This is a genomic window from Gordonia sp. 34D (assembly GCF_056682775.1).
This window is the reverse complement of sequence record NZ_CM155293.1, coordinates 631403-746745: the sequence shown is the minus strand read 5'-3', so window position 1 is coordinate 746745 and position 115343 is coordinate 631403. Positions and strand designations below refer to the sequence as shown.

The window sequence follows — 115343 nt, the reverse complement described above, 5'->3', positions numbered from 1 at the left end:
TTCGGAAACGTGGACCAGGCCGTCGACGCCGCCGAGATCGACGAAGGCACCGAAGTTGACGATCGAGGAGACGACGCCCTTGCGGACCTGTCCCTTCTGCAACTGGTTGAGGAACTCGCTGCGGACCTCAGACTGGGTCTGCTCGAGCCAAGCGCGGCGCGACAGAACGACGTTGTTGCGGTTCTTGTCGAGCTCGATGATCTTGGCTTCGACCTCCTTGCCGATGTACGGCTGCAGGTCGCGGACGCGGCGCATCTCCACCAGCGAAGCGGGGAGGAAGCCACGGAGGCCGATGTCGAGGATCAGGCCGCCCTTGACGACCTCGATGACGGTGCCCTTGACGGCCTCGTCCTTCTCCTTGAGCTCCTCGATCGTGCCCCAGGCGCGCTCGTACTGTGCACGCTTCTTCGAAAGAATCAGGCGGCCTTCTTTGTCCTCTTTGGTGAGAACCAGGGCCTCGACCTCGTCACCAACGGTGACAACTTCGTTGGGGTCGACGTCATGCTTGATCGACAGCTCACGCGAAGGGATAACACCCTCGGTCTTGTAGCCGATGTCGAGCAGAACTTCGTCGCGGTCAACCTTGACGATGGTGCCCTCGACGATGTCGCCATCGTTGAAGTACTTGATCGTGGAGTCGATAGCGGCGAGGAAGTCCTCCGCAGTGCCGATGTCGTTGACGGCTACTTGCGGCGAGGTGATCGTGGGGGACGACATATGTTGAGTTGCTCCGGACAGGTATCTAGTAGGTACGGTAAACCCGGCAGTCTTCGCAGGCTGGACCCGGTTTCCTTGTTGTTCGCGCACCGCCTTGACGAGACCGCCCCGGCTGGTGCAAAGTATGCGCTCCGCGCACACACGTGGATCAGCGTACTACCCCCGGTCGACCTGCACAAATAGGGCTGACAAGCGCGCTAACCCAAGGAGTCTCAAGTTGCCGCATTCGATAGAAATTCTCCTCGATTCGGACACTGATGCAGCCATTCGTGACCAGTGGCACACCTTGGAGGAGGCTGGCATACCCAATTCGGGTCAAATTCGCGCGGGTACCGTGTCGCCACATTGCACACTCCTGGTGGGAACCACCATTTCGCCCGCGGCCGACACCGCCGTCGCGAGCACCGCCCAACGCCTCCCCTTCACCCTGAGCGTCGGTGGTGCTCTCGTGTTTCCGACCAAGAATCGATTTATCCTCGCCCGGTCGGTGGTGCCGTCGTCAGAATTGCTGGCGGTGCACGCAACCATGTTTCGCCTGGCCGACGACCACGTGACAGGGTTGGTGCAGCACTGCGCCCCGGGACAATGGACCCCGCACGTCACACTGGGCCGTCGTCTTACTGCCGAGCAAGTGGCGACAGCGCTCGACGTTCTGTCGTGGTCGAAGATCGACGGTCGTGCCGCGCGCCTGCGCCGTTGGGACAGTGACGAGAAGGTTGAAGTTGTCGCACCAGGTCGTGCCTGTTGAAAGGATGCCGACTCCCGTGAACTCCACTCCCCGCCCACCCCGGGTCCTGAGCGATGTCGATTCCGACGTAAGCCAGCGGGCGGCGCGCAACTGGTGGAACGACGAAGCCGCCGACTACCAGTCTGAGCATGGCCGCTTTATTGGCGACTCAACACCGGGCGGCGAATTTGTTTGGGGCCCCGAACGCTTCCGCGAGGCCGACGCACACCTACTCGGCGACGTCGAAGGTCGTGCCATTTTGGAAATTGGTTGTGGCTCGGCACCCTGCTCACGGTGGCTAAAAGCGCACGGTGCCAACGTGATTGGGCTCGACGTTTCCATCGGCATGCTGCGCAACGGCATTGAGGCGATGAAGCTCGACGACGCCCCCGTACCCCTGATCCAAGCTGGCGCCGAACACTTACCGTTTGCCGATGCCTCCTTCGACATCGCGTGCTCGTCGTTTGGTGCCGTCCCGTTTGTCGCCGATTCAGCGCGGGTGATGCGCGAAGTTGCGCGGGTTCTGCGACCCGGCGGCCATTGGGTATTTGCCACGAACCATCCGATGCGGTGGATGTTCCTCGATGACCCCGGTCCAGACGGCCTCGTTGTGCGGATGTCGTACTTTTCGCGGACCCCGTATTCGGAGGCCAACGACGACGGCGAGATCACTTACGTCGAACATCACCGCACCATCGGCGACCGAGTGCGCGAGATCGTCGGAGCTGGCTTAGTCCTGGAGGACATCGTCGAACCTGAATGGCCGGACGACCTCGAAGACGAATGGGGTCAGTGGTCCCCGCTGCGGGGGTCGTACTTCCCCGGCACCGCGATCTTTGTTTGCCGTAAGCCCTAACCCGTTCGAGCGGCGATTCGCGCCTGGACTTCGGGCCGTCGCAATGGCGGGACGGTCTGCGGTGGTTGTCGTCGTGCGGGAAGCTCGCCGAGTAGTTCCCGGGTTGCCGCAGCAACTGCTTCGACGGCCCGCTCCATCGGTTCCCGATTCGCCTCAGTAATTTTCCGAATCCCCGACACCTTCCGCACATATTGCAGCGCGGCGGCCTCAATCTCTTCCTCGGTCGCGGCAGGCTCCAGCCCTCGCAGTTCAGTGATGTTTCGGCACATAAACCAAGGCTACGAGCGTCCGCGGCGGGTGTCGATAGGGCGAAGGTTCGCCACGAACATCCGTTGCAATCCCATCGGACCACGTCGATTCCGAGGGCTTTGAGACGCGCTTCTCGACGTTTCTCGTCCCGTAGGACGTCGTACGCCGTCCTGGTGCCGGAGTTGTAGTCGAAGTACTTTCCGTAGCCGTCGAACTCACCGACTACCAAGCCGTCCCAGTCGAAGTCAGATCGCGCGACAAAGTTTCCATGTGCATCACGGAATCGGTGCTGCAGCCTAGGCACGGGAAGACCTCCGAGGATCATCTGCGCACGACTCCAGGACTCCCCCGGATTCGCAGCACCGGAGTCGGCGAACTCGAAAGCACGCCGAGCGATGCCAATCCCCTTGCGGTTGGACTGCAGTGCTGCCTCCAGCGAACGACGAGAAACCCCGGCACGTAAAGCCGAATCCAGAACGGTCAGCGCGCCGGCGAAACCCATCGGCGAAGTACAAGCGACGGTGACGGCAGTCAAAGCCCGTGAGGTCGCACGTATGCCATCGGGCTCATCGACGTCGTCGTCCTGGAGATCAAGAACCCGGCGCTGTAGTCCCTGCGCCCGAACGCGCCTCGGGGCGACGATCTCGACGGCATCGAAAGCAGGCTTTAGCATCGAAAACCCATGGACCACGGCTGCAGCCTCATGTGAAAGCACCATCTCCGGATGAGCCTGAGACACTGCGCGGGCTTTCAACAGGTGTAGTTGCCCAGGAGTCCGGTCCTCTGAGACCACGAATACGCCCGTCAGGAGGCGCGTCAACTCGCCAGCCTGAACTGCCCTCGATAAGCGGGACCTATCCACCCCAGCTTTGACGGCACGACGCGCGTGCAGAATTCCGTTGGCATCGAATGGCAAGCTTTCAATCTTCATGCCAGTTAGACGCAGCAACGCCCGGATTGGTTCAAAAGTCGACACGTCGGCGTGTCGCCGCGTGCCACGATCGCTTACAGCAGCTTCGACAGGAACTCTTGCGTTCGTGCTTCCTTCGGGTTGCTCAGCAAGTCGCGGGGGTCGCCACGTTCGACGACGACGCCGCCGTCCATGAAGACGAGTTGATCGGCGACTTCTCGAGCGAAGCCCATTTCGTGGGTGACAACGAGCATCGTCATGCCTTCGGAGGCGAGATTTCGCATGACCTCGAGGACATCACCGACAAGTTCGGGGTCCAGGGCCGACGTTGGCTCGTCGAAGAGCATCAGTTTTGGATCCATCGCCAACGCACGCGCGATCGCGACTCGCTGCTGCTGACCACCGGAGAGTTGCGCGGGGTAGGCATCCGCCTTTGCTCTCAGACCCACCTGGTCGAGAAGATCGAAGGCACGCTCAACGGCCTGCGCTTTCGACTTTCCGCCAACGAGAACTGGTGCCTCGGTGATGTTCTCAAGTGCCGTGCGATGCGGGAACAGGTTGAAGTGCTGAAACACCATGCCAATCTCGCGGCGTTGGCGGGCCGAATCGCGCGGGCTCATCTCGTACAGCTTGCCGTCACGCTCGCGGTAGCCGATCAACTCACCATCGACGACGAGACGGCCAGCGTTGACCTTCTCAAGATGGTTGACGCATCGCAGGAACGTCGACTTACCCGAGCCCGATGGCCCGATCAGGCAGGCGACCTCACCTCGCTGGACCTCGAGGGAGACACCTTTGAGGACCTCGAGAGCCCCAAAGTTTTTGCACACGCGGTCGGCGGAAACCATCGGCACCGCTTTGGTCCCGGCGTTCGAAGCGGCGGTCATTTACCTTCCTCCACGATCGTCGTATTCGCCGCAGCCAAGGCAGCTAGCTGCCCGTCGGTCAGCTGGCGCGAAGCACCCTTTTGATAGTGCTTCTCCAAGTAGTGCTGACCGACCATCAGGATCGAGGTGACCACCAAGTACCACGTGGAGGCCACCAGCAGCATCGGGATTGGCTGAAAGTTGACGCCCGAAATATCGCGCGAGCGACCGTAGAGTTCCAGGCTGAACGGCACGGCCGCCACCAAGCTAGTTGTCTTTAACATGCTGATCACTTCGTTGCCCGTCGGCGGGATGATCACACGCATAGCCTGCGGCAGCACGGTTCGACGCATTGTCTGCCACCACGACATACCCAGGGCTACCGACGCCTCCATCTGGCCCTCGCCTACCGAGCTGATGCCGGCACGCACAATCTCCGCCATGTACGCGGCCTCGTTCAGAGCCAAACCAATCACGGCGAGGACAAATACGTACTCGAGGCTGAGTTGCTGAATGTCGATCGTGAACGCTGTCGGCCCAAACGGGATACCAACATTCACCGTCTTGTAGATGGACCCGACGAGGCCCCACAGCACCAACTGGACGTAGATCGGCGTCCCGCGGAATACCCACAGGTATACCCACGCCGTTGAACTGAGGACTTTATTGGGTGACATCCGCATCACTGCCACGATGACGCCAAGCACCACACCGATGATCATCGCGAGCACAGTCAGCGCCAGCGTGTAGCCGACACCCGACAAGATTCGCTGTTCAAACAGGTAGTCCAAGTACGTGCCCCAGCGGAACGCGGAGTTGGTGGCGGCCCCGTAAATGAACAGGCCAGCCAGGGCCAGCACAATGACCGACGCCACCCACTGCCCGGGGTGCCGGAGTGGGATGGCCTTAATCGGCTGCTGGTCGTGCGGGGTGCCTACGGGTTCAGTGATCGTCATCGGTTCAGCCCTTCGCCCCGTTGATCGTCGACCGGGTAATCATTCCTGCTTCCACTCCCCAATGTTCGGCAATCTGCTGGTACTGGCCGTTGTCGATGAGGTATTGCAATGCCGCTTGAATCGCCTTCGCCAGCTGCGACCCCTTGGGCACCGGATACCCGTAGGGAGCGGCATCGTACAGCGGACCCACCTGGACCAATTGACCGTCGGTCTTCTTCACCGCGTACGCCGTAACTGGCGAGTCGGCTGAAAACGCGTCGACCTGCCCCAGTAGGAGTGCATTGACTACCTGGTCTTGCGTTTCGAACTTGACCTTGATGATCGGGTCCTTGCCCGCCTTGACGCACGCCGCACTCTTGGCAGGCACCTCGTCCGTGTCTTCGACCGTCGTGCTCTGTACGCCGACACGCAATCCGCAGGCATTGTCCGGGTCGACGTTGTCGCCCGATCGCTGCGCCCACTGGATGCCCGCGCTGAAGTAGTCGACGAAATCGACTTCCTTCTCCCGCTCCAGCGAATCGGTGAACGACGACATCCCGATATCGAAGGTGCCGCCCTGCATGGCCGGAATAATCTTGTCGAAGTCGGCCTCGTTATAGATGGCCTTGATACCGAGGACGCTAACGATGGCGTTCATCAGGTCGACGTCGAAGCCAATAATCTCGCCGTCGCGGTTCTTGAACTCATTCGGCTGATAGGGCGGATTAGTGCCGACTTGGAGGACCCCGGCCTCAGCAATCTTGGCTGGCAGCAATGCAGCGATCTCCGGCTGTTTCTCCACCTGCAGGGACAACGGTTGGGTGTCGAGCGCCGACTCGTCGACGACACACCCCGTCAACGACGGTAGTGCCACCAACCCGGCGACTACGCCCGCCAGCACGGTGGCCCGCAACGATCGCTTTCGCATCCATTACCCCTGAAGAGACTTTGATCCGGTTTGCTCGCTCCGATTCACCGGTTTGGCGAGTCAATTGAGTATGGCGGATTGGCGCCCGACAGTCGCAGAGAGGGCCGAGAGTGCGCAGAGAGGTCCGAGAGTGCGCAACGAGGGCCGACAGTGGTGGCAGCTGCGAACCGGTTCATGTCAGGTGAGCGACGACCGCAGCGCCAAAGTCGCGAGTCGATGCCTTGCCGCCCAGATCTGCGGTGACCGTTCCGTCCGCGAGTACGTGCGCGACCGCACCGTCAATCGCATCGGCGGCGGCTTCGGCCCGAGCATCACCGGAACGGCGACCGTGCCACCGCAACAGCATTGCGACCGACAAGATCATGGCCACCGGGTTGGCCGTCCCGGTCCCCGCGATTGTCGGTGCCGCCCCGTGCACGGCTTGAGCCATCGCCTGCGTGTGTGAGGCGTTGATCGACGGTGCCAACCCGAGCGACCCAGACAACTCGCCCGCCAAGTCGGAAAGGATGTCGCCGAACAGATTCTCGGTGACGATGACGTCGTACTCTGCGGGCCGACGGACCAACAGCGCAGCCATGGCGTCAACATGCTCGGTGTCGACCCGCACGTCTGGATAGTCCTTCGCCACTTCGAGGCACACGTCGCGGAAGAGTCCAGTCGTTAACGCGAGCACGTTCGCCTTGTGAACAATCGTGACATGACCGCGACGGCGACGAGCCGCGTCGAAGGCTTCTACCGCGATCCGCTGCGACGCGGCTCTCGTCACCACGCCGACCGCCATCGCGATATCGGGTGTTGGCATGAACTCGCCGCTGCCGATCGTCATGTTGCGGTCGGCGTAGAAGCCTTCGCTGTTTTCCCGAACAATCAGCACATCAATGTCGGGCGAAGTTGCCGCCACGCCTGAAAGTGCTTGGGCCGGTCGAAGGTTCGCGTAAAGACCGAATTGCTTGCGGAGCACCGCACCGGGCGGTGGCGTCTGCAGTTCCCGCGGATACGCCGCATTATCGTGCGGTCCGACAACCCACAGGTCGAACCGTTCGAGCGAGTCGAGGGTCGCCGCAGGAAGCGGAGTGCCGTCACTGTCGATCGCCGTCGCTCCATAGGCGAGTGGAACTGCGTCGACGGTCAGTCCGTGGGCCGCGAGCGCCGCTTTCGCAACGTCCATGGCCACCGGAACCACTTCCGGACCCACGCCATCGCCTTCGAGGACCGCGACCCGCAGCACATCGCTGTGATCATCGTTGTGCTTGCTGGTCACTGACCGCTCCTCACGTAGCAGGATCCTTCGGCAAACTTTGCACAGACTCGTTGGGCCTCGGCCTCGCTGGCTGTCGGCCTCACCACGACATACGCGGACGTTGAACCGACGCGTGAACCGGGCAAGATCACCGCACCGTCGTGGAGCGACGCTTCGGCCTGCGCATTGTCGTAGTTGTTGTACGCACCAAATTGGGCGTACCACGGACTCGATGGTGACTGAACCGGAGGCGTCGCCGCCGTTGCGGGGAGTGACGTCGGTGCCGTTGCGTGGGCGGTTGCCGTCGGCACGGGGGTGGCGTTCACGATACTTGTCACGACGGGCTGTTGAGCCGCAGCCGGTTCCGGTTCGCCGCCCGCATTGGTTTTCAGCAACCACAACAGCATTCCGGCCACACCAACGACCACCACACTGATGGCCGAAATCGCCACCACTAGCCAGTTGGCGGGTTTACCCGGCGGTCGTGGCGGCGGCGGGTACGAGGACAGTGGAAGCGGCTCTCCGTGCAGCGTCGAGTGCCGGTCAACATGTCCCCGATCGAAATCGTTCATGTGCACGGCTCACTTTCAGTGTGCGGCGTCGTCCCAACTGCGACCGTAGCCGACGGACACTTCCAGCGGCACCGACAATTCAATGGCACCGCCCATCTCTTCGCGAACCAGACTCTCTACGAAATCACGTTCGCCAGCAGCCACTTCGAGGACGAGCTCGTCGTGTACCTGAAGCAGCATCCGAGTCTGCAAGCCTTCCGACCGCAAACGCTTCTGCACGTTAATCATTGCGACCTTGATGATATCGGCGGCAGTGCCCTGAATCGGTGCGTTGAGCGCCATTCGCTCGGCCGACTGACGGCGCTGGAAGTTGTCGGAGTTCAGGTCGGGCAGGTAGCGGCGGCGGCCGAAAAGTGTTGCCGTGTACTCGTTTCGCCGCGCTTCTTCGACGACGTTGTGCAGGTAGTCGCGGACGCCGCCAAAGCGGTCGAAGTACGCTTCCATCTGCTGTTTGGCTTCCTCGCGACTGATTCCGAGCTGGGCCGCCAGGCCGAACGCCGACAATCCGTAGGCCAAACCGTATGACATCGCCTTCACTCGCGATCGCATCGTCGCGTCAACCTGGTCGACGGGTACCCCGAAGGCGCGGGAGCCAACGAAATTGTGGAGGTCCTCACCCGTGTTGAAGGCTTCGATGAGTCCGGCATCTTCCGACAGGTGCGCCATGATCCGCATTTCGATCTGCGAATAGTCCGCTGTCATCAGCGACTCGAACTCCGTGTTTCCCGCACCTCGGGCAACCGGTCCCGGCGCCACGACGAAGGCGTGACGAATCTGGCGGCCCGCCTCGGTACGCACCGGAATGTTCTGCAAGTTCGGGTCCGTGGACGACAGTCGCCCGGTAGCTGCGACCGTCTGATTGAACGTGGTGTGGATACGGACATCGTCGGCGATGGTCTTCTGCAGGCCTTCGACGGTGACGCGCAGTCGTGTCGCGTCACGGTGTTCTAGCAAGTGGCGCAGGAAGGGGTGCTCTGTTTTCTCGTACAGCGAGGTCAGCGCGTCCGCGTCGGTGGTGTACCCGGTTTTGGTCTTCTTGGTTTTCGGCATGTCGAGCTTGTCGAACAAGATGGCCTGCAGTTGCTTCGGCGAACCGAGATTCACTTGCTCACCGATGACCGCGTAGGCGGCTTCGGCGGCGTCGCGCACCCGCTGCGCAAACTCCGATTCCAGGGCATCGAGATGGTCGACGTCGACCGCGATGCCCGCGCCTTCCAACTCGGCGAGCTCGAAGGCGAGCGGAAGTTCCATGTCTTTGAGCAACGCCAACGAATCGATGCGCTCGAGTTCGGTATCGAGGGTGTCGGCGAGTTCGGCGACGGCCTGCGCGGACAGCATCAGCTGGTCTGCTGCGCGCTGCGTATCGGCATCGTCGTCGAGGAGCGACAGTTGTCCGTCGCCGCCTGCGGAGTCGTCGGCCTTCAGTTCCCGACGCAGGTAGCGCAACGCCAGGTCGTCGAGATTGAACGACCGCTGCCCCGGACGGACCAGGTACGCTGCCAGCGCGGTGTCGGACGTCACTCCCTTGAGGGTCCATCCACGGCCCCGGAAGGCATGCAGCGCCCACTTGACTTCGTGGATGGCCTTGGGCCGAGTGGCGTCGGCGAACCAATCGGCCAGTGCCGCATCATCTTCGACGGTCAGGATGGTGGGATCGATGAACGCTGCTTCGCCGTCGACGCCGGCAATCGCCAACGACTCGACGTCACTGCCAACTACCTGGCGCGGCGCCGAGATTGCCAGCCCACTCCGACCGGTACCGGTGTGCTCAGCCAACCAGTCAGCAACCGAACCGGGAGCAAGGCGCGTGCCGCGGAGGTCGAAGCCCGACTCGGCTTCCGGTTCCACCGAGGTGAGTGTCGAGAAAAGCCGATCGCGCAAAACTTTGAACTCGAGATCGTCGAACAGCCGATGAATGCGGTCACGGTCCCAACCGTGAAGTGCGAGATCTTCCGGGGCTGCCGGAAGCGTCATGTCACGAACCAACTCCGTGAGCCGCCGATTCATTATGACGCCGGCCAAGTTCTCGCGTAGCGAGTCTCCAACCTTGCCGCGAACTTCGTCGGCTCGGTTAACGAGTTCCTCGAACGAACCGTATTCGCGGATCCACTTGGCTGCGGTCTTCTCGCCGACCCCGGGAATACCGGGGAGATTGTCGCTGGGGTCGCCGCGCAGGGCGGCGAAGTCGGGGTACTGCGCGGGCGTGAGACCGTACTTCTTCTCGACTTCTTCCGGCGTGAAACGGGTGAGTTCGGAAACCCCACGCTTCGGGTAGAGCACGGTGATGTTGTCGTTGACCAATTGCAGCGCATCGCGGTCGCCAGTCACGACCAGCACTCGGTACCCCTCGGCATCGGCCTGAGTCGCGAGAGTGGCGATGATGTCGTCGGCTTCAAAACCTTCGATCGCCATGACGGGGATTCCCATCGCCTCAAGAACGTCTTTGGTGAGGTCGACCTGGCCGCGGAACTCGTCGGGTGACTTGCTGCGCTGCGCCTTGTACTCGGGGAACATCTCCGACCGAAAGGTCTGGCGGGAGACGTCGAATGCCGCGGCGATGTGGGTGGGTTCTTCATCGCGCAGAAGGTTGATCAGCATGGACGTAAAGCCGTAGACCGCGTTGGTTGACTGACCGGTGTTTGTCTTGAAGTTTTCTGCTGGCAGCGCGAAAAACGCGCGATAGGCCATGGAGTGGCCGTCGATCAGCATTAACGTCGGCCGACTGCCAGCCTTGCCTGATGTACCGGAACCGGATTTGGTCGTTGTCTGCGCTGCACTCACGCCCACGAGTCTAGGGCTTACCCCCGACAAGATTCGCGGGCGATCGACTTCGGTGTCAGTCCCCGAGAGTTTCGACGACGATCTCGGCGACCGCCTTCATGGTGGCGCGCTTGTCCATGGCGTTCCGCTGAATCCACCGGAAGGCTTCGGGCTCGTTCATTCCGCGCTTGTCCATGAGTAGGCCCTTGGCGCGATCGATCAGCTTGCGAGCCTCGAAACGGCCACTGATGTCTTCGATTTCGGCCTCAAGAACCTTGAGTTCCCGGTAGCGGCTCAACGCGACCTCGATGGCGGGAACCAGGTCGGCCTGAGTGAATGGTTTCACGAGATACGCCATGGCACCGGCGTCGCGGGCACGTTCAACAAACTCCCGCTGACTAAAAGCGGTAAGCATGACGACCGGGGCGATGCGCTTGCGGGCAATCTCGCTGGCGGCGTCGATGCCGTCGCGGACGGGCATTTTGACGTCCATGATCACCAGGTCGGGCTTCAGCGATTCGGCGAGATCGACGGCGACCTGACCGTTCGGCGCTTCGCCCACAACGTCGTAGCCTTCGTCGCGCAGCATCTCGATGAGATCGAGGCGGATCAGCGAATCATCTTCTGCGACAACCACTCGGCTCGCGCGTTGCGCTGGTTTGCCGGTGTCATTCATGGACTGAACTCCGATCGCGGTCGGCGACTGGTGCCGTGAGTGCCCCGGGCCGGACTTGAACCGGCACCTCGTTAGAGACCGCATTTTGAGTGCGGCGCGTCTGCCAATTTCGCCACCGGGGCCGGTGGTGGTGCGAGAGCAAGTGTACGCATATCCCCCGGGCTGCCTGCAAACCCACCCCCGAAAAACGCCTATCTCCGTTTTGGCTCTTCCATTTTCTCGCGACGTCACCCTATTGTTACCTGAGAGTCAGGTAACAGAGCGGCAATTTTGTGCCGCCCATCATCACGCCGGCTTGGTCCTTTGGGGAGGAACCACAGAAGTGAAGAAGTCGATGTTTCGTCGTGCATTTATTGTGCTGATCGCCGGTTTGACGATGGTGCCGCTAGCAGGCAGTCCACCGCTCGCGGGTCCGTCCGAGGCTGCGGTCTACGGCGCGATGGGCGCCAAGTGGACCCGCACCCACGATGGGAAGCAGAAGTACTCCGGCTACCAGGTGACGCCCGACGTACCAATCCGCATGTCGGACGGAACCCTGCTGCGCGGCAACCTGATTCGGCCCACCGATCGATCTGGAAAGCCCGTCAGCACCAAGCTTCCGACCATCGTCAACATGACGCCGTACACCAAGATGGTGTCGGCCCTGGCGTCCGAGGTGATGAACTATCCGGTCTTGGTGCCACAGCTGGTTAACCTGCTGAACGGCATCAACCTGCAGGGCACAGTGCTCTCCGGCTATAACGAGCTGGTCGGAGCACTGCGCGGCGGGCTCGTCCAAACCTTCGCCTACGACCCACAACTCATCAAGAGCGGCTACAACATGCTGGTGGTCGACGTCCGCGGCACCGGCTTCTCGCAGGGCACCTGGCAGGTCTTTGGTGACCGCGAACGTCGCGACACCGTCGAAGTGGTCGATTGGGCATCGAAGCAGCGATGGTCGAACGGCAAGACCGGCATGGCCGGTGTCTCTTACTCCGCGATCAACCAATTGCAGGCCGCGTCCGACGCGCCAGGCAAGTTGGGCGCGATCTTCCCCGTGGTCCCCGGTGCCGACCTGCTGCGCGACATCATCGCGCCCGGCGGCGGCGTCGGCTTTGGGTTCATTGCCCCGTGGTTGTCGCTGGTCAACGGTTCAAAGATGATCCCGAACGTGGCGTCCATGTTGAACGGCACCTTCGACTGGCGGTGGCTGGCCGACCGCGTGAAAGATCCACTCACCTACTTCGACGTGGTCCTTGAAGCACTCACCACCCGCGATGTCCGCGATATTCGTGGCACCACTCGAGCGCTCATCACTGACGATTCCGCACGTCGAAAGTCACTGTTCACCGACGTCAGCAAGGTCACCACGCCCACCTTCGCGATCGGCGGTTGGAACGATCTATTCACTAACTCCGAATCGCGCTTGCTCAGCGGCCTGAAGCAACTGTCCTCGGCGCAGAAGAAGCTGATCATGGATGACGGCTACCACATCACGTCGAGTTCCAACTTTGGTCAACCTGGGCATCCGCCGCGCATCGATGTGCTGGCACGTGCCTGGTACGACAAGTGGCTCAAGGGCATTGACAACGGCATCGATCGCTATTCGCCAGCCACGCTCGCCTCGGAACCCACCGGAAACTTCCTGCAGGGACCGACCTATCCACTGCCCGACTACAACTACCAGCGCCAGTACTTGCGCGGTACGCCGTCGCGGTCGGTCAACACTCCGGTGGCTGGAGACGGCTCATTGAGTTCGACGAAGCCTGCCGCCCGCGCGACGCGAGAGGTTAAGCCTGGCCTCTCGAGTTTGTGTGACCGGGACGCGGCTCAGGCCGCGGCCGGAATCACCATTCTGTTCGACTTCTGCGGACAAGACACCCGACTGTCGGAGACCGCTGCACAGACCTTTACCGGCAAGCCCGTCGGCACCCTCACCCGGATCAGCGGGACCCCGGTGGTCCACCTACGGCAGCGACTCAATGCCACGGACGGCTACTGGCATGCGACGGTCAACGTCGTTTCACCCGACGGTCGATCACGGATCGTCTCGATGGGCCAGCTGATGGTGTCGTTGCGCACCGTCGACAAAACCAAGAGCGGTTACGCGCCGAACGGTGACCTCACCGACCCGGTGCTATATCTCTCGCTCAATCACTACAACAAGGTCAAGCCCGGCCAAGTCCTCGACATTGACATTCCAATGTCGGCAACGCAGGCCGCGCTACGTCCGGGCGACCGCCTCCGGGTCGACATCTACTCGTTCAACTTCCCGAAGTCGGTTCCGCTTGGGCCCGAACTGTGGTCATCGCAATTGCGTCCGCAGTACATCGAGATTGACCCGGCCAACCCGAGTTGGGTCAACGTACCCCTGTCACGGCCTCTCAATTGAGCGTCGCCGTCGAGATCGCTGTCCAGGATGTGGCGGGCGCCGTCGTCGCTCGCGACGGCGGTGCCGACCGCGTCGAGTTGTGTACGGCGCTCGGTGCAACTGGTGGGCTGACCCCATCAGTTGGTCTGCTCAACGCGGTGTGCGCGGTGGGAATTGGTGTGCATGCCCTGATTCGGACTCGACCGGGCGGATTCGTGTACTCCGAAGCCGAAGTCGATGTTCTGGTGGCCGACGTCCGCGCAGCAGTACGTGCGGGTGCCAGCGGTGTAGTGGTCGGCGCACTGCGGTCAGACGGCTCGCTCGATGTCGAGGCCATGACCCGATTGGTTTCGGCAGCGAGGGAGGCTGAATCGTCAGGTCGCGCAGTCGATATCACCTTTCACCGGGCCTTAGACGCGGTGGCGGATCCGGTGGCAACCATCGGCGAACTCGGGAAACTCGGGGTCGATCGAGTCTTGACCTCCGGTGGCGCCTCGCGCGCCGGTGACGGGTTAGCGGTATTGGCTGCCCTCGTCGGTGCAGAAAGTGGCGTCACCGTGATGGCGGGAGGCGGCGTGGATCTCGCGTCTGTGCCAGCGTTACTCGCCGCCGGAGTCGACGCCATTCATCTGTCCGCCAAAGCCAACATTCCTGATCCCGGCAACACCGGGCCAGGCGGGGGTACCGCGAACACCTTGGAGGTGACCGACGCGGCGACCGTCGCCGGCATCGTGGCAGCAGTCAAGCGAGCCTCATGAATTGCCGCTGCCGCAGCTACAACAGCACTCCACGCCTGAGTTGGTCTTCCGAAACCAGGGTGCGGTAAGTATCGCCGATAGTCAGGGTGTACATGCCAGCGGAGCGAACGTCCTGAACTTCAAACTTCTGCAGGCAGATACCGCTCGGCAACGTCGTGGGGCGGCCCAGTGTGGTAGACCCGTACTTCTCACCGGTGCTGGCGTCGAGAATGCTCAACACTGCCCCGGGCCTGGCCGGACGACTCACGGATTCTTGTGGATCAGTGATGCATGAGACTTCGATCGCACCCGACGCATTGAAGTGACTCGCGGCGATAAGACCCAGGATGCTCGCAATGACACCGCCGGCGACCAGCACGACCGCCGCGAGAATGCTGCCGATGCGGATGCCGCTCTTCCAGCGGTGCTGCCAATTGCGGCGTGGCAACTGCGGTCCCTGCGGGAGAAAGAAGCGCAATTCCGGCGTCGGCGACACGTTGCTGTCGAGTTGATTCTCGGATGTGGTCATAGGCGTCAACTCCGAGGAGGGAAGTACTTAATCAGGGCTTCCTGCACCACCGATGTCGCGAGAGTGCCATCACGCTGAAAGAACCTTCCCGAACCGATACCTCGGGAGCCCGCCGCAACCGGGGATTCCGTCGCGTAAAGCATCCACTCATCAAAGCGGAATTCGCGGTGGAACCACATCGAATGGTTGACGGTCGCCGCGAACAACCGGTCAATCCCCCACGACAGTCCGTGGGTGGTGATGATGGAGTCGAGGACCGTCGTGTCAGACGAATAGGCCATCGTCGCGACATGCATCAACGGGTCGTCGGGCAGGGTGCCATGCGTCTTCATCCACGCGCGATTGTGGTTGAGTTGCTCGCCGGTCCCCTTCATCACCCACGTTGGATCGTTAGCAAATCGAATATCGACCGGATGCAATGCATTCACAAACGATTCGATCTTGTCTTCGTAGCCTTTGAAGTGTTCGGTGATCGGCGGAAGGTCTTCGGGGAAGGGAACTTCCGGAATTTCGACAGCATGCTCCAGGCCAGCCGAATTATCTTGGAAGGCAACGAGCATCGTGAAGACCACCTCACCGTCCTGCTTGGCGGTGACTTGCCTGTTGGCAAAAGCCCGACCATCGCGGTATCGGTCGACGTGGTACTCCAGAGGCTTGGTGACGTCGCCTCCGCGGACAAAGTGAGCGTTCAGCGCGTGGACCGGCGGGTTGCCTTTGACGAGCGTCCGGCCAGCAGCGACCACACCCTGCCCGAGCAGTTGCCCGCCAAAGGTGCGCGGCAGGACTTGGTCGGGGTGCTGGCCGACGAACAGGTTGTCGTCGACGCGTTCCACATCGAGCAGTTCGATGAGTTTCTGCAAGTCAGCAGAAGGTGCCGCTGCTTTCGGATCGCCAGTTGTCATGCCGTCCAGACTATGTCAGCGGTGCGGGGTAGCTCACGCCCGCACCGCTGATCTGTAGTCCAGGAAGGTCAGTGGTCCTGTTCACCGATGCGGTGGACGTGCACAAAGTTGGTTGAGCCGATCACCGAGGCGGGGGCACCGGCGATGATGACGACCGTGTCGCCCTTCTTGACCCGGCCATTGGCGGTGAGCACTTCGTCGACCTGATCGATCATCGAATCGGTGTGGTCCATGCGCGGGACAAAGTACGGTTCCACACCCCAGCTAACCGAAAGCTGCTTTTGCGTTGCCTCGGTCGCGGTGAAAGCCAACAGCGGGACGCGCGAATGTAGGCGGGCGACCCGGCGGACGGTATCGCCGGATTCGGTAAAGGCAATAATCGCTGCCGCACCGAGACGCTCGGCAATGTCGCGGCCCGCGTAGGTCACGACGCCACGACGGGTGCGCGGCATGTGCTTGAGCGGCGGAACCTCACGGGTGCTGGTTTCCACTGCTTCGACGATGCGACTCATGGTCCGGACAGTGTCGTGCGGGTACTTACCGACCGAGGTCTCACCCGACAGCATCACCGCGTCGGCACCGTCGAGCACCGCGTTGGCGACATCGGACGCTTCGGCGCGGGTCGGGCGTGAGTTTTCGATCATCGAATCGAGCATCTGCGTGGCGACAATGACTGGCTTGGCGTTCTCGCGGGCCATCTGGATGGCGCGCTTCTGGACCAGCGGAACTTCTTCGAGCGGCATCTCGACGCCGAGGTCGCCGCGGGCCACCATGATGGCGTCAAAGGCGAGTACCACGGCTTCGAGGTTGTCAATGGCTTCGGGCTTTTCCAGCTTCGCAACCACCGGCACGCGTCGGCCGACGCGATCCATCACTTCGTGGACGAGTTCAATGTCTGACGGGCTGCGGACAAACGACAGGGCGACGAGGTCGACACCGAGGCCCAATGCGAACTCCAGGTCCGCGATGTCCTTCTCTGACATCGCGGGAATCGAGATGTTCATCCCGGGCATCGACAGACCCTTGTTATTGCTGACCGTCCCGCCTTCGGTCACGATGCAGACAACATCGTTGCCTTCCACCCGGACGACCGTCAGACCGACCTTGCCGTCGTCGATCAGCAGGCGATCGCCGGCAACCGCGTCCTCTGCCAACTGCTTGTAGGTGGTGGAGACGCGGTCATGGTTGCCAATAATCTCGTCAACGGTGATGCGGACTTCTTCGCCGTCGGCCCAGTCGACAGCCCCGTTGGGTCGACCGTTGTCTTCGAACTTTCCGAGCCGAATCTTGGGGCCCTGCAGGTCGGCGAGAATGCCAACCGGCTTGCCGGTAGCGGCGCTAGCGGCACGAACAGCGTCGTAGACGCTCTGGTGGTCGGAGTGGGCACCGTGGCTGAAATTAAGCCGGGCAACATCCATACCGCACTCTACGAGTTCGGTAATCCGGTCGACGGTGTTGGTAGCGGGGCCCAGGGTGCAGACGATCTTGGTACGACGAGTCACCCTTTAAGGCTAGCCGCCCAACCGCACGGTGTCGCCTCAGCCCTAGTCGCCGCTGGGTGCGCCGTTGTGTGTAGCCTCCGGTTCGTCGGAATCGTCGGAATCGGGCTCGGCCCCCGAATCTTCGGGCTCGTCGACCACATTGTCCGATGCTCGGCGAATCTCGATGGCTCCGGCGGATCCGCCAGGATTCTGCTCGATGATCGTGATGCCGGACAGTTCCTCGTCGTCGGCGGGGACGATCGTGTAGCCGCGGTCGGAGATTGAGTCAGTGATCGACGGTTCCTTCCCCGGAATCACCCGATGCACGGGTTCCGGCGTTGGTTCTGCGGGCGGCTCGGCGGTCTCCGCCTCCGCTGCCTGTTCAGCGTCGACGGCGACAACCGCAACGTCCGGTTCGGGCTCGACGTCAGCTTCCGGCTCGAGCTCGGCCTCGACGTCCTGCTCGACTTCGGGTTCCGGCTCGAGTTCGGGTTCCGCCTCGACTTCGGGTTCCTGCTCGACGTCAGCTTCCGGCTCGAGTTCCGCCTCGACGTCCCGCTCGACTTCGGGTTCCGGCTCGGCTTCAGGTTCCGGTTCCGTCTCGACAACGCTCTCCGCTTCGGGCTCGGCGTCAGCTTCGGGCTCGAGTTCGGCGTCGGTGCCAGTTTCGGCGTCGGACCCAGTTTCGGTGTCCGACCCAATCTCTGTGTCCGACCCAGTCTCGGTGTCCGACCCAGTCTCGGTGTCCGACCCAGCATCGGTGTCCGACTCTGCATCTACGGCTTCAGGTTCGTCGTCAGCCAGTTCGGTCGCCAACAATTCCTCGTCCTCGACGACGCCCGTCTCAGCGTTATCCATTGGCTCGGTGACTGACTCGGGCTCGGCATCGGGTTCGATCACACCGTCATCGACGTTCTCATCTGCGGCGAAGAGTTCTTCGCTTGAGGTTGCTACCTCAAACTCAGGCTCAGCAGCGTCATCTGCGTTGCCATCGAACTCGATGTCTTCGATTTCCCTATTTTCGATATCGCTGTCTTCGAACTCGCTGGTTGGGGCAACCACCGTGCTTCCCGTGGCCGCCGCGTCGCTTGCTTCCCGGTCGAGGTCGTCGTCCGACATTTGCGGGGGTACGTAGCCGACGGCACCTTGCTCAGCGAGTTCCTCGGCACGATGCGGCCAGTACATGCTGAGGCCCTTTTCGCGGCCCCGCGGTGCCAACACCACGTACAGCGCGGCACCCAGGAACACGATCGCCGACGTGAACACGTTAATTCGGATTCCGAAGATGTGGGTCGCGAAGTCGTCGCGCATCAGTTCCACGCCGAAGCGCCCAATGCAGTAACCAGCAACGTACATGGCGAACAGTCGACCGTGACCGATACGGAAGTAGCGGTCGATCAGGACCAGCGCGATCACGATGAGGACATTCCAAATCGCTTCGTACAAGAACGTCGGGTGCACAATCGCGTACACATTGCCGGTGGAGACACCGTCTATCAACTTGTACGAGACAGCGCCGCTCGCATTTGTGCGGTCGAAGATTTCCAGACCCCAGGGTAGCGTCGTCGGACGGCCGAAGAGTTCCTGGTTGAAGTAGTTGCCGACGCGGCCAATGGCCTGCGCCAACAGGATTGCCGGGGCGAGGGCATCGCCAAAGGGCGGCAGTTTGATGCCCATGTTCCGGGCGCCAATCCAAGCACCGACCGCGCCGAGCGCCACCGCACCCCAGATACCTAGGCCACCGTCCCAGATCCGCAGTGCCCCGCCGATACCCTTGCCGTTGGGCCCGAAGTACACCTCCCAGTCGGTAAGGACGTGGTAGAGCCGCCCACCGATGAGGCCGAACGGCACCGCCCACAGGGCAACGTCAATAACCTCGCCCGGTTGCCCGCCACGCGCCTGCCAACGTCGGCTGCCCCACCAGACAGCAACAACAATTCCGACAATGATGCAGAGCGCGTAAGCGCGAATCGGTACATCTCCGATGTGCCATACACCCTGCGACGGGCTCGGGATGTACGCAAGGACGGTTCCGTCAATCACAGGTGCCACAGTATCGTGTGCCCGCGCCGACAACGGTGCCGACCTCTTCCGGTCCCGTCGAACCAGGCACGATTACCTCCCCCAGTCCCCCGAGTGGAGGTTTTCACTCACCTAGTTTCCCCTTTTGTGTCGCAACGACGCATGTCGCGGTCGCCGTTTCGTCACCGATCACGGCCTGCGGTGATGGAACGGCCGAATCGTGACAGAAAAGGGAATTAGGAGCGGGAGCGGCGGACGCCGGCGGCGAGGTCAGAGACGAGGTCGGCGACGGCTTTCTGGCCGTGGTCGGCGGCCGAGACAATGGCCGAACCGACGATGACACCGTCGGCGTACGCACTGATCTCTGCGGCCTGATCACCATCGCGGACGCCCAGTCCCACCCCAATCGGAATATCCGAGTACTCGCGGACCCTGGCGCACAGTTCCGGCGCAGCGTTCGACACACTGCTCCGCGCACCAGTCACACCCATCGTCGACGCGGCATACACAAAACCGCGGCACTCATCGACGGTCAGTGCGATGCGCTCCGGGGTCGACGACGGCGCCACCAAATAGATGCGGTCAATGTTGTGCGCGTCCGACGCCGCATGCCACTCGGCGCCTTCTTCCGGAATCAGGTTCGGCGTAATCATTCCCGCACCACCGGCCGCGGCCAGATCGCGAGCGAAAGCGTCAACGCCATACTGCAGAATAAGGTTCCAGTAACTCATGACCACCGGTTGTGCACCGGCCTTGGCAATCGCTTCGGCCGCGACCATCACATCGCGCACCCGGGTACCCCCGGCGAGTGCCTTCTCTGCGGCGCGCGCAATGGTCGGTCCGTCCATCACCGGGTCCGAGTACGGGATCCCGATTTCGACGATGTCGCAGCCAGCCTCAACCATGGTGCGGACCGTCGTCAAGGACGTCTCCAAGTCGGGATAGCCGACCGGGAAGTAGCCGATCAGTGCGGCGCGGTTCTCCGCACGGCACGCGGCGAAAGTATCGCCCAAACGAGAGGGCGGAGTGGTGTGGACGCTCACTTGGTCTCCCCCGATGCTGCAGAGTTGGTCGATGCGGACTGGGCCGCGAGGCTGGCCGCATATTCGGCCTCCGACGGCGGTTTCTGGAAGAGGTTGAACCAGTGGGCTGCCGTGTCGACATCTTTGTCGCCGCGCCCGGACAGGCAGACAACGATGATCGCGCCGTCGCCCATCTCGCGGCCCAACTTCAGCGCACCGGACAAGGCGTGTGCCGACTCAATGGCCGGAATGATGCCTTCCTTACGAGAGAGCAAGGCGAGGGCATCCATCGCCTCGGTGTCGGTGACGGGTCGGTACTCGGCGCGTCCGATATCCCGCAGGTGGGCATGCTCGGGGCCAACGCCGGGGTAGTCCAAACCGGCTGAGATGGAATGCGATTCGATGGTCTGACCATCTTCGTCTTGCAGCAGATACGAGTAGGCACCCTGGAACGCTCCGGGCGTACCACCGGCAAAAGTGGCTGCGTGCCTACCCGTTTCGACGCCGTCACCGCCGGCTTCAAAACCGACCATGCGCACGTCGCCGTCTTCGATGAACGGATGGAACATGCCGATCGCGTTAGAACCACCACCGACACATGCCGTGACCGCATCCGGCAGGCGCCCCACCTTCTCCAGCATCTGGACACGAGTTTCCATACCGATGATTCGCTGGAAGTCGCGGACCATCATCGGGAACGGGTGCGGCCCGGCTGCCGTACCGAAGCAGTAGTACGTCGTATCAGCGTTGGTCACCCAGTCGCGGAGTGCCTCGTTGATGGCATCCTTCAACGTTGCCGAACCCGTTTCAACGGCGACAACGGTGGCACCGAGCAACCGCATCCGGGCGACATTCAATGCTTGGCGCTCGGTGTCGACGCGTCCCATGTAGATGAGGCACTCCATGCCGAACAGTGCGCACGCTGTCGCGGTGGCGACGCCGTGCTGACCGGCACCGGTTTCGGCAATGATGCGCGTCTTGCCCATCGACTTCGCGAGGAGCGCCTGACCGAGCACATTGTTGATCTTGTGCGAACCGGTGTGATTGAGGTCTTCACGCTTCAAGAAGATGCGTGCACCACCGGCATCCTCGCGGAGTCGTTCGGCTTCGTACAGGGGCGAAGGCCGACCCGAGTAGTCCCGCTGCAACCGATCGAGTTCGTTCAGGAACTCACTGTCGGTGCGCAGTTTCTCGTAGGTGGAGGTGACCTCTTCGATCACTGCCATGAGTGCTTCGGGAACGTGCCGACCACCGAAATCACCCCAGTGTCCGAGCGCATCGGGTCCGATGGGATGAATATCGGCTACGCCGTCGCTCGCCTGCGGGAAACCGGCTGTTGCGGCTTTGGGATTGTCACTCACGCGTTCAGTATCCTCGTCGTTCGATCCGGGCAGCAACTCAATTTCCGGTTGCCCGAAGGACAACCGGAATGCTGAGAAGAGGGAGCTGCGAAGTGGGTTTAGTTAGCGGGACGGCTTCGGGCACGACGGATGCGAGCCCGCAGTTACCAGGTCCGCGACAGCCAGCCGCGGGTCCCCGCTGGTAACGACGCCCTCGCCAACCAGGATGGCGTCGGCACCGGCACCGGCATAGGCGAGGAGATCGGCAGGGCCACGAACCCCGGACTCGGCAACCTTAATCACACTCGACGGCAGTCCCGGCGCGATCCGTGCGAAAGCATCGCGATCGACCTCAAGAGTCTTCAGGTTACGGGCATTAACGCCCACCACCTTGGCACCGGCTTCCAGCGCCCGGTCGGCCTCTTCCTCCGTGTGGACTTCCACGAGGGCAGTCATGCCCAACGACTCGGTGCGATCGAGCAACGAGGCCAACACCGGCTGTTCCAGCGCCGCGACGATCAGCAAGATAACGTCCGCGCCGTGCGCCCGTGCCTCATGAATTTGGTACGGCCCGACGATGAAGTCTTTCCGAAGAATCGGAATGTTGATGGCCGCACGGACCGCATCCAAGTCCGCGAGCGAGCCGCCGAATCGGCGTTCCTCAGTCAAGACACTGACGATGCGGGCACCGCCATCCTCGTAGGCCTTGGCCAGTTCGGCGGGATCGGGAATGTTCGCGAGCTGACCCTTCGACGGGCTCGACCGCTTAACCTCGGCGATGACGGCGATATCGGACTGGCTGAGTGCGGCCATCGCATTGCGCGGTGCCGGTGCGGCTGCGGCTGCCTGCTTTACGGCGGAGAGATCGAGGATCGCTTCGCGCGCGGCGACGTCAGCCTTGACTCCCTCGATGATCGAATCGAGCACTGACTGATTGGTCACGGCAATCGGCCCCTTTCCTTACGTGCCTTCAAGAGTAAGCATCGCGGCCCACAACAGGGAGGCCGGGGTCACTTCCGGTACGCACGGTGCAGGTGATATCGGACTCAAACGTGACTCGTCAACGCCAACTACTTGGCCGACCCGGGCTCGTCATCGATGCCATCGTCCGTCGGATCAAGACCCTCGTCGAGCGAATCCCACATGATTCGCTCACTCGGGGCCGCCTGGTCTGCGGCAGCAGCACGGTCGCGCGCCGCGAAAACCTGACGTTCGAGTTCTTCCCGGCGGGCCGCCGGCGACGAGTACTTCGACGACATCGCGTCCTTGCGTGCCGTACGCGCCATCGCGATGGCACCGACGATCGCGCAGATCGCCGACGCGATAACGAGATAGCCCGGCGTGGACTCGATCGGGATGCCGAAGAACGCGGCCCGAGCGGGCACGTCGACCATCTTGGTAATGAAGAGATTGTCCTGGCCCTCAGTCAGCAGCGAAATCGCCGGGAACAGGGCCAAGACACCGCCAAGGGCAACCAGGATCGCCACGATTCGCAAGGCCCAACCACGGACCGCGAACTGTGCAATAACCGCGGCAACCATCGCCAACGCCACCGGCACCAGCCACGGACTCCAATCCGATCCGCGCACGGGAATGTCGACACCGGGACCGAGATCAGGCTTCACCAAGATAGTCGCCCACGTCATTCGCGAGGCCGCCCACAATCCCAGTGCCGCCAGCAAAATCAGCAGTGACGCGATCAACTGCAGACGGCGGTTCTTCGACTTTGCCGCTGCTTCCTCCGCAGCGGCCAATTCGGTCGCAGTCGCCGGTTGTGAATCGCTCATTTTCGTTTCCTACCTATTCCTGAGGGTCCGCAGCGCTGGCACCCGCAACGGTCTCCATCGTTCCGGCAGCAGCGACTGCGGCCAGTACCGCCGAGGCCTTATTCGTGGCTTCGTTGAACTCATACTCGGCGTCGCTATCGGCGACCACGCCTCCACCGGCCTGCACATACGCGGTGCTGCCCGACATCAGGGCAGTCCGAATAGCGATCGCGGTGTCAGCGTTGCCCGCGAAATCGAGGTAGCCGACGACGCCGCCGTACAGTCCGCGACGCGTGATCTCGTTAGCTTCGATCAACTCCATCGCCCGCACCTTCGGCGCGCCCGTCAGAGTTCCCGCCGGGAAGCACGCGGTCACCGCGTCGAGTGCACCGCGATCATCCTGCAAAGTCCCCGAAACCGTCGACACCAGATGCATCACGTGGCTGTAGCGCTCAACACGGCGATAGTCGTTCACCCGAACCGTGCCCGGCTCACAGACGCGACCGAGGTCGTTTCGTCCAAGGTCAACGAGCATCAGGTGCTCGGAATTCTCTTTCTCGTCCTCCAACAACCCCTTGGCAAGCAAGCGGTCTTCCTCGTCGGTTGCCCCGCGCCACCGAGTACCCGCGATCGGGTGGGTGGTCGCGACCCGGTCGGTCACGGTAACGAGGGCTTCCGGTGACGAGCCAACGATCGAGAACGAATCCCGGCCAATTCCCGGCATCTGCAGAAAATACATGTACGGACTCGGATTTGACGCCCGCAGAACCCGGTACACATCGAGCGGATCGGCGACCGTATCGATTTCGAAACGCATCGACGGCACCACCTGGAAGGCCTCACCGGCCTCGATCTCACCGACCAAGCCTGCGACAATCTCGCGGTAGTCATCGAGTGAACGCTGCGACCGATAGTCCGGCGTGGGCCGATCAAAAGTCGAAACAGTCGACGGATCCGGTGCCGCCAGCGCCGCAGTCATCGCATCCAGACGGGCGACCGCATCGTTGTAGGCCACCTCGGCATTGGCGTCGCTACCATCCCAGTTGACAGCGTTGGCGATCAGCGTGATGGTGCCCTCGTGGTGGTCGAAAGCCGCGAGATCGGCAACCAACAGCCAAAACATATCCGGCAGGCCAAGGTCGTCGATAGTGGTCTCCGGCAGACGTTCCAGACGGCGCACAAAATCGTAGGCCATAAAACCAACAAACCCGCCCGTCAACGGCGGCATGTCGGCGAGAGGCTCGGTATGCAGGAGTCGCAATGATTCAGCGAGCGCCTGAACCGGATCCCCGCCAACCGGTGCACCAGCCGGAGCGTCGCCCCACCAATGCGCTTCGTCGTCCACCACGGTCAGCGCAGACCGGGTACCCGCGCCGATAAACGACCACCGCGACCACGACTCACCATTCGGCGCCGACTCCAGCAAGAACGTTCCATCGCGCAGAGTCAACGTCCCCCCGTCGCTTCGCTCGCCCGCTAACTTCCGATAAGCCGACAGCGGCGTCTCCGAATCGGCGAGCACCGTCCGCGTCACCGGAACTACCCGATGATCGACAGCCAAGTCGAGGAAAGTTTCGAGCGACGTTGTTCCGGCGGTCATCCGATCGGCTCCCCGCCCACACCCCAATGTTGGCCGGGGACTTCAGTAATCGTCACCCACACCGAATCCGGGTTCTTACCCGTCGCCTTGGCGTAGGCCTCGGTCACAGCGGCGATCGTCTCGCGCTTCACCCGATCCGACAATCCCGGCGTCTGAGAAATCTGAATCAGCGGCATCGGCTCACCGTCCCTCTTGGTTAAAAACAGCAGCATTGAGATCGGGCGCATCGACGGGCCCCGCATCCTGGAACCTCAGCGGCACCGTGTCGAAACAACTGTGATTACCGGTGTGGCAAGCCGCGCCCACCTGGTCGACCGTCAACAACACGGTGTCACCGTCGCAATCGACGCGGATGTCGTGCACGTACTGCGTGTGCCCAGAAGTCTCGCCCTTAACCCAATACGACTGCCGCGACCGCGAAAAATAGGTGGCCTGGCGGGTAGCAAGGGTGCGCTCAAGCGCTTCATCGTCCATCCACGCCATCATCAGCACGATGCCGGTGGACCGTTCCTGCGCGATCGCCGCAAACAGTCCGTCATCATTACGTTTCAGCGAAGCGGCTAACTCTGCTGGCAGAGCCATGGGTTTCCTCTTTCCTGCGTGAAGGGTGCGTCAGCGGACGATGATGTGATCGGCGGCCATCGCCGCTTTCACCTCGCCGATAGTCATATCGCCAAAGTGGAACACCGACGCAGCCAGAACCGCATCGGCACCGGCGTGCACCGCGGGGGCAAAGTCGGAGACCTTGCCTGCGCCGCCGCTGGCGATCACCGGGATGGTGACGGCCGCTCGGACCGCCTCAATCATTCTCAAGTCGAAACCGGCCTTGGTGCCGTCGGCGTCCATTGAGTTCAGCAGGATCTCCCCCACACCCAACTCTTGTCCACGCAGCGCCCATTCCACGGCATCAATGCCGGTACTGCGACGACCGCCGTGAGTGGTGACCTCCCAGCCCGACGGTGTTGCCGCGTTACCTTCCGGAACGGTCCGCGCATCGACCGAAAGGACGATGCACTGCGAGCCGAACCGCCCGCTCATTTCCGAAAGGACTTCCGGACGGGCAATCGCAGCCGTGTTGACGCTGACTTTGTCGGCACCGGCACGCAACATCACATCGACATCATCGACGGTACGAATACCACCGCCGACCGTCAACGGGATAAAAATAGCGTCGGCGGTGCGCCGGACCACGTCGAGCATGGTGCCGCGGCCGGAACTGGAAGCCGTGACATCCAGGAAAGTCAGTTCGTCGGCACCTTCGGCGTCATAGCGGGCCGCGAGTTCCACCGGGTCTCCGGCGTCGCGGAGATTCTCAAAATTGACACCTTTAACCACCCGGCCGTCGTCGACGTCCAGGCACGGGATGACGCGAACTGCCACGGTCACGGGTGGGGCTCCTTGTTTGAATTAATGCTGAAATGAAAAATTGGTCAGTCACCGAGTCCGGGCATGGCTTCGGCGACCACACTGAGCAATTCTCCATGAAGGAGACGATTGCCGGTTACCAGCGACTTGGAATGCACGGTCCACGGGTTGCCTGCGAGGTCGGTCGCCAGCCCGCCCGCAGCACGGACGAGCGCGGCACCTGCAGCGTTGTCCCACGCCTTAGTGCTGAACGAGACCGCGCCACCAAAGACGCCAGCTGCCACATAAGCGACGTCAATGCCGTTAGACCCCGTCATCCGGAGTCGGCCAGCTCGGTAGCTCAAACGCCGCTGCAATTCGGCCCGCGCCGCGCCCGGATAGCGTCCGCCAGCTTTCGCGTTGAACGCGCCGAAACCGATGACGGCCGTTTGTAGCGGACTGTCGGGCACCGGTGGGATCGCCACACCGTTCACTAGCAGCGGCCCGCCGACGTGCCCGGCATAGGACTGCCCGAACAACGGAATTCTGGTGAGACCGAGGACCGGCTCCCCGTCGACGGTCAAAGCCAACAGCATGGCCGCCATCGGCATGCCGACCGAATAGTTGAAGGTGCCGTCGATCGGGTCCAAAATCCACATGGTCCCTTTGTCCGGTGCCGATCCACCAAACTCTTCACCGTGCACCTCAATGCCGGTCCGCCGCTCCAACAGGTTGCCGATTCGATTCTCGAGCGCCAAGTCAACATCGGTCGCAAAATCTCCGACGCCCTTGATGTGGGTGCCAGGTGATCCCAAACCGTCAACGAACACACCGGTCACCTCATCAAGGACTGCTTCGGCAATCCCCATCAGCGCCGGCAGGTCGAGGCGATCGATCATCGAAGTGCTCACCGGGTACTGGCAGCTGCCACCGCGTCGAGTGCTTCTGGCAATGTGAAACGACCTGCGTAGAGGGCTTTACCGATAATGGCGCCCTCTACCCCGAGCCCGGTCAGTTCAGCGATCGCGAGGAGATCGTCAACCTTCGAGATGCCGCCCGACGCCACGACGGGCGAATCAGTGGCGCGAGCGACCTGCTCAAGGAGTTCCAGATTGGGTCCGGTCAGGGTGCCGTCCTTGCTGACGTCGGTCACCACGTAGCGAGCGCAACCGTCGTTATTGAGGCGCTCAAGGGTCTCCCACAGGTCGCCACCCTCGGTGACCCAGCCTCGCCCACGGACGGTGTAGGAATCGCCATCGCTGGTTACATCGAGTCCCACGGCAATCTTGTCGCCGTATTCGGCGATCGCCCGGGCACACCACTCGGGGTTCTCAATCGCTGCAGTCCCCAAATTGACGCGGGTACACCCCGTCGCGAGCGCCGCCTTCAGCGAGGCATCGTCGCGGATACCGCCGGACAACTCGACGTTGACCTCAACCTCGGCAGCTACCTGCGCGAGGAGTTCGCGGTTGTCACCGCGACCGAAGGCCGCGTCTAAGTCGACCAGGTGCAGCCACTGCGCGCCGTCACGCTGCCAGGCCAACGCCGCATCGCGCGGCGAACCGTAAGACGTTTCCGATCCGGCTTCGCCCTTCACCAGGCGCACCGCCTGGCCGTCGACCACGTCGACAGCCGGGAGCAATTCCAGAATGCCCATCAGTTCTGCTTCTCTTCTCTTCTGTTAACCGACGCGTCGGCACGACTGTGCTCAGTTGCCAGTTCCGCTCGTCGGCGGTCGATTTCGTGTTGAATTCCGGCCGTCATTTTCCGTGAGACGAGGGCAATAACGGCCACCATCAAGACGATGGCCATGATCGCCACGCACAGTGCCGCTATCGGGTACGGCCGGGCGAGCGCCACGATGATGGGAATCATTACCGCTAGCGTGAGGGTCCCGGCGCCCAGCGCGTAGAACACCAACTTCGCGATGGAGAACTTTTCGGGCGAGAACTGTTTGGGCTCGCTGCTCTTCGCGCTCACGTTAGGCGAGCCCCTTCATCCAGTTCCGCAGCAATTCGGCTCCCACGTCGCCCGACTTTTCCGGATGAAATTGGGTCGCCGACAGTGGCCCGTTCTCGACGGCAGCCAGGAATCGGCCGCCGTGCTCGGACCACGTCAGCTGTGGCGCGGTCAGCGGCGAACCTTCCGAGTCCATCCCCCACTCCTGCACCGCGTACGAGTGCACAAAATAGAAGCGAGCATCGTCGTCGATCCCGGCGAAGAGTTTGGTGTCTGCCGGCGCCTCCACGGTGTTCCACCCCATGTGAGGCAAAACGGGCGCGTCGAGTCTGGTCACTGCACCGGGCCACTCGTCACAGCCAGGTGTGTCGACACCGCCTTCGACACCGTGGGAGAACAGGATCTGCATCCCGACGCAGATGCCAAGCACCGGACGGCCACCGGCCAGTCGACGGCCAATGATGCGGTCACCGCGCACGGCCTTCAGCCCAGCCATGCAGGCGGCGTAGGCCCCAACTCCGGGAACCAGCAGTCCGTCAGCGTTCAGGGCCGTCTCAAAGTCAGAGGTGATCTCGACGTCGGCACCGGCCCGTTCCAATGCGCGCTGCGCCGATCGCAAATTACCCGACCCGTAGTCGAGCAGCGCGACGCTCTTGTTTCCAGCGCCCATCTACAGGGCACCCTTCGTCGAGGGGATACCACTGACGCGAGGATCAGGTTCAACGGCCTCACGCAGCGCACGGGCCACCGCCTTGAACTCGGCTTCCGTGATGTGGTGCTGGTCGCGGCCATACAGGACACGGACGTGCAGGGCGATCCGCGCATTAAGCGCGATCGATTCGAATACGTGCTTGTTCAAGACCGTCGCGTACGAGACGACCGGCTTGTCGCCGCCCGAGTAGCCGCCGATGACCGCGGTGAGCAGATGATCGGGTTCGCCCGAGTGCACACAATACGGGCGGCCCGACACGTCGACGATGGCCTGCGCGAGGGTTTCGTCCATCGGGATCCATGCGTCACCGAAACGTCGAATACCCTTCTTATCGCCGAGCGCCTCACCGATCGCCTGTCCCAGCACGATGCACGTGTCCTCAACGGTGTGGTGCGCTTCGATGTCGATGTCGCCTTTGGCGTGAACCGTCAGATCGAAACTGCCGTGCGCGCCGAACGCCGTCAACATGTGGTCGAAGAACGGAACCGAGGTGTCGATGTCGGTCTTGCCGGTGCCATCGAGGTTGATCTCGACGGTAATCGACGATTCCCGAGTGGTTCGCTCGACGCGCGCAATGCGCGGGTTTCCGCTGGTGGGCTGGGCTGTGGTCACGGCTGCTACTGCTGCTTTCGGTCTGTTTCGGCCAGTTCGGCGCTCACCTTGAGGAAGGCGTCGTTCTCGGCGGGTAATCCAATAGTCGCACGCAGGTGGCCCTCGATGCCGACATCCCTGATCAGGACGCCGCGGTCGAGGTACCGCTGCCAGCTTGCTGCGGCGTCGGCGAAGTCGCCGAAAAAAACAAAGTTCGCGTCCGACGGTGTCACCCGGAACCCGAGATCGGTGAGCACCGCGACCACGCGGTCGCGTTCAGCGGCGATCGCCGCGACTCCCCCGAGGGTTTCCACGGAGTGCTGCAGGGCCGCACGCGCGGCAGCCTGCGTCACCACCGACAGGTGATATGGCAGTCGTACCAGAAGCAACGCTTCGATCATGGCTGGTGCCGCCGCGAGGTAGCCGAGACGACCGCCCGCGAAGGCAAAGGCCTTGCTCATGGTGCGTGACACGATGACCTTGGCCGGATACTCATCGATCAGTTCCACCGCGCTTGCCTGCGATGAGAACTCGCCGTACGCCTCGTCGACGATGACGATGCCCGGTGCCGCATCACCGATGGCGCGCAAGTCGGCCAGCGGCACGCTGCCGCCGGTCGGATTGTTGGGCGAGGTCACAAAGACGACGTCGGGTTGGTGCTGCTCAATCGCGGCGACCGCGGCCGTCACATCGAGGGAGAAGTCCGCAGCGCGCGGAATCGGAATCCACTCGGTTTGGGTGGCATCGCTGATGATCGGGTGCATCGAGTACGACGGGACAAAGCCCATCGCGCTGCGACCGGGCCCGCCGAAGGCCTGCAGGATCTGCTGCAGGATTTCGTTGGAGCCGTTCGCGGCCCACACATTGTCGACCGACAGGTCGACGCCGGTCGCATTGCGCAGGTAGGCGGCGAGGTCTGATCGAAGACCCATGGCGTCGCGATCGGGATACCGGTGCAGTTCCTCGGCTGCCGCGCCAACAGCTTTGGCGACATCGTCAATCAGGGCCTGGCTCGGCGGGTGCGGATTCTCATTGGTGTTCAAGATGACCGGCACCTGCAACTGCGGTGCACCGTACGGCGACTTGCCGCGCAACGATTCACGTAGCGGCAAGTCGGTCAGCGTGACACCGGAGCCCGGGGCCGGCGCGGGTGCCTCGGAGGTCACTTGGTGCCCCGATCATTAGCTGCCGCACCGAACCGCGCCTGCACGGCTTCGCCGTGGGCCGGGAGGTCTTCGGCATTAGCCAGAGTCACCACGCGGTCGGCGATCTTGGCGAGCGCGTCCCGGTTGTAGTCAATGACGTGGACCCCGCGCAGGAAGGTCTGTACCGAGAGGCCCGACGCGTACTTCGCCGAACCCGACGTCGGGAGAACGTGGTTGGAGCCCGCGCTGTAGTCGCCGAGGCTGACCGGCGAATAGGTGCCGACAAAGATCGCGCCCGCACTGGTAACTCGATCAGCGACCGCCTGCGCGTCACGCGTCTGGATTTCGAGGTGTTCGGCCGCGTAGGCGTCGACCACCTTCAGTCCGGCATCGACATCGTCGACCAGCACGATTCCCGACTGCGGGCCGGCCAGTGCGGTCTGCACTCGCTCGGAGTGCTTGGTGTTGACTGCTGCCGTTGCGACGGCTTTGTCGACCGCGTCGGCCAGAGCTTCGCTGTCGGTGACGAGCACCGAGGCCGCGAGCACATCGTGTTCGGCTTGGCTGACGAGGTCGGAAGCGACGACCGCCGGGTCGGCGGAGTCGTCGGCGAGGATCGCGATCTCAGTGGGTCCGGCTTCCGAGTCGATGCCGACCACGCCGCGTACCAGGCGCTTGGCCGCGGTCACGTAAATATTGCCGGGGCCGGTGATGAGGTCGACCGGGTCCAGGATTCCACCGTTGGTGTCAGTACCGCCGTAAGCCAGCAGGGCCACGCCCTGTGCGCCACCGACGGCCCACACTTCCTCGACTCCGAGCAGCGCGCACGCCGCGAGGATCGTCGGATGCGGCCAACCACCGAAGTCGGCTTGCGGCGGCGACGCGACCACCAGCGAAGCGACGCCGGCTTCTTGAGCCGGAACAACGTTCATGATGACGCTCGACGGATACACGGCATTGCCACCGGGGACGTAGAGGCCAACGCGGCGGACCGGGATCCACTTCTCGGCGACGGTGCCGCCAGGAACTACCTGGGTGAGAGTGTCCTGCCGGCGCTGATCGGCGTGGACCAGTCGGGCGCGGCGAATCGCTTCCTCCAACGCATCGGTGACGGCCGGGTCGAGTTCTTCGCGGGCGCGGGCGATGACGTCGGCCGGGACACGCACGGAAGTCGGACGCACTTTGTCGAACTTCTCGGTGTAGTCGAGGGCTGCGGTGGCACCATGCTCAGCGATCGCTTCGACGACGGGGGTCACCGTGGGAAGTACGGCGTTGACGTCGGTTCCGCCGCGAGGCAAGGCCCGACGCAGTTGGCTCAGCGTCGGGGTGGTGCCCCGCAGATCGGTTCGGGTGAGCATGTTCTCTCCACTCCGCATTGTGGTTGGTCGATCCGGGATTCCGCCATCCCGGAGAGCCAACGCTGCATGTTGGTTAACACCAGGATATGCGGTCACCGCAAGTGGTTTCCGCACCGGTCCGGCATGCGTTTTCCGCCCTGCGGCGTCGGTCACACCCGGGGTGCAATGCCCGCCCGACTTCGAGTTAGGTAAGCCTATGCTCTTTAATGGGCTGTATTCGGGATCGAATCCCCGTATGAGTCAACACAAGAGGAGACAACACATGTACACCGACGCCTCGCGAGCTGACGAGTACGACTACCCCACCGAGCCGATCGCTCCTCCTGTTCTCGATGCAACTGATGCGGAACCGTCAACCCAGTCACCGTCGTCAAAACTGATGGGGCCTGCAGCATCGTCGTCAACCAACTGGGCGACGGTCCTCGCCTCCGCTGGCGCCGCCGCGGTGGTCGCCGCACTGATCTTGTCGATCGGCGTCGTGGGATTCTCGATGGCCGGCAGAAATGCCGCTCCGGTCGCGGCACCCGCGACGGTGGTGCAACTCGGGCAGGCAATACCCGCTCCGAGCGCGCCCGCGGCCGCCAGTTCGGCGGCTCCGAGCGCAGACCCGGACGCACCTGCCGCGCCAGCTGCGCCGCCGATTCCGGCGGAAGCGCCTGCTGCCGCTGCTTCGTCGAGCGTCCACGAACCGGCTTCCTCCACGCCTGCGCAACCAGCGAATCTCGGGGCCAACTTCACTGTCACCGCAGTCCGCCCAACCCTGACTGATCTCGGGAACATCGTGAAGTTCCTGGTCGAGACCCAGGCCTCCGATGAAGCCAAGGCCGCCAACGTCGAAGGGGGTATGGCTGCGGTCGTGGTGCCGCGCACCGTCTACAGCCTCGGGTTGTTTCGCGCTCCGCTCGGCTGGAACAAAGTGACCGGCCCCCTGGTTCAGCAGGGCTCGTCGGTCACTGCAACGCTCAACAGCGGTTCGGCGGGCCGGCCCACCATTCGCATGACAATCGAGTTCAAGAAGATTGACGGCAACTGGCGACTCGCGGCAAGTTCCCTCTGTCAGGGTGTGAAGGCCGTCGGGCTCAACATCTACTGCAACCGATGATCTCCACAACCGGCCTGACTGTTCGCTACGGATCGGCCACAGTTCTCGACGACGTGTCGACGCAGGTTCGCGATGGCCGCCTCGTGTACCTTCTCGGCCGTAACGGCGCGGGCAAGTCGACGTTGCTGCGCTCGATGTGCGGTATCGCCCTTCCCGTCGAGGGCAACGTTGCCATCGACGGGATCCCGCCTGGCCGGTTACCCGCTCCGGCATTGGCAATCGGGGTGCATCTGGGTGCCGATGCCGCGGGGTCACCCAGCGGCCCGAATCCGTCACACACCGGCCGCCGACACTTGCGATGGCTAGCGGCCGCCGCGGGAGTCGGCGGTAACCGCATCGACCCGGTCCTCAAGCGCGTTGGCCTGGCCGACGCGGCAGACCGTCGCGTCGCCGACTATTCACTCGGCATGCGTCAACGGCTGGGCATTGCCGCGGCGCTGCTGTCTGACCCGCCGAACCTCATCTTCGACGAACCAGTCAACGGCCTCGACATCGATGGCATCCGGTGGCTGCGGACACTGCTGCGCGGACTGGCCGACGAGGGCCGCGCGATCGTGATCGCCTCGCACCTCTTCGAGGAGGTGACCCGCACCGGCGACGACGTGATCGTGATTGAGCGCGGTCGCAAGGTGGCAGACGCTCCGATTGCTGATTTCATCGGCGCTCACGAAGACCTTGAATCGGCCTACCTACATCTCATCCGTCCGACCGCGGTTGGAAGTATCCGATGACCGCGGCGGTTGGACTAGGTCCGCTCGGCCCCCTCACCCGTGCACTGCGGACCGAGTTGGTCCGCTTCGGCGGGAACCGCGGTCCTCTCGTCTTCGCGGCTATCCCCATCGCGATCGTGATGCCGCTGGTGGTGACGTTTGCGATCGCGGCGGTCGCCGAACGGTTCGCAACCATGTCGTCGACCATCCAGGTCACGTCGGTCCAGACCAGCAATTCGGTGTACTGGGTCCTCATCTTCGGCGCGATGGTGTGGGCGCTGATCGCTGCGACCGCGCAGGCCGGAGCGGCCCGCGGCGCGGCAGGCGACCTGGAACGTTACCTGTTTCCCCGAATATGGACGGTCCCTGCCGCACGGTGGATGGCATACGGATCGCTCTCCGCTGTCAGTTCATTTTTGCTGGTGACAGTCGTGCTGCTGGTGTTACCGACGGCGTTCCCAACCGTTTACGGCGCGGTGTCGATTGGCTCGCCAGAGGGTCTGCGGTTTCTGTTGACCGTGCCGCTTTACGCCTTTGCTGCCTGCGGAATTGGCGTCGGTGTCGGTGCCATCATCGGGCAACCCGTGGTCACCGCTGCGGTGTTGCTCGGGTGGGCATTCGTCGTCGAGAATTCGATTGCATTGGTACCGAAGGGCTACACCCTGCAGGGATACATGCCATTTCTCAACGGACAGTTCGGTACCGGTCAGGAGTTGGCGTTCACTCCGCCGTGGGGCCTCAACGGCGCGCTGTTCTATACGACCATTGTTGCGTTGGCGTTGTTCGTGCTCGGTTGTTGCCTGCTCCGATGGCGGCGCAGAACCCGATGACCCCCAGCACCCGATGACCCCAGAACCCGATGATTAGGCTCAAGCCATGACCAAGACCAAGCCGACCGCTGCATCGGTGGACGACTTTCTCGCCGGTGTTGCCGATGAACGTCGGCGCGCAGATGCTTACGCCGCTGTCGCATTGATTCGCAAGGTGACCGGCACCGATCCGGTGATGTGGGGAACCATGATCGGCTTCGGTCATCAGCCGTACACGACGGCCGATGGCAAGAAGCATGAGACGTTTGCCGTCGGCGTCGCACCACGAAAGCAGGCGCTGACCCTTTACGGACTCACCTACTACGGGTCTAACGCCGATCTACTCGAAAAGCTTGGCCCGCACACCACCGGCAAAGGGTGCCTGTACCTCAAGCGGTTCGGCGAAGTCGACCGGGAAGTGTTGCGGGAGTTGATTGTCCGCGGCTGGGCCACCAACCACACAGACGGTGACTAGCCCACACAGCAAGGACTAACCGTCGCGCCTCATCGGCACATGAACAATGCCGTTCTCGACGAACTCCGAACCGTAGGCGCGGTAGCCCCACTTCTCATACATACCCACGAGATGCTTCTGGGCGTACAGGATGCTCGAACGATCCCCGAGCACAGCGACGGCAGCGTCCATCATCGCCTGGATGAGTCCGGTCCCCCGCATGTCGCGGCGAACACACACCCGGCCGATTCGGGGTTCCTCGGCGCTGTCACCGTCGTCCGGGTTCAGAATCCGGAGGGTGGCCGTCACCCGGCCATCCGCGTCGACGCACCACAGGTGTGTCGTGGTCGGATCGACGTCGAGCCCGTCCAGTTCGGCGTACGCGCAGTCCTGCTCGACGACAAAGGTGTCGATCCGGAGCCGAATCAGATCGTGAAGAACGAGCGGATCCATGTCGGCTAATCCTGCCGAGTGAACGGGATGAGACACCCCAACATGATGCCCGGCGATTAGTCCCGAGGCAGCCTCACACACGCCCAATTACATATCGAGACCGAAGTCCACGACCGTCACCGAGTGAGTCAGAGCGCCAACGGCGAGGTAGTCGACGCCGGTGCGGGCGTAGTCGGCCGCGACGTCAAGGCGCAGTCCGCCCGACGATTCGAGTTTGGTGTCCGGAGCGCTATTGTCGCGGCGCTGGACAGCCATTTGCGTGGCCCAGGGTTCAAAGTTGTCGAGCAATACCAGAGCGGGCTTCAACGCCAACACCTCATCGAGTTGCTCTAGCGAGTCCACCTCAACCTCCACCGGAATGTCGGGTGCGGCAGCGCGTACGGCTTCGAGAGCCGCAGCGACGCCGCCCGCAGCGACAACGTGGTTGTCCTTAATCAGCGCAGCGTCGCCGAGGCCCATGCGGTGATTGACACCGCCACCGGCGCGGACCGCGTACTTCTGCAGAGCGCGCAGGCCTGGCAGTGTCTTCCGTGAGTCGCGAATCTGGGCTCCGGTCCCCTCGACGGCTGTCACCCATTCGGCGGTCGCTGTCGCGATACCCGACAGGTGGCAGAGCAGGTTCAACGCCGTGCGCTCAGCCGTCAGCAGGGATGTCGCTGGCGCACGCAGAGCCATCGCCACCGACCCCGGCTCCACCACAGAACCGTCTTCGGCCTGTTCGGTGACGACATAGTTGTCGGGGCCGATCACCGTGTCGAACACGGCACGCACCACCGGCAGGCCTGCGACGACACCGTGCTGACGCGAAACGATCTTCGCCTCGGCAACGGTATCGGCGGGCACTGTCGCGATGGTCGTGATGTCAGGCCCATACCGCAGGTCCTCAAGCAGAGCCGTTCGGATCAGTGCCTCAAGTTCATCGTCGACGATCAACTCGAGGTTGCCTGTGGCCCGCTCTTGTCCGATGAAGGCCCCCATGCGGCTATTCCCCGCTTCCGGGCTGGCCGATGGCGATCATGCGCTCGACGGACTTGCGCGCCAGATCCATGATCTCGGTGCTCAACACAATCTCGTCTTTACCTTCGGTGAGGCATCGCAGGAGTGCGGCCGGGGTGATCATCTTCATGTACGGGCATGCCGCACGATCGTTAACCGCGAGGAAGTCAATCTCGGGCGCAGCCTTTCGCAACTGATGCAGCATGCCGACCTCGGTCGCCACCAGCACCTGCTTGGACTCGCTTTCGCGAGCGGCGTCGATCATGCCGCCCGTCGAGAGGATCTTGACCCGCTCCTCGGGCACGATGCCCTCACCCGACAGGTACAGCGCAGACGTGGCACAACCGCACTCGGGGTGAATGAACAGTTCGGCGTCCGGGTGGCTCTCGGTCTGCGCGGTGAGTTCGTCACCGTTGATGCCCGCGTGAACGTGGCATTCACCCGCCCAAATGTGGATGTTGTCGCGGCCAGTTTCACGCTTGACGTGCGCTCCCAGGAACTGGTCAGGCAGGAAGAGCACGTCGATGCTCGGATCGATCGACGCAACCACGTCGACGGCATTCGACGAGGTGCAGCAAATGTCTGTGAGCGCCTTGACCTCGGCGGTCGTGTTCACGTATGAAACGACCATGGCGTCGGGGAAGTCGGCCTTCCACTCGCGCAGTTCATCGGCGGTGATCGAATCAGCGAGCGAACAGCCTGCCCGCTCATCGGGAATCAGCACGCGCTTGTTGGGGCTGAGAATCTTCGCGGTTTCGGCCATGAAGTGGACGCCGCAGAAGATGATCTCGTCGGCCTCGGTCTCGGCCGCAATCCGCGACAGGGCCAGCGAGTCACCGACGTGATCGGCAATATCTTGGATCGCCGGCAGTTGGTAGTTGTGCGCCAGGATCGTCGCGTTGCGTTCCTTCGCCAGGCGCTTGATCTCTGCGGCCCACTCTGCATTCGGTTCCACGCCACCGTAAGCGGCCGGAATGCTATGCCGCGGGTCGGGCATCCCGAGGTCGGTCTCGGTCCGAGTAATCACCGTTCCAGTAGTCATGCCGACTGCTCTCCCATCGCATGTTCTCCGATGCGGGGCTACGCTCCGGAGGTTTTCGACCATAGGTCGAAAACATGCAGCCATGCTAACACTTGTTACCGAAGACACGTTTTCTCGGACCACGTCGAACGGGCAAAAACAATGGCTCACCGCAGGAAAACCGCTCTGTTGGCCACGGTCGTTGCACTCCTGATCGCCACCGTTGCCGCTGGTGCGGCCATCCTCATCATGGACACGGCCACCGACGACGTCCCCCAAGCTGCGCCCACGACCGCGGTAGTTACCGAAGTCGTAACGCCCCCTGTGCCGTCGACGGTGACGGTAACGCCAGCACCTGCCCCACCGCCAGCAGTCACCATCACCGAGGAACCCTCTGGCTCGGAAGTAATCCAGGGCGGTGTCTGCCAGGCGAGCGAGGTTCGCACCTTCGGCGTTGACCCGTCGGGACAGAGCCTGGTGTGCGGCTACTCTGGCACGCCAACGCCTCATTGGCTCCGCCATGGCCCCGACGACGGTGGCGTTCACGTGGTCGGAGAACCGTGTGATTCCCGCGTCGACAGCGTTTCACGCGACTCTGCGGGTCTCTTCATCATGTGCGGCGGCCAAACGTGGGTGACCCACCCCTGACCCGACGTGACGACCCGCCTCCTCCGCCGGAGTACGACGACTCATTAACCTGGACGCTATGGAACCCGACAGCAAGGCCGCAACGACCGTTCGCGTCGAGGTACTGACCGCGGTGTTCCAGGTCAGCGAACCCGACGCGGGCGAACCGGTCCTACGGGTACTCCTCCGACCCTGCGAGGTCGCTGGCTGGGCATTGCCGGGCGGGCCCATCGTCGAACGCGAAACCCTCGGATCGGCTGCCGTCAGATGGTTGGGAACTCGGGCCGGTCTGACGCGCGTCGCTCACCTCGAGCAACTCTCAGTGTTCTCCGATCCCGACCGCGTTCCCGGAGAACGGACAGTCGCGTCGACCTTCCTCGGACTCGTTCCCAGCGATATTCCCGCTGAAACGGTCGCCGACGCACGCTGGTTCGACGTCAAAGAACTACCGGCCCTCGCCTACGACCACCGCGACGTCATCGACCTTGCCCGTGCGCGCCTGGCGGGCAAACTGTCGTACACGAATATCGCGTTTGCGTTGGCACCCAGCCAGTTCCCCATGTCCGAACTGGCCGAAATCTACGGTGCCGCACTGGGTTACGCGGTAGATGCGACAAACTTGCTGCGCGTCCTGTCGCGGCGCGGCGTCGTCGTCGCCACCGGGACAGTCGGACGCACCGGACGCACCGGCGGACGTCCACCCGCGCTGTACGCATTCGCTGACACGCGACTGCGTGTCACAGACGAGTTTGCGGCTCTGCGTCCCCCGATGTGACAGCAGCGACTCCCCGATCCTCGGTGCCAGCTTCGGCAAGAACCTGCACTGACGGTTGCGCGGACTGATCATCGCCGCGGCCCAGATCAGCATGCGACGACAGCAGCGCGCACGCCAGATAGACAAACAGCGCCACCGTTGGCGCGCACAGAAGCAACACCCAGGAGGGCCCCAAATCATTAGCCATCCAAAGATTGGTGGTGCCCCGGTAGGTCCCCGGAACCGCGGCATCGACGTCGCCGTTCACCATTCGGCCGAATCGACCTGCGAGGTCAAGGGCTATCGCCGATGTCGCGATCGACATCAGGACCACGAAAAACAGGCCGCCCAATCCGCGCGACGACCGCAACCCAAACCACGCAGCGACGGCGATCAACGCGCCCAAACCCATCGTCAGAAACGCGAAAACCGCGACCCCGTCGAACATTTTCGCCGGGTCAAGTTCGGTAGCAAATTGCACCTCGCCGTGACGTTCCACCACGAGATTGACCGCGGGCGCGAGCCACGCCCACAATCCGGCGACAACAAACGTCGCCGCGAGCAATCCGACTACCACCGCAATAACCCGGCGAATGTTCATCGCTGACCGACCTCCGAGGAGTCGACAGTGCCGTGCCGTGAACAACGCGCATCCCAGCCGTCTGGACGCACCTGCACCACCATTCGTCGACCGCATTGCCCGCAGAAACGCGGAGGTTCCAAACCCAACTGCGCGGCCGCAGGCACCGCTTCCGGTGACTGCAGTTCAGCCTCGATGCCCGTGTACACACCAAAGCGCAGGGGTTCCTGCAGTGGTCCCGAACTTTGGGGTCCCGAATTTTGGGGTCCCGAACTTTGGGGTGCCGAACTTTGCGACCCAGAGCTTTGGGCCCCAGGGAATGAAGATCCGGGGATCACACTCGTCATCGTCGACGCCTCCTGAAATCTGATCGCAGCGGCCGACGGAACGTCCGACATACGCGTTAGACCTTCGAGGCTACCGGTGCTCTCACCTGCCGACGCGATCACAGGGTGTCGTTCAGCGCTTTGATGGGCATTTCGAGGTCGCCGAGCAGATCCAAGTCATTTTCGGCTGGCCGACCAAGGGTGGTCAGGTAGTTGCCAACGATGACGGCATTGATACCGCCGAGGATGCCCTGCTTGGCTCCGAGGTCACCGAGGGTAATTTCGCGACCACCGGCGAATCGCAGAATTGTTCGCGGAAGCGCGAGGCGGAACGCGGCGACCGACTTCAACGCCTCCGACGCCGGCAGCACGTCGAGGTCACCGAATGGGGTTCCCGGTCGCGGGTTCAGGAAGTTCAACGGCACTTCGTCGGGATCGAGTGACGCCAGGTCCGAGGCGAATTCGGCGCGCTGTTCAAGGGTTTCGCCCATTCCGAGGATGCCGCCGCAGCAGACTTCCATGCCTGCCTCCCGAACCATCTTCAGGGTGCCCCACCGTTCTTCCCAGGTGTGGGTGGTGACGACGTTCGGGAAGTGGCTGCGCGCAGTTTCCAGGTTGTGGTTGTAACGATGTACCCCCATGGCAGCAAGTTCGTCGACTTGCTCCTGGGTCAGCATGCCCAAGCTGCAAGCGATCTGAATGTCGACTTCGTTGCGAATCGCTTCAATACCGGCGGCAACCTGCGCCATCAGACGCTTATCGGGACCTCGCACAGCGGCGACGATGCAGAATTCCGTGGCACCGGACTTTGCGGTCTGCTTGGCCGCCTCAACGAGCGACGGGATATCGATCCACGCACTGCGAACGGGCGAAGCGAACAGACCCGACTGGCTACAAAAGTGGCAGTCTTCCGGGCACCCGCCGGTCTTCAGCGAGATGATGCCCTCAACCTCCACTTCTGGTCCGCACCAACGCATCCGAACATCGTGGGCCACCTGGAGCAGTTCGGTGAGCCGCTCGTCATCGAGTTGCAGCACCGACAGAACCTGGTCGCGAGTGAAGCCTTCGCCACGCTCGAGCACCTGCTGGCGTGCAACCTCGAGAATGTCAGTGCCTGTCGTCTCTGCGGCGGCAACTTCGGCGGTCGTGGTCATAGGTGAATCTCCTTCAGGGGGACGGTTTCTTGAGTATGTCCAGGATGGAAAGCTCCGGCTTCGACCCAGTCGGGTGCGGCAGCACGGAAGTCAAGGCTGGCGAGTCGACCGGAACCGGTGGGTATCGATGCGACGACCGGGATCCCGGTCAGCCGCGGCAAATCCGCGAGATTGCAGGTCATCGCCAGGTCGGGGGCGTCGGGCCAACTCCCGATCACAAGTCCACGGACGCGGACCCCCGCAGCATGTGCGGCGCGCACAGTCAGTTCGGTGTGGTTCAGGGTCCCCAGGCCGGGGTCGGTCACCACCAACAGATCGGCATCGAGTCGGTTCGCCACATCCAAGATCGTGAGGTCCGATGCCAGTCGAACCAACACACCCCCGGCACCTTCGACGAGGACCAGATCAGCGTTGACCGCGAGTTCGGCGACGGCATCGACAATCTCGGCCAAGGTCACCGGCGGCAGCCCCGCGCGAGCGGCCGCAGTCTCCGGCGCCAAAGGTTCGGGGAATCGGGCCGGTTCGCGGGTCGGCAACGAACCTGCCAGTCGTTCAACCTCGGCAAGGTCGGCCGGTTCCCCCGGGGCGACTCCGGTCTGAGCAGCCTTGCACACGGCCACCCGCAAGCCGGCAGCGCGGGCCGCAGAGGCGACAGCGGCCACGGCAATCGTCTTACCGATGTCAGTCGATGTACCGGTCACGACAACAATGTCGGCGCTCATGACACCTCCACCGCACGCCGGGCACCCACTTCGCGGAGCGCATCGACCACCACACCCGACACCAGGGCCAAGTCGTCCTGGCTGAGGTCGGCTCGGACCGTCAGACGCAGGCGAGAGGTTCCCTCCGGCACCGACGGCGGTCGAAAGCACCCGACGAAGACGCCCCGCGAGCGGCACAGTTCGGCGGCACGCACAGCGGCGACGGGATCGCCGACGATAAGCGAGACCACGGCGGCATCGGGCGTCTCTGCACCGCACGCGCGCGCGAGCTGCCGGACACCGGCGCGCAGTCGTTCCGGCATCAGCGGATCGGCACGCAGCAGTCGCAAAGCCGCATGTGCCGCGCCGACTGCCGCCGGGTTGAGGCCGGTATCGAAAATGAAGGTGCGGGCGTGGTCGATGAGATGGTCGCGCAGGAGGTCCGTGCCGAGTACGATGCCGCCTTGGGCACCGAGGGATTTGGAGGCGACGGTCGTGATGATGAGTCCCGGCGCCCCGGACAGTCCCTGCTCGGCAGCCACTCCGCGCCCACCCGGACCGCGCACGCCGAGTGCATGGGCTTCATCAGCCAGCAAAATGGCACCATGATCGACGGCGGCGTCGTACAGGCCGCGCAGCGGTGCAACCTTGCCATCGATGCTGTAAATCGAATCCGTCACCACCAAGGCGCGTTCTTCGGTGCGCTCAGCGAGGACGCGGCGGACCGCGTCTACGTCACCCCGCGGCACCACCTCAACGCGGGCCCGCGACAATCGGCAACCATCAATCAATGAGGCGTGAGCTCCGGTATCGCTGACGATGAGATCACCACGGCCGACCAACGCGGTAACGGCACCGACGTTTGCCAGGTACCCGGAGGAAAACGCCAGGGCCGCCTCAAAACCCAGAAAATCGGCGAGGTCGTTCTCGAAGTCGAGGTGCGCTTGCGTGGTTCCTGCGACCAATCGCGAAGCCGTCGAGCCGGTACCCCAGCAGTCGAGCGCGGCATGTGCCCCGGCGATGACTTCCGGATGCGTCGAGAGCCCAAGGTAGTCATTCGACGCGAGGTTGATCTCAACCGTATCGGCCCGCCTGGCGACCGGAGAGCGATGCAATCCCGCCGCACGTGTTCGTTCGGCGATGTCGGCCAACCACGGCGCGCTCATGAGACGAGCTCCACCGGGTGGGTTGTCGCCGCCAGCGAAGCGCGAGTCGCCGCTGTCATGCCGTCGGCCAACCGGTCAAGGTCCACGTCGTTGATGATGAATGGCGGCATCGCGTAGATCAGTTTTCGGAACGGTCGTACCCAAACGCCTGCGGCGACTGCGGCTTCGGTCGCGGCAATCATGTCGACCTCACGATCCAATTCGATGACGGCAATGGCACCGAGGGTGCGGACGTCGGTAACTCCGTCGACTGCCAGCAGCGGTGCCAATCGGTCGGCAAGATGGCGCCCGATCGCCGGCACCCGTCGCTGCCAGTCGGATTCTGCGAGTACCGTCAGGGAGGCTTGGGCGACGGCGCAAGCGAGCGGATTGCCCATGAAAGTGGGCCCGTGGGCCAGCCCACCGGCTTCGCCTCGACTGATGACCTCGGCGATCTCGTCTGTCGTCAGCGTGGCGGCGAGGGTCAAGTACCCGCCGGTCAGCGCCTTTCCGACACACATAATGTCGGGGCTAATTCCGGCTGCGTCGACCGCAAACAGCGATCCCGTACGGCCAAACCCGGTCGCAATCTCGTCGCAGATCAACAAGACCTCGTGGCGATTGCATAGTTCGCGAAGGCCCGCGATGAGCGATGGCGAATGAAAGCGCATCCCACCTGCCCCCTGGACCACCGGCTCAATGATGACGGCGGCAAGGCGGTGGCGATGACGCGCGAGATGGTCGTCGAACATCTGCAGGTAGGCCTCGTCGGCGGCACGACCATCGCGCGAATCGGGCGGCGCAGGTACAAAGAGTTGCTCGGCAATCACGCCCCGCCACATCGAGTGCATTCCGCCGTCGGGATCGCAGACGCTCATCGGCGCAAATGTGTCTCCGTGGTAACCGCCGCGCCATGTCAGCAGGGTGCGCTTCTCGGTTTTGCCCCGGCTACGCCAGTACTGAAGTGCCATCTTGACCGCGACTTCCACCGACACAGATCCAGAATCGGCGAAGAACACTTTCTGCAGCGGCGCCGGTGTGATGGCGACAAGCTGTGCTGCCAGTGCGGCAGCTGGCTCGTGGGTGAGTCCACCGAACATCACATGCGACATGAGGCCGGCTTGCTCGGCCAGCGCCCTGTCCAGTTGCGGGTGACGGTAGCCGTGGATTGCGGCCCACCAGGAACTCATGCCATCGATCAGTTCGCTGCCGTCGGCGAGCCGAATGGTGACACCTTCGCAGTCGCTCACCACGAGCGGCGTCGTCGTCGACGGAAATCCGCCGTACGGATGCCAGACGTGCCGCGCGTCGATCTTTGAGATCGTTGCTGCATCCACGGTGATCTCTCCCTCTTTCGCTTCTGAACGTGGTGCCGGGTAAACCGGTAACCCTGGACACCGTACAGGACATACCTGTACGTCGTACAGGGAACTCCTGAACGACGTACACTGCAGGTCAATCGTCTACCGGCAAGCTAAGGTGACATCCGTGAGTAATACGAGGTCCGACATTCTCGCCGCAGCTCGAGGCATCCTCGCCGAGCACAGCCTTGCCGATCTCACGATGCGACGCCTGGCCGCCGACCTCGGCGTGCGCCCGAATGCGCTCTACTGGCACTTCCCCAACAAGCAGACGATGTTGGCCGCGCTGGCCGAGGACATTCTCGCCAGCATTCCGGGACCGTCACCCGACATCGACTGGCTCACGGAGCTGCATCGGTTAGCCACTGATCTGCGCGCCGTTCTGCTAGCCGTTCCCGACAGCGCCGAAGTGGTGTCGTCGGCCTGGGCGTCCGGGCTCGCCGATCGCAGTATCGAGAAGACGATTGCCGACGTCGCAGCACGTGGTCAGCTGTCCGCGCAAGCGTCATCCGGGCTCGCAACGGCCATCTGCCAGTTGACAATTGGTCTCACTATCGAGGAACAAACGCGCACCCAGATGGAAAGACTCGGCGTTACCGGTTCGTCGGGGCGAGTCTTTTCCGCCGAGTTCGACGACGCCCTCGACATCATCCTCGACGGTGCCCGTGCACGCAGCGAGATCAACACCGTCGCCTAACCCGGAATCCCCTTCTTTTGTGTCACTTCGACACGCCACTCCCCGCCCATTCCGTCACCGATCGTGGCGTGTTGTGATGGAACGGTCGAATGGTGACGGAAAAGGGGGAAGCGGCAGTTGCGGCTTCGTTGTGGTGGACGTCGGTACGATCATCAGCGATTAACTATTCGACTGCCCGAGTTGCTCCGTGCCATCGAGAGATCGACGTCCGACGGAGGAGAGGTATGCCACGCACCACCCTCGAACCCGTCGCCACCTATCGGGTACAACTGACGCCCGACTTCACCTTCGCCGAAGTCACCGGAATCCTCGGACACCTCTGCGACCTCGGCGTGAGCCACCTGTATCTCTCCCCCATCCTGGAAGCGATGCCAGGGTCGCAGCACGGCTACGACTGGTCGCCACCGGCTCGAATCGCACAAGCTCTCGGCGGTCTCGACGGCTTCCGGTTCCTGCGTGAGCATGCGCGGGCCCTGGGCATCGGCATGATTCTCGATCTCGTGCCCAACCACGTCGGTGTGGCATCAGTCGCCCACAATCCGTGGTGGGAGCACGTGCTGACGTTCGGCTTCGACTCCCCGTATGCGACCTACTTTGACCTCTATCCGGCCGACACCGACACCATCTATCTCCCCTATCTCGGTCGAGCCGAAGACCTCGCAGATCTCCGCCTCGACGAACGCGATTGGCTGGTACTCGGCGACATTGCCGTCCCCACCGCCCCGGGAACCGTTGCGCCGGGTGATGATCCACTTGAGGTCCATCAACGTCAGCACTACCGACTCGTTGCCCACGATGGCACGCAAATCGGCTATCGGCGGTTTCTCACGGTGAACGGTCTCGCCGCGCTGCGGCAAGAGATCCCCGCCGTGTACGACGCGACACACGGTTGGCTTCAAGAACTCGTAGCGGACGACCTTCTCGACGGGGTGCGCATCGATCACCTCGACGGGCTTCGCGACCCCGTTGGCTACCTCACCCGCCTCCGGGCTGACCTCGGTGCTGACCGCCTCATCTACGTCGAGAAGACTCTGGCAATCGCCGAAGAACTCGACCCTTCCCTACCCGTCGACGGAACCACCGGCTACGAGACTTTACAGCTGATCGAGGCACGTTTTACCGCACCGACAGGTGCCATTGAATTGGAAGAAACATTCCGTACCATCTCCGGTGGCCGCGAAGGCGACGGAGATCGCCTGTGGGAACGAGCCCGCGAACTGCGCGAAAGCGTGTTGGTGAGCAGTTTCCCCGATCGCCTACAACGAATCACGGACCTCCTGTCGGCCCGCGATCACCAGGTTCCGCCGCACATCCTCAGGCAAGCGGTATCTCTGCTCGTGAGTTCGTCGCCGGTCGCCCGACCCGGATATCCGGCGACGACGGAAGCGGTCCTCAACCGGATCGACAACCTGGCGGCCGAAAATCTCGTCGCAGCACCCGGGTGCGAGGTGCTCGCCACGGCGATCGCCGACCCCGACTATGCACCGGAAGCGGTGGCACGTCTCGGCGAAGCGACGGTTGCGGTGTATGGCCAGGCCATCGAAGGGATCGGCTATAACCGGACCGCGCGCCTCGTATCGAGTCAGGAACTCGGCTGTTCGCCCCTGATCCCGGCAATCAACCAGCCCGACTTCGACGAACGCTGCAGTTGGCGGGCCGCGCACTGGCCACGCGGACTCAACGCGCTCTCGACGCACGATACGAAGCGTGCCGAAGACGTGCGGGCCCGGATCGCGGTGATCGCCCAAACCCCGCAGCGATGGCGGATCTTTGTCGACGAGCTTTGGCGTATGGCACCGCCTCCACACAGTTGGGTCTGCTACTACCTGCTGCAGAATCTGGTCGGCGTGTGGCCGGATCAAGCGCTCCCCGACGAGCAGATGCGCGCGCGTTTCTCGGCATTTGCGTCCAAAACCTTGCGCGAAGGTCAGGTGGTGTCTTCGTGGTCCGACCCCAACCCCCGAGCCGAAGCCGACGTCCTGCGGTGGCTCGACACCATTCAAACCGGTATCCCGGGCTTGGCAGTTTCGTCGTTCGTGTCCCTCATCGCCGACGCTGGCCGTGAAGAATCGCTGTCGCGCAAGGTCATCTCGTTGACACTGCCCGGAGTCGGCGACATCTACCAGGGCACTCAATGGTGGGACGATTCGCTGACCGACCCCGACAATCGGCGACCCGTCGACTACACGCGCAGCCTGGACCACCCGAAGGTCCAGGCGGTTCGCGCCGCCTTGGCTGTCCGACGCCGCCACCTCGACTCATTCGGTCCGGGCAGCGACTATGCGAGTCTGACGGTTCGCGGCCCCGCCGCAGCCCATCTGATTGCGTTCTCACGCGGTCATCGCGGAGTGGCCGCGGTCGTCGTCGTGGGTGTCCGTTTGGCATTGATGTTCAACAGTCCCGTGACCCGCGGGAAAGCCTACGTCGAACTACCGCCCGGAATATGGGTCGAGACGACTGCGGGCGAGGAGTTCACCGGCTCAATCTCGGCCGACGCTCTCCTCGCCCACAAGCCATATGCCCTGCTGGAGCTTAAAAGTTAGTCCTTAACCTCCGGGCACGGGTTCCGGAGCAGGTGCAGGTGCAGGCTGTCCCTGCGCAGCACCCACCGTGACTCCCGGACCAAAGTCCATGGCGCTGACCAGCCATTCGCCGTCAACCTTGTCGACCTTCAGTTGCAAGAGCAGTGCGTTCTTGGCGGGGCCACCGCTGGTCGGGCTCACCCCGGTGACATCGACGCCAACCACCACGTCTGCGGTGTTCGCATCGAACGACTCGACCATCGTTGAAGTGACCGATGTGGTCAGATTCGTGATCTTTGAGTCCTGCATAAACTTCACAGCGTCGTCGGCATCGGAATCGAGTCGTGCCTTCAGGTCACCGGTCGTCAACGAGCCAACGGTTTTCCGCAGCGAATCCGGCGTCGCATTCTCTGCGCTCATCGCTTTCAGGTAGGTGACAACGAATTGCGCCCCAGCGGTCTTGCTGGCGTCGAAGGCCGCCAGTTCCTGCTTCTGGTCGTACAACTTCCACCCGCCGAAAGCGAGAACCGCAATCACTACCGCGGCCAGCAAACCTGCTGCGACTCGCTTGATGAGTCGAATTGGAATGGTCACTGCAGAAGTATCGGCAGACGCCGCCTTTGCCTGGCGCGCCGCACGGCGGGCAGCGTTGGATGCGGACCCATCCGCCGACTCGTTGGGGTCGTTTGATACTTCCTCAAGATCCTCGGTTGCCCCAGCATCCGAGATGTCTTTTGCATCAGCTGAACTCATACGTCCTTCATCACTCATCTGGCAGAGAGCACTTACCTGCCAGCGCTCTCAATACTTCTGTCTGGGCCTGTCACTACTTATCGAGCGGAACCGTCCGAGCGTTCGGATCGTAGTTAGCTGGCGGTCCGGCCGTGTCGTCGCCCTTCGGACGTGGAGCATTGGCTGCGCCACGCGTCAGCATCGTCGGGTCCTCGGTCACACAGTACAGATTCTTCGGAATCGCCATGCTTTGGATCTTCGTTGGATCTGACGGCGCAATCGAATAGTTGCATGTGGGGCGTGGGAAAATCGTCGCCAACGCCCACCAGGCGCCGCCGTGGAACATCGCCTGCGACTGAATAACGCCATCGCGGACACTGGGAAACAGGTTTGCCAACGCTGGCGCACGCAACGCACCCTGACGAGCGACGTCGAGGAACTGAGTCAGCACATCCGACAACGGGTCAGTGATCGCCGCGAGCGAACCCGCCAAGCTAGTCAACTGTGCAGGCCCGTTGCCCAACAGTCCGCGCAACTCCGCATCGGCAGCTTTGGTCGCCGAGAACAATTCGTCGATACCGCCAACCATCCGCTGCAAATCCGGTTGGATGCCGGACGTTGTCTTCAGGATGGTTCCGGTGTTCTCAATCAATTTTGTTGTCTGCGGGAGCACCTTCGCGAGATCGGCAAAAATCACGCCACCCGATTGGAAGATCGACTTGAGTTGGTTCGGGCCGTTGTCATTGAGGCCAATCTCAAGTTGCTGCAGTGATGCCGTCAGCTTGGGGGCATCGATCTGGCCAATCACGTCGAGAGCCGACTGGAGCATGCCGGGAAAACCCGCAGTCACGTGCGTTTGCGTTGCCTGAATCTCGTCGCCATCGCTCAGGTATGGCCCGTCGTCGGTAGTTGGCGTGATGTTGACGTACTGCTCTCCGGCTGCGGACAACCCCAACGCCGAGAAGGTCGCGTTCTTGTTGATTTTGAAGTCGTCTCGCAACTTCAACTTCACGTCGACGGTCTTCGAGGCGACCTTGATGCTCTCGACATTCCCAATCTCCGAACCCCGCAACATCACCAGACTGGTTTCCTGCAGCCCTCCGGATGCCGGGAAATGAACGGTGACCGCGTAGGTACTTTGCCACGGACGCCAACTCAAGCTATTGAAAGCCAGGAACGCCAGCCCCAGCAACATCACCAGCACCAGCCCGAGGTTGCCGAGAATGATCTTGTGCTTCCGTAACCAAGTCATCATGAGCAGCATCCCCTCGTACCGGACAGCCGCGCAATAATGCGCGCAAGTGTCTGCTCCATGCTGTTCATACCCTTGGTGATGTCTGACCCCTCAGGCAGTCGGGTGGCCGCGTCGAAACCGACTCCCGGCGTGAGCCAGAAGATCTTTGCCGACACGGCTGCGGCACTACCGGATGTCGCCTTGATCCACTTCGGATTCAACTCGGCCATTCGATCAGCCAACGGCCCAAACATCGGGGCTGACTTGTTCAATGCCACCAGCGTGGTGTTCAGGTGACCGAGCATTTCGGTGAAGTCGTCCTGCTCGGTATTTAAAAAGTCGTTGGTCGCGGTCGTGATCTTGTTCGACTTATCGAGCGTCGTCAAGATCATTCCCAATTGATCGTTCACCACGTTGATTGCGGCAGGCAACTTGTTCACTGCCGCTGAAATCTGCGTGCGACCATCGGCCAACTCTTTGGTGAACTTCGCGGTGTTGGCCATGGCCTCGTCGACCAGTGCCGAGTTTTTGTTGAACTTGTCGATGGCCGTGGTGAAGCCCTCGATCGCACCACGCAATTCCGGGGCATTGCCGCCGACGGCGGTACTCAACTCCGTAAAGATTGTCTGCAGCGAACTGATCGAACCGGAATCAACGAGACCGGTCATCGACACCAGCAGGTCCTCGATGGTCGCGGCTGCCGACGTCGGCCCGGTGATCGTGCCGCCGTCCTTGACCGGCGCGGCCGTCGACTTAGCTGGCGGTTGTAGAGCGATAAAGACATCGCCGAGCGGTGTCGCCTGGCGCAGTTCGGCTGCCGTATCGACGGGGATATCGGCGTCACGTGAGACATTCATTGTCACTTCAGCCCGATAGTTCTTCGCGATGATCGACTCAACTTCACCCACCTCCATGCCACCGAGGCGCACCTTCGCTTTGTTCGGCAAGTTCAGCGCATTGTCGAATGACGTGTGGATGGTGATTGCATCGCCGATGCCACCCGGTGCGGGCAGCGGAATCTGTTCAACAGTGAGGCCTGGAATCGCGCCGCATGCGGCGAGGCTCACAGTAGTTACCAGCGCAACCGCGGCGACCCCGGCCTTCTTCTTCAGTGTCATTTGCTCATCAGCCCCAACAGTCCCGAATAGATACCGAGGTCGGGACCGAAGTCCTTCAACTGACCGGTTTCGCAGCCTCGCTTGTCGAGTTGGATAACTCGGCACAGCGCCGACAGCGACTGGTTGTCAAGCAGGGATTTGTCGACCGGAACCCCGGCACGCCACGCGCCCTGTTCGACGGACACCGAGTTCGAGAGGTTCTGGAACACCATTGGCGTCTGGTCGATGGTCTCCACGACTTCACGGGAAAAGTCCGACAGATTGGCCAGCAGGGCCGCAAGCCGTCCCGTTGATGCGCCAATCAATCCCGAGTTGCCCGACAGGAAATCCGACGTATTTTGCAGGGTCTGGTTCAGGTCACCCAGAGAGGCGACCAAGCCGACCGACTGGTTGCCTAACATCTCCGATACCTGGGTGATCGACGAAGAGAACTGCTTCATTTTCGGGTAGTTGTCGGTGAGCGCTGTCGTCAACGTCTCAAGGTTCTTGATGATGGCAACGAGAGCGTCCCCGTTATCGGCGCCGAGCTTGCCTGCCTTCGACAACGCCGCGAGCGCCTCGCGCAGCTTCTCCCCATTGCCCGAGGCGATGCCAGAAGTGACATCGACAAAGTCGGCGATCGGGCCTTCACCCGGTCGGTCACCGGACATCGACTTCACAATGGCGTCAATTGAGTCGAATAGCGTACCGATCTCGACGGGCGATTCGGTGTTCTTGATGACGCCGCCGTCTTCGAGTTTGGGACCCTCCTGGTAAGTCGGTGACAGCTCGATGTGGCGTGTTGTGACAATCGACGTGTTCACGATGGCTGCCGTGACATCGGCGGGGACATCGATTGAGTTGTCGACGGTCATCGTCACCTTGACACGCGTGCCTTGCGGTTCCACCGAAGTGACTCGACCGACCGGCATTCCGAGAACCGCGACGTCGTTGCCGTCGTAGATGCCCGACACGTCGTCGAAGTAGGCCGTCACCGTATTGGCTTGTCCCGCTGCGGCCGTCCACGTCGCGGGCACCAGCGAGCAACCGGTCACCGTCAACGCTGTCACCGTTGCGAGTGCAGCACCGACAATGGCCCGCTTGCGGCGCATTGGCCCTTGCTCGCGCTGGGTTACGTTCAGCATCCGTTCACCACCTTTGCCAAGCACAACCAGTTGTCGGGAAATAGACCCCACGGCAGGTAGCCGGTTGTGTAGGGGCCGTCGCCCATGATGTTGGCTGCCTGTCGCGTCGCGATAGGCAGGGCTTCGAGCAGCTTGCGGAGGTTAGCCCGGTTCTTCTCCAGGCCATTGGTCATGGTGTTCAAGTTGGCCATGACCGGGGCGAACTGGTCGCGGTTCTCAGCAGCGACGGCGCTCGCCTGGTCGGTGAGCCTTGCCAATCCATCGAGCATGCGGGTGACGAGTTGCTCGCGGGCCACAATTTTGTTGGCCAATTGCGCGCCCTGCCCCACAATGATCGAGAGTTGGAACTGCGTGTCGACGACCTGGCTGGTGACTGCATCGGTGTCTTTCAACATCTGATCAATCTGATCGCGACGATTGTTAAGCACATCCGACATCCGCGTCAGCGACTCAAGCGTGGGCCCCATGATGGCTGGCGCACCGGCCATCTGTCGCGACAGCGTCCGAATACTGTTCGTCAACTCGTCCGCTTTGATGCCTGCGATGATCGGGGTGCCTTTGGCAAGGGTCTGCTGAAGGTCGTAGGGCACGTAGGTCTGCTTAATCTTGCCGTCGGGAGCTGCGGCATCGCTCGTTCCCAACACAATGTCGATGTAGCGCTGCCCCAGCAGGGTCGACATTTTGATCTCGGCCGAACCGTCGTCCTTCACGACCACGTCCCTGTTGACCTTCATGGTGATCGTGACGTGATTGCCGTTGAGTTCGGTGGTATCGACCTTGCCGACATCGATGCCAGCAACGCGGATCTTGTCGCCGGGACGAATACCGCCGGCTTGAGCAAAATCGGCGGTGTACGTCTTCTGTCCGATTCCCGCAGAACTGAAGGCGACGATGCCAACCAGCAATGCGGCCAACCCCAGGGCACCAACGATGCCGTACCAGAGGCCACGATTGCCGTTAAATGAAGACTTCAGACGGTTTTTCATCGACACACCACCGAGTGCTGAGTACCACCGATTTTGTTAATCAGGCCCGGGGGGAAAAGCACGTTGCCGATCGAGATATCAAGGTCACACATGTAGATGTTCAAGTACGCGCCCTGCGAAATAACGACGGACAGGTGGCCGAGGAAGACCGGTAGGTCACCGGCGAGTCGATCCATTTTGGAGCCGCTGGAGATCAGCTGGTTGGTGGCCTGCAGTGCGGCGTTGCCAGCCGATTGGAGACTGGCCCGGTTCTTCGCGAATACATCGGCAAAACCGGATGCGGTACGGCCGATCTGATCGATCGCCTTGCCGAACTGGGCCGAGCTGCCGTTGAGTCCTTCGACCAGTTTGCCAGCGCTGTCGATCAGGGTCTGCAGCTGATTGCCCTGCGAGGCGAGTTCTCGAACCACCACACCGACGTTGGTGATGATGGCACCGAGCACTTGATCACGGTTCGCCATGTCATTAGCGACCTGCCCGATAGATTCCAACGTGCGAGAGAGCGACACCGCGTTGCCTTGGAAGGCCTGGATCAGGCTTTCCGAGAGCAAGTTGACCTGATCGGGCGTGAGCGTGTCGAAGACCGGCTGGAATCCGGCGAGCAACTTTGTCACGTCGAAGGAATCTTCACTCGGCAGGCGCAGTGCCGACCCCGGGCTCAGCTTCGCTCCCGGTGTGGGACCGTTCAGCGACAGCGCAAGGTATCGCTGACCGATCAAGTTCTGATACCGGATCGCAGCCTGCGTGTTGGCGTAGACCTGCTGATCGTCTTGCACCTCGAACTTCACCGCAGCCTTGCCGTCCGCCAAGTCGATACTGCTGACTCGACCGACGCGGACACCCGCCATCCGGACGTCATCGCCCACTGCCAACCCCGACGCATCGTTGAACGTGGTCGAGAAGTCGGTAGTCGACCCGCTGACAGACCGCTCCAGCGTCGACCAAATCAGATAGGTCATAAACAACGCGGCGATGGCGAACAGCGAGAAGCCAATCAGCGGCTTCCGAATGCTTGTCGAAGACTTACTCACTGGCCTCCCTCCCTTGGCGTGACTGCGGATACCAGCGGACCCAGCATCAGGCTGTCCGCGGACGACGGCTTGCGGCCGAGTGCATCCTTCAGCGTTTTCGAATCCTTACCGGTGGTGACACCACTGACCGGTTTGGTGGCCGACGCTCGGTGCATCCCGGGCGGATAGATCGTTAACGGACCAGAGCTTGTCGGCCCGGTTCCGGTGCCCGGACCCACGCAGCCCGGGCCGCGGGTCTGTCCGTAACGCCCGCCGTTGTACACCGGACAGTTCTGACGCGTATACATCTGGTAAGCACCAAAGTTCACGCCAAGATTCAGCTGCGGGCGCCCGTTGGTGCCGGTAAAGACCGAGAGTGCCTTACCTGCGAGGACGTACAGTTCCCGCAGCGCATCGGGCATGGCGTCCGGTTCCATCACGATGGCACCCAGCATGGTGTTGAGGTCCCGGACAATTCGCTTTCCGCCATCAGCGTTCTTGGCGAACAGCGTTTGGAGTTCGTCGATCGTTCCCTGTCCCGCCGAAAGCAGCGCGGTGAGCTGGTCGGCGTTGTTGGCGATCGTCATCGCCGGGACCACCGACTTGCCCAGGGCATCAAGGAGTTCCGGCGTCGACTTCGCCAGGCCGCTGACGGCATTGTTGAAGTTCTCGAAGCCCGAGGGCGCACCGGCTGGGAACTGGGCATTGATGGTTTTCCAGTAGTTATCGAGGACACCGACGAAGGTCGAGAAAGTGGCACCGCCGCCCTTGAGGGCGTCAGCGATCGTGCCCAGGACCATGCCGAGATCTTCCGGCGGTACCGCACGGAGCAATTCACGGAGTTCGTTCTGCGCGTCCTGCAGCCGGATCGTCGGCTCCGAGGTATCGGCCTTCACGACAGCACCCGTCGCCAGCGTCTGGGTCGACGGGTTCGCCGGGGCGATGAGTTCAATCGAGTTCACACCAAACAGGTTCGACGGGACGGTGCGAGCGGTGGTATTCGCGGGGATCCCGGAAGCCTGCTTCGGGTCAAGAATCAGCGCCACATCCTTAACCGGATTGTCGCCGGTGCCGACGCTCGTAATCGTGTCGACGGTCCCCACAATGAAACCGTTGTAGCGAACGTCCGCCCCGGAAACGAGGCCGTCGCCGACGTCGGTCAGCTGTGCCGTCACATCGGTGCGACTGTCGAACTTGCCTTCATAGCGAGCCAAGAGGAGCCCGAGCACGACGGCCCCGACGGCGAGGAATGCCAAGCCGCGGATGAAGTACGTCTTCAAGGACGGATCGCGTCCGCCAGTATCAATTTTCATCTGCTATCCCGAAATCTTGATGCCTGCAGAGGTACCCCAGAAGACCAGGGTCAGGATGAGGTTCGCGAAGACGATTGTGATGATCGAAAGCCGGATCGCGTGACCGGCCGCCACCCCGACACCTTCCGGGCCACCCGAGGCGAAGTACCCGTAGTAGCACTGGATAAAGGTGGTGAGCAGCACAAACACGATCACTTTGAGGAACGAGTAAAAAACATCCTGCGACAGCATGAACTGGTCGAAGTAGTGCAGGTAAGTACCCGAGCCTGCACCGGACTGCAACTGGAACATCACCTGCGCGGCAACGTAGTTGGCGGCCAGCGAGATGGCGTACAGCGGAATGATCGACAAGACGGCCGCCGCCATGCGGGTGGTGACCAGGTACGGAAGCGGTCGGATCGCGATCGACTCAAGGGCGTCGATTTCTTCGCTGATTCGCATCGAGCCCAATTGCGCGGTGAAACGGCAGCCCGACTGTGCAGTGAAGGCAGTGGCCGCCAGTAGTGGCGCGATCTCCCGGGTGGTGGCGAAGGCCGACAACCCGCCCGTCACCGGCGACATACCGAGCAGATTCAGGGCGGTGTAGCCCTCGATGCCGACGGTCGCACCGCCCATGAGCCCGAGAATAATCATGACGCCGACGGTTCCGCCGCCGACCACGATGGCCCCATTACCCCAGGCGACGTCGGAGAGCAGTCGCCACACTTCCTTGCGGTAGTGAGTAAATGTGATGGGTGCCAGTCCGATGGACTTCACCAGGAAAGTAATGAGATGGCCCATGGCGACGACCCCGTCGCGCGGGACTTCCCATAACTTTTTCAGCCACGAAAGCGGCCGCAAAACCGGTGGTACATACGGGGAAGCCGTCAACTCACACCACCTTGGCCGGGACGACGAGCGCGAAGATCTGCGTCAAGATCACATTCACGGTGAACAGCAAGATCACCGAGTTGACCACTGCCGCGTTCACGGAGTTTGCGACACCTGCCGGTCCACCGGTGGTCGACAATCCGCGGTCACAGGCGACAATCGCAACGATGGCCCCGAAGATGACGGCCTTACCGAGGGCGAATAGGAGATCAGGCGTGCCAGCGAACGAGGCGAACGTGCCCGTATAGCTGCCCGGTGTTCCACCCTGGAAGTACACGTTGAAGAGATAGCCGGTGATGAACCCCACGAAACACACGAAACCGCAGAGCAGAAATGCCACAACCATGGTTGCTAGCAGTCGCGGCGAGATCAGCCGCTGGACCGGGTTAACGCCCATCACGCGCATGGCGTCGATCTCTTCGCGGATCGTGCGAGATCCCAGGTCTGCGGCGATTGCGGAACCCACAGCGCCAGCAAGCAACAGCGACGTGACCAGCGGTGCGCCCTGGCGGATGACGCCAAGACCCGTGGCGGCACCGGCGAAGGAAGTCGCACCAATCTGACCGGCGATGTTCGATACCTGGATGGAGACAATGACGCCAATTGGGATGGCGACCAACAGGGTCGGAAAAACTGAGGTCGACGCCATGAAGGCGCACTGTCGGACAAACTCTTTGAACGGGAAGCGCTTCTTCACAATGTCTTCGATGAGGACTTTAAAGACCTCGACGAACATTGCCAGTTGCCGACCGAAGGTCTCGAAGGACTTCTTAATGTGGCCGTCGAACCATTTTCCCGCTCCGCTATCGGACCATCGACGTTTGGCCACTGGCTGGTGCTGCGCGGGTTGGCGCTGCTCCGGCTCCACCGTTCCTGTGTCCACACCCCTACCTTCATGTTGAGTTCACACTCCGCAGGGAAAATTTGGCGCGATGCCGTATCCCCCATACGTACGATCCTGCCGGATCGTCTGGTCGTAATATACACAGCAATTTCCGGTCATTGTGCGCCGGGCCACACATAACTTCACCTATGAAGGAAATTGGTCAGTTCCCGGCACTGACCTCGAAACATCCTGGTAATACCTGAGTTTCAGGAGTTCCAAATTCTGGACGCGAGAAAGGGCAGACACTTGTGAATCTGGGCGAGGACGAGAGAAGCCGACGAACCGCTGCACTCACGGCAATCCGCCGCATCCGCGACCGGATCGATCGCGAATACGATCTGCCGCTCAATGTGGAGCAACTCGCCCGGGATGCGTACATGTCACCCGGCCATATGAGTCGCGAATTCAAACGGATCTACGGCGAGTCGCCATACTCGTATCTCATGACGCGCCGGGTCGAGCGGGCGATGACACTGCTGCGAGGTACCGACATGTCAGTCACCGAAGTGTGCTTCGCGGTGGGATCATCCTCACTCGGCACGTTTAGCACGCGGTTCACCGAACTGGTTGGCGTGTCACCAGCGGCGTATCGACGCGCAAATACCGGCGAGCTAGAGGGCATTCCCCCGTGCCTGGCGAAAGTGGTTGCCAGACCGATCAGGAATCGAGAAGCCAAGCCGCCGCCGGAAGCTTAACGTCGAAACCATGAACATTGAGATTACGTACGCGTTCCTTCCACACACCAACGCCGATGCGGCCTTGGGCTTCTACCGAGACACGCTCGGATTCGAGGTCCGAAAGGACGTCGGCTACCAGGACATGCGGTGGCTCACGGTGGGACCTGTCGGTCAGCCTGAGGTTTCGATCGTCCTACATCCGCCAGCCGTCGATCCCGGCATCACCGATGATGAGCGGCAGACCGTCTTGGATCTGATGGCCAAGGGTTCGTACGGTGCGCTGACTCTGTCGTCTGACAACCTGGAAGCCCTGTTCGACACCCTCGCTGCCGCCGACGCCGACATCGTGCAGGAGCCCACCGACCAGGACTACGGTGTCCGCGACTGCGCGGTCCGCGACCCCTCGGGCAATCTGATTCGAATCAACCAGAAGTCCTGATCCCGCCTCGAGCACGGTACCCCGGCGCTACGTGAGGTAGCGGTAAGCCGGGGTATCCGGCTCAAGCAGTTCAACGTCGAGGCGCGAGCGTTTCATCCGATCTTGGAGCCCTTCTAGGCCATTCCGGTCGCCGAGTTCGATACCGACGAGCGCCGCACCGGTTTCTCGGTTGTTCCGCTTGACGTATTCGAAGAGGGTGATGTCGTCGTCGGGGCCAAGCACCTCGTCGAGGAAACGACGCAATGCACCTGGCTCTTGCGGAAAGTTCACCAAGAAATAGTGCTTGAGTCCACGATGGACCAGCGACCGCTCAATGATTTCCCCGTAGCGCGAAATGTCGTTGTTGCCACCGGAAATTAGCGCGACGACCTTCGCGTCCTTGGGTACGTCGAGCTCCTGGACCGCAGTGACGGCCAGCGCGCCGGCAGGTTCGGCGACGATTCCTTCGTTCTGATAGAGCTCCAACATGGTGGAGCAGATCGCACCTTCGCTGACCGACGTGATCGTGACACTGCCGGGCGCAAAGTCAATGTCGGCCTTGTCGATTACCGCGACCTGCGGATCGTCGGTGATCTCGGAAAGGATTGGGTGCGTCACTACGCGAGCGCCGGCGTCGGCCATCACGTCGTGTCCCAGCGCACCGATTCGCTTCACCGCAGCGCCATCGACAAACGGATCAACCGTCGTCAGCGTGTATGGCTCACCGTGTACAAGCGCCGCGGACAACGAAACCGCACCGTGCGGTTCCACACCGATGATGGCGACGTCGGGGCAGACGTCGCGCAGGTAGGTGAGGATGCCTGCCATGCACCCGCCGCCACCGACCGGAAGCACCACGACGTCGGGGTCGGACCCCAACTGCTCGACGATTTCCTTCGCGATAGTTCCCTGCCCCGCAGCGGTGCGCGGGTCATCAAAGGCGTGGATCCATGTGGCACCGGTCCGAAGCACATCACTTTGCGCGGCGGAAGCTGCGGCATCGTAGGTGTCACCGACGGCAATCAGTTCAACAAATCCCTTGCCATGCCAGTGGATTCGGTCACGCTTCTGTTTAGGAGTGGTGGTCGGAACGTAAATCCGACCATTCACCTTCATTCGAGCGCAGGCATAAGCCACACCCTGTGCGTGGTTACCGGCGCTAGCAGCGACCACGCCAGCGGCGAGTTCGGACTCACTCAACTGCGCCATCACGTTGTAGGCGCCGCGAATCTTGTACGACCGCACGGTCTGCAAGTCTTCACGCTTAAGGAAGATCTTGGCCCCGGCTTCCGCGCTCAATCGGGGGCAGGGTTCGAGCGGTGTGCGGCGGACGACGCCGTCCAACCGACTTGCCGCATCCCTAATGCTGTCCGGAGTTAGACCGAGTTCAACAGTGGGAACGATGTTCGGCGATGAAGTCACGTTCTCCATCGTCCCACCGCGACCCACCGATGCGGTAGCCACCCCACCAGACAACAACGACTGCCGCCGCACTAGCCCACATGGCAGCGTTGCCAGACCCGGTGAACCAGAACGCAAGACCTGCCGCGACGAAGCCCACGACGACCGCCGCAAGCTTATGGATCGGCCATGGAACACCGAACACCGACACCGATGCCACGGTGCGCACGCGTGAGGCCTCCGGAATCAGCTGAATCAGTGTTGCCATGACTCCGAGTGTACGCGAGCCGTCAAACAAAGTTTCGGCTCACCGAAACCTGATGCGCGGGTTGGTTGGATCGAGACGGTCGGTCAGGTCAGGCAGCCCGGACCAAGGAGCGCCTTAAGGTCGCCCATCAGCGCTGACGTTGGTGCAACGCGGAGGGAGTCGGTGAGGCGCAACTGGGTTTGCTTGCGCTCGCTGACCAGCGTCACATGGACGTCGGACGTGCCAGGGTGACGTTCCAGGATCTGCTTAAGAGCACCGACGCGGTCCGGCGTGCAGACTCGTGCCGTCAAGGTCAGGTTCAACGGCTTCGTGGTCCCTGCCGCCGAGAGGTCCGGCACGGCGAGGTCGTTGGCGCTGATCATTGTCGAATCGTCACGCTTATTGACACGAGCCCGAACCAGCACGATATTGTCCGCGACGAGGTCCATGCCGTACGCCACGTACGCGCGGGGGAAGAAGTACACCTCCACGCCACCGACCATGTCTTCCAGCGTCACGGCGGCCCACGGCTCGCCCTTCTTGTTGACCCGTCGGGTCACCGAGGAAATGATGCCGCCGATCGTGATCTGCGCACCATCTGGCACCGTGCCTTCCAGCAACGTGGTGATCGACGTATCAGTTTGCGCGGAAAGGGCATGTGCCACGCCAGCCAGCGGATGGCCCGACACATACAAGCCCAGCATGTCGCGTTCCAGAGCGAGCTTGTGCTTCAGTTCCCATTCGTCTTCGGGGACCTTGACGGCAAAGACGTCAGCCGTTGCGTCGTCTCCTCCCCCGGCACCGCCGAACAGATCGAACTGTCCGATCGCTTCGGCCTTCTTTGTCGACAGGACAGCGTCGATCGCATCAGCGTGGACCAAGAACAGGCCCTTGCGGTCGTGGCCGAGCGAGTCGAAACCGCCAGCCTTAATCAGCGACTCGGTGACCTTCTTGCTGCACGCTTGTACGTCGACCTTGCCGAGGTAGTCGGAGAAGTTCGCGAACGCCCCCTTCTCCTCGCGGGAAGCGATAATCGACGCGACGACGCCCGATCCGACATTGCGGATCGCGGCCAAGCCAAAGCGAATGTCTTCGCCGACGGCCGCAAAGTCCGCGCGTGAGGCGTTAACGTCCGGCGGCAACACGGTGATGCCCATCTTGCGGCAATCCGCCAGATAGATCGCGGCCTTGTCTTTATCGTCGCCGACCGACGTCAGCAGGCCCGCCATGTACTCGGCAGGGTAGTTCGCCTTGAGGTAAGCGGTCCAGAACGACACCAGGCCGTATCCGGCGGCGTGCGACTTGTTGAACGCGTAGCCGGCGAACGGAAGGACCGTGTCCCACAGCGCCGTAATCGCTTCCTGTGAGAAGCCGTTGTTCTTCATGCCTTCGGCGAACCCGCCGTAGGCCTCGTCGAGGATTTCCTTCTTCTTCTTACCCATGGCGCGACGCAACAGGTCGGCCTGACCAAGCGAGTAACCGGCCACCTTCTGAGCGATCTGCATGATCTGCTCCTGGTAGACGATCAGGCCGTACGTCTCGGAGAGGATTTCCTTCAGCGGCTCTTCGAGCTCAGGATGGATCGGCTTGACGTCCTGCAGACCGTTCTTCCGCTTGGCGTAGTCGGTGTGCGCGTTCACCCCCATGGGACCGGGCCGGTACAGCGCCAACACTGCGACGATGTCCTCAAAGCCGGTGGGCTGCATCATTTTCAGCAGCTCACGCATGGCGGCACCGTCGAGTTGGAACACGCCCAGGGTGTCACCGCGCGCCAGCAACTCGTAGGTCGCTGTGTCTTCCAGTGGGAGCTTGTCGAGATCGATGTCGATCCCGCGGTTGGCCTTGATGTTCTCAAGGGCGTCACCGATGACGGTGAGGTTGCGCAAGCCCAGGAAGTCCATCTTCAGCAGGCCGATGGCCTCACATGATGGGTAATCCCAGCCGGTGATGATGGCACCGTCCTGTGGGCGCTTCCATACCGGGATTGCGTCGGTCAGCGGCTCGCTCGACATGATGACCGCGCAGGCGTGCACACCTGCGTTGCGAACCAGCCCCTCAAGGCCGAGCGCGGTGTCATAGATTCGCTTGACGTCAGGGTCGGTCTCGATGAGCGTGCGGACCTCGGTTGCCTCCGAGTACCGCTCGTGTTTCGGGTCGGTGATGCCCCACACCGGGATGTCCTTGGCCATGATGGGCGGAGGCAGCGCCTTGGTGATGCGGTCGGCGATAGCGAAGCCCGGCTGACCGAACTGGACGCGGGCGGAGTCCTTAATCGCTGCCTTCGTCTTAATGGTGCCGAACGTGATGACCTGCGCGACCTTGTCGTGTCCCCACTTCTTGGAGGCATAGGTGATCATTTCGCCACGACGACGGTCGTCGAAGTCGATATCGATATCGGGCATCGATACGCGCTCAGGGTTCAGGAACCGCTCAAACAGCAGACCGTGCGGGATGGGGTCGATGTTGGTGATGCCCATCGCGTATGCGACCAACGAACCGGCGGCGCTACCTCGTCCGGGGCCGACGCGGATGCCGACTTCAAGGGCGTGGGCGATGAGGTCGCCGACGACGAGGAAGTAGGCGGGGAACCCCATCTGGTTGATGACGCGGAGTTCGTACTCGGCACGGGCGATGTATTCGTCGGTGGGGCGACCGTCGAATCGACGATCCAGTCCGGCCATGACTTCCCTGGCCAGCCATGTCTCCTGGGTGTAACCCTCGGGAACCGGGAAGATCGGCATGCGGTCGTGGTGGCTGTAGACGTCCTCGTAAGACTGCACGCGCTCGCCAATTTCGAGCGTGTTGTCGCAGCCGCCGGGAACGACGTCGTCCCAGAGGGCACGCATCTCCTCGGCGGACTTGAGGTAGTAGCCGTCGCCGTCGAACTTGAAGCGAGTTGGGTCGGATAGCGTTTTGCCGGTTTGCAGGCACAGTAGTGCTTCGTGGGCCTCGGCGTGCCCGCGGGTGACGTAGTGGCAGTCGTTGGTCACCAGGGGTTTAATGCCCAGTTTGTTGCCGATGTCGAGCAGGCCGGTGCGGACGCGGCGCTCAATCTCCAGGCCGTGCTCCATCAGTTCCAGGTAGAAGTTCTCCTTGCCGAAGATCTCCTGCCATTTACCTGCGGCCTCAAATGCTTCGGCATCGTGGCCCAGTCGCAGACGGGTCTGGATCTCGCCGGACGGGCAACCCGTCGTCGCGATGATGCCTTCGGCGTGCTGGGCGATGATCTCGGCGTCCATCCGCGGCCATTTACCGAGTTGACCTTCGGTGGACGCCAGTGAGGACAACTTGAAGAGGTTGCGCAGCCCGGTGGCATTCTCGGCGACCATCGTCATGTGCGTGTACGCACCGGAACCGGACACGTCGTCGGATTTTTGATCTCGCGTACCCCACAGCACGCGCTTGGTGTTGAAACGGGAGTCGGGGGCAACGTAAGCCTCGATGCCGATGATCGGTTTGACGCCGTGCTTTTTTGCGGTGTTGTAGAACTCGCTAGCACCGAACATGTTGCCGTGGTCGGTCATGCCGATGGCGGTCATTCCCAGTCGCTCGGCTTCGTCGAACAGCGGCGACATCTTCGCCGCACCGTCGAGCATCGAATATTCGGTGTGGTTGTGAAGATGAACGAACGACCCGGACACGCAGCAACTCCTCTACAAAACAAACACCGATAACAGAAACCTTGTCCTGCAATGGAACTGCGATCGCCATGATTTTCATCCCGCGACCGCGATCCGCCTGCGGTGCCTCCACTTTAGAGAAGACCTCTGACAAGATCTCCCCGGCGCGCTGACCTGTGACAGATGAGGCAGGACGGGCCCAACTGTCGGCCCTGGCCTACGATTCGCGCAAGACGTCCAAAGCGTGCTGCAAGTCTTCGGGATAGTCGGCTTCGAACTCAACGTAACGACCATCGGCGGGGTGAGCGAAACCCAACTTCCGCGCATGTAGCCACTGACGAATCAGTCCGAGCCGTGCCGCCAACTTCGGGTTCGCACCGTACGTCGGGTCCCCACAGCATGGGTGATGCATCGCGGAGAAGTGCACACGAATCTGGTGCGTGCGCCCGGTCTCCAGGTGCACGTCGAGCAACGAGGCCGCAGCAAACATTTCAATGGTGTCGTAGTGCGTAATCGACGGACGCCCATTGGCTGTCACCGCGAACCGCCACTCCCCGCCGGGGTGTCGCCCAATGTCGGCATCAATCGTGCCCGAGAGCGGATCCAGATGCCCCTGCACCAAAGCGTGATAACGCTTGTCGACAGTGCGCTCCTTGAATGCCCGCTTCAGCAGCGTGTAAGCGTGTTCGGAAGCCGCCACGACCATCACGCCCGAAGTGCCAGCGTCGAGCCGGTGGACAATGCCCTGACGCTCGTGTGCGCCCGACGTGGAAATGCGGAACCCGGCGGCCGCAAGTGCCCCGTTCACCGTTGGACCCGTCCACCCCAGCGACGGATGCGCGGCAACCCCGGCCGGCTTGTCGACAACAATGATGTCATCGTCTTGATAGAGGATTTTGAGGTCTTCGACGGGAGTCGGCTCCACCGTGAGCGGTTGCTCGGGCGCGGGCAACGTCACGTCGAGCCAGGTGCCTGCCACGAGTTTGTGCGACTTACCGACGGCGACGCCGTCGACGAAGATGTCACCGGCGTCTGCCAGATTCGCGGCCACCGTGCGCGAAAGGCCGAGCACCCGGGCCACTCCGGCGTCGACGCGCATCCCCTGCAGCCCGTCGGGAACCGGCATTGCCCGTGAATCACGCATTCGCATCTCCATCATTGTTTGCGGAAGTGGTGTCTGCCTCGGAGTCGGTCTCGGCGTCGTCGGGATCGTTTCGTGCCGCCCAGCCGGTACGACTGCCGTCGTAGTCGTAGCCGAGAAGTGTCAGGACCACCAGCAGGATCGCGCCGCAGACGACAGCGGAGTCTGCCATGTTGAACGTCGGCCACCAACTGCCGACCTGAATGAAGTCGACGACGTGGCCGCGAAGCGGTCCCGGATCGCGCAGCATGCGGTCGGTCAGGTTGCCGAGCGCACCGCCCAGGACCAATCCGAGTCCGATTACCCAGCCGAGGGAGCCGAGCCGCTTGGCATAGCGGGCAATCACCACCACAATCGCCAGCGCAACAAACGTCAACACCCAGGTATAGCCCGTGGCCATCGAGAAGGCCGCGCCGCTGTTGCGGATGAGTCGAAACGTAAGGAAGTCACCGATCACCGACACCGTCTGATACGGCTCCATCGTGGCAACGACCAGCACCTTGCTCAGCACATCGATCAGGTAAGCAGCAACAGCCACACCAATCAGGACGGGGATCAACGCGACCCCGCCCCGACGCTTCGACGCTTCGACGCGCGGCGCCTCGGGTTCACTCATATCGTCAATTGTCCACGCTGAGGCCGCCAACGCCGAACTCGCCCGGCGCGGGGACCTCTCTGACGCGCAAACGGACCCACTACTGTGGCTTTCGTGAGCAACGCGTCAGTCTTCGTGCACCGGCCGTCTTCGGCAATTGCGTACACACCGAAATCGGTACGGCGAGCCTTCGGGGTGACGGCGGCCGCCCTCGTTATTGCGGGTGGCATTACCGCCTGTTCCTCGGACGACACCGCAGACGACGGCCCCTGCGCGCCAACCGCCGCCAGTCGGACCGACGGTGCCCGCCCCATTTCGCTGTCGACGCCCGAAGTGAAGCTCGTGTCGCCGGGGACCGGTCCCGCGCAAGAACTGGCAGTCGTACCGGCAACCACAGCCCCGCAGAAAGTGACGTTGACAACGTCGTCGTTGGAGGCGAGCATCGCGCCGACCGACCGTGGGTCCGACGCCAACCAGGTGCAGCGGACGCAGCAGCAGTTGGCGACACCGATTACCGCCCGCACGATCTGCGACGATCCGTCGAGCCTGGAATTCTCCATCGGTTCCCCGACCAGTAAGGATCTTGAGCTCAGTGAACTACTCCCCGAGCTCGACGGTTCGACGGGCGGGCTGTCGTACACGGACGGCATGGTGCCGACCCGCCTGCGGTTGAAGCCAACCGATGGATCGCAGTCGCCAGCGCGCAGCGCGCTTGAACAGTCCCTACTGGAGGCACTGAACTATTCGGTTCCGTTGCCAACCTCGCCTGTTGGGGCTGGTGCCACGTGGACGTCGGTCCGTACGGTGTCGGCAGCGGCGACCGTCACCCAAACGATGAACGTGACGCTGGCTCGCCGCGACGGCAACGTGGTAACCCTCGATGTGAAAATCGACGAGACCCCGGTGAACTCGATCTTCTCGATCCCCGGCTCGGACGACAAACTGCACATTTCCCGGTTCTCGATGAGTGGCTCGGGCACGCTGACCGTCGACTTGACGAAACGCTTCCCGGTCGCCGGAAGTCTCGCTGTCAAGGGGGGCCGCGAGTTGGTCGGCGATGACGCCAACCGGCCAATCCTGCAGCAGAACAAGTTCACCCTCACCTGGAAGGCGACAAAATAGCGCCCACCCGGCGAGGGTGAAGAGTCTTCAGCGGCGGGTTATCCCGCTGACTTGCTGGTGCTCGGAGCCTTCTTCTTGGTGCTCGAGCCGGTCTCCGCACAAAGTGGCGACTTCACGTCGGCCTGGCTTAGCAGCGGGCAGACGGTCTGCTTCGACAACTTCCAGCGACCGTCGTCGAACACGATGGACGCGTCGATCTTGGTTGGCGGGTTGTTGGGAAGCTTGATCTCAACCTTCACCTTGGCCCGGTTGGGGCCAGCCTTCTGGACCGGACGCTTGATCTGGTAGGTAACGTCCGGGTTGTCCTTCTTGGCCTTCACCAGTTCCTTGAACAGGTCGGGGTCAACCTCGGCACCCTCGACGAGCTGCACCTTGTCTGCCGGCTTGATCGACGGATCGAGCGCTTCCTGCAGCATGTCGTTCAGCGCCGCAACGCTGGGCACCTTCTTCGGGTTCGTCAGCTCGGCCTCGGTGCCGGTCGCCGCGGTTGTCGCGGCCGCACTGCTCGAGGTTGCAGTCGGAACCGGAGGCGTCACTGCATCGTTACCGCCACATGCCGCGGTCGCCGCAACAGCTCCGGCGATTACGGCACCGGTCACGAATTTACGAATCTTCACCGAAAATGTCCTCACATTGGTTAGTACTAAGCGGGCCCCAAGGCCCGAACTCAAACCACTATGCCAAAGTCCCGGCGATGTGCGCAGTTACCTAACTTGCTCTCAGACTCTCTCAGCGTTGTCTCATGTGTCTCGTCAGCACCAAGCGACCTGCGCACATTATTCGGTGCGGGATGGAAGAATTGCCCCCATGAGTACTCGTCAAGTCGTGATGATCACCACTGGCGGCACCGCCGCTTCCCGCACCACCGACGACGGCGCGGTCCCCGTTTTGCATGCTGCGGACCTGCTGCCGGACGTTGCCGGTGACGTGGTGGTGCAGCCCATGGAACTGATGGTGAAAGACTCATCGGCGATGACGGTCCGCGATCAGTTCACGATCGTCGCAGCTATCGCCGAGGCACTGAACGATCCTGCCGTGACCGGAGTGGTGGTGACGCACGGGACTGACACTTTAGAAGAGACTGCTTTTCTCGCCGACGTTTATGCCGCTGACCCGCGGCCTGTCGTGTTCACCGGCGCCCAGTTCCCCGCTGATCACCGTCTCTCCGACGGGCCGGCCAACATTGCCGCGGCCGTCGCGCTGGCCGCCGATGCTGATTCGCGTGGCCGCGGTGTTCTGGTCGCGCTTGGGGGCCGCGTGTTAGGTGCCCGCGGCGCATTTAAGACCTCCACCACCGACCTCATCGCATTCGACACCGTCCATACCAACCTGCCGCGACCACTGGTCTCTGATGTACTACCGGAGGGCCATCCTGCACGTGTAGATCTACTGGCCCTGTATCCCGGAGTCTCTCCCGGCACCATCGCCTCTGCAGTCGCACAACGGGCCGCCGGGATCGTGCTGTCGGCCACCGGATCGGGCAATACTCACCCGGACATCACGGCCGAGGTGAACCTCGCGGTTAACCGCTCGGTGCCGGTGGTGGTATCGACACGCGTGCCCTATGGCGAGGTCCAGCCGACATACGGCGGTGGTGGCGGTGGCGTCGACCTCGCGCGGGCCGGGGCGGTGTTTTCCCCGTGGCTGCGCGCACCGCAGGCACGCATGGCGCTGATCGCCTTGCTCTCGGCAGGTGCCAGCGGCGAGGCCGTAAAGGCCTTCTTCGACGCCTCCGCGCCAGCCTGAACTACGGCTCCGGAGATTCTTCGCCTGTTAGATCCCAGGCGAGGCTGTCCAGTGGGTCAGCCCGGACCAGCGTGGGCTCCGGAAGTCGAAAGGTATGTGCCCGGCCCGGGCCGGTGGCACGTGTTTCAAATCGGACAGTGACGAATCCGTGGCCGCCGCCCTGCACCCACCCGTGACCGTGGTCGGGATGGAAAACATCTGTCCCCGTTGGCCATTGCTGAAGCTTTGCCGGTTCTGGCGACGCGTCGGCGTCGGCCATCGGCGCTGTCTCGTCGAGACCGTCAATTGGTTCTGGTTCCTCGTCGAGTTCGGGAAACAGCGACTCCTGCTGGGTGGTCGACAGCCCCGAGTAGCCAACCCCGACGAGCCGTATCGGGCCGACGACGAGTGGGTCCAGCGTCACCCGGTATGCCGCCGCAGTCAGCGTCTCTAGCTCGGTGGTCGCGGCAGGCAGTGTGATCGATCGGGTCAGAATCGACATGTCCGACCGCCGCAGTTTCACCACGACGGTTCGCGCCCCACGACCGTCATTGAGCAGACGTCGATGGGCATGCGCCGCGGCACCGGCGACTGCGGAACGAAGGTTGGCCATGTCGACAATGTCGACGGCGAAGGTCGTCTCGGCACTGATTTGCTTACTCTCGGCACGTTCTGTCACCGGACGCTCGTCGATCCCGCGGGCCAGTCGGTGCAGCGCGGGCCCCACCGTCGCACCGAGAACCGATGTCACTTCCGCTTCGGCGAGCGCCGCCAGTTGCCCAATTGTTTCAATTCCCAGTCGGGCCAACCGATCCCCGGTCACCGGGCCAACTCCCCACAGCTTCCGCACCGGCAGTCCCTGCAGAAAACCGAGCTCAACAGACGGCGAAATCACTTTCACCCCATCGGGTTTCGCCATTCCTGAGGCGATCTTGGCGATCTGTTTGCCCGACCCGAAACCCACCGATGCGGGCAGCCCGGTCTGTTCTCGGATTACCGTCCGGACTCGCTCGGCAAAATCTGCTGCCTCCGCCGCACTCGCCCCGGCCAGTTCGGTTGGTTCGCCGAAGGCCTCATCGAACGAGAGGGTTTCGATGATGGGGATGAACGTTCGCAAGATCCCGAAGACGCGCTGGGACACCACGGAGTACACGCCGCCGCGCGGTGGCACGACCACCGCGGTTCCGCCCACCAGGCGTCGGGCCTGATGCATAGGCATCGCCGACCGCGCACCGTAGACGCGTGATTCGTAGCTGGCACCCGCGACGACGCCACGCCCCCCTGCCCCGCCTACCAGGACCGGTCGGCCCGCGAGCGTTGGGCGAGTCAGTTGCTCCACCGATGCGAAGAAGGCATCCATGTCGATGTGCATCACCCAGCGGGCGCTCCGCTCGGAATCGGTCCCGCTTGCCGCATCGCGACCGCTCGCCGAATTAGCCACGTTTGTGTCGGCACCGATCGAGAACGCGGGGATCGGTGGTCGTGAAGCGTTCGACTTCTTCGCCAGCATCGCAGCGCAATAGGGCGATGACTGCCGAGTCGCTGCGGAGAGAAATGACGTCCCACTGAGCACCGTTGTCTTCCCAGCGCTGAAGTTTTTCGAGGTCATCGACGTCCATGGATCAATTCTATCGCCAGTCCACTGCACGGCGACGTCCCTGTGCCCGTGTTGCCGGTAGCCTGGAGCGCGTGAGTTTTCAGCGTTTTGTCGCCCTGGGCGACTCGTTTACCGAAGGTGTTGGCGATCCGGCCCCGGAGCTACCAAACGGAGTTCGCGGTTGGGCCGACCGCGTCGCTGCCGAACTTAGCCGCCTCGATCCCGCGTCCGAGTATGCGAATTTGGCCATTCGCGGTCGCAAGCTCGGCCCAATCGTCGCTGAGCAGATCGACGCCGCGATTGCTTTGCGACCAGATCTCGCTTCGATCTATGCCGGCGCCAACGATATTTTGCGGCTGAGCGTCGACCTTGATGCGTTGCTGGACGAGTATGACGCCGCGATCGCTCGGTTGACGCAGTCGGGTGCGACCGTCGTGATGTTTACCGCGCACGATCCGGGTGGCTGGCCGTTGTTCAGTGCCTTGCGCGGCCGGTTTGCGATCTACAACGAGGGGGTGCGCAGTATCGCCGATCGGCACGGCGCGACGATCGTCGACTTCTGGCGCATCCCCGATTACCGGGATCGGCGGCTGTGGGCCTTCGACCGACTGCATATGTCGTCGATCGGTCATCAGCGGATGGCGATAGCCGTCCTTGAGGCAGTCGGCGTTGACCATGCCCTCACGCCTATGGAGTTGCCTGCCCCAACAACCCCGTCGACCGTCGAGCAGTTGTCCGACAACCTTGCCTGGGCGAGCGGTTTCGCTGCGCCGTGGCTCGGCCGCCGACTGCGGGGAACCTCAAGCGGTGACGGCCTCGCCCCGAGGTACCCGACCCCCACCCCCCTGCCCTGACTTCCCGCATGATGCGTTGATTCCCGCTACACGTCTGACGTGTAGCGGGAATCAACGCATCATGCGGGAACGGCGGGCGCGGAGCGCTCGGGGCTAGTCGGTAGCCTTGGCCAGATCGACGCTGACGCCGTGACTGAGTTCAGTCGAGGCGGGGGCACCGGTTTCGACGGTGAACGACGTCGCCAACACTTCACCGGCGATCAAAGCGGCGTGTGTCTGTGCGGTATCGAGGCAATCCTCCGGGACCACCATGCGCACCGAGATGCGGTCGGAGATCTCCAAACCGAAGTTTCGTCGCGCATCCTGCAGTTCACGGATCCGGTCCTTGGCCCATCCCTCGGCCTCCAGTTCCGGAGTCACCTCAGTATTCAAGACGACGAGGCCGACGCCACCGGGCATCTCCGCCGTCGAATCCGGTGCCACCGCAACCAGTTTCCGGGAGAACTCCTCCCCCTTCAGCTCGATGCCATCGGCGACCACGGTCTGCTCGCCGGTCTCGGCATCAACACCAAACTCCCAATTGCCGGACTTCACGGCCTTGATGACCCGCTGCACGTCCTTACCGATGCGCGGACCGGCCGCACGAGCGTTCACCGCCACCTCGACACGACCAACCGAGTCGACGTCGTCGGAGAGGACCACGTTCTTAACGTTCATTTCCTCGGCGATCAGGTCGACATACGGTGCCATGAGCGCCGCCTTCGGCGAGGCGACCGTCAACTCCGACAGCGGCAGTCGCACGCGCAGTTGGTTTGCCTTGCGGACACTCGACGCGACCGAACACACTTCCTGAACCTGGTCCATCGCACCAACGAGATCCGGGTCCGCCGGCAGTTCTTCGGCCGTCGGCCAATCCGTCAGGTGCACCGAACGCTCACCGGTCAGCCCACGCCACATAGCTTCGGTCGCCAACGGCAGCAATGGTGCTGCCAGACGCCCGGCCACCTCAAGCACGGTGTACAAGGTATCGAAGGCGTCCGGATCTACGTCCTGACCAGCCCAGAAGCGTGCACGCGAGCGTCGCACATACCAGTTGGTCAGAGATTCGCAGAACTCCCGGAACGATTCGCAGGCACCGGCGATGTCGTAAACGTCGAGGGCATCGGTCATCTCGTCACGCGTCACGGCGAGCTTCGCCAGGATGTACCGATCGAGAATCGACGTTGAATCGGTCCGCCACGTGGCCGGACGGTCCGCGTACAACTGCAAGAAGCTGTAGGCATTCCACATCGGCAGCAGTGCCTGACGCACACCTTCGCGGATACCGCGTTCGGTGACCACCAGGTTGCCGCCACGCAAGATCGGGCTCGCCATCAGGAACCACCGCATCGCATCCGAGCCGTCACGATCGAAGACCTCGTTGACGTCCGGGTAGTTGCGCTTCGACTTGCTCATCTTTTGACCGTCGTCGCCGAGGACGATGCCGTGCGCGGCGACCGTCCGGACAGCTGGCCGATCGAAGAGTGCAGTCGCCAGCACGTGCAGGTTGTAGAACCATCCGCGTGTCTGACCGTTGTATTCGACGATGAAGTCACCCGGATTGTGGGCGACCTCGCCCGTAGCCGGGTTGCCGTCGAACCAGTCGGTGTTCTCGAAAGGATAGTGGACCTGCGCGAACGGCATGGAACCCGACTCAAACCAGCAGTCCAACACCTCGGGGACACGACGCATTGTCGACTTGCCTGTCGGATCGTCCGGGTTTGGGCGCGTCAGCTCGTCGATGAACGGTCGGTGCATATCGTCGGGCCGGGCTCCGAAATCCTGTTCCAGCTGATCGAGGCTGCCGTAGACGTCAACGCGCGGGTATTCGGGGTTGTCCGAGACCCACACGGGGATCGGCGCACCCCAGTAGCGGTTGCGGCTGATGTTCCAGTCGCGCGCACCCTCAAGCCACTTGCCAAACTGGCCGTCGCGGATATGCGATGGCGACCACGTCATCTGCTGGTTGAGTTCCAGCATCCGCTCCTTGATCTGAGTGACGGCGACGAACCACGACGGAACCGCCATGTAGATCAGGGGCTGACCCGACCGCCACGAGTGCGGGTACGAGTGCTCGATCGTCTCGTGTCGCAGGATCCGCCCGGCGGCCTTGAGGTCCTTGATGATCGCCGGGTTGGCATCGAAGACCATCTGCCCCTGGTACGGCGGAACCATCTCGGTGAAGCGGCCACCCGGGTCGAGTGGCTGAACCACCTCGATGCCGTTGGCGGTCGCAACATCCATATCCTCTTCACCGAAAGCCGGCGCCAAGTGCACAACGCCGGTTCCGCTGTCGGTCGTCACGTAGTCGGCAAGCAGGACTTGGTGACCGTTTTCGTGTCCGAGGAAGAAGTCAAACGGCGGCTGGTACGACAGTCCCGCCAGGTCACTGCCCTGGTAAGTCGCGACGGGTTCCACGTCGCCGAGTTCCTTCGCGTACGCCCCGACGAGTGCGGTCGCCAGTAGGTACTCCCGACCGTTTTCGGCCCGCACATGCGAGTATTCGGTGGTGGGGTGCACGGCGATCGCTAAGTTCGACGGCAGCGTCCACGGAGTGGTCGTCCAGATCAGCGCGTTGACGCCGTCGAGCGGGCTGCCCGGTACCGACAGCGGCATCGTGACGGTGACGGCTGGGTCCTGCCGCATGCGGTAGGCGTCGTCCAGCTTGGACTCCTGGTTACTCAACGGCGTTTGCTCATACCAGGAGTACGGCAGGACGCGGTAGCCCTGGTACACGAGACCCTTGTCGTACAGGCTCTTGAACGCCCACATCACCGACTCCATGAAATCCACGTCGAGGGTTTTGTAGTCGTTGTCAAAGTCGACCCAGCGTGCCTGGCGGGTCACGTAGTCGCGCCACTCGCCCGTGTACCGGAGCACCGAGTCGCGGCAGTAGGCGTTGAACTTGTCGACGCCCATCTTTTCGATCTCCGACTTGTCGGTGATCCCCAACTGCCGCTCTGCTTCGAGTTCTGCGGGCAAACCGTGCGTGTCCCAACCAAATCGGCGCTCGACCTTCTTACCGCGCATGGTCTGGTACCGCGGCACGACGTCTTTGACGTAGCCAGTGAGGAGGTGCCCGTAGTGCGGCAGTCCGTTGGCGAAGGGAGGACCGTCGTAGAAAACAAACTCTTCGGCACCCTCGCGGTTCGCGATCGATGCTTTGAAGGTGTCGTCGGTGTCCCAGTACGACAGGACGGTCTCTTCGACCTTCGGGAATGACGGCGCACCCCGCCCGGTGCCGTCGGTCAAGTCGACGATCGGGTAGGCACGGCCTGTTGCGTTCTCTACTGGATCTGGGTGGTGGTCGCTCACGCGCTACTCCTCGTGCCTGGTGCGTGCTGATGTTCTTCAGCTCTGTCGGCACGGGGACGCCTGGCCCAGACCCAGTGTGGGTCAGTGGCTGCGCGCGGTACCACCCCGCTTGCATGCCCTGCTGGACATGCCTCTCATTGGACGGCTGTGTCGGGCCGAACCCGCCCGGTTCTACTGAGATCGGCAACCGCGGTTGCGTGATCGGTTCTTCCGGGAGCTCGCCGGTGATAGCCGGGTCAACGCTGTCGAGATTCTGTTTCGATTGTTGATTGTACTGCAACCACGATGTGCCCCTGTCAAGCGATTGCGCCCCCGGGATATTCCCGGGGGCGCAATCGCTACGAGGTGCTTAGCCCTGGTTGTTGGGTGGGTTCGTCGTCGACGGGTCTTCCCACACAAACTGCATTGCGGGCAGATCCGGGTCCGAAGACCGCACGACGATGTCGTCGGTCGGATCGTCCGCGAGCCGTCGGCGTCCGACATACTGGTCCGGAATCGTCGGGTGCGGTCCGCTGATCGGGTCCTGAACGGCGGGTTGCTGACCCGACTCGGATCCGACTGGCGGTCCGGGCGTAAATCGCGGTGCGGCCGGTGCGGGTGCTTGCGGCACCACCGGAGCGGCAGCAGTTGCTGGCGGTTGCACCGGGAAAGATCCGGTCGACCGCAGGTAGTCGTTCACGTCACCGCCGCCCGGATTGCTTTCGGTCGTGTCGGGATCCATCAGATTTGGGCCGGTGGGTGTGCCGTCACCGAGCACTTGCTCGTCAGCGGGGACCACGACCGATCCGAGACCATCAGACTGACCGATCCGTGGATAGCCGGGATCCCGGGAATATCCGGACTGCGGGTTTTCGGTATCGGCCTCATCGAAGCCGTTGTCGCCAGCGTCGTCAGCGAGGTCATCACCGGCGACATCGTCTTCGGCGAGGCTGGCCTCCAGCGGTTCTTCGCGAGCCACGGATTCCCGCCCGCGAATGGTGAAGAGTGGATCGTCGTCGACGTTGCCGTGTCCGCGCCGGTTGGCGCGGATGGTGTCGACGAGCAGGAGGATCAAGCCCACGACGCAGACCGCTACACAGGCGATTGCCAATCCAAGATTGGCAGTCACCAGTGCGACCACGAGCAGGGCGAAACCGACGAGGGTGGCCCCCAATGCAATGCTCAGCATGTCACCCTCGTCGGATCGGTGTAGGAATTCATTTTCACGTCGAGTTTAGCCCGGTTAGCCCTGCGGGTAACCGCTCTCGGGCGCGTACCCGGCCTGACCATTTTCCGGCGCATACCCGGCTTGACCGTTCTCGACGGGCGCGGCACTACCGCGCTGCTGCAGTTCTTCGAGCTGCGATTCGAGGTAGGTCTTGAGTCGGGTGCGGTATTCGCGCTCGAAGGTCTTGAGCTGCTCGATACGACCTTCCAGCACCGAACGCTGCTGGTTGATCGTGGTCATGATTTCGGTGTGCTTCTGCTCCGCATCGCGCTGCAGGAAGTCGGCGCGTTCCTGTGCCTGACGCACCTGCGTCTCCGCGCGGGTCTGTGCGTCGGCCAGCAGCGCTTCGCTCCGCTGACGAGCATCGGCAAGCGTGGCGTCGGCGTTGGCCTGCGCTTCGCTGACCATCGCGTCCGAGCGATTGCGAGCCTCAGACATCATGCTTTCGGCTTCACCGCGGGCGGTACCGGTGACCCGGTCTGCGGTGTCCTGCGCCAAGGCGAGGACGCGTGCTGCACGAATACTGGCTTCTTCGTCGGGCATGGCGGGCGCAGCGACCGGCTCCGGGGCCGGAGGCGCAGCCTGAGGCTCGGGCACTGCCGCGAACGCTTGGGTGTGTCCGCCCGCAGCGTTGGCGCGTGCATCTGCGAGCTCGGTCTCGAGTTCGCTAACGCGCTGCCGCAGATCCGCGTTCTCGTCGATCAGACGTGCGAGTTCAGCTTCAGCGAAGTCGAGGAACTGATCGACTTCATCTTCGTTGTAACCGCGCTTACCGATCGGCGGTTTGCTGAACGCGACGTTATGCACATCAGCTGGTGTGAGCCGCATTTCGCCTCTCCCCTTGGTGATTTCCGCGTGCCGTTCCCGACACGTCGTATTCTGTCGCGGTCAGAGAGGAAACCGTGCCGCCCAAACAAGCACGAACACGTCCCAATCTTTATCGCATTTCTATTAATACCAGTACCACTGCGTAACTAGCGTGTCATCTTGTCACTTCAGGACCAAGTAGTGTTTCCTCCCCGCGTCCTGTTCGCAATCAAATCTAGGCCAAATCGTCGAAATCGTTCGTTCGGAGGCAACTAGCCGTGTCGAACAGCCAACTTGGCCATCTTTGACCCTCACCAGCGACATCACCTTAATGACAATAAGGTGATTTACGAGACGCTGCGAGCAAACCCGCCGACGACGTTCATCAGGATCATCATCACAATCATCACGATCATCAATGACAAATCCAGTCTCACTGGCCCCAGGGACAGTGGCGGAATCAGCTTGCGGAGCAGCTTCACCGGCGGATCGGTGACCGTAAAGATCACTTCAATCACCACCACCGCGGCCCCGGACGGGCGCCAGCGGTGCGCAAACGACTGCACCATCTCGATGACGAACCGACTCAGCATCAGCACGACGTAACAGAACAGTGCCAGGTACAAGATCCACAGAAAGGTACTCACTACACAAGAGTGCCTGATCTACCCGGAATGCGCCGCGCCGCCCCGGTAATCCGGAGCGGCGCAGCAAGGAAGCATGCTGGAAAGAGGTCAGGACGGGCTGTAGAAGCCGCTCTCTGCGATTCGGCGACGCTCCTCGGGCGAGACATCGACGCCGACGGGCGAAAGCAGGAAGACCTTAGTCGCGACCTTGTCGAACGAGCCGCGCAGCGCGAAGACCAGGCCGGCGGCGAAGTCAACGAGACGCTTAGCTTCGTCGTTGCTCATGTCGGCGAGATCAATAATGACTGGGCTACCGTCGCGGAACCGCTCGCCGATGGTGCGCGCCTCGGAGTAGTCGCTGGGACGGAGCGTCGAGATCTTCTTCATCACACTCTCCGACTGGGGATCGAGATCGGTTTGCGAATCAAGCGCGACCGCGTTGGCACCGCGGACGGATACGTTCGACGATCGGTTGAGCGGCGCGAGGCGTCGAACCGAGTCGGGCTCAGATGCTCGCCGACTGCCGACGTAAGGACGATCAGTCTCGACGCGCGGGGAAAATCCGCGCTCGTCGCCCGAACGGATGAATTCCGATTCACGGTACGACGATTCACGGAACCGCTGCTCAGCCTCGCCGCGAACCCGAGCGTCTCGGTAACCCTGCTCCCGGTAGTCGTGCTCCCGAAATTCTGGCTCACGGAACTCTGACTCGCGGTAGTCGCGGTCAGCGTCCTCGCGGAACGCGCCGTTGCCGTAATAGGCGTCGTCGCGGGTGGCATCGCTGCGGTACTTGTCCATGTAGGCGCGCTCTCGCGCCGACAAAGCTTGCTGATCTTCAGGATCGGCCAGGTAGTCGTCCTCGAACTCGCTCGGAGGCACCATGCCGAAATATGCCTTGAACTTCTGCATCGTCGTCATTACGAGCCTTCCTGAACGGTCCTGCGATTGGTGTGTTTAGTGCTACGCCTGATGGCCAGTGGTTCTGTTGTGACCAGTGTGACTAAAGCGAGAGTATCGGCCGCGGGCCCATGATTGCGGTTCCGACACGCACACATGTGGATCCGTGCGCAATAGCTGATTCCATGTCGCCACTCATCCCCGCCGACAACTCGACGGCACCGGGATAGCGGCGCACAAAGTCAGAATGGATATGTGCGAGCCGTGACATCGCAGCGTCGGGCTCCATGCCGAGCGGTGCAATCAGCATGAGTCCGTCCAAACGCAACGATGACGGACAGGCAAGAACTCGGTCGGCAGCAGCGGCCAACTCAACGGCGGGCAGACCGCCCCGACCCGGATCGCCGTCCAAGCTGACCTGCAACAAGACGCCGAGAGCCGTGCTGCGCTCACCCGCGTCAAGCGCGCGCGTCGCCGCACCATCAAAGGCTTCGACCAATTTGAGCGAGTCCACTGAATGGACGCGGCGCGCCCACCGAGCTACGGACCCGGCCTTCTTGCGCTGCACGCTCCCGATCATGTCGGTCGTGAAGGAAATGTCACTCCGCTCGGCGCGAACCGCAGCCACTTTCCGACTGGCCTCGGGCTCGCGCGACTCACCAAATTCCCGTTCCCCTAAATCGATCAGTCGCACGACATCATCGGCGGGAAAGTATTTTGTGACGACGAGCAGTTCTACCTCGTCCGCCTCGCGGCCCGCTGCTTCCGCCGCCGCGGCAATACGCTCCCGCGTGCGAACCAGAGCGTTTTTCAGGTCTTGCGTGCGCGGATCGTCGGCGCCTTCGGCGGCTGACCGCACGGTCATTTCCGCGCCTCGGAGGTATCCATCCAAATCACGGACGCCATGCGCCCTGTCGGAGCCCCGCGTCGGTGGCTAAAAAGCATCGGGTCGCCAATGGTTTCGCGCGGATCCATTGCTACCCCGGAAACGCCAGCCTCGAGGAGTTGCCTTCGAATGCCTGCGCGCAGATCGAGACCCGTGGTGCCCTTCTTGGTGCGACTCATACTGCCTGGCAGATGCTTTTCCACATCGGCGGCCATGGCTGGCGGAACTTCGTAGCGGTCGCCGCCGGCAGCAGGTCCAAGGAAGGCCCCAATCCGGTCCATCCGCGCACCGAGTTGGACCATGGTTCGCAGCGCCGCGGGCACAATGCCGACGCGTGCGCCCACCCGACCGGCGTGAACCGCGGCAATTACCCCGGCTTCCTCATCGCTGAGCAGCACAGGGACGCAATCCGCGGTCAAAACCGCGAGGACCAAATCCTTCTGGTTGGTCACCAGTCCGTCCGTGGCGGGCACAGGTTCGGCGACCGGACCATCGACGACGGTGATCGTTCGAGTGTGGAGTTGCTCCATCCACACCACCCGCTCCGGCGCGACGCCGAGGCCCTGCGCCAGGCGGTCCCGATTTGCGGCTACCGCCGTCGGATCGTCACCGACGTGATCGCCAAGATTAAAGGAATCATAGGGCGCGACAGACACGCCTCCGGCGCGCGAGGTGACCGCGCGCCGGATTTTGAAAGGCTTTTCCACTGGTTAAGTACGTTCTCCGCTTAAGTACGTTCTCCGCTGCTGTGCCGGCTCACTTCATGAAATCGGGAACGTCGACGTCATCGTCGTCGAGGCGGATCGCATTGCGACGCGGCGCGGGTTCACTGAACGGATTGGCCTGGTTGCTGTCCCGATTAAACAGCGGGTCGTTGACACTGGGCCGTGAGGTTTCACCAGCGGTCGCATTGCTGATGTTGGCCTTGCTCGCGGCGGCGTGCTGTCCGACCGGCGGCGCGGCCTTCTGCGACGACCCGGAGTTGTCGAAGCCGGCAGCGATAACAGTCACGCGGACTTCGTCGCCGAGATTGTCGTCAATGACGGTGCCGAAAATGATGTTGGCGTCTTCGTGTGCGGCTTCCTGAACCTGCGACGCCGCGTCGTTGATCTCGAAGAGGCCCAGATCGCTGCCGCCCGCGATTGACAGCAGCACGCCGCGCGCGCCCTCCATCGACGCTTCCAGAAGCGGCGAATTGATGGCCGACTCGGCGGCCTTGCGTGCACGACCTTCGCCGCGTGCGGCGCCGATGCCCATCAGCGCGCTGCCAGCGTCGCTCATGACGCCCTTAACGTCGGCAAAGTCGACGTTGATCAGGCCGGGTGTGGTGATGAGGTCGGTGATGCCCTGCACACCATTTAGCAAGACTTCATCGGCGCTGCGGAAGGCGTCCATGAGGCTGACCTGTGCGTCACCGAGGTGCAGCAGGCGGTCGTTCGGGATCACGATCAGGGTGTCGCACGATTCGCGGAGTGAGGCGATTCCGGCCTCGGCCTGGTTTCCGCGGCGCTTGCCCTCGAAGGAGAACGGACGCGTCACCACACCGACGGTCAGTGCGCCCAGTTTGCGGGCAATCGCCGCAACGACGGGAGCGCCACCGGTGCCGGTGCCACCACCCTCCCCGGCGGTAACGAAGACCATGTCGGCTCCCTTGAGGAGTTCCTCGATCTCGTCCTTGGCATCTTCCGCGGCCATCCGTCCCACATCGGGGTTGGCACCCGCGCCGAGGCCACGGGTCGAGTCCCGACCGATGTCGAGTTTCACGTCGGCATCGGAGATCAGCAGCGCTTGTGCGTCGGTGTTGATCGCAATGAACTCAACACCCTTCAAACCCTGCTCGATCATGCGGTTGACAGCGTTGACGCCGCCGCCGCCGATGCCGACGACTTTGATGACGGCCAAGTAATTGTGGGGTGGCGTCATGATGCCTTCCTAGTTCGAACGATTGACCCTAAAGCTCAACCATAGGGTTATAGTTATGTCAAGTACTTGTGTTGAGTCAGACGCTATTGACCCCGACGCCACGGTGCCAGTAGGCGCTCGGCGTGTCGCGAAATCAGTGCGTTAATTCATGTTGAAGCCACAGATTTCTACTCGAATCGAGCAACCCGAGGTCTCACCCGCGCCTCCGCCGGACGGTCAACGCACGGACGCGTACTCCGGACTTGACACGTTGTACTCCGTGCCGTCGACCATCACCAAATGCCGGAATGCCTCTGCTTTGTCGTTGGTGCGTTCAGCGTCGCCCCATTTGACCGTCTTGCCACTGCGCAGCTTTAGCGTCACATCGGAAGGCGAATCTGCAGACACGGTGACCACTTTCGACCCGAGCCACGCGGGTAACTCGCGGACGACGGCCAGTACGGCCAGGGTCGTCGGATTTGCCGGACCGGGATCGTCCATTTGAAGTTCCGGGAGGCCACGGAACTGCTTCGGCAATGCCTTCGCGGATTCGAAAGTCAGATAGACCACGCCGAGCCGATCCATGACACCAATCTTGCCCTGATTCGGCACGGTCACGACGGGTGTCCGCTCAGTGACGGCGATGGTCAGCGTCGACGGATAGTTCCGGACCACGTGAACCGATTCCACGGCGGGCAGCAAGGCCACCCGCTCGGCAATAGCTGCCGTATCAACCTGTAGGAGCGGCTGCCCCATCGTCACTTGCGCCGCAGCGAGGACCTCTTGCGACGGCACCGTCGTGGCACCGGTGACCTCTACATTCCGGGCCGAAATGAGCGGCGTGAAGTACGCGGCAGCGACCAGTCCGCCGACTACCGCAATCAGCGCGACGAGCGCCGCGACCAACCGCCACCGGCTCCGGAATCCGCCAGCCTCCGGGGATGGCTCTCTGACCTGAGCGTGGTTGGCCTGCCGCTTGCTCTCTCGCCTGCTCATCGAGCGCGCGACTCCTCCAGAGCGTCCAGGATTGCTGGCGCTTGCACGGTGATGTCGCCCGCGCCGATCAGCAGGACCAGGTCACCTCGCCGTGCACGACGAGCCACCGCATCGGCAATTCCAGACACGCCGGGCACAAACTCCGCCGGAGCCGTGACCTGGTCACTGATCAGCGCACCGGTCACACCCGGTTGCGGATCCTCGCGGGCACCATAGACATCGGCAACGATGACCTCATCGGCCATCGAGAGGGCCTCGGCGAACTGCGTAGCAAATTCGACGGTGCGCGAGTACAGGTGAGGCTGGAAAACCGCGATGATGCGGCCCGACCCGGCAGCGACTACGTCGCGGGCCGCACTGAGCACTGCCCGGACCTCGGTCGGGTGGTGGGCATAGTCGTCGTACACGTCGATCTCACCGGATCGGCCACGCAGTTCAAATCGACGGTGCACCCCGCCAAAACTTTCGATGCCGTCGGCCGCAGCGTTCGCCTCCTGCCCCGCACGGACCGTCGCGATTAGCGCACCGAGCGCGTTGAGCGCCATGTGCCTGCCGGGCAGCGTCACCTCCAGCTTTCGGGTCAGCGACTCCTCGACGAGCGGTGCGTTCAGTTCGATCGTCACACTGCTACCGGCACCACGCGGGACGGCCGCGCGCAGCACCGCGACCATCGGGATGCCCGGCACCGTGAGATGGTCGTCGCTACCGTAGCCGAGGACCGTGACTCCGCGGGCGGTGACGGCCTCGACAGCGCGAGCACCAAGAGCGGCGGCGCCCGGGTCGTCGAGGCACAAGATCAAGGTGCCGCCGGGCTTGATTAGTTCAGTGAAGTTGTCGAAGACCTCAACGTAGGCGGCTTCGGATCCGAAGAAGTCCAGGTGATCTGCCTCGATGTTGGTGATCACCACGATGTCCGGCGTGTATTGCAGCAATGAACCATCGCTCTCGTCGGCTTCGGCGACAAAAACATCGCCGCTGCCGTGGTGGGCGTTGGTTCCCGATTCGTTGAGTTCACCGCCGATCGCGAACGACGGATCCGCGCCGCAATGCTGCAATGCCACGACCGTCATCGACGTCGTCGACGTCTTTCCGTGAGTCCCGGTAATCAGCACGGTCCGATGTCCCTGCATCAGCAAGGCGAGGACCTCTGGCCGATAGATCACCGGGATACCGCGCCTGCGGGCTTCGACCAATTCCGGGTTGTCGTCGGGCACTGCCGCGCGGGTCGTCACGACGACAGTTGGTCCCCCTTCGAGGAGATCGAGGGCTTCGGGCGCGTGACCGACGCGGACTTGCGCGCCACGGGTTCGCAACGCCAACACGCTGCGTGAGTCCTTGGCGTCGGACCCTGAGACGTCGCCGCCTCGCGCCAACAAGATGCGGGCGAGACCCGACATCCCCGCGCCGCCGATGCCGACCATGTGTACGCGCTGCAGTTCGGCGGGCAGCGGATTGTCGATTGCTGAGATTGTCATGTCCGGTTCCGTCCACGGTGTGCAGCGGCCGATTCGAGTGCTGCGGTGGCCACGGCGAGGGCCGCGTCGCGGTGCCCAAGGGTCGCGGTGGCCGCGTTCATGCTGGCAAGTCGGTCGGTGTCGGTGATCAGCGCGGGGATTTCGCGGCCCACCCACTCTGCGGTTACGAGGGAGTCGTCCACAATGATCGCTCCCCCGGCCTGCTCGGCGGGTACGGCGTTGAGTCGCTGTTCGCCGTTGCCGTGCGGCAGCGGCACGTAGACGGCGGGAAGCCCGGTCGCCGAAATCTCCGCCACGGTCATCGCACCCGACCGGCACATCACCAGATCAGCGGCCGCATAAGCCAGGTCCATCCGATTCAGATAGCTGACTCCCACATATGGCGGAGCACCGGGAGGAGAAACCGGTTCTATCGTGTTTTTGGGGCCGTAGGCGTGCAGGACGCCGATCCCTGCGGCCCCGAGCGCGTTCGCCGCCGGTGCCACGGCTTCGTTGAGTCGTTGCGCACCCTGCGATCCGCCGAACACCAGGAGGGTCGGTGCGTCCTGATCAAGGCCGAAAAACGTGCGGGCCGCAGCGCGGCTTTCGGCACGGTCAAGGTGAGTGATGGCCCCGCGGACCGGAATTCCGACGACGGTCGCGTCCGCGAGCCCCGAGCCGGGGACGGCCGCAAAAACCTTGTCGGCGAGCTTGGCGCCGACCTTATTGGCGATGCCAGCGCTGGCATTGGCCTCGTGCAGGATTACCGGTACTCGGTGTCCACCGCGGATATAGCTCCGCGCCGCCATATAGGCGGGCAGCGCCACGTAGCCGCCGAACCCGATCACCACATCGGCGTTAACGTCAGCAAAGACCTTACGGGTGGCGGAGACGGACCGTGCGACGCGCCACGGAGTCTTCGCGAGTTCGACACCGAGCTTGCGAGGCAGCGGAACCGGCGGGATCAAGCGCAGGTCGTAGCCGCGTTCGGGCACGATAGTGGTCTCGAGGCCACGGTGCGTGCCGAGGGCCGTGATGCGTGCCGTCGGGTCGAGGTCCCTGATGGCATCGGCGACTGCCAGCGCGGGCTCAATGTGGCCCGCGGTGCCACCGCCGGCGACGACGACCGATAAACCCGAACCGCCCTCGCCCGACTGACTTTGCTTGCTCACCAGCGACCGTTCTCCCATTCACTTCGGCCGGTCCTGCGCGAACGGTCGCGCGGCGTCGAAGGTGTCGATTGTGGCCACGACCGACTCGATCGTGTCCGCCTAGCAGGATAGTGGATCTCACTCGACGTCGAACCGGGCGACCGTCGACCCCGCGGGGGCGCGACGTCCGCACGACCGCGTGGAACGGTCCCGCGAACCGGCGCCGGACGGCGAGTCCGTGACCGATTGCTGCCGCCACGGGTTGCCGCCTGTCGTTCTGGCCCCCGATAAGACTCGGGACGAGGCAGTCGCAGCCAGCGCGCCAGGCCCTTCGGCTGCGGGCCCATCATCGCCGCGATGGCTGCCGGCTCGTGCCGGGCGGCATTCGCGAGGAGTCCGAGCATCATCAGCATGGTCAACGCCGATGTGCCACCGTAGGAAAGGATCGGCAACTGGATACCGGTGACGGGCAAAATTCCCACGACGTAGCCGATGTTGATGAACGCTTGCACCAGAAACAACACGGTGATGGTCGCCGACATCAACCGCAAGAATGGGTCGACGGAACGCTGAGCGATCCGCATGCCGACGTAGCCCAGCAACAGGTATAGACCCACGACGATCAGGCCGCCGATCAAGCCGAGCTCCTCGCCAATGATCGCGAAAATGAAGTCGTTGTGCGCGTTGGGCAGATAATTCCACTTAGCCGTACTTTGCCCCAACCCCTTACCGAACAGGCCGCCATCGGCCAGCGCGAACTTGGCTTGGTTGGGCTGATAGTCGGCACCGAGCGGATCGGAACCACCGCCGAAGAAGCTCAGGATGCGCGTGGCACGGTACGACTCGGCGAATGCCAAGCCGATAAAGCCCACGACCAAAATCCCACCGAACGCCGCGAAGTACCGACCGGGTAGGCCGGCAAGCCACAGCAGGGTCATGACGATCATTCCGAGGATCATCGTCGTCGACTGGTTGGGCTCAATGATGACGAGGAAGGCCACAATTGCCGCGACCGGCACCAACGGGACCAACATCTCTTTGGTCGATGCGGTCCGCGGATCGCGGGTGGAGAGCACCGCCGCACCCCACATGCACAACGCTGCCTTCGCAAGTTCGGATGGCTGCAGGGTGAGTCCACCGAACGACAGCCAGCGGCGCGCACCGCCGCCTGCGACACCCAAACCCGGCACCATGACGAGGATCAACAAGACCACCGAGATCAGCAGAAAGGGCAGTGACATCTGCTGCAGAGTTCTGACGGGCATGCGCATCGCCAGGTAAAACAGCACGAGGCCGAGGCTCACGAACATCACCTGTGTGGTGAACATGCCGTAGGCCGACCCGTCTTTCGCATAGCCTTCGACGGCCGATGCGGACAACACCATCATGAGGCCGATGCCGACAAGGATCACCATGATGGAGACGATGAGGTGGAACGACGTTAGCGGCCGCGCCATGAGATTCCGGACACCGCTGACGAGAAACTTGGCGCCACCCTTGATATCGGATGCTCGCATCAATCGGAGTCGTCGCAGCGGATCGGGTGCGGCGGTTGTGCTCGCTCCAGAACTACTTGATACAGATCTCCGTGACCCAGAACTCTGGGATCCGCCCCTCCCCGACTTGCGACGCACGTCGGACCGCTTCGCGCGTCCGGCCCGCGCCGACCGCGTGCGACGCTCTGCTGCGGGATTGTCGGTTGCGGCAGAAGTCGCCACCGAATCCCCTGCTGTCGAATCCCGCCCTGCTGTCGAATCCCCTGCCGCCGAATCCCCAGCGGCCGGATCATTGGCGGTAGCGGTGTCTGCACCTGTTGGGGTCGAGACTGCCGGTGTCGAATCTGCGTCGACAGTCACTGCCCCGCTGTCGTCGCTGCCGGTGGGATCTGCGGGCACTTGCTGATCGTCATTCATCGGATTGCGCGAGGTCGACGAGGGCACCTGATTTGCGCCAACTGCCATGCGGGCTTCACCGCCTGGCTCATCTCCGCGTCCGTTGATCCGGTCGCGGAGACGGCTTGTGGTACTTCACCAATCCGCTGAGTCATCACAGACCCATCGTCCCTTGTTAATACTGTGACTGTTGGGACTTGCGGGGCGTGTCGCACAATCGGCATGGAGAATTGATCCGGCTGTCAACGCCCATTGCGACGCTGCCCACATTTCGGGTCCGACCGGCGGGGAACCTGCGCTGGAGCACATCCCAATCCGCCGAAAGCGAACCGTAACTATCCGGCGTGCGAGATGAATTCGCCGTAGAACAGCGAGAGACCCAGCGCACACGAGATCGCAGTCAGCAGCCAGAACCTGATGATGACCGTGGTTTCGGCCCATCCACCGAGCTCAAAGTGATGGTGGAACGGCGCCATGCGGAAGACTCGCTTACCGGTGGTCCGGAACACCAGAATCTGCACCACGACCGACACCATTTCGGCGACGAAGAGCGCACCGATAACGACCATCAGTAGTTCGGTGCGGGTGGTCAGCGACAGTCCGGCAACAAGCCCGCCGAGGGCAAGCGACCCCGTGTCACCCATGAAGATCTTCGCGGGTGCGGCATTCCACCACAGGAACCCGAGGCAGGCGCCGCCCGCGGCGACAGCCACAATTGCCAAGTCGAGTGGGTCGCGAACGTTGTAGCAGCCGTTACCGTTCACGGCGGCGCCGCCGTCGCTGACACAGGCATTGCGGTACTGCCAGAACGTGATCAGGACGTAGGCACCCATCACCATCGCAGCTGACCCGGCGGCCAGTCCGTCGAGCCCATCGGTGAAGTTCACCGCGTTCGACCATGCCGCCACCACCAGCCAGCAGAACAGTACAAAGCCAACCGCTGTCAGCGAGATGACGTTGATGTCGCGGGTGTACGAGAGGTACTCGCTGGCGGGCGTGAGCCCATTCGAGTTCGGGAACTGCAGCAGCAGCACGCCGAAGATGATGGCGGCAACCATCTGCCCGACGGATTTCGCCGTCTTGTTGAGGCCGAGGTTGCGAGCTTTGTAAATCTTGATGAAGTCGTCGAGGAAGCCGACGGCCGCAAGTGCCGTGGCCAAGCCGAGGACAAGGAGCCCGGACGCCGAAGGTCCGCTGCCCTCATCGAAATATCCGAACAGGTGCGCACCGAGGTAGCCGAGCCACAGCGCCACCACGATCGCGACGCCACCCATTGATGGGGTGCCACGCTTGGCCTGGTGACTCTGCGGGCCCTCAACGCGGATCTCTTGGCCAAAGCCTTGACGCGAGAACAGCTTGATCAGTACGGGCGTCAGCAGGATCGATACCGCCAGCGAGATCGCGCCCGCGATCAGGATCTGGGTCACTGCATGTCCTCACTCATGGGAAATCTGTGAACAATGAATTTAGCGCGAAGGGTGCTCGCCATCGCTCAGCGGGTAACAACCTCGACGTTCAGCGAGGCCTCGCTCCGCCAGTAGTCCAGGAGCTTGTCGCCGAGTTCGCCTCCGGAAAGCAAAACGATATCCCCGGATGCCGGGGCGTCCAACGGATCGGTGCGCAGGTGGCTGACGGCGGCGTCGGAATCGGCGACCAGAATCGCCTCGTCGCCCCATGAGCCTTCCATCACCGCACCCTGGTGCAGGGCACGCACCACGCGGGTCGTGTCGCCGACGGCCATCACCTTATCGACCGCGAGGCGGACGAGCTGCCGACCGAGGGAATCGTGATCGATGCATCGAACGTTTTCGTCGCGGCCGTCCAGGTCGGCGAATTCGCCAAGGATGGCCCAGGTTCGGTGCGCTGATTCGCCGCCGCGGTGGGCACTGCCGACCCCCGTGTCAGCAGCCAGGCCGACGAGTTCGCGAACCAGTCGTCGTGCTTCGTCGATGCCGGCTTTAGGATCGGCCACGAGCACCCGCAACGTGCGCTGCTCTCGTGCCTCAATGAGTTCACCGACGACAAGTCGGTCGTCGAAGGGATGCTTCACGCCGTTGATCTCCTGCCCGGTTTCGTGGCCTTTGCCCGCGACCAGCACGATGTCGCCGGGCTGAGCCCAGTCGACGGCTGCGGCAATGGCGGTGCGCCGATCGCCAATTTCACGGATCTCCGCGGCAGTCGCCGGATCCACCTCGCGGGCACCAGCGACGACGGCAGCGCGAATCGCTGCCGGCTGCTCCGACCGCGGATTGTCGTCGGTCACGATTACCAGGTCCGCGCCCCGCGCGGCAGCCGCCCCCATCAAGGGACGCTTTTCGGTGTCGCGGTCCCCACCGGCCCCCAGCACGACCGCGAGTCGCCCGGCGCCTTCGTGCCCGCGAAGAGTCGCGAGGACAGCCTCGACGGCGGCTGGCTTATGCGCGTAGTCGACGACGGCCAAGAAGTCCTGCCCGCGATCGACCTTCTCGAGCCGACCGGGCACGGCAACTTGCGCCAGGCCGGCGATCGCCACCCCGGTGTCTGCACCAGCCGCGGTCGCCAGCGCGACCGCCAGCAGCGCATTCGCCACGTTGTAGGCACCGGGCAGCGGAACCGTCATCTCAAGCTCACGGCCGTCGGGGGTGGCGATCCGAACTGTCTGCGATCCCGCGTCGGCGCTAACCGGACCGAGCACCGACCACATCGTGGCCCCTGACGTTGACCCCCTGCTCGTTGACCCCCTGCTCGTCGACACAGTGGTCGCCGGTTCCGCGTCCGCCGAGGCGACCTCTGCCATCCGCATGCCCCAGTCGTCATCGACGCAGATCACCGACCGGTGGGCCCGAACTGGCGACCCGCTCGCGAAGAGGCGCGCCTTAGCGTCGAAGTATTCGTCCATCGTGTGGTGATAGTCGAGGTGGTCTTGTGAAAGGTTCGTAAACCCGCCGACCGCAAAGTCGGTGCCGTCTACGCGACCGAGCGACAATGCGTGGCTTGAAACTTCCATGACAACGGTGTCGACTCCGCGCTCCGCCATCACGGCGAAGAGTCGTTGCAGGTCCGGGGCTTCCGGCGTGGTCAGCGAACTTGGGACCACGGTACCGTCGACCCGGATTTCCACAGTCCCAACGAGGCCTACGGTGCGGCCAGCGGCACGTAGCGCGGCCTCGGTCAGATAGGCGGTGGTGGTCTTCCCTGAAGTTCCGGTGATCCCGATTAGCGTCAGCCGCGAGGACGGATCGCCGTAGATCTGTGAGGACACCTGACCAAGGACGGCTCGTGGGTTGTCGCTGACCAGAACCGACAGCCCGTCAAGCGCTCGATCACCGCGAATGGTCGTCAACCCCGCCTCATCGGTGAGAACCGCCCCGGCTCCGGCCGCGAGCGCTTGGCTGGCGTAGTTGGCACCGTGCGTGCGGTCGCCTGGCAGTGCCGCGAACAGGTAGCCGGGTCCGGCTTCCTGTGCGCGGAGGGTGGCTCCCGAGACGTCAACGTCCGGGCCGTCGAGTCGCAAGTCCAACTTCGAGGCAAGCCCGCTCAGCGGCACCGGTCGAACATTGGTCGGTCGGATGGGGCCGTCCGGGTTTTTCCGGTTCACGTCGTCGTGCCCGGACCCGGATTCCACCACATCGTTAACCACAGTCTGTAGACCTCCGGGCAAGTTGTTTTCCAAGCTAACGGGCGTTTGGCGTTCGACCGCCGGTCACGCCGCTATGAATCTACCGTGGATCACCTTGGCGGGCTTACGCCACTAGACGAAGGAACGGGGTCGGGCGATCGGAAAACGGAACCTGGTCGTGGCGAAGCAGCCACGATCCGATCGTGCCGAACAGTGGCGCGGCCGACTGTCCGCCACTGCCGTCGGAACTGCGGACCGGATTGTCCATCATGATCCCGATAACGAAACGCGGGTTGTCCGCAGGTGCGATCCCCGCAAACGTGATGTTGTAGCTCGACTTGGAGTAGCAGTTACAGGACGGATCGACCTGCTGCGCCGTACCCGTCTTACCCGACGTTTGGTAGCCGGGGATAGCACCTGACGAACCCGTGCCGTTCTGGTCGCTATTATTCGGGTCCTTCTGCATGACCGCGCGGAACATGTCGCGGACCGTCGTTGCCGTTGCCGGGCTCACGACGCGGATCGACTCCGGCTCGCTGACGCCTGTCACGCCGTCATCTTCCGGCGCAATAATCCGCGGTTGAATGCGGACGCCGTCGTTGGCGATCGCCTGGTACATCGACGTCATTTGAAGCAACGTCGTCGACAGGCCCTGTCCGATTGGCAAGTTCGCGAAGGAACCGCCGGACCACTGACTCAGTGCAGGCACCGCGCCACCGGACTCAGCGGGCAGGCCGACTCCGGTCCGCTGGCCCAACCCAAAGCGCCCGAGCATTTCAGCGAAGCGTCGCTCCCCGACTTTCTGGGCCAGCATCAGAGTCCCGACGTTCGAGGACTTTCCAAAAATTCCGGTGGTCGTATAGGGAGCTGTTCCGTGTGTCCAAGCATCGTTGACGGTGATGCCCGACATCCGGATAGAGCCCGGTACTTGGTGCACTTCCTGCGGCGTTGTGATCCCATATTCGATCGCTGCAGCCGCGGTCACGATTTTGTTCACCGAGCCTGGCTCAAACGGCGAGGTCACCGACCGGTTGCCGCGGTCACCATCGGAATCGGGGCGCGACGGATCGAAGGTGCTGTCGTTGGCCATGGCGAGCACCTGGCCGGTCTTCACGTCTTGCACGACAGCCGAAACGTTGTGCGCGCCGGAGAGTTGCTTGGCCAAATTCACTTGGCTTTGCACGTACCACTGAAGATCGGAGTCGATGGTGAGATGGATTGTTGGTCCGTTTACTGCCGGGTGCACATTGCGCTTGCTTCCCGGGATCACCGCGCCATCTCGCCCGCGGTCAAACGTCTCAGTGCCGTTCGTCCCCGCGAGGATCGAATCGAGCGATGATTCGAGGCCGCCGCTGCCGTTGCCGTCGAAGTTGACGCCGCCAATGATGTTCGCCGCGAGCGAGCCGCCCGGGTATAACCGGTTACTTTGCCGTTCGGCACCGACCTCCGGGAACTCGTCTTGGATTTTCTTCGTCACGTCCAGCGACACCAGGCTCGCCAAGTAGACGAAATCTTTGTCCGACTTTAGTTTCGTCAGGATCTCATCGGCGGGAATGCTGCCGCCCAGCGCCGACGACACTCCGGTCGCGATCTGGTTGAGCCTGGTATCAACGTCGGGCACGCCGGGGTCGCTCTTGTGCGCTTCGCTTATCTGTTTGCGCACGGCTTTCGGTTGGAAGGTCAGTTTGCGCGCGTCATCTGTGTGGGCCAGGGGCCGACCGTCGCGGTCAACGATGCTGCCGCGGACGGCAGCCAACTCTTGCGTCACCGATCGCTGTTCGGACGCCTGGGCCGCGATCGAGTCAGCGGCGATCACGTGCACGTACAACATGCGACCGGAGATGAGCAGGGCAATGACTACGATGAATGCCGCCAGCATCCGTTGTCGCCCAACGAACTTCGATGCCCCACCCGCGGAGGCATCGAAGGCGCGAGGAGGTTTGGGTGGCGGCGTGCCGGGACCATTTCCTGATACTCCAGAGCTACGGCCACCCGACCTCGGCTCGCTAGCGCGGGGTGAACGGGTTCGGGTCATGATTTATCGATTGTCCCTCGCGCTAGCGTGCGGGTGCGGTATTGCCGCGCGGCGTGGCGGGGCCCGTCGGGAGAACGTTGGTGTTCTGACTCACGCGCGAACGGCTGTCCGGACGGGCAGGCTTCGGGTTGGCGGTTGGTGCGGGAGCGACCGACGGTCGCGGATTGGGCGCCGGGGTCGACGTCGCGGGCGCTTCATTCGACGGTGCTGCCGGCGCAGGCACCTGAGGTTGCGGCGCAGGTGCGGGGTCGGCCGTTGAACCGGGTGCCTGGTCTCCACCGAGTCCAACGGAGTCATCGACCTTGTTCTTATCAATCTTGTCGACTGGGTCGGGTGTCGGATTTAGGTCAGGCAGGGCTTTACCCGTCGCTGCTGCCGGAGTTCCGCGCAGACGGGCCTTGCCGTCCGGTCCGACAATGATCTCGGCCGCATTCGCGGCGGGCACCATTCCTTGGCGCGCGGCCGCAGCGGCCAAGGCCGGAGCCTGATCACCAGCGTCGACGTCAGCTTTGAGGGCGTCGTGCCGAGCCTGGAGTTCCTGATTCTCGCTGCGCAGCGCATCGATGGCGTACGAGTCCTGTGCGGCCTTAGTCGTAAGAAAGAGCGTGAGGGCAAGCGCACCAAGCACCAAAGCGAGGATCGGTACCACGATTGGCATACCTGCGATTCGGCGTCCGGTGATGGGGAGTTTGCTCCCGCCCCCCTCACGACGGGTCCGACGATCGAGCGCCCGCTGTGCAGCCTTCGACCGCGAGGCGCGATCGCTGACTGCCGTGCCGGTGCCACGTCGTCGACTGCCCCCTTCACGAGTAGCGGAGTCCGTGCGCGGTGCCAAGATCGTCACAGTGCTTTCCCTCCGACGCCGGTGGTGAATCTGCCTTCAGCAATTCGTTCGATGGCTCGGATACGAACCGGGGCCGAACGCGGGTTCGCTTCTCGCTCTTGTTCATTGGCCTGTTCCGCGCCGCGAGTGATCAACGAGAACCGCGGCGCAGTTCCCGGCAGATCCACCGGGAGCCCGGCCGGCGTGGTGTTAGCAACCGCGCGAGCGAAGTCGCGCTTCACAATCCTGTCCTCGAGCGACTGGTAACTCATGACGGCGAGCCGACCACCTACGCTGAGCACGTCGAGTGACGCGGGAATCACGCCGCGCAACGAATCAAGCTCATGGTTGACCTCGATCCGCAAGGCTTGAAAGGTCCGCTTGGCCGGGTGTCCCCCGGTGCGTCGTGTTGCCGCCGGAATCGTGGCGTACAGCAACTCCACGAGTCGACCACTGTTGGTGAAAGGCTCTATGGCGCGTTCACGGAGCACGGCGGATGCGATCTTGCCTGCGAAGCGTTCTTCGCCGTACTCGCTGAGGATCCGTGCGAGGGCACCGTGGTCGTAGGTGTTAAGGATGTCGGCAGCGGTCAGGGTGTCGTCCGGATTCATCCGCATGTCCAACGGCGCGTCGACCGAGTACGCGAAACCGCGACCTGCTTGATCGAGTTGCATCGACGAAACGCCCAGATCGAGAAGGATGCCGTCAACGGCAGCCCGGCCCGTCGCGGCTACCACCTCGGCAATCTCGTCGTACCGGTTGTGGTGGAATTCGACGCGGCCACCGAAGCGACCGAGCCGCTCCGATGCCGATTCGATGGCGTAGGTGTCACGGTCGATCGCAACCACGTGAAGCCCAGCTAGCCGCTCGAGAAAGTATTCTGTGTGGCCACCGGCACCAAGGGTCCCATCGACCAGGACAGCACCGGTTCCATCGGACGACGCGCGGGTGAGTGCGGGCTCGAGCAGTGCGAACATCCGATCGGCCATCACTGGAACGTGACCGTGTTCGCCTTGCTGTGCGTTCACCTGCTGCCCTCCCTGCCGCTGTGACCGTGCCTTGAGTCGATGCTGTCGTGCTGTGCGTCCCCCCGAACCGCGCGGATAACCATTGCCGGCTATCAGAAAATTTTGTTGATCGACTTTGCGATCAAGGTCGGAGAAAACAGTGCGATGAGGCGGGGTCCCCGCCCGAGGCGAACCTGGCGTTGGGGAAGTACGTCAGGGTCATCATCGGGCCGAGGCCTCGACTCACCGCAGGTGCGTAATCACCGATATTTAGTTGAGCTGTAGCGCTTCCCACTTAGAGGATTGCGTTCAACGCTTCCGACCCTGCGGCCGAGAACGCTTCCTCGTGCGCGGCCTGGTATTCGCGCCAGCTTGGTGCGTCCCAGATCTCGAGGTGGTCGTACGAGCCGATGACCACGCATTCCTTTGTGAGCCCCGCATAGGCTCGGTGCTCGGCCGAGAGGTTCACTCGCCCCTGGCCATCCACTCGCTGCTCGTCGGCTCCGGCGAAGAAGTACCGCACGAACGCACGAGCTTCCGGATCGTTTCGCGAGGCCGTCATTGCCCGATCGGCAATGGCGTCGAATTCTTCAGTTCGGTACACCGACAAGCTGCGGTCTTGGCTTCGTGTGACCATGACCCCTCCTGCCAGTGCATCGCGGAACTTTGCGGGCAACGTGAGCCGCCCTTTGTCATCGAGCTTGGGCGTGTAGGTGCCGACAAAACGAGCCATGTCGACGCCTCCTCACCCTCCAAGTTCGGAGGATTCCGGTGTCCCCCTCGCTCAGTGATGCCCACATTACCCCACTTTCCACCACATTCCACCCTCGACACCCACTCGTTGCCCACCCGCTCATAGACCTGCAGGTCACGGGGTATACAGCCCAGCAAACTCTCAGGAAACTCGCCGACCATTCCGGCGTGTCTTCCGTGATTGATGGTTCAAAAAGAGACTAAACAGGCTGTTGAGGTCTACATTTTGCCGATCGTGGGGCGAAGTGGGGAACTCGGGTGGGGCGAAGTGGGGGCACACCTGCACCGCCGCGGTCGGGATAGCAATCGACCGCCAGATTGATCCCCTAGACCCACGACGACATAAGTCAGAAAAACCAGTGGGGCCGCATCTCAAAAAGAGATGCGGCCCCACTGGTTAAGAATTCAGTTGTTGGCGCTAAGTGCCGGTAGTGCGGAAGTTCAGATATCCCGGTCGTCTTGCTCAAACCGTCGATTGAAGCGGTCTTCCATGCGCTGACTCAATGAGCCGTGCGCGGCACCGCCAGCTTTTGACTTCTTCTTCGGCGTCGATGCATCGGCGGGCCCGGACATCTGAGCGCGTCCACCAATCAGCCCGTATGCGGCTGCACCGAACATCACTAAGAAACCGACGAAACTCAAAATCTTGAGACCCCCGATCTCCACGTCGACCATGAGCCCGCCAATCAGCAAGGCGAGACCGACCAAGAACCCGAGCGCCACGACGATCCGACGACGAGCGTTCGGAACGCGAACCTTGTGACGGGTCACGCTCGAAACGAACTTCGGGTCCTCGGCGTAGAGAGCGCTCTCTATTTCATCGAGCATGCGCTGCTCGTGCTCGGAAAGCGGCACCGCCCCTCCCTTACTGGTTGTGGGCAAGTTCTGACTGCTCGCACCTATGCCCCCATGATACGAGTCATCACGTCGCCTTACCACCATTGCCGCCGGATGGGTTCTACTTTCACGCCACCGTACGACGAGTTGGCGTTCGCTTGGGCGTGAGCTTGCCCTGTTCGTAGGCCAAAAGCGTCGAATCGGCGACGTCAAGGAATTCCATGGCACGACGCTCGACCCGGGCACAGAACGTTGGATCGACGGTCCGCACCAAGCCAGCTTCGACTTGCGAGCGCATCGTCGACAAGCCGCCAAAATACTCAGCCAACTCACCGCATTGCGGGGCACGGGCCTTAATACGACTCCAGGCGTCGGCCGCACCCCGGCGACGACGAATCTTGGATGAGGGCTCGTAGATCTCCAAGACGGCACCTGACGCACGGATGGCGGCGAGATAAAACAACCGGAAGCGCTCGGCGCCGTCGTCTTGCACTGACGCCGCCTGATCGAAAAGCACCTCGGCACGTTCGAGTAGATCGCGACTCCGATGCACGACGACCGGATCGACACTGGACGCGGTAGCGACCGACTGCCGAGCGGCCGGAACCAGAAGCGCCGGGGTTGGGCGAGAGGAATCGTGCGCTGAGTACGCCATGTCGCCGCCTTTCGTAGCAAATTGCCCGTGTTTCCCGGGCCGTTAACCACACCATTGCAGGGACCTCTGACAATATTTCCTTCGCCAGGTGCACCAACAAGGACAGCGCTACCGAATTCACTGTCCTCTAGTACCAACACCAATGGCCCGGCGATGTCTTCCCCATCGCCAGGCCACCGGGTTTCACGAACCGATACGAACACCAGTTCGATAGTCTTCACGATAGCCGGAATGCAAGCGCGGCGGCAAGTACCGATATCCTCCTTACTGCCCGCGCGTCACCGGAAGAGAGGAACCACGATGACGTCATCTGGTGTGTCCTCGATCCGCATCGCTCGGCTTTCCCCAGAGTTAGCGCATCTGTGGCTCGATCCGGCAGTGCACGTCTACGTCACCGCAATGCACTATCCGCGCGGCAGCGAAACCTCCCGCGTGCCTCTCTGGCGGGACCACATCGCGCGCCCCGACTGGGTGGCCTATGGCGCATTCGCGACGATCTCGGCCCTCGACTCGCTGCGCCCCACCTTCTCCCACTTGCGTGTACGACCGCCCCTGGCAACCGGTGACCGCGAGGTACTCATCGGCGTCACCTACGGTTACCGAGGAGCACCCGATCAGTGGTGGCATCGCCAGTTGTATTCGGGTCTGATGCGCGCGGGCATGGCACCGGCCGAGGCTCGCGAGTATCTCCGCGACTACTTTGAGCTCACCGAACTGCATGTGCACCCGGTGGCGCAGGGCCGAGGGGTAGGCGAACGTCTGCTCACCGCACTCCTGCACGATCGCTCCGAAGCCAAGGTGCTGCTATCCACGCCGGAGGTGCCTGGAGAAGAGAACCGCGCCTGGGGCCTTTACCGCCGCCTTGGGTTCGGTGATGTGCTTCGCTACTTCAACTTTGTCGGCGATGCCCGACCATTTGCTTTCCTCGGGCGCGCACTCCCCCTCGGTGCGCCTGCCGCCGAAGACGACGTTTCGTCTGGCACGATGAGGCAGTGAAACTGATCCGCCGCACGTGCATGCTGATTCTGGGATTGTTGGCGATGATCCCACTGTTGACCGGTTGCCTGACGAAGTCGACGACCGTCGGCGACCAGTTCTCGGGCACCGTCATCATTGCGGCATCACCGGATCAGCATCCGCAAAAGCCAGCGTTCGATATTCCCGCTTCGCTCAGTGGACAGGTGTGGGCCGCGGACTATCCAGCGGCCACCGATTCGACGACACCCCCGGCACCGCCTTCCACCACGACGGCACCCGATGGTCAACCGGTGTCAACCCCAGAAGGCAAGATCGGCTCGGAACTCACTTTTGATCGGCTGACGGCAGGCCAGTTCAGTCAGCTCGGCGACATCATCGCCGCGGCCCTCCCTGATCCCGCGGCAACTGTGACACTGAAGTCCCAGCGCAGTGCCGACATCGTCCGCTTCCGCGGCTCGGCATCGCTGGCTGGCTTGGAGCCGAATTCGGTGTACTTCGCCCTGACAGTCTCGTTCGGCGGCGAAGTCATTGCCACCAACGGCCGCCAGATCGCGGACACCGCAGTCTCGTGGACGCCGCCCGCGGGTCAAAACATCGACATGCAGGCCGACGCGGAATACCCCGATCCAGCCACCGCAGCCGTGTCGAGTTGGGCTTGGTTCATGTGGCTCCTGTGCGCGATCGTCGTCGCGATGGTGGCCTATGCTGCCTACCAAAGTCGCGACCGGACGCCACGCCCCGGTCGCCCCGCTCGCCGCAACCTCGCATTCTGGAAGCAGGACACCGCAAAAGTTGGCACGGCCAAGAACGCCGCCGAGTCAAAAACCGTCGGTGCCGACGCTGCGGCGGTTAAAGCCAAAGCCGGATCGAACGATGAACGCGCGCCGCACTAGTCGGCACCACTCTCGACAGCACCAAGCTAGGCGGCACGACTCTAAACTGCGGTGAGTGCCCCTCGGGTGTCGACACCAATCCGTTCGAGAACTTCGCAACTCGCCTTCGCAAAATTCAGGGTGCAGAAGTGAAGCCCCGGCACTCCCTCGGCGATGAGCCGCTCGGAGGCCTCCGTGCAGAGGTCAATACCGACAGCGCGCACGTATTCGCGGTTCTCTTCGGGACCATCGCCTGCGGCCTTGGCGAGCCGCTCCTCGACTGCTCGGGGGATGGTGCTGCCCGAGAGTTCAGTCATCCGTCGTGCTGACTTCAACGACGTGATCGGCATCATTCCCGGGATCAGCGGCTTTTCGCCCTGTTCCGGGTCCGCGGCGATAACGCGATCGCGCAAGCGCAAGTAGTCGTCGACGTCAAAGAACATCTGCGTCACCGAGTACTCGGCACCCGCGCGCAGTTTGCGCACCAGGTTGCCGGTATCGGCGGCCAGGTTCGGTGCGCGGTGATGTCCTTCGGGGAACGATGCAACGCCGACATGGAAATCACCGAGTTCGGCAATCAAACTGACCAGTTCTTCCGCGTATGAGACGCCCTGCGGGTGCTTGACCCATTCGCCGAGCGGATCGCCCGGCGGGTCGCCACGAAGGGCCAGCAGATTGACGATGCCCTTGTCTGCATAGGCACCCACCAGCGCACGTAACTCGTCGATGCTGTGGTTGACCGCCGTGAGGTGCGCGACGGTCAGCAGCGTAGTTTCGGTTGCGAGTTCGCCCGCGATCCGCACGGTGCGGTCGCGGGTGGTGCCTCCGGCCCCATAAGTCATGGAGGCAAACGCCGGGTTCATTCGTTCAAACACTCGAACCGCACGCCACAGGCGGGTCTCTTCCTCCGCATTGCGCGGCGGAAAGAACTCCACGGAAAAAGGCACGGGCCCGGAATGCGGGGCCGCGAGGCGCTCGACCACCGAGGTTGCCGCGTTGGCGCGGGCGTCGGGGCCGTTGAGGATCGAATCGGTCACCTCCGCAACTATACGGACACCGGAAAGTGGCCGACTACCACCAGATGCGACGGCCGGTACTCAGGCACGACCGGTAACCTTGCCTGTCGTGGTCAACATTGCGCAGGTACCCGCCGCCGTCGACGAGGTGCTGGCGGAGTTTTTCGCTTCCAATCGCTCGACGATCGACGCCATCTATCCCGTCGTCGCCGAGGCCGGCGATGTGCTCGCCGACTTTGTGTTGTCTGGCGGTAAGCGTGTGCGACCGCTGTTCGTCTTCGCCGGGTGGCAGTGCGGCCCGCCCCCTGGCACGGGAACTGTTGGCAATACCGAAGAAATGGCGCTGCGACTGGGTGCGGCCATCGAGTTGATCCAGGCGTGTGCCCTAATCCACGACGACATCCTCGACCGTTCTGATACTCGACGCGGCCAGCCAACCGTCCATCGCCAGTTCGAGGCCACCCACGTGGCGCGCGGATTTGCCGGTGACGCAGCGCATTACGGGGTGTCGGCGGCGATCCTCCTCGGCGATCTCGCCCTCGCTTGGGCCGACGACCTCGTCCACGGCATTGGGCCAAACCCCAACGGTTGGGCACAGCTGGAACCGCTCCCACGACCGGTCGGCGTCCTGTGGTCGCAGATGCGCACCGAGGTTCTCGGCGGGCAGTTGCTCGACATCACCAATGAGTCGTCGGGCGATGAATCGGTGACCGCCGCGTACCGCGTGATGGAGTACAAAACAGCGGCGTACACGGTGGCCCGTCCGCTGCAGATCGGAGCCGCCCTCGCCGGTGCCGGCGAGTCCGTTCTTACCGCCCTGCGCCGCATCGGAATCGACCTGGGAGTGGCGTTCCAACTCCGCGACGATGTGCTTGGCGTCTTTGGTGATCCCGACGAAACCGGGAAGCCTTCCGGCGATGATCTCATCGAAGGCAAGCGCACCGCCTTACTGGCGGAGGGCCTGCAGCGAACGTCGGCCGAGGGTGCTGAGCTCTTGCGGTCGCACATCGGGCGTGAACTCTCGGCCGATGAGATCGCCGCCGCCCGCGGCGTGCTGGTCGATTCCGGCGCGCTTGCCGAGGTGGAACGGCAGATCGACGCGCGGCTGAGCGCGGCACTGAGCGGAATCGATGCCCTCGACGTCAGCGATACCGCCCGCACCGATCTGGTTGCGATGGCCCACCGCATTACGCACCGGCAGCGGTGATTGCGATGAGCGCACAGGTAGCGGTGATTGGTGCCGGGCTGGCAGGGTTGACCGCGGCTGCCCGCCTCCGTGGCGCGGGCCATGAGGTGCGGATATTTGAGGCCACCGACACCCCCGGCGGACTAGTCCGAACCGAAACCATCGACGGCCACCAATTCGATACCGGCGCAACGGTTCTCACCATGCCCGAACTCATCGTGGAGGCACTCGAGGCCATCGGAGTGACCCGCGACGACGCACATCGACGACTGGCATTGTCGCCCGTCGAACCGAGCTACGTCATGAATTACGCCGATGGCTCGTCGTTGGAGATCCCCCGCGAAAGTGCCGACATTCCCGATGCCGTCGCCACGGCTTTCGGTCCCGAAGCAGCCGCAGGGACGCGCGACCTCCTGACATGGTTGCGCCGCGTCTACGACGCGGAGTTCGACACATTTATCGACCGCAACTATGGCGGTTTCCGCGACCTCATCGGTGCCCCCACTCGGGCATCGGCGGCACAATTGGTGAAGCTACGAGCCCTGGGTGGGCTCACCGCCGGAGTCGGGCGTTTCGCCACCGATCCCCGACTGCAGCGCGCCTTCACCTTCCAAGCGCTTTATGCCGGAGTGCCACCGCACCGGGCACGCGCCATCTACGCCATCATCGCCGACATGGACATCGGGCGAGGCCTATCGGCACCCGCTGGCGGTATGGGTCGTATTGGACGAGTCCTCGCCGATGCGCTGGTCGACGCTGGCGTGCACATCGACTACGGCACCCGCGTGAAGCGAATCCTGCAGCGTAGCGACGGGACCGCCTCCGGCGTCATGATCGACGGGGAAGCGATAGCCGCCGATGCCATCGTCGCGACCGGCGAACGCGAACCGATCGCCGAGCTCTTGCGCGACGACCGACGTCGCCGACGATTGCGCTACTCACCGAGTGCAGTAGTCGTCCACGGGGTACTGCCCGTCAGCGTCACCGATCAGTGGCGATCCGGGCACCACACCCTTGACTTCGGCCAAGCGTGGACGCAAACGTTCGCCGACCTGACCGGCCGCCCCGGCCGCGTGATGGGCGACGGCTCATTCCTGCTGACTCGGTCGGCGGTCACCGATCCGACCACCTTTACCGCCAATGGTCTTGAGTCGGTGTCGGTGCTGGCACCAACCCCTAATCTCGACTCGGCCCCCCTCGCATGGGACGAACTGGCCCGACCGTACGCCGCCGACGTTCTCAACACCCTGGAGGACCGCGGATACCGCGGAATCGCCGAGCTACGCCCGCTCCGCATCGATCACCCGGGCACCTGGTTGCGGGACGGCTTACCGGCGGGCACCCCCTTCTCGGTCGCTCACACCGTGATGCAAACCGGTCCGCTGCGAACGCCGAACGTGTGGCCGGGTACCCCCAACCTGGTCATTGGCGGTAGCGCGACCGTCCCCGGCGTGGGCATTCCGCCCGTCGTCATTTCCGGCGGACTCGCCGCACAGCGAGTCAACACCTACCTCGCATCGTCGGGGAGGCGAAAATGACTGAAATGGTGACCCCTGGGGCAAAACAGGCGATGGGGGCCGATTCGGCGACTGGAGCGAGGGCCGGGGTGGGGATTTTTCTGAGCCGCTACCCCGACGCGTGCCTCGGTTTCCTAGGGGTGCTGTTCGTTGTGGCTGGCAGTTACGGGCTGTCGGATGTGCCACGGAACAACCCGACACTCGCCAATCTCGGTTTGGAACCGATGACGTATGGGCACGGCAAGACGCTGTCCGGCATGGCGTTCTGGACGGGCGTCGCACTGATGGTGATCGCCTGGGTACAGATCGGTCGCGATCACCAGCGAATGAGCCTGCGCGCCACCATGGTGACCATCGGCGCGTGGACAGCCCCGCTGATGGTGGCCATCCCGACCTTCAGTCGGGACGTGTACGCATACCTCGGCCAAGCGACAGTCCTCATGGAGGGCTTCGACCCGTACACCGACGGTCCCGCGCACCATCCGGGGCCCATCGTCGATTCGATGGCGCAAATCTGGGCACCCACAACCTCGCCCTACAGTCCCGGGTTCATGCTCCTACTTCGCGGCATTGTGGGGATTACCGGCGACAACGTTTTCGCGGGTGTGTTCCTGATCCGCGTTGCCCTCCTACCCGGACTCCTGCTCACCATGTGGGCGGTTCCGCGAATCGCCGAGCATTTTGGCGCCAGCAGGCGCCTGGGACTGTGGCTCGTGCTCCTGAACCCGATGCTGCTGCTGCATCTCGTCGCCGGGCCGCACCTCGAACTACTGATGATGGGGTTCCTGGCCGCCGGCGTCGCCCTCGCCCTCCGTGGACAACATGTCGCCGGACTCCTAACCCTCGGTCTCGCGCTATCGGTCAAGATCACCGCCGGAATCGCTATTCCATTCATCATGTGGATCTGGCTCGACCATTTGCGGAAGCGACGCGAAGCCGACCCACATTATTCTGGCGAACCCATTACCTGGCGGGATCGCATCGGCATCTTTTTCGCCACCGGTGCCATCCCAGTAGCGGTCTTCGGTGCCTTTACCGCGATCCTGGGTCTCGGCATCGGGTGGACCAACGGACTGTCGTATGCCTCACGCATCATCAATCCGTTCACCATTCCCATCTTTATTGGCCACATCATCACGTACGTGGCGGCACCGTGGACCGCGCTCAACCTGCAACCGGTCCTCGAAGTAACACGCGCCATCGGCAGCGCCGCCCTCGCGTTAATCCTGGTGTACCTCTGGTGGCGATCACGTCGTAACGAGCGGGATGCCATGGCAGGTATGGCGTGGGCGATGCTCGCGTTGCTCCTGCTCGAACCGTCAACCCTTCCCTGGTACTACACGTGGGTCGCCTGCTTGGCGGTGGCATTCGTGCTACCGATGTGGGTGCGGCAGGTCGTCGTTGGAATCAGCACGTTCTATCTGATCGTGTTCCAACCCGACGACTCGATTCTGTTCTACAAACCCGTCGAGACCCTGCTGGCGATCGCTCTGGCAACCCTCGCTGCCGTTTCGTTGCGTCGGCCGGATCCCTTGCGACTCAGGAACTTCGGATCACTCCTGCGCCATGGTTGACCACGTCGAAGCTGGCTATCAGCGGGCCGAAGCGATCACCCGGCGTGCGGGTCGCACCTACTACCTGGCTTCGCGGTTGCTGCCAAGCGGTGGTGCGCGTGCAGTGTTTGCGCTGTATGCCTATGCCCGGTTGGCCGACGATATCGTCGACGAGCCAGCACCCGGCATCACCATCGCCGACCAAACCGCACGACTCGATGCCCTCGAAGCTGGGCTCTTTTCGGCATTCGACGCCAACGCCCACATCGACCTCCCCGCAGGCGAAGCCGACGTCGTTGCCGCGCTCGCTGATTCAGTCCGCCGGTTCGCGATTCCGACCGACACCTTTATCGACTTCGGACGGTCGATGCGGATGGACCTGCCCGGGCACCCCCTGTTCCGCAATCGGTATGCCAGCTTTGCTGAGCTCGCCGAGTACACCTACGGGTCCGCGGCGGTGATCGGCATTCAACTGCTACCGATCCTCGGTGTGGATCGCGACAATGTCGAGACCACCGCCGGGGCCGAGCTCCTCGGCGAGGCGTTCCAGCTGACGAATTTCTTGCGCGACGTGGCCGAGGACGCCGCTCGGGATCGGATCTATCTGCCCGCGGATCAGCTGGCCGCGTTCGGGGTCGACGACACCCGACTGATGGCGAATGCTGCTGCGGGCCACGCTGATTCATCTGTGCGACGCGCCGTCAAACACTTCATCGCGGTGAACCGGGACCAATATCGGCGAGCTGCGCCAGCTATCGAAGCGCTGCCCCACCGCACGCGCCCGGCGATCCGCGCCGCCGCCCGGTCGTACAGCGCAATCCTGACGGAGATTGAGCGTCTCGATGGAGATGTCTTTTCCCGTCGGGCGGTCGTGCCGATGCCTCGGAGACTCGCCCACGCCGCGGCGTCGCTGGTGACCGGACTTAAGTAATTCCCTTCCCAGCTGACACCTCCGCCGATCAATTCCCGTTCAGGGTCACGATCAGGCGGACAACGATTAGAAGGCTTCGGCCTGTGCGCGGCGCAGCATTTCGCGCGCGGAGTCGGTGTGCAGGGCATCGGCCGGATACAGGCCGAGATCGTCCTGCTTGGTGTACAGCCACCGGAGTGCTTCATCACGCGTGAAACCGCCGTCGAGGAGGATGGTCACCAATCCCTCCAGATGCTTCGCCAGTCCGTCGGGACCGAAGAATGCCTCGGGGATCACCGGCCGTCCACCGCGCGATGCGGCCAGCAAGTTGTGGTCGCGAATCAGCGTTCGGAGCCGGTTGCTGGAAACGCCGAGGCGCTTTGCGGCATCGTCGAGTTCGAGCGCGACGACGTCGTCGGGAAGAATGTCTATCGAAAGCGGAAGGGAACCCACAATCAAAGAGCGTACAGCGCGGCGACGCCGGAAAACTAACTGACGCTGGGAAACTAGCAGGCAGCAAACCCCCGCGTAGCAGATCAATCCCGGCGCACGACACGCGCGCGGGTGCAGATCAGGGAGTGCACTCGCATTGCTGGCGACCGGGTAGATTCGATGATCGTGAACACTCCCGACGACCCGCTGCTGAACCGCGTGCTGGAGCGGCGCTATCGGATCGATGTTCCGATCGCTCGCGGCGGAATGTCTTCGGTCTATGTGGGCACTGACCTGCGATTGCACCGGCGGGTCGCGATCAAGGTGATGGATTCGCGTTACGCGAACGACCCCCTGTTCCTGCGCCGCTTTCAGTTTGAGGCCCGCGCCGTCGCCGGGTTGAGCCATCCGGGATTGGTCGCCGTGTACGACCAAAGCGTCGACGGGGATACCGCTTTCCTGGTTATGGAACTCGTTCGCGGTGGCAGTATTCGCGAACTGCTTCGCGAACGCGGCCCCATGCCTCCCCACGCGGTTGCGTCAGTGGCGATCGGCATGCTCGGCGGCCTCGGCACCGCGCACCGAGCCGGCCTGGTCCACCGCGACGTCAAGCCCGAGAATGTCCTTGTCTCCGATACCGGCGACATCAAGGTCGCTGATTTCGGGCTCGTTCGGGCAGTCGCCGAAGCCGGGGTCACTTCGGCAAGCGTGATTCTCGGAACCGCCGCCTATCTGTCGCCGGAGCAGGTCACGTCCACGGAGGTGGACGCCCGCAGCGACGTGTACTCCGCTGGCGTCCTGATGTTTGAACTCCTGACCGGACGGCAACCGTTCAGCGGGTCCACCCCGCTTGCGCTCGCCTACCAGCGACTCACGTTCGATGTGCCTGCCCCCGGCGACCTTATTGATGGAATCCCGTCCCAATTCGACGACATCGTCTTACGTGCGACTGAACGGGACCCTGCCGCCCGCTACGTTGACGGCTTCGACATGCAGCACGCCATCCTCGACGCCGCCGACGAATTAGATTTGCCTGCCTTCACCGTGCCCGCGCCCACTCAGGCATCAGCGCGCGTTACTTCCGCAATCGCCCGCCCCGTGCGCCCCCTGCCCGCCGAGGTGCCCGCTCGACCCGCGACCGCCTTCGACGCCAGACCGGCACCCCACGACGACGCGAACTGGGACTCCGCCTGGAACGACTCCCACTCCGGGCCCGATCACCGGGACGGTAGCGACTGGGATCGGGGCGACTGGGATGGCGATGACGACTGGGACGGTAGCGAGGGCGTCGACGTCTTAGACGGCAACGAATTGGACGCCACACCGAACGGTCGCCTACTGACCCTTATCTGGTTGACGATCGTTGCCTGCATCGCTGCCGGCCTGGGTGCCGTCGGTTGGGCCTTCGGCTCCGGCCTCGCCTGACCAGTGGTACTCCGGGAATCTATCCGCGGAGCATCTCGGCGACCAAGAACGCCAATTCCAGCGACTGCTGGGTATTGAGACGGGGATCGCAGGCGGTTTCGTAGCGGCCTTCCAGGTCCAGGTCGGAGATATCCTGCGCGCCACCCAGGCATTCGGTGACGTCTTCACCGGTCAGCTCGACGTGGATGCCGCCGGGGTGGGTGCCGAGGGCGCGGTGCACCTCGAAGAAACCTTGAACTTCGTCGACGACACGATCGAAGTGACGGGTCTTGAAGCCGGTCGACGCGGTGTGGGTGTTGCCGTGCATCGGATCGCACTGCCAGATCACCTTGTGGCCAGTTGCTTCGACTGCCTGCACGATCGCGGGAAGAACGTCGCGAACGCTGCCATTGCCCATGCGCGAAACCAAGGTCAGTCGTCCGGGGATGTTGTGAGGATCGAGGGTTTCAACGTATTCCACAGCCATCTCGGGCGTGGTCGTCGGCCCGATCTTGACACCGATCGGGTTGTTGATGAGCTTGGCGAGTGCAACGTGGGCACCGTCGAGTTGCCGGGTGCGTTCGCCAATCCACAGGTAATGCGCGGACAGGTCGTACAGGACCGGCTCCTCGCCGCCCTTCGGATCCTTAGCTAGGCGCAGCATGGCGCGCTCGTAGTCCATAACGAGGGCCTCGTGCGAGGCGTAAATCGATGCCGACTCCAGGCTTGAGTCGGTAACACCGCACGCATCCATGAACCGCAGGCCGCGGTCGATTTCGGCAGCGAGAGCCTCGTAGCGGGCTCCGGCAGGCGACGTGCGGACGAACTCACGGTTCCAGTTGTGGACGTGCGAAAGTCGTGCTTCCGAACCAGTCAGCGCGCGCACCAGGTTCATGGCGGCGGCAGCGTTCGCGTACGCGCGCACCAGGCGCGACGGATCGTGCGCACGGGCGTGCTCGTCCGCTTCCAACGAGTTGATCATGTCGCCGCGGTACGACAGCAAACCCAGGGCGTCAGTGTCCGACGACCGCGGCTTGGCGTACTGGCCGGCGATGCGCGCCACCTTGACGACGGGCATGCTCGCACCGTACGTCAGCACGACAGCCATCTGGAGCAGCGTGCGGATGTTGCCCTTGATGTGCGGTTCGGTGTTGGCTGCGAAAGTTTCGGCGCAGTCACCGCCCTGCAACATGAACGCCCGACCGTGAGCGACCTCGGCGAGTTGCTCCGCCAATGACTCAACCTCGGACGGCATGCAGATCGGCGGCACGCTCTCCAGGACCTTCCGCATCCGGTCCGCTTCGTCGGCTGGCCAACTCGGCTGCTGCAGGGCAGGTCGAGCCAGCATGTCGTCGAACTGCTCGGCGAGACTTCCGGGAAGCGGCGGAAGCTCAGGAAGCTCGTTCAGGGGCACGTCTACGGTCCAGTTCACCACCGTGCCAGCTTATCCCGATCACGCCACCGCGTGCTCGGGAGGCCCAGACTGTTGCGCCGCTATACGCGCAACGTGGCCTCGATGGTTTGCCATTTGACGAGATTGTGCCTGGCGTCGGCAAGCGCATCGTGGGCGTTCCGTGGCGTCGGTGGCAGTTCCGGGTTGCCCGCAGCATCCCAGTGCTGACGCAGTTCGCGTGTGTAGCGGGGCATTTCGCGAGGTAGTTCGGTCATCGAACCCCACAGCTGGCACACCACGACGTGATCGTAAGCACCGACCCACGCCCACAGTTCGACGCCGTCGCCGGGTTCGGTGAGGAAGTCGTAAAGGCTTTCCCGGATGGCACGACGACTGCGCCAGGCTTTGTCCGCCGGTGACGGAAGCTTGTCGAGGACGTTGGTCCGAACCCAATCACCGGCGCGCGACGGGTCGAACTCGGTGGACACCGCGTAGTATTCGCGACCGTCTTCAGCAACCACCCCAATCGACACCAGCTCGATCGTCGTTCCGTCTTCAATGAATTCGGTGTCGTAGAAGTAGCGCACGTCCTCTAGATTATCCGCGCCTGATGAGGTTCGCCGACCCGGCAAGGGATACTGGCTCTCATGTCGACAACGAACGGCGAGTTGCGGACTCCCGGACCGACCGAGCAGCGGGTGCCCGGCGGCCTCACCAACCAACTACGGAACTGGCGTCCAGGGGTCGGGGCACGGATCGCCATTGCGGCGGCGTTCGCAGCATCGGCGCTTCTGCAGATTGTGGGAGTGCCGTTTACGTCGAGCTTTGGTACGCGCACCCGATTCGACATGGATGTTTACCGTCTCGGTGGGCAGATTTGGCACCAGGGTTTCAGCCTCTACGCCGACGGTTCGATGCCGTTCACCTCCGACGGCATTTGGCTGCCGTTCACCTATCCCCCGTTTGCCGCCCTCTTGTTCACCCCGCTGGGTGCGATGCCCTTATCGGTGGCGAGCATCGGCATCTCACTGATCACGGCAGGCTTGCTCGTTTATGTGACGGTGTTGTCGTTGCAGGTGCTCGAAATCGGCACTCGGGACAATCAATGGTGGCTGGCCGTCGCCCTGTCGGTGGTGACGATCTGGTTTAACCCGTTTTGGATGACTTTGGGGTTCGGTCAAATCAATGTGGTTTTGATGGCGATGATCCTCGTCGATATTTTTGTGGTGCCCAGGATCGGTCGCGGCCGAGCTCAAGGCATCCTGATCGGCCTGGCAGCGGCGATCAAACTGACGCCGCTGGTATTTCTCGGGGTGTTTCTTGTGGCTTGGCGGCTCCGGTCAGTCGCGGTCGGCGTGGCGTCGTTTATCGCCGCGGCGGCCGTCGGGTGGATCTGGATGCCCGACGACTCCCGGACGTACTGGACGGACACCCTGTTCCACACCGCCCGCATCGGGCAGCCTGAGGGCCGAATCAATCAGAACTTGATGGCGGCCTGGCTCCGCGTGTTCGGCGACCAAGGCAGTGCGGCCGAGGTGGCGTGGATCGCCTCAAGCTTGGCCGTGACCGTCTTGGCCCTTCTGGCAGTGCTGCGCGCACGTCCGGTGACGGCATTCGCCGACGGGCCCATGACCGGTCGCGTCAACGCCATGGCGGTGACCTGTGCCGTTGCCGTTTGGGGGCTACTGGTTTCCCCCACAACGTGGGCCCACCACTGGGTGTGGTGCATCCCGTCGCTGCTGTTGTGCCTCGTTATCGGCTACCGGTCAGCTGAAACCAAATATCGCGTCACCTATTTCACGCTTGCGGGTCTTGGCGCACTGATTTTTGCGATCGGTGTGTTCCAACTGCTGCCACCGATCGAGCACGGATGGGCCGCATGGGAGCACCTGATTGGCAATTCGTTCACCCTGTGGGGAATCGCGCTGCTGGTGGCATTGTGGCGATTGCCCTGTGAGGAAGGTAGCGACGACGGGCAAACCCGCGTTGCGGAAGAATCTCCGGAACTAGCGCAAAGTTAGGCGGCGTCGCCCGGCTTGCTGTCGGCATCCGTGAGTTCTTTGACGCTGCCGTCCTTATTCTTCAAGCTGGCCGCGTAGACGTCGACGTACTGCTGCCCGGTCATCTGCATCAGCGAGTACATGATTTCATCGGTAACGGCCCGCTCAATGAACCTGTTTCCCGCCATCCCTTCATAGCGCGAGAAGTCCAGCGGCTTACCGATCTTCACCGTGATGCGGGTCGGTCGAGGGAGAACTGTTCCGGGCGGGTTGATCCGATCGGTACCAACCATGGCGATCGGCAGCACGGGCACGCCTGTCTCCAGTGCCATCCGCGCCAACCCGGTCTTGCCCTTGTACAGGTTGCCATCGGGCGAACGGGTGCCTTCCGGATAGAGGCACAGTAGTCCGCCATCCTCCAGGACCCGCTTGCCTGCCAGAAGTGCCCCGGCCGCAGCGCTACCGCCCGACCGGTCGATCGGAATCTGGCCTGCCGCCGTGAAGAACCACCGCTGGAATCCGCCCTTGATTCCCGTTCCCGTGAAGTACTCACTCTTGGCTAGGAAATAGATGCGGCGCGGCGCCATTAGCGGCAGGTAAAAGCTGTCAACGACGGCCAAGTGATTCGACGCGAGGAGGGCGGGACCAGACTTCGGCAGATTCTCTAGACCCTCGATGCGCGGTCGCCCCATCAGGCGTAGCAACGGACCCATCAGGATGTATTTGAACAGCCAGTACCACATGTACGCTCCCCGTCCTCAAATTCGACAAATCCACAAACAGCTCAACCGCCCACCTGCGGCCAACGACTGATTCACCGGTCAACTACCTCACTACCGGGCAAGTGCAACTCTACTGTGCACCCTCGAACTGTGCGGCCAGTCCCTGCCTCGCCACTTGTGCGGCACCAATCACACCCGCGGCTTCGCCCAGCTGAGTACCGCGAATGCGCGCCAACTGTCGATATCCGGCACCGGTGACAGCGGCGGCATAGTGTTCGCGGGCGTCGTCTAAGAATTGGCCCGACGCTGCGCCAACGCCACCGGCGAGCACAATCAGATCCGGGTCGAAAATGTCCGCGACCATTCCGAGTCCGTAACCGAGCCATTTGGCCATGTCCGCATACGCGGCGAGGGCAGCGCGATCACCGTCCGCGGCGGCCGCGGCGACGCGACGACCCGTCAACGAGCCGGGATCGGCTTCGGATTCGGCCGCGAGCACGCTCCGCGGATAGTCGTGGGAGGCCAGCAGTTCAACCACCGTGTCGACGAGAGCGGTGCCGCTGCAATACCGCTCCCAGCAGCCACGTTTGCCGCAACCGCACGGACGACCGTCTGGCACGACGGTCAGGTGACCAAACTCGGGGGCGACACCGAAACTGCCTCGATAGATTTGCCCATCCATGATCATTCCGGCCCCAATGCCGGTACCGATCGAAAGGACCAACGTGTTGTGGCCACCGGCCGCAGCACCGAAGTGCAGTTCGGCGATGGCCGCCGAGTTCGCATCGTGCTCGGCAAAAACTGGTAACCCGATGCGCTCGGACATGATTTCCGGAACCCGCGCCTCACGCCACGCCAAGTGCGGCGCAAAACGCACTACCTGGCGGTCCGGTGTCAGGAATCCGGCAATCGCCAGGCCAACCGCGTCCACCGCCCAGCGGTCACGCAGTTCTCCGACCAGTCGGTGCAGGCAGTACTCCAAAGACTCCGCTGTCGGCGGCGTCGCGGTCCGCAGGGTGTCGAGTTGGCGGCCCTGTGCATCAACGACGCTCGCACGGACGCTGGTGCCCCCGATATCGATGCCGACGGTCAGTGCCCCACCGCTATTGCCCACCCGGCCGCTGGTCATTTAGCGGCCCATGGGAGTGATGTTGACCGAAATCGGCTCGAACTTCGTCGAGGCGGCCCCGGCGGATCCACCATCGCCCCGCAGCATGTCGACGACTGCCTCGAGGATGGCGATCAGACCGGCCAACAGCCGCGCCACCAGGTCGCTAAGTTCGGAAAACAGTCCGCTGACTTCACCGATGAGGCCCGGGATCGGCGTCGCGTCCAACGCCGGAACTCCGGTACCCGAGATGAGCCCGGCCAGTTGATCCATCTGATTGGCGAAACCGAGGAGCAAATTCTGCATCGCATCGCCAGCCTCACCGGCGGCGGTCCCTGCAGTGCTGTGACTCTCGGTCATCGTCTGTCGATTCCTCATCGCTCAAGTTCGGGTGATGCTTGACGGTACCGGGTGCACCGCCGACTCGGAAGTAGTGGGCGTGCGACGCGTGACCGTCCGCACATCTTGCCCTTCGGACAACATCTGGTGCGGCAAGTGTAACGCCCAAAGATCTCATCGCCGATGGCGGCAACCAGCGTGCTCTCTGCTGGTTAGCGGCCAGTTTTGCCAGACTTTTGGGGCCACACGCTCGCATCCGGGACAAACCGCAGGATCAGCGTGCCATCGTGCCAATCCGCTCCGGTCACCACACATCGACGCAACACCGACGGAAGCGTGACCGGATAGCGAAAGCCAGACACCGTGACGAGAAGTTCGTCGCCGGATCGACCCAATTCGAGGCGGTTCGGGTCCGGCAGTCCTTGCTTCCAGGTCATTTCAAAGATGCTGTCGAGACCTTCGCCAGATACGTGCGCAACGGTCAGCGCTCCCGATCCCCGCGGTCGTCCCGCAGGCTTGGGCAGTTCGACGGCAATCCGGTTGATTCGGGACAACCGATCAAGCCCCTTGGCCGCACGTGGGATTGCCGTCACCGTGACTGATTCGTCATTGTGCAGCAGATTAACGACCGCCGCTGTGGCGTCGTCAACGCTGCCCGGCCCACCGACCCCGGCATTGACAAGCACCGATCGCAACGGGATGCCCATCAGATCGATGATTGCCAGATGATCGGCAGCTGCCCGCACGCCCCGGTCGCCCGCGTCGACCACGAGATGCGCTGCCACGCCGTGGGGATCGGTCAGCAGTTCAGTCAAATCGTGGCAGTCGCGGTCGATGCCTTCCAGCGCCGCTGACAACTGTGCGACCGTTGGTTTTTCCGAGGCTTCAGCCAGCCGCGCATTGCGAGGCCAAAGCCGTTCCAACGCCGCAGAGAGAACCATTGGCGAGCGCAAGACGGCGTACGGATCACCAACGCCCGAAAGGTCAACAACAACTCGCTGCCAACGACCGGCCGTTGCCGCATCGCGAATTTGCCGCAACACCAGGAACTCTTGCGCCCCCGGCATGGAAGTCAATTCTCCCGGAGCGATCGAAGCGAGAGTCCCAACCAGGGGAAGGACTTGCTTTACCCCGCCGACTGCAGTCAGTGCGGCGGTGAAATCGCGCCAGGCCGCTTCAAGGATCTCGAGGGAATCGAGTTGAAGGAGGTCCACGTTTGCGGTCACCGGCACCGGTTGTCCGGGAAGCCGCATCACCCCGAGTCGTTCGGGCAGGTACGACCGCGAGTCCAGCGAGACCAGCAGGGTGCCACCTTCGGTACCCAACTGCACGCCAACTGGCGAGTGCGCGGTTCGATCTCCTGGCCGCTCCGAGTCATGCAGGGCCGCAGCAGCGGCTAACACGGAAACGCCCGAACCACCCGGTCCGAGCAACAAGTGGATGGGAGCTAGATCGATCAGCCTTCGACCCTCTTCTTGAGGTCGCCGAGCGCCGATTCGGTGATGGCCTTTTCGGCGCGCCGCTTCAACTGACTAATCATCGGAATCTGCAGGTCAACCATCAGCGAGTAAGTCACCTTGGTCGATCCCGGAACCTGTTGGGTAAGAACGTAACTACCTTTCTGGGCTCGCTGCAGGTCACTTGAGACCAGCGTCCACGAAACGGCCGTGTCGCCGTCGTCCCACACGTAGGCAAGTTCGTAGGTATCGGCGAGCACGCCGGCGTCCAAGACAAATCGAACGAGGACCCCGCGTCCACGGGCGTCGCGCTCACGGACTTCCACCTCGCGAGCAGCCGTCACCCACTGCGGGTAGTTATCAAAGTCGGCAATCACCGCGAGGATCTCAGCAACGTCGGCGTTGATAACAATCGACTGCTCGGTGTGGTCAGCCATTGACTGCTCCGGTCGCTGGCGAACCAGCTTCACGCTCGCCTTCCAGGAGCCACTTCGCCTCGAACGACATGTCTTTGCCCGCGATTCGCCGAAGTCGGTTCATCTCCGCGACCTCGTCCATGCGGGTGCGGGGATCGTCCGGTAGCGGCGCAACCGGCTCTGCGTGCAGGTAGTAGTGCAGGATGAACCCGTCCATGCACTCTTCGCACCAGATCTCCATGGTGCCTTCAATCGGCCCCGTCACTGTCCATCGGACGCCTTGGTTTTCGCGATCCTCTACGACCGTCAGTCGCAGGTCGGGCCACCACTGACGCCACCGCGCGCGGTCGCCGATGACACCGCCGGCCAGGGACGGTGCCGCAGCAACGAAAATCTCGTCGGCAACCTGAATGCTCGTCACCGTCCTAGCTTCACACACCGGTGCCGCCAGGTGAAACTCGACCGGCTGGAAAGCGGTCTGAGACCGGCAAAGGCGACTCGGGCAATCGAGCCGACAGTGCGGGGATAAGATCTCACACAAGTGATTCACGTAATTCTGAAGTTTTCCGCTTCGGGAAGGTGTAGTAGATGGCCGAGTACCGCGCGCCCGCCGCGTTCGAGATCCCCGAACAACGCAACGCATCCGACGTCTTGTTCGACATTGTCGACAAGACGCCCAACAAGACAATCTTCCGCCGCCAGTCCGGCAACGACTGGCTGCCGGTCAAAGCAGCTGACGTGGGCGCACAGGTCACCGCACTCGCCAAGGGGCTTATTGCTTCGGGAGTGCAGGCTGGCGATCGCGTGGCGTTGGTTTCGGCCACGCGTTTGGAATGGGTCCTGTTGGACTTTGCGATCTGGTCAGCCGGTGCCATCTCGGTCCCGATCTACGATTCGTCTTCCGCACCGCAGATCGACTGGATCATGCGCGATTCGGGTGCCAAGCACGTCATTGTCGAAACTCCCAAGCATCGCGCGGTCATCGACGAGGTTGAGGTGATCGACGGCTCGGTTCAGGTCCACCAGATTGATGTCCCGGGCGAACAGGGCCTCATTGACCTGCTCATCGAGCGCGGCGTCGACGTCGCCGATGACGAAGTCACCGCACGGCGTCGGACGCTATTGGCGTCGAGCCCGGCAACCCTTATCTACACGTCGGGAACCACCGGCCGCCCCAAGGGCTGCATGCTGACCCACTCCAACTTGCTGGGCGAAATTGCTGGCGTGCTTCAGACCTCGATGAGCACGAAGCTCGGCGACGACAAGCGCCTGCTCCTGTTTTTGCCGATGGCGCACGTATTGGCCCGCGCGATCAACCTGGTGGCGCTGGAGGCTGGCGTCGAAATCGGCTACACCGCCGACATCGCGAACCTGCTCCCGACGTTCGCGGTCTTCAAGCCGTCGCTGATCCTCTCGGTGCCGCGCGTGTTTGAGAAGGTGTACAACTCGGCACGCCAGAACGCGCACGACGGCGGTAAGGGCAAGATCTTCGATCTCGCCGCCGACGTGGCAGTGGAATATTCGACGGCCATGGAGAATGGCAACGTCGGCTTCCTGTTGCGCGCCAAGCACGCGATCTTCGACAAGCTGGTCTACAGCAAGCTGCGCACCGCGCTCGGTGGCGTGTGCGAAATGGCGATCTCCGGCGGCGCACCGCTCGGTGCCCGACTCGGCCACTTCTTCAGTGGCGTCGGCATCCCCGTCTACGAGGGCTACGGCCTCACTGAGACCACTGCGGCCATCGCCGTCAATACGCCTGGCAATGTGAAGGTCGGAACCGTGGGTCGCCCGATTCCCGGCAACGCCGTCCGCATTGGGAGCGACGGCGAGATCCTGCTGTCGGGCGAGGTCGTTTTTACCGGCTACTGGAAGAACGACGAGGCCACGGCGGCAGCCATCACCGACGGCTGGTTCCACACCGGCGACTTGGGCACCCTCGACGAGGATGGATTCATCCGTATTACCGGCCGCAAGAAGGAGATCATCGTCACTGCGGGCGGCAAGAATGTCTCCCCCGCACCGATGGAAGACGTCATCCGGGCGAGCGCGATCGTCTCGCAGGCGGTCGTCGTCGGCGATCAGCAGCCGTTCATCGCCGCGTTGATCACGATCGACCCGGAAGCATTCCCGGCGTGGAAGACGCGCAACGGCAAGTCGGCCGACGCAACGGTCGCCGACCTCGCCACCGATCCGGACCTGATCGCCGAGGTCCAGGCGTCCATCGACAGTGCCAATGAGACGGTCTCGCATGCGGAGGCGATCAAGAAATTCCGCATTCTGCCTGCCGACTTCACCGAAGACTCAGGCGAGCTAACCCCGACCTTGAAGGTCAAGCGCAATGTGGTCGCTGACAAGTGGGCCGCCGATATCGCCAAGCTCTACCAGAAGTAGATCTCTCCCCCGAAAGCCGTGCTTCGCCCCCTCCCGGGTGCCGAGGCACGGCTTTCCGCATTTCTGTCACGAAACGTTGTCGTCCCGCCGACCAGACCGTCACCAACTGTGACGATCGGTGACGCTCTGGTCGAATCGTGACAGAAAAGCGGAACTTCGGATGAGAAGCGGAAGCCGACTTGCTAGAGGAAACGCTGAAGCCGGGCTGACTGTTGGCTCCACTGCCAGTTGGCAATCGCCCACGCGCGACCATTCTCGCCCATGGTCGCCGCCATCTTCGGGTGCGTCAGAAGATCGACGATGGCCTCAATAACTTCGCCGTGCTTGCGCCCGTCAACAACGGTGCCGGTGAGGTTTTCCTTCACCGTTTCCGGGGCGCCGCCAGAGTTCCCGGCTACCACCGGGACGCCGCTGGCGGAGGCCTCCAGAAAGACGATTCCCAGGCCTTCCACG

112 protein-coding genes and 1 tRNA gene (2 of these 113 running past the window's edge) are annotated in these 115343 nt (G+C 62.8%); 27 read left to right on the top strand and 86 right to left on the bottom strand.

Translation table 11 applies throughout. The features are described 5' to 3' along the window. Positions 1-717 carry the beginning of a 30S ribosomal protein S1 gene (gene rpsA / locus AC1L34_RS03470; protein ID WP_424322317.1) on the bottom strand. Its footprint begins 777 nt before the window's first position, so 717 of the gene's 1494 nt are visible here — the first part of the coding sequence; the start codon lies at positions 715-717; its stop codon lies beyond the left edge, outside the window. A gap of 124 nt (positions 718-841) precedes the next feature. Between rpsA and AC1L34_RS03465 the strand changes: the two genes are divergently transcribed. Then, positions 842-1465, top strand: coding sequence for a 2'-5' RNA ligase family protein (locus AC1L34_RS03465; protein ID WP_480035103.1), 624 nt, complete (start codon positions 842-844; stop codon positions 1463-1465). A 4-nt stretch (positions 1466-1469) separates the two neighbouring features. After that, on the top strand, positions 1470-2300 hold the full coding sequence (locus AC1L34_RS03460; RefSeq protein WP_424295365.1) for a class I SAM-dependent methyltransferase: 831 nt from the start codon (positions 1470-1472) through the stop codon (positions 2298-2300). Here the strand turns inward: AC1L34_RS03460 and AC1L34_RS03455 are convergent. From AC1L34_RS03455 to AC1L34_RS03415, 9 genes are all read right to left on the bottom strand, one after another. Next, positions 2297-2569: a DUF2277 family protein gene (locus AC1L34_RS03455; RefSeq protein ID WP_424295366.1), complete on the bottom strand. Its 273-nt coding sequence runs from the start codon at positions 2567-2569 to the stop codon at positions 2297-2299. The two genes, AC1L34_RS03460 and AC1L34_RS03455, sit on opposite strands and share 4 nt — an antisense overlap. A gap of 985 nt (positions 2570-3554) precedes the next feature. Continuing rightward, a complete protein-coding gene (locus AC1L34_RS03450) occupies positions 3555-4307 on the bottom strand; it encodes an amino acid ABC transporter ATP-binding protein (RefSeq protein WP_424295385.1) in 753 nt (250 codons plus the stop codon). A 35-nt stretch (positions 4308-4342) separates the two neighbouring features. Beyond that, positions 4343-5281: an amino acid ABC transporter permease gene (locus tag AC1L34_RS03445; protein WP_424295367.1), complete on the bottom strand. Its 939-nt coding sequence runs from the start codon at positions 5279-5281 to the stop codon at positions 4343-4345. A 4-nt stretch (positions 5282-5285) separates the two neighbouring features. After that, the gene (locus AC1L34_RS03440; RefSeq protein WP_424295369.1) at positions 5286-6188 is read right to left on the bottom strand and encodes an ABC transporter substrate-binding protein; all 903 of its coding nucleotides are present in this window, start codon (positions 6186-6188) and stop codon (positions 5286-5288) included. 172 nt (positions 6189-6360) lie between these two features. Further along, a complete protein-coding gene (locus AC1L34_RS03435) occupies positions 6361-7449 on the bottom strand; it encodes an isocitrate/isopropylmalate dehydrogenase family protein (protein ID WP_424322320.1) in 1089 nt (362 codons plus the stop codon). Then, positions 7446-8000 carry an SPOR domain-containing protein gene (locus tag AC1L34_RS03430; protein ID WP_424325088.1) on the bottom strand — a complete coding sequence of 185 codons (555 nt, stop codon included), beginning with the start codon at positions 7998-8000 and terminating at the stop codon, positions 7446-7448. The genes AC1L34_RS03435 and AC1L34_RS03430 overlap by 4 nt, the downstream gene beginning before the upstream one ends. 15 nt (positions 8001-8015) lie before the next feature. Beyond that, the gene (gene polA / locus AC1L34_RS03425) at positions 8016-10709 is read right to left on the bottom strand and encodes a DNA polymerase I (RefSeq protein ID WP_424295387.1); all 2694 of its coding nucleotides are present in this window, start codon (positions 10707-10709) and stop codon (positions 8016-8018) included. A gap of 127 nt (positions 10710-10836) precedes the next feature. Further along, entirely contained in the window at positions 10837-11436 is a 600-nt protein-coding gene (locus AC1L34_RS03420) for an ANTAR domain-containing response regulator (protein WP_424295374.1), read from the bottom strand. 40 nt (positions 11437-11476) lie between these two features. After that, positions 11477-11558, bottom strand: a tRNA-Leu gene (locus AC1L34_RS03415). A 254-nt stretch (positions 11559-11812) separates the two neighbouring features. Here AC1L34_RS03415 and AC1L34_RS03410 point away from each other — a divergent pair. Continuing rightward, positions 11813-13807, top strand: coding sequence for a CocE/NonD family hydrolase (locus AC1L34_RS03410; RefSeq protein WP_480035300.1), 1995 nt, complete (start codon positions 11813-11815; stop codon positions 13805-13807). After that, on the top strand, positions 13804-14544 hold the full coding sequence (locus AC1L34_RS03405) for a copper homeostasis protein CutC (protein ID WP_424295375.1): 741 nt from the start codon (positions 13804-13806) through the stop codon (positions 14542-14544). The genes AC1L34_RS03410 and AC1L34_RS03405 overlap by 4 nt, the downstream gene beginning before the upstream one ends. Positions 14545-14560: 16 nt before the next feature. Here the strand turns inward: AC1L34_RS03405 and AC1L34_RS03400 are convergent, their stop codons facing one another. The 19 genes from AC1L34_RS03400 to hisD form a co-directional block, all read right to left on the bottom strand. Continuing rightward, positions 14561-15052: a hypothetical protein gene (locus tag AC1L34_RS03400; protein ID WP_424323999.1), complete on the bottom strand. Its 492-nt coding sequence runs from the start codon at positions 15050-15052 to the stop codon at positions 14561-14563. A gap of 5 nt (positions 15053-15057) precedes the next feature. Beyond that, the gene (locus AC1L34_RS03395; RefSeq protein ID WP_424295379.1) at positions 15058-15954 is read right to left on the bottom strand and encodes an acyl-CoA thioesterase; all 897 of its coding nucleotides are present in this window, start codon (positions 15952-15954) and stop codon (positions 15058-15060) included. Positions 15955-16022: 68 nt separating this feature from the next. Beyond that, positions 16023-17456, bottom strand: coding sequence for a pyruvate kinase (gene pyk / locus AC1L34_RS03390; protein WP_424295381.1), 1434 nt, complete (start codon positions 17454-17456; stop codon positions 16023-16025). Between the two features lie 42 nt (positions 17457-17498). Next, the gene (gene lgt, locus AC1L34_RS03385; RefSeq protein WP_424325404.1) at positions 17499-19478 is read right to left on the bottom strand and encodes a prolipoprotein diacylglyceryl transferase; all 1980 of its coding nucleotides are present in this window, start codon (positions 19476-19478) and stop codon (positions 17499-17501) included. Positions 19479-19693: 215 nt separating this feature from the next. Then, positions 19694-20500, bottom strand: coding sequence for a tryptophan synthase subunit alpha (gene trpA / locus AC1L34_RS03380; RefSeq protein ID WP_424294427.1), 807 nt, complete (start codon positions 20498-20500; stop codon positions 19694-19696). After that, entirely contained in the window at positions 20497-21840 is a 1344-nt protein-coding gene (gene trpB, locus AC1L34_RS03375) for a tryptophan synthase subunit beta (protein WP_424294426.1), read from the bottom strand. Before trpB ends, trpA begins: the two co-directional genes overlap by 4 nt. Positions 21841-21942: 102 nt before the next feature. Further along, a complete protein-coding gene (gene trpC / locus AC1L34_RS03370; protein WP_424294425.1) occupies positions 21943-22761 on the bottom strand; it encodes an indole-3-glycerol phosphate synthase TrpC in 819 nt (272 codons plus the stop codon). 128 nt (positions 22762-22889) lie between these two features. Then, positions 22890-23606: a TIGR02234 family membrane protein gene (locus AC1L34_RS03365; protein ID WP_424322322.1), complete on the bottom strand. Its 717-nt coding sequence runs from the start codon at positions 23604-23606 to the stop codon at positions 22890-22892. 13 nt (positions 23607-23619) lie between these two features. Then, positions 23620-25185 carry an anthranilate synthase component I gene (locus AC1L34_RS03360; RefSeq protein WP_424294423.1) on the bottom strand — a complete coding sequence of 522 codons (1566 nt, stop codon included), beginning with the start codon at positions 25183-25185 and terminating at the stop codon, positions 23620-23622. Continuing rightward, the gene (locus AC1L34_RS03355) at positions 25182-25361 is read right to left on the bottom strand and encodes a tautomerase family protein (protein WP_424294422.1); all 180 of its coding nucleotides are present in this window, start codon (positions 25359-25361) and stop codon (positions 25182-25184) included. The genes AC1L34_RS03360 and AC1L34_RS03355 overlap by 4 nt, the downstream gene beginning before the upstream one ends. A gap of 4 nt (positions 25362-25365) precedes the next feature. After that, positions 25366-25767: a phosphoribosyl-AMP cyclohydrolase gene (gene hisI / locus AC1L34_RS03350; protein WP_424294421.1), complete on the bottom strand. Its 402-nt coding sequence runs from the start codon at positions 25765-25767 to the stop codon at positions 25366-25368. A 30-nt stretch (positions 25768-25797) separates the two neighbouring features. Beyond that, complete coding sequence (gene hisF, locus AC1L34_RS03345) at positions 25798-26571, bottom strand: imidazole glycerol phosphate synthase subunit HisF (protein ID WP_424294420.1); 774 nt, start codon at positions 26569-26571, stop codon at positions 25798-25800. 44 nt (positions 26572-26615) lie between these two features. Beyond that, positions 26616-27428 (bottom strand): inositol monophosphatase family protein, encoded by an 813-nt coding sequence (locus tag AC1L34_RS03340; RefSeq protein WP_480035102.1) that lies wholly within the window; start codon positions 27426-27428, stop codon positions 26616-26618. 8 nt (positions 27429-27436) lie between these two features. Further along, positions 27437-28186, bottom strand: coding sequence for a bifunctional 1-(5-phosphoribosyl)-5-((5-phosphoribosylamino)methylideneamino)imidazole-4-carboxamide isomerase/phosphoribosylanthranilate isomerase PriA (gene priA / locus AC1L34_RS03335; RefSeq protein ID WP_424294418.1), 750 nt, complete (start codon positions 28184-28186; stop codon positions 27437-27439). Further along, positions 28186-28509, bottom strand: coding sequence for a hypothetical protein (locus tag AC1L34_RS03330; RefSeq protein ID WP_424294417.1), 324 nt, complete (start codon positions 28507-28509; stop codon positions 28186-28188). The genes priA and AC1L34_RS03330 overlap by 1 nt, the downstream gene beginning before the upstream one ends. Position 28510: 1 nt before the next feature. Continuing rightward, positions 28511-29158, bottom strand: a complete 648-nt coding sequence (gene hisH / locus AC1L34_RS03325; RefSeq protein ID WP_424294416.1) for an imidazole glycerol phosphate synthase subunit HisH — start codon at positions 29156-29158, stop codon at positions 28511-28513. Beyond that, entirely contained in the window at positions 29159-29812 is a 654-nt protein-coding gene (hisB, locus tag AC1L34_RS03320; protein ID WP_424324002.1) for an imidazoleglycerol-phosphate dehydratase HisB, read from the bottom strand. 5 nt (positions 29813-29817) lie between these two features. Next, entirely contained in the window at positions 29818-30957 is a 1140-nt protein-coding gene (locus AC1L34_RS03315; RefSeq protein ID WP_480035101.1) for a histidinol-phosphate transaminase, read from the bottom strand. Then, on the bottom strand, positions 30954-32294 hold the full coding sequence (gene hisD / locus AC1L34_RS03310; RefSeq protein WP_480035100.1) for a histidinol dehydrogenase: 1341 nt from the start codon (positions 32292-32294) through the stop codon (positions 30954-30956). Before hisD ends, AC1L34_RS03315 begins: the two co-directional genes overlap by 4 nt. 640 nt (positions 32295-32934) lie before the next feature. On the opposite strand from hisD, the gene AC1L34_RS03305 reads away from it, so the two are divergent. The 4 genes from AC1L34_RS03305 to AC1L34_RS03290 are packed head-to-tail and all read left to right on the top strand — an operon-like array spanning position 32935 to position 35390. Next, complete coding sequence (locus AC1L34_RS03305; RefSeq protein ID WP_424294432.1) at positions 32935-33396, top strand: MTB12 C-terminal domain-containing protein; 462 nt, start codon at positions 32935-32937, stop codon at positions 33394-33396. Next, positions 33393-34127 carry an ABC transporter ATP-binding protein gene (locus tag AC1L34_RS03300; protein ID WP_424294412.1) on the top strand — a complete coding sequence of 245 codons (735 nt, stop codon included), beginning with the start codon at positions 33393-33395 and terminating at the stop codon, positions 34125-34127. The genes AC1L34_RS03305 and AC1L34_RS03300 overlap by 4 nt, the downstream gene beginning before the upstream one ends. Then, the gene (locus tag AC1L34_RS03295) at positions 34124-34936 is read left to right on the top strand and encodes an ABC transporter permease (RefSeq protein WP_424294411.1); all 813 of its coding nucleotides are present in this window, start codon (positions 34124-34126) and stop codon (positions 34934-34936) included. The genes AC1L34_RS03300 and AC1L34_RS03295 overlap by 4 nt, the downstream gene beginning before the upstream one ends. A 46-nt stretch (positions 34937-34982) precedes the next feature. Continuing rightward, positions 34983-35390, top strand: a complete 408-nt coding sequence (locus AC1L34_RS03290; protein WP_424294410.1) for a DUF1801 domain-containing protein — start codon at positions 34983-34985, stop codon at positions 35388-35390. 15 nt (positions 35391-35405) lie between these two features. Here the strand turns inward: AC1L34_RS03290 and AC1L34_RS03285 are convergent, their stop codons facing one another. The 3 genes from AC1L34_RS03285 to nadA form a co-directional block, all read right to left on the bottom strand. Next, positions 35406-35822 (bottom strand): GNAT family N-acetyltransferase, encoded by a 417-nt coding sequence (locus tag AC1L34_RS03285; RefSeq protein WP_424324004.1) that lies wholly within the window; start codon positions 35820-35822, stop codon positions 35406-35408. 87 nt (positions 35823-35909) lie between these two features. Next, positions 35910-36800: a carboxylating nicotinate-nucleotide diphosphorylase gene (gene nadC / locus AC1L34_RS03280; protein WP_424294408.1), complete on the bottom strand. Its 891-nt coding sequence runs from the start codon at positions 36798-36800 to the stop codon at positions 35910-35912. A 4-nt stretch (positions 36801-36804) separates the two neighbouring features. Then, a complete protein-coding gene (gene nadA / locus AC1L34_RS03275; RefSeq protein WP_424294431.1) occupies positions 36805-37815 on the bottom strand; it encodes a quinolinate synthase NadA in 1011 nt (336 codons plus the stop codon). A gap of 213 nt (positions 37816-38028) precedes the next feature. Here nadA and AC1L34_RS03270 point away from each other — a divergent pair, with 213 nt between their 5' ends. Together AC1L34_RS03270 and AC1L34_RS03265 are read left to right on the top strand one after the other, a co-directional pair. Beyond that, on the top strand, positions 38029-38487 hold the full coding sequence (locus AC1L34_RS03270; RefSeq protein ID WP_424322324.1) for a hypothetical protein: 459 nt from the start codon (positions 38029-38031) through the stop codon (positions 38485-38487). A 58-nt stretch (positions 38488-38545) separates the two neighbouring features. Then, the gene (locus AC1L34_RS03265; protein WP_424294406.1) at positions 38546-39241 is read left to right on the top strand and encodes an NUDIX hydrolase; all 696 of its coding nucleotides are present in this window, start codon (positions 38546-38548) and stop codon (positions 39239-39241) included. Here the strand turns inward: AC1L34_RS03265 and AC1L34_RS03260 are convergent. From AC1L34_RS03260 to AC1L34_RS03235, 6 genes are all read right to left on the bottom strand, one after another. After that, entirely contained in the window at positions 39204-39821 is a 618-nt protein-coding gene (locus AC1L34_RS03260) for a DUF2567 domain-containing protein (RefSeq protein WP_424294405.1), read from the bottom strand. The two genes, AC1L34_RS03265 and AC1L34_RS03260, sit on opposite strands and share 38 nt — an antisense overlap. Beyond that, the gene (bsaP, locus tag AC1L34_RS03255; RefSeq protein ID WP_424294430.1) at positions 39818-40033 is read right to left on the bottom strand and encodes a biotin synthase auxiliary protein BsaP; all 216 of its coding nucleotides are present in this window, start codon (positions 40031-40033) and stop codon (positions 39818-39820) included. The genes AC1L34_RS03260 and bsaP overlap by 4 nt, the downstream gene beginning before the upstream one ends. Before the next feature lie 212 nt (positions 40034-40245). After that, the gene (bioB, locus tag AC1L34_RS03250; RefSeq protein ID WP_424294404.1) at positions 40246-41280 is read right to left on the bottom strand and encodes a biotin synthase BioB; all 1035 of its coding nucleotides are present in this window, start codon (positions 41278-41280) and stop codon (positions 40246-40248) included. Then, positions 41277-42002: a dethiobiotin synthase gene (bioD, locus tag AC1L34_RS03245; protein ID WP_424325401.1), complete on the bottom strand. Its 726-nt coding sequence runs from the start codon at positions 42000-42002 to the stop codon at positions 41277-41279. Before bioD ends, bioB begins: the two co-directional genes overlap by 4 nt. Beyond that, complete coding sequence (locus tag AC1L34_RS03240; RefSeq protein ID WP_424294402.1) at positions 41999-43147, bottom strand: 8-amino-7-oxononanoate synthase; 1149 nt, start codon at positions 43145-43147, stop codon at positions 41999-42001. Before AC1L34_RS03240 ends, bioD begins: the two co-directional genes overlap by 4 nt. Then, a complete protein-coding gene (locus AC1L34_RS03235; protein ID WP_424294401.1) occupies positions 43144-44463 on the bottom strand; it encodes an adenosylmethionine--8-amino-7-oxononanoate transaminase in 1320 nt (439 codons plus the stop codon). Before AC1L34_RS03235 ends, AC1L34_RS03240 begins: the two co-directional genes overlap by 4 nt. A gap of 151 nt (positions 44464-44614) precedes the next feature. Between AC1L34_RS03235 and AC1L34_RS03230 the strand changes: the two genes are divergently transcribed. Both AC1L34_RS03230 and treY read left to right on the top strand, forming a co-directional pair. Then, positions 44615-45184, top strand: a complete 570-nt coding sequence (locus tag AC1L34_RS03230; RefSeq protein ID WP_424294400.1) for a TetR/AcrR family transcriptional regulator — start codon at positions 44615-44617, stop codon at positions 45182-45184. A gap of 224 nt (positions 45185-45408) precedes the next feature. Beyond that, positions 45409-47727 (top strand): malto-oligosyltrehalose synthase, encoded by a 2319-nt coding sequence (gene treY, locus AC1L34_RS03225; protein WP_424294399.1) that lies wholly within the window; start codon positions 45409-45411, stop codon positions 47725-47727. Positions 47728-47730: 3 nt separating this feature from the next. Here the strand turns inward: treY and AC1L34_RS03220 are convergent, their stop codons facing one another. The 9 genes from AC1L34_RS03220 to AC1L34_RS03180 form a co-directional block, all read right to left on the bottom strand. Beyond that, positions 47731-48459 carry a hypothetical protein gene (locus AC1L34_RS03220; RefSeq protein WP_424294398.1) on the bottom strand — a complete coding sequence of 243 codons (729 nt, stop codon included), beginning with the start codon at positions 48457-48459 and terminating at the stop codon, positions 47731-47733. Between the two features lie 73 nt (positions 48460-48532). Continuing rightward, complete coding sequence (locus tag AC1L34_RS03215; protein ID WP_424294397.1) at positions 48533-49693, bottom strand: MlaD family protein; 1161 nt, start codon at positions 49691-49693, stop codon at positions 48533-48535. After that, on the bottom strand, positions 49690-50790 hold the full coding sequence (locus tag AC1L34_RS03210) for an MCE family protein (RefSeq protein WP_424294396.1): 1101 nt from the start codon (positions 50788-50790) through the stop codon (positions 49690-49692). The genes AC1L34_RS03215 and AC1L34_RS03210 overlap by 4 nt, the downstream gene beginning before the upstream one ends. Then, on the bottom strand, positions 50787-51914 hold the full coding sequence (locus AC1L34_RS03205) for an MCE family protein (protein ID WP_424294395.1): 1128 nt from the start codon (positions 51912-51914) through the stop codon (positions 50787-50789). The genes AC1L34_RS03210 and AC1L34_RS03205 overlap by 4 nt, the downstream gene beginning before the upstream one ends. Then, positions 51908-52900, bottom strand: a complete 993-nt coding sequence (locus AC1L34_RS03200) for an MCE family protein (protein WP_424324005.1) — start codon at positions 52898-52900, stop codon at positions 51908-51910. Before AC1L34_RS03200 ends, AC1L34_RS03205 begins: the two co-directional genes overlap by 7 nt. After that, positions 52897-53931, bottom strand: a complete 1035-nt coding sequence (locus AC1L34_RS03195; RefSeq protein ID WP_424324006.1) for an MlaD family protein — start codon at positions 53929-53931, stop codon at positions 52897-52899. Before AC1L34_RS03195 ends, AC1L34_RS03200 begins: the two co-directional genes overlap by 4 nt. Beyond that, positions 53928-55223, bottom strand: a complete 1296-nt coding sequence (locus AC1L34_RS03190) for an MlaD family protein (RefSeq protein WP_424322326.1) — start codon at positions 55221-55223, stop codon at positions 53928-53930. The genes AC1L34_RS03195 and AC1L34_RS03190 overlap by 4 nt, the downstream gene beginning before the upstream one ends. Positions 55224-55226: 3 nt before the next feature. Further along, positions 55227-56093 carry an ABC transporter permease gene (locus AC1L34_RS03185; protein ID WP_424294391.1) on the bottom strand — a complete coding sequence of 289 codons (867 nt, stop codon included), beginning with the start codon at positions 56091-56093 and terminating at the stop codon, positions 55227-55229. A gap of 1 nt (position 56094) precedes the next feature. Beyond that, positions 56095-56922 (bottom strand): MlaE family ABC transporter permease, encoded by an 828-nt coding sequence (locus AC1L34_RS03180; protein WP_424294429.1) that lies wholly within the window; start codon positions 56920-56922, stop codon positions 56095-56097. Between the two features lie 311 nt (positions 56923-57233). Between AC1L34_RS03180 and AC1L34_RS03175 the strand changes: the two genes are divergently transcribed. Both AC1L34_RS03175 and AC1L34_RS03170 read left to right on the top strand, forming a co-directional pair. After that, complete coding sequence (locus AC1L34_RS03175) at positions 57234-57674, top strand: helix-turn-helix transcriptional regulator (protein WP_424294428.1); 441 nt, start codon at positions 57234-57236, stop codon at positions 57672-57674. Positions 57675-57684: 10 nt separating this feature from the next. Next, positions 57685-58095, top strand: a complete 411-nt coding sequence (locus AC1L34_RS03170; protein WP_424294390.1) for a VOC family protein — start codon at positions 57685-57687, stop codon at positions 58093-58095. Between the two features lie 27 nt (positions 58096-58122). Here the strand turns inward: AC1L34_RS03170 and ilvA are convergent, their stop codons facing one another. From ilvA to lspA, 5 genes are all read right to left on the bottom strand, one after another. Next, positions 58123-59505: a threonine ammonia-lyase IlvA gene (ilvA, locus tag AC1L34_RS03165; RefSeq protein ID WP_424324007.1), complete on the bottom strand. Its 1383-nt coding sequence runs from the start codon at positions 59503-59505 to the stop codon at positions 58123-58125. Then, complete coding sequence (locus AC1L34_RS03160) at positions 59462-59743, bottom strand: hypothetical protein (protein WP_424294388.1); 282 nt, start codon at positions 59741-59743, stop codon at positions 59462-59464. The genes ilvA and AC1L34_RS03160 overlap by 44 nt, the downstream gene beginning before the upstream one ends. Before the next feature lie 83 nt (positions 59744-59826). Beyond that, entirely contained in the window at positions 59827-63363 is a 3537-nt protein-coding gene (dnaE, locus tag AC1L34_RS03155; RefSeq protein ID WP_424294387.1) for a DNA polymerase III subunit alpha, read from the bottom strand. 196 nt (positions 63364-63559) lie between these two features. After that, positions 63560-64486 (bottom strand): RluA family pseudouridine synthase, encoded by a 927-nt coding sequence (locus AC1L34_RS03150; RefSeq protein ID WP_424324811.1) that lies wholly within the window; start codon positions 64484-64486, stop codon positions 63560-63562. Beyond that, the gene (gene lspA, locus AC1L34_RS03145; protein WP_480035099.1) at positions 64479-65099 is read right to left on the bottom strand and encodes a signal peptidase II; all 621 of its coding nucleotides are present in this window, start codon (positions 65097-65099) and stop codon (positions 64479-64481) included. Before lspA ends, AC1L34_RS03150 begins: the two co-directional genes overlap by 8 nt. Before the next feature lie 93 nt (positions 65100-65192). Here lspA and AC1L34_RS03140 point away from each other — a divergent pair, with 93 nt between their 5' ends. Next, entirely contained in the window at positions 65193-66200 is a 1008-nt protein-coding gene (locus AC1L34_RS03140; protein ID WP_480035098.1) for a hypothetical protein, read from the top strand. 38 nt (positions 66201-66238) lie between these two features. Here the strand turns inward: AC1L34_RS03140 and AC1L34_RS03135 are convergent, their stop codons facing one another. Continuing rightward, positions 66239-66817 carry a WKL family lipoprotein gene (locus AC1L34_RS03135; protein WP_424294383.1) on the bottom strand — a complete coding sequence of 193 codons (579 nt, stop codon included), beginning with the start codon at positions 66815-66817 and terminating at the stop codon, positions 66239-66241. Between the two features lie 190 nt (positions 66818-67007). Between AC1L34_RS03135 and AC1L34_RS03130 the strand changes: the two genes are divergently transcribed. Beyond that, positions 67008-67946 (top strand): asparaginase, encoded by a 939-nt coding sequence (locus AC1L34_RS03130; RefSeq protein WP_424322329.1) that lies wholly within the window; start codon positions 67008-67010, stop codon positions 67944-67946. A 1-nt stretch (position 67947) separates the two neighbouring features. Here the strand turns inward: AC1L34_RS03130 and AC1L34_RS03125 are convergent, their stop codons facing one another. Together AC1L34_RS03125 and AC1L34_RS03120 are read right to left on the bottom strand one after the other, a co-directional pair. Continuing rightward, a complete protein-coding gene (locus AC1L34_RS03125; RefSeq protein ID WP_424296466.1) occupies positions 67948-69297 on the bottom strand; it encodes a DNA polymerase IV in 1350 nt (449 codons plus the stop codon). A gap of 61 nt (positions 69298-69358) precedes the next feature. Then, positions 69359-69544: a hypothetical protein gene (locus AC1L34_RS03120; protein ID WP_424296462.1), complete on the bottom strand. Its 186-nt coding sequence runs from the start codon at positions 69542-69544 to the stop codon at positions 69359-69361. A 70-nt stretch (positions 69545-69614) separates the two neighbouring features. Here AC1L34_RS03120 and AC1L34_RS03115 point away from each other — a divergent pair, with 70 nt between their 5' ends. Continuing rightward, positions 69615-70376, top strand: coding sequence for an SGNH/GDSL hydrolase family protein (locus tag AC1L34_RS03115; protein ID WP_480035097.1), 762 nt, complete (start codon positions 69615-69617; stop codon positions 70374-70376). Between the two features lie 93 nt (positions 70377-70469). Here AC1L34_RS03115 and ileS read toward each other — a convergent pair whose 3' ends face one another. From ileS to ftsW, 12 genes are all read right to left on the bottom strand, one after another. Further along, positions 70470-73670: an isoleucine--tRNA ligase gene (gene ileS, locus AC1L34_RS03110; protein WP_424296244.1), complete on the bottom strand. Its 3201-nt coding sequence runs from the start codon at positions 73668-73670 to the stop codon at positions 70470-70472. Positions 73671-74019: 349 nt separating this feature from the next. Then, positions 74020-74838: a hypothetical protein gene (locus tag AC1L34_RS03105; protein ID WP_480035096.1), complete on the bottom strand. Its 819-nt coding sequence runs from the start codon at positions 74836-74838 to the stop codon at positions 74020-74022. A gap of 54 nt (positions 74839-74892) precedes the next feature. After that, positions 74893-75705: a DivIVA-like cell division protein Wag31 gene (wag31, locus tag AC1L34_RS03100; protein ID WP_424293658.1), complete on the bottom strand. Its 813-nt coding sequence runs from the start codon at positions 75703-75705 to the stop codon at positions 74893-74895. Between the two features lie 326 nt (positions 75706-76031). After that, entirely contained in the window at positions 76032-76331 is a 300-nt protein-coding gene (locus AC1L34_RS03095) for a YggT family protein (RefSeq protein WP_424293659.1), read from the bottom strand. Positions 76332-76418: 87 nt separating this feature from the next. Further along, a complete protein-coding gene (locus AC1L34_RS03090) occupies positions 76419-77228 on the bottom strand; it encodes a cell division protein SepF (RefSeq protein ID WP_424293660.1) in 810 nt (269 codons plus the stop codon). 82 nt (positions 77229-77310) lie between these two features. Next, entirely contained in the window at positions 77311-78072 is a 762-nt protein-coding gene (locus AC1L34_RS03085) for a YggS family pyridoxal phosphate-dependent enzyme (protein WP_424293661.1), read from the bottom strand. Then, the gene (gene pgeF / locus AC1L34_RS03080) at positions 78069-78749 is read right to left on the bottom strand and encodes a peptidoglycan editing factor PgeF (protein WP_480035095.1); all 681 of its coding nucleotides are present in this window, start codon (positions 78747-78749) and stop codon (positions 78069-78071) included. The genes AC1L34_RS03085 and pgeF overlap by 4 nt, the downstream gene beginning before the upstream one ends. A 100-nt stretch (positions 78750-78849) precedes the next feature. Then, a complete protein-coding gene (gene ftsZ, locus AC1L34_RS03075; RefSeq protein WP_424323935.1) occupies positions 78850-80016 on the bottom strand; it encodes a cell division protein FtsZ in 1167 nt (388 codons plus the stop codon). A gap of 216 nt (positions 80017-80232) precedes the next feature. Further along, complete coding sequence (locus AC1L34_RS03070; protein ID WP_424293664.1) at positions 80233-80991, bottom strand: cell division protein FtsQ/DivIB; 759 nt, start codon at positions 80989-80991, stop codon at positions 80233-80235. Beyond that, positions 80988-82466: a UDP-N-acetylmuramate--L-alanine ligase gene (gene murC / locus AC1L34_RS03065; RefSeq protein ID WP_424293665.1), complete on the bottom strand. Its 1479-nt coding sequence runs from the start codon at positions 82464-82466 to the stop codon at positions 80988-80990. The genes AC1L34_RS03070 and murC overlap by 4 nt, the downstream gene beginning before the upstream one ends. Continuing rightward, positions 82463-83635, bottom strand: a complete 1173-nt coding sequence (gene murG / locus AC1L34_RS03060; protein WP_424293666.1) for an undecaprenyldiphospho-muramoylpentapeptide beta-N-acetylglucosaminyltransferase — start codon at positions 83633-83635, stop codon at positions 82463-82465. Before murG ends, murC begins: the two co-directional genes overlap by 4 nt. Further along, positions 83614-85113, bottom strand: coding sequence for a putative lipid II flippase FtsW (ftsW, locus tag AC1L34_RS03055; protein ID WP_424293667.1), 1500 nt, complete (start codon positions 85111-85113; stop codon positions 83614-83616). Before ftsW ends, murG begins: the two co-directional genes overlap by 22 nt. A 37-nt stretch (positions 85114-85150) precedes the next feature. Here ftsW and AC1L34_RS03050 point away from each other — a divergent pair, with 37 nt between their 5' ends. Continuing rightward, positions 85151-85498 carry a hypothetical protein gene (locus AC1L34_RS03050; protein ID WP_480035094.1) on the top strand — a complete coding sequence of 116 codons (348 nt, stop codon included), beginning with the start codon at positions 85151-85153 and terminating at the stop codon, positions 85496-85498. 325 nt (positions 85499-85823) lie between these two features. Here the strand turns inward: AC1L34_RS03050 and mraY are convergent, their stop codons facing one another. The 8 genes from mraY to AC1L34_RS03010 all read right to left on the bottom strand — a co-directional run bounded on the left by mraY (position 85824) and on the right by AC1L34_RS03010 (position 95196). Next, positions 85824-86915 (bottom strand): phospho-N-acetylmuramoyl-pentapeptide-transferase, encoded by a 1092-nt coding sequence (mraY, locus tag AC1L34_RS03045; protein WP_480035093.1) that lies wholly within the window; start codon positions 86913-86915, stop codon positions 85824-85826. 65 nt (positions 86916-86980) lie between these two features. Further along, on the bottom strand, positions 86981-89107 hold the full coding sequence (locus tag AC1L34_RS03040) for a UDP-N-acetylmuramoyl-L-alanyl-D-glutamate--2,6-diaminopimelate ligase (RefSeq protein WP_480035092.1): 2127 nt from the start codon (positions 89105-89107) through the stop codon (positions 86981-86983). Between the two features lie 103 nt (positions 89108-89210). Next, positions 89211-91121 carry a peptidoglycan D,D-transpeptidase FtsI family protein gene (locus tag AC1L34_RS03035; protein ID WP_424293670.1) on the bottom strand — a complete coding sequence of 637 codons (1911 nt, stop codon included), beginning with the start codon at positions 91119-91121 and terminating at the stop codon, positions 89211-89213. 22 nt (positions 91122-91143) lie between these two features. Beyond that, positions 91144-91965 (bottom strand): cell division protein FtsL, encoded by an 822-nt coding sequence (gene ftsL, locus AC1L34_RS03030; RefSeq protein ID WP_424293671.1) that lies wholly within the window; start codon positions 91963-91965, stop codon positions 91144-91146. Continuing rightward, positions 91962-92933, bottom strand: coding sequence for a 16S rRNA (cytosine(1402)-N(4))-methyltransferase RsmH (gene rsmH / locus AC1L34_RS03025; RefSeq protein ID WP_424293674.1), 972 nt, complete (start codon positions 92931-92933; stop codon positions 91962-91964). Before rsmH ends, ftsL begins: the two co-directional genes overlap by 4 nt. Positions 92934-93246: 313 nt before the next feature. Then, entirely contained in the window at positions 93247-93684 is a 438-nt protein-coding gene (gene mraZ, locus AC1L34_RS03020) for a division/cell wall cluster transcriptional repressor MraZ (RefSeq protein WP_424293672.1), read from the bottom strand. A 461-nt stretch (positions 93685-94145) separates the two neighbouring features. Beyond that, on the bottom strand, positions 94146-94559 hold the full coding sequence (locus AC1L34_RS03015) for a DUF3040 domain-containing protein (protein ID WP_424322233.1): 414 nt from the start codon (positions 94557-94559) through the stop codon (positions 94146-94148). 109 nt (positions 94560-94668) lie between these two features. After that, positions 94669-95196 (bottom strand): SAV_6107 family HEPN domain-containing protein, encoded by a 528-nt coding sequence (locus AC1L34_RS03010; RefSeq protein WP_424324695.1) that lies wholly within the window; start codon positions 95194-95196, stop codon positions 94669-94671. A 300-nt stretch (positions 95197-95496) separates the two neighbouring features. Between AC1L34_RS03010 and AC1L34_RS03005 the strand changes: the two genes are divergently transcribed. Together AC1L34_RS03005 and AC1L34_RS03000 are read left to right on the top strand one after the other, a co-directional pair. Beyond that, a complete protein-coding gene (locus AC1L34_RS03005) occupies positions 95497-96192 on the top strand; it encodes a GNAT family N-acetyltransferase (protein ID WP_424297238.1) in 696 nt (231 codons plus the stop codon). After that, positions 96189-97067 (top strand): LppM family (lipo)protein, encoded by an 879-nt coding sequence (locus AC1L34_RS03000; protein WP_424297236.1) that lies wholly within the window; start codon positions 96189-96191, stop codon positions 97065-97067. The genes AC1L34_RS03005 and AC1L34_RS03000 overlap by 4 nt, the downstream gene beginning before the upstream one ends. A gap of 41 nt (positions 97068-97108) precedes the next feature. Here AC1L34_RS03000 and AC1L34_RS02995 read toward each other — a convergent pair whose 3' ends face one another. Beyond that, positions 97109-98083 (bottom strand): methylenetetrahydrofolate reductase, encoded by a 975-nt coding sequence (locus tag AC1L34_RS02995; RefSeq protein WP_424297234.1) that lies wholly within the window; start codon positions 98081-98083, stop codon positions 97109-97111. Positions 98084-98171: 88 nt separating this feature from the next. Here AC1L34_RS02995 and AC1L34_RS02990 point away from each other — a divergent pair, with 88 nt between their 5' ends. The 4 genes from AC1L34_RS02990 to AC1L34_RS02975 are packed head-to-tail and all read left to right on the top strand — an operon-like array spanning position 98172 to position 103249. Then, on the top strand, positions 98172-99269 hold the full coding sequence (locus AC1L34_RS02990) for a polyprenyl synthetase family protein (protein ID WP_480035091.1): 1098 nt from the start codon (positions 98172-98174) through the stop codon (positions 99267-99269). 5 nt (positions 99270-99274) lie between these two features. Then, positions 99275-100786, top strand: coding sequence for a phytoene desaturase family protein (gene crtI / locus AC1L34_RS02985; RefSeq protein WP_480035090.1), 1512 nt, complete (start codon positions 99275-99277; stop codon positions 100784-100786). Further along, positions 100783-102339 (top strand): polyprenol phosphomannose-dependent alpha 1,6 mannosyltransferase MptB, encoded by a 1557-nt coding sequence (gene mptB / locus AC1L34_RS02980; RefSeq protein ID WP_424322238.1) that lies wholly within the window; start codon positions 100783-100785, stop codon positions 102337-102339. Before crtI ends, mptB begins: the two co-directional genes overlap by 4 nt. After that, positions 102332-103249, top strand: coding sequence for a phytoene/squalene synthase family protein (locus AC1L34_RS02975; RefSeq protein ID WP_424322239.1), 918 nt, complete (start codon positions 102332-102334; stop codon positions 103247-103249). Before mptB ends, AC1L34_RS02975 begins: the two co-directional genes overlap by 8 nt. Before the next feature lie 66 nt (positions 103250-103315). On the opposite strand, the gene AC1L34_RS02970 is transcribed toward AC1L34_RS02975, so the two are convergent. After that, a complete protein-coding gene (locus tag AC1L34_RS02970; protein ID WP_424297225.1) occupies positions 103316-103681 on the bottom strand; it encodes an Rv2175c family DNA-binding protein in 366 nt (121 codons plus the stop codon). A gap of 165 nt (positions 103682-103846) precedes the next feature. On the opposite strand from AC1L34_RS02970, the gene AC1L34_RS02965 reads away from it, so the two are divergent. After that, positions 103847-105085: a protein kinase domain-containing protein gene (locus tag AC1L34_RS02965; RefSeq protein WP_424322240.1), complete on the top strand. Its 1239-nt coding sequence runs from the start codon at positions 103847-103849 to the stop codon at positions 105083-105085. A 19-nt stretch (positions 105086-105104) separates the two neighbouring features. On the opposite strand, the gene AC1L34_RS02960 is transcribed toward AC1L34_RS02965, so the two are convergent. Continuing rightward, a complete protein-coding gene (locus AC1L34_RS02960; RefSeq protein ID WP_424297222.1) occupies positions 105105-106499 on the bottom strand; it encodes a class II 3-deoxy-7-phosphoheptulonate synthase in 1395 nt (464 codons plus the stop codon). Between the two features lie 59 nt (positions 106500-106558). After that, the gene (locus tag AC1L34_RS02955) at positions 106559-107044 is read right to left on the bottom strand and encodes a polyadenylate-specific 3'-exoribonuclease AS (protein WP_424297220.1); all 486 of its coding nucleotides are present in this window, start codon (positions 107042-107044) and stop codon (positions 106559-106561) included. A gap of 60 nt (positions 107045-107104) precedes the next feature. Here AC1L34_RS02955 and AC1L34_RS02950 point away from each other — a divergent pair, with 60 nt between their 5' ends. Beyond that, positions 107105-108478 carry a glycosyltransferase 87 family protein gene (locus tag AC1L34_RS02950; protein WP_424325366.1) on the top strand — a complete coding sequence of 458 codons (1374 nt, stop codon included), beginning with the start codon at positions 107105-107107 and terminating at the stop codon, positions 108476-108478. On the opposite strand, the gene AC1L34_RS02945 is transcribed toward AC1L34_RS02950, so the two are convergent. From AC1L34_RS02945 to AC1L34_RS02920, 6 genes are all read right to left on the bottom strand, one after another. Next, entirely contained in the window at positions 108475-109200 is a 726-nt protein-coding gene (locus AC1L34_RS02945; RefSeq protein WP_424297217.1) for a lysophospholipid acyltransferase family protein, read from the bottom strand. The genes AC1L34_RS02950 and AC1L34_RS02945 overlap by 4 nt on opposite strands. A 109-nt stretch (positions 109201-109309) precedes the next feature. Further along, complete coding sequence (locus AC1L34_RS02940; protein ID WP_424297215.1) at positions 109310-110308, bottom strand: ROK family protein; 999 nt, start codon at positions 110306-110308, stop codon at positions 109310-109312. Continuing rightward, positions 110309-110647, bottom strand: coding sequence for a hypothetical protein (locus AC1L34_RS02935; RefSeq protein WP_424297214.1), 339 nt, complete (start codon positions 110645-110647; stop codon positions 110309-110311). A gap of 191 nt (positions 110648-110838) precedes the next feature. Then, positions 110839-112062, bottom strand: a complete 1224-nt coding sequence (locus AC1L34_RS02930) for an ArsA family ATPase (RefSeq protein ID WP_424297212.1) — start codon at positions 112060-112062, stop codon at positions 110839-110841. Positions 112063-112082: 20 nt separating this feature from the next. Beyond that, a complete protein-coding gene (locus AC1L34_RS02925) occupies positions 112083-112520 on the bottom strand; it encodes an SRPBCC family protein (RefSeq protein WP_424297242.1) in 438 nt (145 codons plus the stop codon). Continuing rightward, positions 112513-112920 (bottom strand): hypothetical protein, encoded by a 408-nt coding sequence (locus tag AC1L34_RS02920; protein ID WP_424297210.1) that lies wholly within the window; start codon positions 112918-112920, stop codon positions 112513-112515. The genes AC1L34_RS02925 and AC1L34_RS02920 overlap by 8 nt, the downstream gene beginning before the upstream one ends. Before the next feature lie 167 nt (positions 112921-113087). On the opposite strand from AC1L34_RS02920, the gene AC1L34_RS02915 reads away from it, so the two are divergent. After that, complete coding sequence (locus tag AC1L34_RS02915) at positions 113088-114890, top strand: AMP-dependent synthetase/ligase (RefSeq protein ID WP_424297208.1); 1803 nt, start codon at positions 113088-113090, stop codon at positions 114888-114890. 182 nt (positions 114891-115072) lie between these two features. Here AC1L34_RS02915 and AC1L34_RS02910 read toward each other — a convergent pair whose 3' ends face one another. Next, a protein-coding gene (locus AC1L34_RS02910) for a glycosyltransferase family 4 protein (protein ID WP_424297206.1) crosses the window boundary here: on the bottom strand, positions 115073-115343 show its 3' end. The gene runs 848 nt beyond the window's last position; only the last 271 of its 1119 coding nucleotides appear in the window; the start codon falls outside the window, past its right edge — the gene reads right to left on this strand; the stop codon is at positions 115073-115075.

Coding starts and splice junctions, on each gene's coding strand:
- AC1L34_RS02945 (WP_424297217.1), bottom strand. CDS start 109,200: ATGTGGTACTGGCTGTTCAAATACATCCTGATGGGTCCGTTGCTACGC.
- murG (WP_424293666.1), bottom strand. CDS start 83,635: ATGGGAGAACGGTCGCTGGTGAGCAAGCAAAGTCAGTCGGGCGAGGGC.
- wag31 (WP_424293658.1), bottom strand. CDS start 75,705: ATGCGGCTCACACCAGCTGATGTGCATAACGTCGCGTTCAGCAAACCG.
- AC1L34_RS03070 (WP_424293664.1), bottom strand. CDS start 80,991: ATGAGCAGGCGAGAGAGCAAGCGGCAGGCCAACCACGCTCAGGTCAGA.
- AC1L34_RS03340 (WP_480035102.1), bottom strand. CDS start 27,428: ATGATCGATCGCCTCGACCTGCCGGCGCTGATGGGGATTGCCGAAGCA.
- AC1L34_RS03205 (WP_424294395.1), bottom strand. CDS start 51,914: ATGCTGAACGTAACCCAGCGCGAGCAAGGGCCAATGCGCCGCAAGCGG.
- crtI (WP_480035090.1), top strand. CDS start 99,275: ATGAGCGCACAGGTAGCGGTGATTGGTGCCGGGCTGGCAGGGTTGACC.
- AC1L34_RS03355 (WP_424294422.1), bottom strand. CDS start 25,361: ATGCCGCTGATTCAGATTTCTCAGACGCCGGGATTGTCGGATCGGGTG.
- AC1L34_RS03445 (WP_424295367.1), bottom strand. CDS start 5,281: ATGACGATCACTGAACCCGTAGGCACCCCGCACGACCAGCAGCCGATT.
- AC1L34_RS03210 (WP_424294396.1), bottom strand. CDS start 50,790: ATGACACTGAAGAAGAAGGCCGGGGTCGCCGCGGTTGCGCTGGTAACT.
- AC1L34_RS03130 (WP_424322329.1), top strand. CDS start 67,008: ATGAGTACTCGTCAAGTCGTGATGATCACCACTGGCGGCACCGCCGCT.
- AC1L34_RS03240 (WP_424294402.1), bottom strand. CDS start 43,147: ATGAGCGCGCCGTGGTTGGCCGACATCGCCGAACGAACACGTGCGGCG.
- AC1L34_RS02935 (WP_424297214.1), bottom strand. CDS start 110,647: ATGACCGAGAGTCACAGCACTGCAGGGACCGCCGCCGGTGAGGCTGGC.
- AC1L34_RS03265 (WP_424294406.1), top strand. CDS start 38,546: ATGGAACCCGACAGCAAGGCCGCAACGACCGTTCGCGTCGAGGTACTG.
- bioB (WP_424294404.1), bottom strand. CDS start 41,280: ATGACCACGACCGCCGAAGTTGCCGCCGCAGAGACGACAGGCACTGAC.
- hisH (WP_424294416.1), bottom strand. CDS start 29,158: ATGGGCGCTGGAAACAAGAGCGTCGCGCTGCTCGACTACGGGTCGGGT.
- AC1L34_RS03450 (WP_424295385.1), bottom strand. CDS start 4,307: ATGGTTTCCGCCGACCGCGTGTGCAAAAACTTTGGGGCTCTCGAGGTC.
- AC1L34_RS03005 (WP_424297238.1), top strand. CDS start 95,497: ATGACGTCATCTGGTGTGTCCTCGATCCGCATCGCTCGGCTTTCCCCA.
- AC1L34_RS03085 (WP_424293661.1), bottom strand. CDS start 78,072: ATGACCGTGCGGTCAGCCGCCGAAGGCGCCGACGATCCGCGCACGCAA.
- ftsW (WP_424293667.1), bottom strand. CDS start 85,113: ATGCGAGCATCCGATATCAAGGGTGGCGCCAAGTTTCTCGTCAGCGGT.
- ilvA (WP_424324007.1), bottom strand. CDS start 59,505: ATGGAGAACGTGACTTCATCGCCGAACATCGTTCCCACTGTTGAACTC.
- AC1L34_RS03295 (WP_424294411.1), top strand. CDS start 34,124: ATGACCGCGGCGGTTGGACTAGGTCCGCTCGGCCCCCTCACCCGTGCA.
- rsmH (WP_424293674.1), bottom strand. CDS start 92,933: ATGGCCGATCGGATGTTCGCACTGCTCGAGCCCGCACTCACCCGCGCG.
- bioD (WP_424325401.1), bottom strand. CDS start 42,002: ATGAGCGCCGACATTGTTGTCGTGACCGGTACATCGACTGACATCGGT.
- AC1L34_RS03365 (WP_424322322.1), bottom strand. CDS start 23,606: ATGAGCGATTCACAACCGGCGACTGCGACCGAATTGGCCGCTGCGGAG.
- lspA (WP_480035099.1), bottom strand. CDS start 65,099: ATGAGTGAACCCGAGGCGCCGCGCGTCGAAGCGTCGAAGCGTCGGGGC.
- nadC (WP_424294408.1), bottom strand. CDS start 36,800: ATGGGGGCCTTCATCGGACAAGAGCGGGCCACAGGCAACCTCGAGTTG.
- AC1L34_RS03170 (WP_424294390.1), top strand. CDS start 57,685: ATGAACATTGAGATTACGTACGCGTTCCTTCCACACACCAACGCCGAT.
- AC1L34_RS03160 (WP_424294388.1), bottom strand. CDS start 59,743: ATGGCAACACTGATTCAGCTGATTCCGGAGGCCTCACGCGTGCGCACC.
- AC1L34_RS03150 (WP_424324811.1), bottom strand. CDS start 64,486: ATGCGTGATTCACGGGCAATGCCGGTTCCCGACGGGCTGCAGGGGATG.
- AC1L34_RS03460 (WP_424295365.1), top strand. CDS start 1,470: ATGCCGACTCCCGTGAACTCCACTCCCCGCCCACCCCGGGTCCTGAGC.
- AC1L34_RS02915 (WP_424297208.1), top strand. CDS start 113,088: ATGGCCGAGTACCGCGCGCCCGCCGCGTTCGAGATCCCCGAACAACGC.
- AC1L34_RS03465 (WP_480035103.1), top strand. CDS start 842: ATGCGCTCCGCGCACACACGTGGATCAGCGTACTACCCCCGGTCGACC.
- ftsZ (WP_424323935.1), bottom strand. CDS start 80,016: ATGACGCCACCCCACAATTACTTGGCCGTCATCAAAGTCGTCGGCATC.
- AC1L34_RS03400 (WP_424323999.1), bottom strand. CDS start 15,052: ATGACCACATCCGAGAATCAACTCGACAGCAACGTGTCGCCGACGCCG.
- polA (WP_424295387.1), bottom strand. CDS start 10,709: ATGCTGATCGACGGCCACTCCATGGCCTATCGCGCGTTTTTCGCGCTG.
- AC1L34_RS03420 (WP_424295374.1), bottom strand. CDS start 11,436: ATGAATGACACCGGCAAACCAGCGCAACGCGCGAGCCGAGTGGTTGTC.
- hisI (WP_424294421.1), bottom strand. CDS start 25,767: ATGGCTCTGCCAGCAGAGTTAGCCGCTTCGCTGAAACGTAATGATGAC.
- mptB (WP_424322238.1), top strand. CDS start 100,783: ATGACTGAAATGGTGACCCCTGGGGCAAAACAGGCGATGGGGGCCGAT.
- AC1L34_RS03200 (WP_424324005.1), bottom strand. CDS start 52,900: ATGAAAAACCGTCTGAAGTCTTCATTTAACGGCAATCGTGGCCTCTGG.
- AC1L34_RS03220 (WP_424294398.1), bottom strand. CDS start 48,459: ATGAGTTCAGCTGATGCAAAAGACATCTCGGATGCTGGGGCAACCGAG.
- AC1L34_RS02925 (WP_424297242.1), bottom strand. CDS start 112,520: ATGGCTGACCACACCGAGCAGTCGATTGTTATCAACGCCGACGTTGCT.
- AC1L34_RS03190 (WP_424322326.1), bottom strand. CDS start 55,223: ATGAAAATTGATACTGGCGGACGCGATCCGTCCTTGAAGACGTACTTC.
- AC1L34_RS03455 (WP_424295366.1), bottom strand. CDS start 2,569: ATGTGCCGAAACATCACTGAACTGCGAGGGCTGGAGCCTGCCGCGACC.
- murC (WP_424293665.1), bottom strand. CDS start 82,466: ATGACAATCTCAGCAATCGACAATCCGCTGCCCGCCGAACTGCAGCGC.
- AC1L34_RS02940 (WP_424297215.1), bottom strand. CDS start 110,308: ATGACCAGCGGCCGGGTGGGCAATAGCGGTGGGGCACTGACCGTCGGC.
- AC1L34_RS03285 (WP_424324004.1), bottom strand. CDS start 35,822: ATGGATCCGCTCGTTCTTCACGATCTGATTCGGCTCCGGATCGACACC.
- AC1L34_RS03430 (WP_424325088.1), bottom strand. CDS start 8,000: ATGAACGATTTCGATCGGGGACATGTTGACCGGCACTCGACGCTGCAC.
- hisD (WP_480035100.1), bottom strand. CDS start 32,294: ATGCTCACCCGAACCGATCTGCGGGGCACCACCCCGACGCTGAGCCAA.
- AC1L34_RS03105 (WP_480035096.1), bottom strand. CDS start 74,838: ATGCTGAGCATTGCATTGGGGGCCACCCTCGTCGGTTTCGCCCTGCTC.
- treY (WP_424294399.1), top strand. CDS start 45,409: ATGCCACGCACCACCCTCGAACCCGTCGCCACCTATCGGGTACAACTG.
- AC1L34_RS03410 (WP_480035300.1), top strand. CDS start 11,813: ATGGTGCCGCTAGCAGGCAGTCCACCGCTCGCGGGTCCGTCCGAGGCT.
- AC1L34_RS02975 (WP_424322239.1), top strand. CDS start 102,332: ATGGTTGACCACGTCGAAGCTGGCTATCAGCGGGCCGAAGCGATCACC.
- AC1L34_RS03360 (WP_424294423.1), bottom strand. CDS start 25,185: ATGACCGCCGGAACAACGTCGCTCGAAACTTTCCTCGACTTGGCTGTC.
- AC1L34_RS03035 (WP_424293670.1), bottom strand. CDS start 91,121: ATGACCCGAACCCGTTCACCCCGCGCTAGCGAGCCGAGGTCGGGTGGC.
- AC1L34_RS03090 (WP_424293660.1), bottom strand. CDS start 77,228: ATGACGACGATGCAGAAGTTCAAGGCATATTTCGGCATGGTGCCTCCG.
- AC1L34_RS03125 (WP_424296466.1), bottom strand. CDS start 69,297: ATGCACATCGACATGGATGCCTTCTTCGCATCGGTGGAGCAACTGACT.
- AC1L34_RS03395 (WP_424295379.1), bottom strand. CDS start 15,954: ATGACAACTGGCGATCCGAAAGCAGCGGCACCTTCTGCTGACTTGCAG.
- AC1L34_RS03290 (WP_424294410.1), top strand. CDS start 34,983: ATGACCAAGACCAAGCCGACCGCTGCATCGGTGGACGACTTTCTCGCC.
- mraZ (WP_424293672.1), bottom strand. CDS start 93,684: ATGGCTCGTTTTGTCGGCACCTACACGCCCAAGCTCGATGACAAAGGG.
- nadA (WP_424294431.1), bottom strand. CDS start 37,815: ATGCCCGACCCGCGGCATAGCATTCCGGCCGCTTACGGTGGCGTGGAA.
- AC1L34_RS02950 (WP_424325366.1), top strand. CDS start 107,105: ATGTCGACAACGAACGGCGAGTTGCGGACTCCCGGACCGACCGAGCAG.
- AC1L34_RS03010 (WP_424324695.1), bottom strand. CDS start 95,196: ATGGCGTACTCAGCGCACGATTCCTCTCGCCCAACCCCGGCGCTTCTG.
- AC1L34_RS03440 (WP_424295369.1), bottom strand. CDS start 6,188: ATGCGAAAGCGATCGTTGCGGGCCACCGTGCTGGCGGGCGTAGTCGCC.
- AC1L34_RS03300 (WP_424294412.1), top strand. CDS start 33,393: ATGATCTCCACAACCGGCCTGACTGTTCGCTACGGATCGGCCACAGTT.
- AC1L34_RS03215 (WP_424294397.1), bottom strand. CDS start 49,693: ATGATGACTTGGTTACGGAAGCACAAGATCATTCTCGGCAACCTCGGG.
- AC1L34_RS03120 (WP_424296462.1), bottom strand. CDS start 69,544: ATGGACGTCGATGACCTCGAAAAACTTCAGCGCTGGGAAGACAACGGT.
- AC1L34_RS03260 (WP_424294405.1), bottom strand. CDS start 39,821: ATGAACATTCGCCGGGTTATTGCGGTGGTAGTCGGATTGCTCGCGGCG.
- priA (WP_424294418.1), bottom strand. CDS start 28,186: ATGGGCATTCTGGAATTGCTCCCGGCTGTCGACGTGGTCGACGGCCAG.